This window comes from Shinella sp. NM-101, assembly GCF_021401195.1.
Taxonomy (GTDB): domain Bacteria; phylum Pseudomonadota; class Alphaproteobacteria; order Rhizobiales; family Rhizobiaceae; genus Shinella.
In genome coordinates this window covers 227,683-340,157 of record NZ_JACBFT010000005.1, presented here as the reverse complement: position 1 = coordinate 340,157, position 112,475 = coordinate 227,683, and the positions used below count along the sequence as shown (strand labels likewise).

Annotated in this window: 105 protein-coding genes, 1 tRNA gene and 1 pseudogene (1 of these 107 running past the window's edge); 47 read left to right on the top strand and 60 right to left on the bottom strand. The window is 65.8% G+C overall.

The window, feature by feature from the left end:
• The 5 genes in view from hisH to coaA are tightly spaced (at most 13 nt apart) and all read left to right on the top strand, a layout consistent with a single transcriptional unit that may run on beyond the window.
• On the top strand, nucleotides 1-354 hold the 3' portion of the coding sequence (gene hisH, locus L0976_RS12975) for an imidazole glycerol phosphate synthase subunit HisH (RefSeq protein ID WP_234187707.1). Its footprint begins 288 nt before the window's first position; only the last 354 of its 642 coding nucleotides appear in the window; its start codon lies off the left edge, out of view; its stop codon occupies nucleotides 352-354.
• 13 nt (nucleotides 355-367) lie between these two features.
• Nucleotides 368-1,111, top strand: coding sequence for a 1-(5-phosphoribosyl)-5-[(5-phosphoribosylamino)methylideneamino]imidazole-4-carboxamide isomerase (gene hisA / locus L0976_RS12970; RefSeq protein ID WP_234187706.1), 744 nt, complete (start codon nucleotides 368-370; stop codon nucleotides 1,109-1,111).
• On the top strand, nucleotides 1,108-1,884 hold the full coding sequence (gene hisF / locus L0976_RS12965; protein ID WP_234187705.1) for an imidazole glycerol phosphate synthase subunit HisF: 777 nt from the start codon (nucleotides 1,108-1,110) through the stop codon (nucleotides 1,882-1,884). The genes hisA and hisF overlap by 4 nt, the downstream gene beginning before the upstream one ends.
• 10 nt (nucleotides 1,885-1,894) lie before the next feature.
• Nucleotides 1,895-2,215 carry a phosphoribosyl-ATP diphosphatase gene (locus tag L0976_RS12960; RefSeq protein WP_203316987.1) on the top strand — a complete coding sequence of 107 codons (321 nt, stop codon included), beginning with the start codon at nucleotides 1,895-1,897 and terminating at the stop codon, nucleotides 2,213-2,215.
• Entirely contained in the window at nucleotides 2,215-3,210 is a 996-nt protein-coding gene (gene coaA / locus L0976_RS12955) for a type I pantothenate kinase (RefSeq protein WP_234187704.1), read from the top strand. Before L0976_RS12960 ends, coaA begins: the two co-directional genes overlap by 1 nt.
• A 63-nt stretch (nucleotides 3,211-3,273) precedes the next feature.
• Here the strand turns inward: coaA and L0976_RS12950 are convergent, their stop codons facing one another.
• The 4 genes from L0976_RS12950 to L0976_RS12935 form a co-directional block, all read right to left on the bottom strand.
• Nucleotides 3,274-3,894 carry an alpha-ketoglutarate-dependent dioxygenase AlkB gene (locus tag L0976_RS12950; RefSeq protein ID WP_203316985.1) on the bottom strand — a complete coding sequence of 207 codons (621 nt, stop codon included), beginning with the start codon at nucleotides 3,892-3,894 and terminating at the stop codon, nucleotides 3,274-3,276.
• Nucleotides 3,895-3,897: 3 nt separating this feature from the next.
• Entirely contained in the window at nucleotides 3,898-4,356 is a 459-nt protein-coding gene (lysM, locus tag L0976_RS12945; RefSeq protein ID WP_203316984.1) for a peptidoglycan-binding protein LysM, read from the bottom strand.
• Nucleotides 4,357-4,450: 94 nt separating this feature from the next.
• Nucleotides 4,451-4,885 carry an alternative ribosome rescue aminoacyl-tRNA hydrolase ArfB gene (gene arfB / locus L0976_RS12940; protein WP_203316983.1) on the bottom strand — a complete coding sequence of 145 codons (435 nt, stop codon included), beginning with the start codon at nucleotides 4,883-4,885 and terminating at the stop codon, nucleotides 4,451-4,453.
• Between the two features lie 113 nt (nucleotides 4,886-4,998).
• Nucleotides 4,999-6,609 (bottom strand): phosphoenolpyruvate carboxykinase, encoded by a 1,611-nt coding sequence (locus L0976_RS12935; RefSeq protein ID WP_234187703.1) that lies wholly within the window; start codon nucleotides 6,607-6,609, stop codon nucleotides 4,999-5,001.
• A gap of 315 nt (nucleotides 6,610-6,924) precedes the next feature.
• Between L0976_RS12935 and L0976_RS12930 the strand changes: the two genes are divergently transcribed.
• From L0976_RS12930 to trxA, 12 genes are all read left to right on the top strand, one after another.
• On the top strand, nucleotides 6,925-7,656 hold the full coding sequence (locus L0976_RS12930; protein WP_203316981.1) for a response regulator transcription factor: 732 nt from the start codon (nucleotides 6,925-6,927) through the stop codon (nucleotides 7,654-7,656).
• A 191-nt stretch (nucleotides 7,657-7,847) separates the two neighbouring features.
• A complete protein-coding gene (locus L0976_RS12925) occupies nucleotides 7,848-9,578 on the top strand; it encodes a sensor histidine kinase (RefSeq protein ID WP_233290823.1) in 1,731 nt (576 codons plus the stop codon).
• Nucleotides 9,575-10,030 (top strand): HPr kinase/phosphorylase, encoded by a 456-nt coding sequence (locus L0976_RS12920; RefSeq protein WP_234187702.1) that lies wholly within the window; start codon nucleotides 9,575-9,577, stop codon nucleotides 10,028-10,030. The genes L0976_RS12925 and L0976_RS12920 overlap by 4 nt, the downstream gene beginning before the upstream one ends.
• A 150-nt stretch (nucleotides 10,031-10,180) precedes the next feature.
• Entirely contained in the window at nucleotides 10,181-10,582 is a 402-nt protein-coding gene (locus L0976_RS12915; protein WP_203316979.1) for a PTS sugar transporter subunit IIA, read from the top strand.
• A gap of 15 nt (nucleotides 10,583-10,597) precedes the next feature.
• Nucleotides 10,598-10,870, top strand: coding sequence for an HPr family phosphocarrier protein (locus L0976_RS12910; protein WP_203316978.1), 273 nt, complete (start codon nucleotides 10,598-10,600; stop codon nucleotides 10,868-10,870).
• 165 nt (nucleotides 10,871-11,035) lie between these two features.
• Nucleotides 11,036-12,436 carry an adenosylhomocysteinase gene (gene ahcY, locus L0976_RS12905; RefSeq protein ID WP_234187699.1) on the top strand — a complete coding sequence of 467 codons (1,401 nt, stop codon included), beginning with the start codon at nucleotides 11,036-11,038 and terminating at the stop codon, nucleotides 12,434-12,436.
• Between the two features lie 293 nt (nucleotides 12,437-12,729).
• Entirely contained in the window at nucleotides 12,730-15,183 is a 2,454-nt protein-coding gene (locus L0976_RS12900; protein ID WP_234187697.1) for a PAS domain-containing sensor histidine kinase, read from the top strand.
• 4 nt (nucleotides 15,184-15,187) lie between these two features.
• The gene (tsaE, locus tag L0976_RS12895; RefSeq protein WP_234187695.1) at nucleotides 15,188-16,684 is read left to right on the top strand and encodes a tRNA (adenosine(37)-N6)-threonylcarbamoyltransferase complex ATPase subunit type 1 TsaE; all 1,497 of its coding nucleotides are present in this window, start codon (nucleotides 15,188-15,190) and stop codon (nucleotides 16,682-16,684) included.
• 13 nt (nucleotides 16,685-16,697) lie between these two features.
• Nucleotides 16,698-17,432 carry a nucleotidyltransferase family protein gene (locus L0976_RS12890; protein WP_234187694.1) on the top strand — a complete coding sequence of 245 codons (735 nt, stop codon included), beginning with the start codon at nucleotides 16,698-16,700 and terminating at the stop codon, nucleotides 17,430-17,432.
• Nucleotides 17,429-20,605, top strand: coding sequence for a double-strand break repair protein AddB (gene addB / locus L0976_RS12885; RefSeq protein WP_234187692.1), 3,177 nt, complete (start codon nucleotides 17,429-17,431; stop codon nucleotides 20,603-20,605). Before L0976_RS12890 ends, addB begins: the two co-directional genes overlap by 4 nt.
• Nucleotides 20,598-24,155 (top strand): double-strand break repair helicase AddA, encoded by a 3,558-nt coding sequence (gene addA / locus L0976_RS12880; protein ID WP_234187690.1) that lies wholly within the window; start codon nucleotides 20,598-20,600, stop codon nucleotides 24,153-24,155. The genes addB and addA overlap by 8 nt, the downstream gene beginning before the upstream one ends.
• 96 nt (nucleotides 24,156-24,251) lie before the next feature.
• Complete coding sequence (gene trxA / locus L0976_RS12875) at nucleotides 24,252-24,572, top strand: thioredoxin (protein WP_203316971.1); 321 nt, start codon at nucleotides 24,252-24,254, stop codon at nucleotides 24,570-24,572.
• A 78-nt stretch (nucleotides 24,573-24,650) separates the two neighbouring features.
• On the opposite strand, the gene L0976_RS12870 is transcribed toward trxA, so the two are convergent.
• The 5 genes from L0976_RS12870 to L0976_RS12850 are packed head-to-tail and all read right to left on the bottom strand — an operon-like array spanning nucleotide 24,651 to nucleotide 29,672.
• Entirely contained in the window at nucleotides 24,651-25,994 is a 1,344-nt protein-coding gene (locus L0976_RS12870) for a folylpolyglutamate synthase/dihydrofolate synthase family protein (protein WP_234187688.1), read from the bottom strand.
• Nucleotide 25,995: 1 nt separating this feature from the next.
• Entirely contained in the window at nucleotides 25,996-26,901 is a 906-nt protein-coding gene (gene accD / locus L0976_RS12865; protein WP_203316969.1) for an acetyl-CoA carboxylase, carboxyltransferase subunit beta, read from the bottom strand.
• A gap of 38 nt (nucleotides 26,902-26,939) precedes the next feature.
• On the bottom strand, nucleotides 26,940-27,779 hold the full coding sequence (gene trpA / locus L0976_RS12860) for a tryptophan synthase subunit alpha (RefSeq protein ID WP_234187687.1): 840 nt from the start codon (nucleotides 27,777-27,779) through the stop codon (nucleotides 26,940-26,942).
• 1 nt (nucleotide 27,780) lies between these two features.
• Nucleotides 27,781-29,001 carry a tryptophan synthase subunit beta gene (gene trpB / locus L0976_RS12855; RefSeq protein WP_234187685.1) on the bottom strand — a complete coding sequence of 407 codons (1,221 nt, stop codon included), beginning with the start codon at nucleotides 28,999-29,001 and terminating at the stop codon, nucleotides 27,781-27,783.
• Nucleotides 28,998-29,672 (bottom strand): phosphoribosylanthranilate isomerase, encoded by a 675-nt coding sequence (locus L0976_RS12850; protein WP_203316966.1) that lies wholly within the window; start codon nucleotides 29,670-29,672, stop codon nucleotides 28,998-29,000. The genes trpB and L0976_RS12850 overlap by 4 nt, the downstream gene beginning before the upstream one ends.
• A 130-nt stretch (nucleotides 29,673-29,802) precedes the next feature.
• On the opposite strand from L0976_RS12850, the gene L0976_RS12845 reads away from it, so the two are divergent.
• Entirely contained in the window at nucleotides 29,803-30,000 is a 198-nt protein-coding gene (locus L0976_RS12845; protein ID WP_203316965.1) for a YqaE/Pmp3 family membrane protein, read from the top strand.
• A 27-nt stretch (nucleotides 30,001-30,027) separates the two neighbouring features.
• Here the strand turns inward: L0976_RS12845 and L0976_RS12840 are convergent, their stop codons facing one another.
• The 9 genes from L0976_RS12840 to L0976_RS12800 all read right to left on the bottom strand — a co-directional run bounded on the left by L0976_RS12840 (nucleotide 30,028) and on the right by L0976_RS12800 (nucleotide 39,372).
• Nucleotides 30,028-30,789: a M48 family metallopeptidase gene (locus L0976_RS12840; RefSeq protein ID WP_234187684.1), complete on the bottom strand. Its 762-nt coding sequence runs from the start codon at nucleotides 30,787-30,789 to the stop codon at nucleotides 30,028-30,030.
• Between the two features lie 209 nt (nucleotides 30,790-30,998).
• Complete coding sequence (locus tag L0976_RS12835; RefSeq protein ID WP_234187682.1) at nucleotides 30,999-31,439, bottom strand: DUF2852 domain-containing protein; 441 nt, start codon at nucleotides 31,437-31,439, stop codon at nucleotides 30,999-31,001.
• A 128-nt stretch (nucleotides 31,440-31,567) separates the two neighbouring features.
• Nucleotides 31,568-32,857 (bottom strand): polyhydroxyalkanoate depolymerase, encoded by a 1,290-nt coding sequence (gene phaZ, locus L0976_RS12830; RefSeq protein WP_234187680.1) that lies wholly within the window; start codon nucleotides 32,855-32,857, stop codon nucleotides 31,568-31,570.
• A 158-nt stretch (nucleotides 32,858-33,015) separates the two neighbouring features.
• On the bottom strand, nucleotides 33,016-34,047 hold the full coding sequence (locus tag L0976_RS12825; protein WP_234187678.1) for a zinc-binding alcohol dehydrogenase family protein: 1,032 nt from the start codon (nucleotides 34,045-34,047) through the stop codon (nucleotides 33,016-33,018).
• Nucleotide 34,048: 1 nt separating this feature from the next.
• Nucleotides 34,049-35,023 (bottom strand): ABC transporter permease, encoded by a 975-nt coding sequence (locus tag L0976_RS12820; protein ID WP_203316960.1) that lies wholly within the window; start codon nucleotides 35,021-35,023, stop codon nucleotides 34,049-34,051.
• Between the two features lie 28 nt (nucleotides 35,024-35,051).
• Nucleotides 35,052-36,605: a sugar ABC transporter ATP-binding protein gene (locus L0976_RS12815; RefSeq protein WP_234187676.1), complete on the bottom strand. Its 1,554-nt coding sequence runs from the start codon at nucleotides 36,603-36,605 to the stop codon at nucleotides 35,052-35,054.
• A 73-nt stretch (nucleotides 36,606-36,678) separates the two neighbouring features.
• Nucleotides 36,679-37,668 (bottom strand): ABC transporter substrate-binding protein, encoded by a 990-nt coding sequence (locus tag L0976_RS12810; RefSeq protein ID WP_234187675.1) that lies wholly within the window; start codon nucleotides 37,666-37,668, stop codon nucleotides 36,679-36,681.
• A gap of 211 nt (nucleotides 37,669-37,879) precedes the next feature.
• Nucleotides 37,880-38,326, bottom strand: a complete 447-nt coding sequence (locus L0976_RS12805) for an RbsD/FucU family protein (protein ID WP_234187673.1) — start codon at nucleotides 38,324-38,326, stop codon at nucleotides 37,880-37,882.
• A gap of 26 nt (nucleotides 38,327-38,352) precedes the next feature.
• Nucleotides 38,353-39,372 (bottom strand): aldo/keto reductase, encoded by a 1,020-nt coding sequence (locus tag L0976_RS12800; RefSeq protein WP_234187672.1) that lies wholly within the window; start codon nucleotides 39,370-39,372, stop codon nucleotides 38,353-38,355.
• A 173-nt stretch (nucleotides 39,373-39,545) separates the two neighbouring features.
• On the opposite strand from L0976_RS12800, the gene L0976_RS12795 reads away from it, so the two are divergent.
• Nucleotides 39,546-40,424, top strand: coding sequence for a GntR family transcriptional regulator (locus L0976_RS12795; RefSeq protein WP_203316955.1), 879 nt, complete (start codon nucleotides 39,546-39,548; stop codon nucleotides 40,422-40,424).
• A 19-nt stretch (nucleotides 40,425-40,443) separates the two neighbouring features.
• Here L0976_RS12795 and L0976_RS12790 read toward each other — a convergent pair whose 3' ends face one another.
• Together L0976_RS12790 and gabD are read right to left on the bottom strand one after the other, a co-directional pair.
• Nucleotides 40,444-41,244, bottom strand: coding sequence for an HpcH/HpaI aldolase/citrate lyase family protein (locus tag L0976_RS12790; RefSeq protein ID WP_234187670.1), 801 nt, complete (start codon nucleotides 41,242-41,244; stop codon nucleotides 40,444-40,446).
• Nucleotides 41,245-41,313: 69 nt separating this feature from the next.
• Nucleotides 41,314-42,765 carry an NADP-dependent succinate-semialdehyde dehydrogenase gene (gabD, locus tag L0976_RS12785; protein ID WP_234187668.1) on the bottom strand — a complete coding sequence of 484 codons (1,452 nt, stop codon included), beginning with the start codon at nucleotides 42,763-42,765 and terminating at the stop codon, nucleotides 41,314-41,316.
• Nucleotides 42,766-42,929: 164 nt separating this feature from the next.
• On the opposite strand from gabD, the gene L0976_RS12780 reads away from it, so the two are divergent.
• Nucleotides 42,930-43,523, top strand: coding sequence for a nitroreductase family protein (locus L0976_RS12780; protein WP_203316952.1), 594 nt, complete (start codon nucleotides 42,930-42,932; stop codon nucleotides 43,521-43,523).
• A 55-nt stretch (nucleotides 43,524-43,578) separates the two neighbouring features.
• Here L0976_RS12780 and gyrB read toward each other — a convergent pair whose 3' ends face one another.
• From gyrB to L0976_RS12755, 5 genes are all read right to left on the bottom strand, one after another.
• Entirely contained in the window at nucleotides 43,579-46,011 is a 2,433-nt protein-coding gene (gene gyrB, locus L0976_RS12775; protein ID WP_234187666.1) for a DNA topoisomerase (ATP-hydrolyzing) subunit B, read from the bottom strand.
• Nucleotides 46,012-46,147: 136 nt separating this feature from the next.
• Entirely contained in the window at nucleotides 46,148-46,528 is a 381-nt protein-coding gene (locus tag L0976_RS12770; RefSeq protein ID WP_234187664.1) for a helix-turn-helix domain-containing protein, read from the bottom strand.
• The gene (locus L0976_RS12765; protein WP_234187663.1) at nucleotides 46,525-47,088 is read right to left on the bottom strand and encodes a Smr/MutS family protein; all 564 of its coding nucleotides are present in this window, start codon (nucleotides 47,086-47,088) and stop codon (nucleotides 46,525-46,527) included. Before L0976_RS12765 ends, L0976_RS12770 begins: the two co-directional genes overlap by 4 nt.
• Complete coding sequence (locus tag L0976_RS12760) at nucleotides 47,075-48,190, bottom strand: murein transglycosylase A (protein WP_234187661.1); 1,116 nt, start codon at nucleotides 48,188-48,190, stop codon at nucleotides 47,075-47,077. The genes L0976_RS12765 and L0976_RS12760 overlap by 14 nt, the downstream gene beginning before the upstream one ends.
• Nucleotides 48,191-48,203: 13 nt before the next feature.
• The gene (locus L0976_RS12755; protein WP_203316947.1) at nucleotides 48,204-48,908 is read right to left on the bottom strand and encodes a Tim44/TimA family putative adaptor protein; all 705 of its coding nucleotides are present in this window, start codon (nucleotides 48,906-48,908) and stop codon (nucleotides 48,204-48,206) included.
• 151 nt (nucleotides 48,909-49,059) lie between these two features.
• On the opposite strand from L0976_RS12755, the gene L0976_RS12750 reads away from it, so the two are divergent.
• Together L0976_RS12750 and secB are read left to right on the top strand one after the other, a co-directional pair.
• The gene (locus L0976_RS12750; protein ID WP_234187660.1) at nucleotides 49,060-49,533 is read left to right on the top strand and encodes an FxsA family protein; all 474 of its coding nucleotides are present in this window, start codon (nucleotides 49,060-49,062) and stop codon (nucleotides 49,531-49,533) included.
• A 57-nt stretch (nucleotides 49,534-49,590) separates the two neighbouring features.
• Nucleotides 49,591-50,067 carry a protein-export chaperone SecB gene (gene secB / locus L0976_RS12745; protein ID WP_203316945.1) on the top strand — a complete coding sequence of 159 codons (477 nt, stop codon included), beginning with the start codon at nucleotides 49,591-49,593 and terminating at the stop codon, nucleotides 50,065-50,067.
• A 79-nt stretch (nucleotides 50,068-50,146) separates the two neighbouring features.
• Here the strand turns inward: secB and dnaQ are convergent, their stop codons facing one another.
• From dnaQ to L0976_RS12720, 5 genes are read right to left on the bottom strand one after another with little or no spacing between them, the layout of a single operon-like run.
• Complete coding sequence (dnaQ, locus tag L0976_RS12740; RefSeq protein WP_234187658.1) at nucleotides 50,147-50,851, bottom strand: DNA polymerase III subunit epsilon; 705 nt, start codon at nucleotides 50,849-50,851, stop codon at nucleotides 50,147-50,149.
• A complete protein-coding gene (coaE, locus tag L0976_RS12735) occupies nucleotides 50,851-51,441 on the bottom strand; it encodes a dephospho-CoA kinase (protein WP_234187656.1) in 591 nt (196 codons plus the stop codon). The genes dnaQ and coaE overlap by 1 nt, the downstream gene beginning before the upstream one ends.
• Nucleotides 51,441-52,298 (bottom strand): shikimate dehydrogenase, encoded by an 858-nt coding sequence (locus L0976_RS12730; RefSeq protein ID WP_234187655.1) that lies wholly within the window; start codon nucleotides 52,296-52,298, stop codon nucleotides 51,441-51,443. The genes coaE and L0976_RS12730 overlap by 1 nt, the downstream gene beginning before the upstream one ends.
• The gene (locus L0976_RS12725; RefSeq protein WP_234187653.1) at nucleotides 52,291-52,890 is read right to left on the bottom strand and encodes a Maf-like protein; all 600 of its coding nucleotides are present in this window, start codon (nucleotides 52,888-52,890) and stop codon (nucleotides 52,291-52,293) included. Before L0976_RS12725 ends, L0976_RS12730 begins: the two co-directional genes overlap by 8 nt.
• 24 nt (nucleotides 52,891-52,914) lie before the next feature.
• Nucleotides 52,915-53,736, bottom strand: coding sequence for a pyruvate, water dikinase regulatory protein (locus L0976_RS12720; RefSeq protein ID WP_203316940.1), 822 nt, complete (start codon nucleotides 53,734-53,736; stop codon nucleotides 52,915-52,917).
• Between L0976_RS12720 and L0976_RS12715 the strand changes: the two genes are divergently transcribed.
• The 9 genes from L0976_RS12715 (at nucleotide 53,710) to L0976_RS12675 (ending at nucleotide 62,923) form a co-directional block, all read left to right on the top strand.
• Complete coding sequence (locus L0976_RS12715) at nucleotides 53,710-53,994, top strand: hypothetical protein (RefSeq protein WP_203316939.1); 285 nt, start codon at nucleotides 53,710-53,712, stop codon at nucleotides 53,992-53,994. The two genes, L0976_RS12720 and L0976_RS12715, sit on opposite strands and share 27 nt — an antisense overlap.
• 147 nt (nucleotides 53,995-54,141) lie before the next feature.
• Entirely contained in the window at nucleotides 54,142-55,176 is a 1,035-nt protein-coding gene (gene hemE / locus L0976_RS12710) for a uroporphyrinogen decarboxylase (RefSeq protein ID WP_234187652.1), read from the top strand.
• On the top strand, nucleotides 55,173-55,712 hold the full coding sequence (gene hemJ, locus L0976_RS12705) for a protoporphyrinogen oxidase HemJ (protein WP_234187650.1): 540 nt from the start codon (nucleotides 55,173-55,175) through the stop codon (nucleotides 55,710-55,712). The genes hemE and hemJ overlap by 4 nt, the downstream gene beginning before the upstream one ends.
• 186 nt (nucleotides 55,713-55,898) lie before the next feature.
• Nucleotides 55,899-57,164, top strand: coding sequence for a transcription termination factor Rho (gene rho, locus L0976_RS12700; RefSeq protein ID WP_203316936.1), 1,266 nt, complete (start codon nucleotides 55,899-55,901; stop codon nucleotides 57,162-57,164).
• Between the two features lie 124 nt (nucleotides 57,165-57,288).
• Nucleotides 57,289-58,617 carry a tRNA uridine-5-carboxymethylaminomethyl(34) synthesis GTPase MnmE gene (gene mnmE, locus L0976_RS12695; RefSeq protein ID WP_234187649.1) on the top strand — a complete coding sequence of 443 codons (1,329 nt, stop codon included), beginning with the start codon at nucleotides 57,289-57,291 and terminating at the stop codon, nucleotides 58,615-58,617.
• A gap of 75 nt (nucleotides 58,618-58,692) precedes the next feature.
• Entirely contained in the window at nucleotides 58,693-60,573 is a 1,881-nt protein-coding gene (mnmG, locus tag L0976_RS12690; RefSeq protein ID WP_234187647.1) for a tRNA uridine-5-carboxymethylaminomethyl(34) synthesis enzyme MnmG, read from the top strand.
• Complete coding sequence (gene rsmG / locus L0976_RS12685) at nucleotides 60,570-61,202, top strand: 16S rRNA (guanine(527)-N(7))-methyltransferase RsmG (RefSeq protein ID WP_234187645.1); 633 nt, start codon at nucleotides 60,570-60,572, stop codon at nucleotides 61,200-61,202. Before mnmG ends, rsmG begins: the two co-directional genes overlap by 4 nt.
• Nucleotides 61,203-61,214: 12 nt before the next feature.
• Nucleotides 61,215-62,009, top strand: coding sequence for a ParA family protein (locus L0976_RS12680; RefSeq protein WP_234187643.1), 795 nt, complete (start codon nucleotides 61,215-61,217; stop codon nucleotides 62,007-62,009).
• A gap of 23 nt (nucleotides 62,010-62,032) precedes the next feature.
• On the top strand, nucleotides 62,033-62,923 hold the full coding sequence (locus L0976_RS12675; protein ID WP_234187641.1) for a ParB/RepB/Spo0J family partition protein: 891 nt from the start codon (nucleotides 62,033-62,035) through the stop codon (nucleotides 62,921-62,923).
• A gap of 15 nt (nucleotides 62,924-62,938) precedes the next feature.
• Here the strand turns inward: L0976_RS12675 and holA are convergent, their stop codons facing one another.
• Genes holA through leuS form a run of 3 tightly spaced genes read right to left on the bottom strand, consistent with a single transcriptional unit; the run spans nucleotide 62,939 to nucleotide 67,122 of the window.
• Nucleotides 62,939-63,973 (bottom strand): DNA polymerase III subunit delta, encoded by a 1,035-nt coding sequence (gene holA, locus L0976_RS12670; RefSeq protein ID WP_234187639.1) that lies wholly within the window; start codon nucleotides 63,971-63,973, stop codon nucleotides 62,939-62,941.
• A 7-nt stretch (nucleotides 63,974-63,980) separates the two neighbouring features.
• Nucleotides 63,981-64,505 carry an LPS assembly lipoprotein LptE gene (gene lptE, locus L0976_RS12665; RefSeq protein WP_234187637.1) on the bottom strand — a complete coding sequence of 175 codons (525 nt, stop codon included), beginning with the start codon at nucleotides 64,503-64,505 and terminating at the stop codon, nucleotides 63,981-63,983.
• Nucleotides 64,492-67,122, bottom strand: a complete 2,631-nt coding sequence (gene leuS / locus L0976_RS12660) for a leucine--tRNA ligase (protein WP_234187635.1) — start codon at nucleotides 67,120-67,122, stop codon at nucleotides 64,492-64,494. The genes lptE and leuS overlap by 14 nt, the downstream gene beginning before the upstream one ends.
• A gap of 174 nt (nucleotides 67,123-67,296) precedes the next feature.
• On the opposite strand from leuS, the gene L0976_RS12655 reads away from it, so the two are divergent.
• Both L0976_RS12655 and L0976_RS12650 read left to right on the top strand, forming a co-directional pair.
• Entirely contained in the window at nucleotides 67,297-67,956 is a 660-nt protein-coding gene (locus L0976_RS12655) for a YggS family pyridoxal phosphate-dependent enzyme (protein WP_234187633.1), read from the top strand.
• A gap of 136 nt (nucleotides 67,957-68,092) precedes the next feature.
• Complete coding sequence (locus tag L0976_RS12650; RefSeq protein WP_234187631.1) at nucleotides 68,093-69,991, top strand: propionyl-CoA synthetase; 1,899 nt, start codon at nucleotides 68,093-68,095, stop codon at nucleotides 69,989-69,991.
• An 85-nt stretch (nucleotides 69,992-70,076) separates the two neighbouring features.
• On the opposite strand, the gene L0976_RS12645 is transcribed toward L0976_RS12650, so the two are convergent.
• A complete protein-coding gene (locus L0976_RS12645) occupies nucleotides 70,077-70,781 on the bottom strand; it encodes a DUF1013 domain-containing protein (protein ID WP_203316925.1) in 705 nt (234 codons plus the stop codon).
• A gap of 229 nt (nucleotides 70,782-71,010) precedes the next feature.
• Here L0976_RS12645 and acs point away from each other — a divergent pair, with 229 nt between their 5' ends.
• The gene (acs, locus tag L0976_RS12640; protein ID WP_203316924.1) at nucleotides 71,011-72,966 is read left to right on the top strand and encodes an acetate--CoA ligase; all 1,956 of its coding nucleotides are present in this window, start codon (nucleotides 71,011-71,013) and stop codon (nucleotides 72,964-72,966) included.
• A gap of 116 nt (nucleotides 72,967-73,082) precedes the next feature.
• On the opposite strand, the gene L0976_RS12635 is transcribed toward acs, so the two are convergent.
• The gene (locus L0976_RS12635) at nucleotides 73,083-73,280 is read right to left on the bottom strand and encodes a DUF1674 domain-containing protein (protein ID WP_203316923.1); all 198 of its coding nucleotides are present in this window, start codon (nucleotides 73,278-73,280) and stop codon (nucleotides 73,083-73,085) included.
• Between the two features lie 157 nt (nucleotides 73,281-73,437).
• Here L0976_RS12635 and htpX point away from each other — a divergent pair, with 157 nt between their 5' ends.
• From htpX to purH, 4 genes are all read left to right on the top strand, one after another.
• Complete coding sequence (gene htpX, locus L0976_RS12630; protein ID WP_234187629.1) at nucleotides 73,438-74,403, top strand: zinc metalloprotease HtpX; 966 nt, start codon at nucleotides 73,438-73,440, stop codon at nucleotides 74,401-74,403.
• On the top strand, nucleotides 74,394-75,809 hold the full coding sequence (locus L0976_RS12625) for an RsmB/NOP family class I SAM-dependent RNA methyltransferase (protein ID WP_234187743.1): 1,416 nt from the start codon (nucleotides 74,394-74,396) through the stop codon (nucleotides 75,807-75,809). Before htpX ends, L0976_RS12625 begins: the two co-directional genes overlap by 10 nt.
• Nucleotides 75,810-75,902: 93 nt before the next feature.
• Nucleotides 75,903-77,582, top strand: a complete 1,680-nt coding sequence (locus L0976_RS12620; protein ID WP_234187628.1) for a heparinase II/III family protein — start codon at nucleotides 75,903-75,905, stop codon at nucleotides 77,580-77,582.
• 122 nt (nucleotides 77,583-77,704) lie between these two features.
• Nucleotides 77,705-79,315, top strand: a complete 1,611-nt coding sequence (gene purH, locus L0976_RS12615; protein WP_234187626.1) for a bifunctional phosphoribosylaminoimidazolecarboxamide formyltransferase/IMP cyclohydrolase — start codon at nucleotides 77,705-77,707, stop codon at nucleotides 79,313-79,315.
• 176 nt (nucleotides 79,316-79,491) lie between these two features.
• Here the strand turns inward: purH and L0976_RS12610 are convergent, their stop codons facing one another.
• Both L0976_RS12610 and L0976_RS12605 read right to left on the bottom strand, forming a co-directional pair.
• Entirely contained in the window at nucleotides 79,492-80,877 is a 1,386-nt protein-coding gene (locus L0976_RS12610) for an MFS transporter (protein ID WP_234187624.1), read from the bottom strand.
• Between the two features lie 89 nt (nucleotides 80,878-80,966).
• A complete protein-coding gene (locus L0976_RS12605; RefSeq protein WP_234187622.1) occupies nucleotides 80,967-85,748 on the bottom strand; it encodes an NAD-glutamate dehydrogenase in 4,782 nt (1,593 codons plus the stop codon).
• Between the two features lie 276 nt (nucleotides 85,749-86,024).
• On the opposite strand from L0976_RS12605, the gene pdxY reads away from it, so the two are divergent.
• Nucleotides 86,025-86,900: a pyridoxal kinase PdxY gene (pdxY, locus tag L0976_RS12600; protein WP_234187620.1), complete on the top strand. Its 876-nt coding sequence runs from the start codon at nucleotides 86,025-86,027 to the stop codon at nucleotides 86,898-86,900.
• A gap of 94 nt (nucleotides 86,901-86,994) precedes the next feature.
• Entirely contained in the window at nucleotides 86,995-87,636 is a 642-nt protein-coding gene (locus tag L0976_RS12595) for a carbonic anhydrase (protein WP_203316916.1), read from the top strand.
• A gap of 53 nt (nucleotides 87,637-87,689) precedes the next feature.
• Here L0976_RS12595 and L0976_RS12590 read toward each other — a convergent pair whose 3' ends face one another.
• From L0976_RS12590 to L0976_RS12580, 3 genes are all read right to left on the bottom strand, one after another.
• The gene (locus tag L0976_RS12590) at nucleotides 87,690-88,511 is read right to left on the bottom strand and encodes a lytic transglycosylase domain-containing protein (RefSeq protein WP_203316915.1); all 822 of its coding nucleotides are present in this window, start codon (nucleotides 88,509-88,511) and stop codon (nucleotides 87,690-87,692) included.
• Nucleotides 88,512-88,696: 185 nt separating this feature from the next.
• Nucleotides 88,697-89,731 carry an aspartate-semialdehyde dehydrogenase gene (locus L0976_RS12585; protein WP_203316914.1) on the bottom strand — a complete coding sequence of 345 codons (1,035 nt, stop codon included), beginning with the start codon at nucleotides 89,729-89,731 and terminating at the stop codon, nucleotides 88,697-88,699.
• A 112-nt stretch (nucleotides 89,732-89,843) separates the two neighbouring features.
• On the bottom strand, nucleotides 89,844-90,041 hold the full coding sequence (locus tag L0976_RS12580; RefSeq protein WP_203319923.1) for a hypothetical protein: 198 nt from the start codon (nucleotides 90,039-90,041) through the stop codon (nucleotides 89,844-89,846).
• 184 nt (nucleotides 90,042-90,225) lie between these two features.
• On the opposite strand from L0976_RS12580, the gene L0976_RS12575 reads away from it, so the two are divergent.
• Complete coding sequence (locus L0976_RS12575) at nucleotides 90,226-92,115, top strand: MFS transporter (protein WP_203316913.1); 1,890 nt, start codon at nucleotides 90,226-90,228, stop codon at nucleotides 92,113-92,115.
• Nucleotides 92,116-92,172: 57 nt separating this feature from the next.
• On the opposite strand, the gene L0976_RS12570 is transcribed toward L0976_RS12575, so the two are convergent.
• The 5 genes from L0976_RS12570 to L0976_RS12550 all read right to left on the bottom strand — a co-directional run bounded on the left by L0976_RS12570 (nucleotide 92,173) and on the right by L0976_RS12550 (nucleotide 95,707).
• A complete protein-coding gene (locus L0976_RS12570) occupies nucleotides 92,173-92,871 on the bottom strand; it encodes a phosphatase PAP2 family protein (RefSeq protein ID WP_234187619.1) in 699 nt (232 codons plus the stop codon).
• 240 nt (nucleotides 92,872-93,111) lie between these two features.
• Nucleotides 93,112-94,224: a 3-isopropylmalate dehydrogenase gene (gene leuB / locus L0976_RS12565; RefSeq protein WP_234187618.1), complete on the bottom strand. Its 1,113-nt coding sequence runs from the start codon at nucleotides 94,222-94,224 to the stop codon at nucleotides 93,112-93,114.
• A gap of 97 nt (nucleotides 94,225-94,321) precedes the next feature.
• Nucleotides 94,322-94,702, bottom strand: a complete 381-nt coding sequence (locus L0976_RS12560; RefSeq protein ID WP_203316910.1) for a RidA family protein — start codon at nucleotides 94,700-94,702, stop codon at nucleotides 94,322-94,324.
• A gap of 4 nt (nucleotides 94,703-94,706) precedes the next feature.
• Nucleotides 94,707-95,312: a 3-isopropylmalate dehydratase small subunit gene (leuD, locus tag L0976_RS12555; RefSeq protein WP_203316909.1), complete on the bottom strand. Its 606-nt coding sequence runs from the start codon at nucleotides 95,310-95,312 to the stop codon at nucleotides 94,707-94,709.
• Nucleotides 95,313-95,458: 146 nt separating this feature from the next.
• Nucleotides 95,459-95,707 carry a hypothetical protein gene (locus L0976_RS12550; RefSeq protein ID WP_203316908.1) on the bottom strand — a complete coding sequence of 83 codons (249 nt, stop codon included), beginning with the start codon at nucleotides 95,705-95,707 and terminating at the stop codon, nucleotides 95,459-95,461.
• Nucleotides 95,708-95,815: 108 nt separating this feature from the next.
• Between L0976_RS12550 and L0976_RS12545 the strand changes: the two genes are divergently transcribed.
• Together L0976_RS12545 and L0976_RS12540 are read left to right on the top strand one after the other, a co-directional pair.
• Nucleotides 95,816-96,727: a CoA ester lyase gene (locus L0976_RS12545; RefSeq protein WP_234187615.1), complete on the top strand. Its 912-nt coding sequence runs from the start codon at nucleotides 95,816-95,818 to the stop codon at nucleotides 96,725-96,727.
• Complete coding sequence (locus L0976_RS12540) at nucleotides 96,724-96,930, top strand: DUF1737 domain-containing protein (protein WP_234187613.1); 207 nt, start codon at nucleotides 96,724-96,726, stop codon at nucleotides 96,928-96,930. The genes L0976_RS12545 and L0976_RS12540 overlap by 4 nt, the downstream gene beginning before the upstream one ends.
• 173 nt (nucleotides 96,931-97,103) lie before the next feature.
• Here L0976_RS12540 and L0976_RS12535 read toward each other — a convergent pair whose 3' ends face one another.
• Complete coding sequence (locus L0976_RS12535; protein WP_203316905.1) at nucleotides 97,104-97,538, bottom strand: metallopeptidase family protein; 435 nt, start codon at nucleotides 97,536-97,538, stop codon at nucleotides 97,104-97,106.
• A 388-nt stretch (nucleotides 97,539-97,926) separates the two neighbouring features.
• Between L0976_RS12535 and L0976_RS12530 the strand changes: the two genes are divergently transcribed.
• Both L0976_RS12530 and bfr read left to right on the top strand, forming a co-directional pair.
• Nucleotides 97,927-98,238 (top strand): (2Fe-2S)-binding protein, encoded by a 312-nt coding sequence (locus L0976_RS12530; protein ID WP_203316904.1) that lies wholly within the window; start codon nucleotides 97,927-97,929, stop codon nucleotides 98,236-98,238.
• On the top strand, nucleotides 98,204-98,689 hold the full coding sequence (gene bfr, locus L0976_RS12525) for a bacterioferritin (RefSeq protein ID WP_203316903.1): 486 nt from the start codon (nucleotides 98,204-98,206) through the stop codon (nucleotides 98,687-98,689). Before L0976_RS12530 ends, bfr begins: the two co-directional genes overlap by 35 nt.
• Nucleotides 98,690-98,901: 212 nt before the next feature.
• Here bfr and L0976_RS12520 read toward each other — a convergent pair whose 3' ends face one another.
• The 10 genes from L0976_RS12520 to obgE form a co-directional block, all read right to left on the bottom strand.
• Complete coding sequence (locus L0976_RS12520; protein WP_234187611.1) at nucleotides 98,902-99,429, bottom strand: RNA pyrophosphohydrolase; 528 nt, start codon at nucleotides 99,427-99,429, stop codon at nucleotides 98,902-98,904.
• A 9-nt stretch (nucleotides 99,430-99,438) separates the two neighbouring features.
• Nucleotides 99,439-100,638 carry a divergent polysaccharide deacetylase family protein gene (locus L0976_RS12515; protein ID WP_234187610.1) on the bottom strand — a complete coding sequence of 400 codons (1,200 nt, stop codon included), beginning with the start codon at nucleotides 100,636-100,638 and terminating at the stop codon, nucleotides 99,439-99,441.
• A 72-nt stretch (nucleotides 100,639-100,710) separates the two neighbouring features.
• The gene (locus L0976_RS12510; RefSeq protein WP_203316900.1) at nucleotides 100,711-102,033 is read right to left on the bottom strand and encodes a S41 family peptidase; all 1,323 of its coding nucleotides are present in this window, start codon (nucleotides 102,031-102,033) and stop codon (nucleotides 100,711-100,713) included.
• Nucleotides 102,023-103,453: a murein hydrolase activator EnvC gene (locus L0976_RS12505; RefSeq protein ID WP_234187609.1), complete on the bottom strand. Its 1,431-nt coding sequence runs from the start codon at nucleotides 103,451-103,453 to the stop codon at nucleotides 102,023-102,025. The genes L0976_RS12510 and L0976_RS12505 overlap by 11 nt, the downstream gene beginning before the upstream one ends.
• A gap of 121 nt (nucleotides 103,454-103,574) precedes the next feature.
• Nucleotides 103,575-104,057 carry a 23S rRNA (pseudouridine(1915)-N(3))-methyltransferase RlmH gene (gene rlmH, locus L0976_RS12500; RefSeq protein WP_203316898.1) on the bottom strand — a complete coding sequence of 161 codons (483 nt, stop codon included), beginning with the start codon at nucleotides 104,055-104,057 and terminating at the stop codon, nucleotides 103,575-103,577.
• A gap of 131 nt (nucleotides 104,058-104,188) precedes the next feature.
• Nucleotides 104,189-104,677 (bottom strand): ribosome silencing factor, encoded by a 489-nt coding sequence (gene rsfS, locus L0976_RS12495; RefSeq protein WP_203316897.1) that lies wholly within the window; start codon nucleotides 104,675-104,677, stop codon nucleotides 104,189-104,191.
• 54 nt (nucleotides 104,678-104,731) lie between these two features.
• Nucleotides 104,732-105,331, bottom strand: coding sequence for a nicotinate-nucleotide adenylyltransferase (locus tag L0976_RS12490; protein WP_234187741.1), 600 nt, complete (start codon nucleotides 105,329-105,331; stop codon nucleotides 104,732-104,734).
• Nucleotides 105,332-105,368: 37 nt separating this feature from the next.
• Nucleotides 105,369-106,646 (bottom strand): glutamate-5-semialdehyde dehydrogenase, encoded by a 1,278-nt coding sequence (locus tag L0976_RS12485; protein WP_234187608.1) that lies wholly within the window; start codon nucleotides 106,644-106,646, stop codon nucleotides 105,369-105,371.
• Nucleotides 106,639-107,808: a glutamate 5-kinase gene (gene proB / locus L0976_RS12480; RefSeq protein WP_234187606.1), complete on the bottom strand. Its 1,170-nt coding sequence runs from the start codon at nucleotides 107,806-107,808 to the stop codon at nucleotides 106,639-106,641. The genes L0976_RS12485 and proB overlap by 8 nt, the downstream gene beginning before the upstream one ends.
• Nucleotide 107,809: 1 nt before the next feature.
• Nucleotides 107,810-108,814 carry a GTPase ObgE gene (gene obgE, locus L0976_RS12475; RefSeq protein ID WP_203316893.1) on the bottom strand — a complete coding sequence of 335 codons (1,005 nt, stop codon included), beginning with the start codon at nucleotides 108,812-108,814 and terminating at the stop codon, nucleotides 107,810-107,812.
• Nucleotides 108,815-108,899: 85 nt separating this feature from the next.
• Here obgE and L0976_RS12470 point away from each other — a divergent pair, with 85 nt between their 5' ends.
• A complete protein-coding gene (locus L0976_RS12470) occupies nucleotides 108,900-109,760 on the top strand; it encodes an endonuclease/exonuclease/phosphatase family protein (protein ID WP_203316892.1) in 861 nt (286 codons plus the stop codon).
• 37 nt (nucleotides 109,761-109,797) lie between these two features.
• Here the strand turns inward: L0976_RS12470 and L0976_RS12465 are convergent, their stop codons facing one another.
• From L0976_RS12465 to rplU, 4 genes and pseudogenes are all read right to left on the bottom strand, one after another.
• Entirely contained in the window at nucleotides 109,798-110,388 is a 591-nt protein-coding gene (locus L0976_RS12465) for a GNAT family N-acetyltransferase (protein ID WP_203316891.1), read from the bottom strand.
• Nucleotides 110,385-111,017 (bottom strand): GNAT family N-acetyltransferase, encoded by a 633-nt coding sequence (locus L0976_RS12460; RefSeq protein WP_234187604.1) that lies wholly within the window; start codon nucleotides 111,015-111,017, stop codon nucleotides 110,385-110,387. Before L0976_RS12460 ends, L0976_RS12465 begins: the two co-directional genes overlap by 4 nt.
• Nucleotides 111,018-111,144: 127 nt before the next feature.
• A complete protein-coding gene (rpmA, locus tag L0976_RS12455; protein ID WP_119257900.1) occupies nucleotides 111,145-111,414 on the bottom strand; it encodes a 50S ribosomal protein L27 in 270 nt (89 codons plus the stop codon).
• 88 nt (nucleotides 111,415-111,502) lie between these two features.
• A pseudogene (gene rplU, locus L0976_RS12450) lies at nucleotides 111,503-111,814 on the bottom strand (50S ribosomal protein L21); the annotation flags it as partial.
• Between the two features lie 330 nt (nucleotides 111,815-112,144).
• On the opposite strand from rplU, the gene L0976_RS12445 reads away from it, so the two are divergent.
• Nucleotides 112,145-112,234, top strand: a tRNA-Ser gene (locus L0976_RS12445).
• Nucleotides 112,235-112,475: the final 241 nt, after the last annotated feature.

Below are 112,475 nucleotides of genomic sequence, written 5' to 3'. Positions count from 1 at the left end.
CGCGGCCTGGAAAAGACCGTGACCGAGGGCCTCGGCTGGATCAGGGGCGACGTCGTGAAGATGACGCCCTCCGACCCGGAGCTGAAGATCCCGCAGATCGGCTGGAACACGCTCGACGCCAAGCGCCCGCACCCGCTCTTCGACGGCATCCCGGAGACGCTGCACGCCTATTTCGTGCATTCCTACCACCTCGCCGCGGAAAACCCGGAAGACGTGGTCGCGACCGTCGATTACGGCGGGCCGATGACCGCCTTCGTCACCAACGGCAACAAGGCCGGCGCGCAGTTCCATCCGGAAAAGAGCCAGACGCTCGGCCTTGCCCTCATCACCAATTTCCTGCGCTGGAAACCCTAAACTGGAAAACGCCATGATCCTCTTTCCCGCCATCGACCTGAAAGACGGCCAGTGCGTTCGCCTCAAGCTCGGCGACATGGACCAGGCCACCGTCTACAATCCCGACCCGACCGCGCAGGCGAAAGCCTTCGAGGACCAGGGCTTCGAATGGCTGCATGTCGTCGACCTCAACGGCGCCTTCGCGGGGGAAAGCGTCAACGGCGCCGCCGTCGACGCCATCCTGAAGGCGACGAAGAACCCGGTGCAACTCGGCGGCGGCATCCGCACGCTGGCGCATATCGAACGCTGGCTGTCGCGCGGCCTCTCGCGCGTCATCCTCGGCACCGTCGCCGTGCGCGATCCTGATCTCGTCATCGCGGCGTGCAGGGCGTTTCCCGGCAAGGTCGCCGTCGGCATCGACGCCAAGGGCGGCAAGGTCGCGGTCGAGGGCTGGGCGGAAGCCTCCGAGCTCGGCGTGATCGAGCTTGCGAAGAAGTTCGAGGGCGCGGGCGTCGCCGCGATCATCTATACCGACATCGACCGCGACGGCATCCTGACGGGCATCAACTGGACCTCGACGCTGGAACTGGCCGATGCCGTCTCCATCCCCGTCATCGCCTCGGGCGGTCTTGCCTCGATGGACGACATAAGCCGCCTCGTCGCCCCCGACGCCCGCAAGCTGGAAGGCGCGATTTCCGGCCGGGCGCTCTATGACGGGCGCATCGATCCCGCGGAAGCGCTGGCGCTGATCCGCGAAGCACGAGGAGAAGCCGCATGACCCTGAAAGCGCGCGTCATTCCCTGCCTCGACGTCAAGGACGGCCGCGTCGTCAAGGGCGTCAGCTTCGTCAACCTGATCGATGCCGGCGATCCCGTGGAATCGGCCAAGGCCTATGATGCGGCCGGTGCCGACGAGCTCTGCTTCCTCGACATCACCGCCTCTTCCGACAACCGCGACACGATCTTCGACGTCGTGGCGCGCACGGCGGACCATTGCTTCATGCCGCTCACCGTCGGCGGGGGCGTGCGCACGGTCGCCGACATCCGCAAGCTGCTGCTCGCCGGGGCCGACAAGGTGTCGATCAACTCGGCCGCCGTCGCCAACCCGGATTTCGTCGCGGAAGCCGCCGACAAGTTCGGCAACCAGTGCATCGTCGTCTCGATCGATTCCAAGAAGGTTTCGGCGGAAGGCGAAGAGGACCGCTGGGAAATCTTCACCCATGGCGGGCGCAAGCCGACCGGCATCGACGCCGTCGCCTTCGCCGAGAAGATGGTGGAGCGCGGCGCGGGCGAGCTGCTGCTCACCTCCATGGACCGCGACGGCCAGAAGGGCGGCTACGACATCGCGCTGACCCGTACGATCGCCGACCGTGTCCCGGTACCGGTCATCGCGTCCGGCGGCGTCGGCACGCTCGACCATCTCGTCGAGGGCGTGCGCGACGGCCATGCGACGGCAGTGCTGGCCGCCTCGATCTTCCACTTCGGCACCTACACGGTGGGCGAGGCCAAGCGCTACATGGCCGACCATGGCATCGCCATGCGGCTCGACTGAGGAGCATCTCATGAGCACCTTCACCCTCGCCGATCTCGAAGCCATCGTCGCGGCCCGCGCGGCGGCCGATCCGGCGGAAAGCTGGACGGCGAAGCTCGTTGCGGCCGGACAGCAGAAAGCGGCGAAAAAGCTCGGGGAAGAGGCCGTCGAGACCGTTATCGCCGCAATAGAAGGCAAAAAAGCCGAATTGACGAGCGAAACGGCCGATTTGCTCTATCATCTCATGGTCGTATTGAAAATCGGCGGCGTACCGCTACAAGATGTCATGGGGGAGCTGGAGAGGCGCACGGGCCAGTCCGGCCTTGCGGAAAAGGCCAGCCGGAAGAGCTGATGATCCAGGCAGCGCGTGACAAGGACCAGGCGGACATACCGGACGATTTCGGTAACCGCGACTATTCTCCCTACCGTTTCTTCCCGGCGGAGGAATGGGCACGGTTCCGGGCCGATACGCCGCTGACGCTGACCGCCGACGAGGTCCAGCGTCTGCGCTCCCTCGGCGACCCGATCGACCTCGACGAGGTCCGGCGCATCTATCTCTCGCTGTCGCGCCTGCTGTCGGCCCATGTCGAATCCTCGCAGATGCTCTTCGAGCAGCGCAAGCAGTTCCTCAGCCTTTCCGACGAGGCCAAGACGCCCTTCGTGATCGGCATTGCCGGGTCCGTCGCAGTCGGCAAGTCGACCACCGCGCGCATCCTGATGGAGCTCCTGTCGCGCTGGCCATCGAGCCCCAAGGTCGATCTCGTGACCACCGACGGCTTCCTCTATCCGAACGCCGTGCTCCAGCGCGAGAACATGATGGACCGCAAGGGCTTTCCGGAGAGCTACGACACCGGCGCCCTGCTGCGCTTCCTCTCGGCGATCAAGGCCGGCAAGAAGGACGTCAAGGCGCCGATGTATTCGCACCTGACCTACGACGTGCTGCCGAACAGCTTCAGGACCATCGACCGGCCCGACATCCTGATCTTCGAAGGCATCAACGTGCTGCAGTCGCGCAACCTGCCGGCGGACGGCAAGATCGTGCCGATGGTTTCGGACTTCTTCGACTTCTCGATCTATATCGATGCGGAAGAGGCGCTGATCCACGCCTGGTATGTCGAGCGCTTCATGCGCCTGCGCGAAACGGCGTTCCAGAACCCGGATTCCTACTTCCACCGCTACGCAACGATCAGCGAAACGGCAGCGCTCGCCATCGCCGAGGGCCTCTGGCACAACATCAACCTGAAGAACCTGCACCAGAACATCCTGCCGACGCGCCCGCGCGCGGACCTCATCCTGCAGAAGGGCAGGAACCACCTCATCGAGACGGTGGCGCTGCGCAAATTGTAAGCCGGCTAAAGTATTTCCGCATTTCCGAACGCAAAACCGCTTCGCACTTTTGCTGGAAATTCTCTACGGATTGACGCGGCGAAGCGTCAGGTTGATGCGCCCGGCATTTTTCAGAAGCGTCGAGGTGCCGGGATAGATCCGGTCGACGCCGTGGAACACCAGCCGGCTTTCGCCGCCGAAGACGAAGACGTCACCGCTCGACAGCCGGAAGGAGCGGGTCGGATCGCTGCGGGAAACGCCGCCGACGCGGAACAGGCACTGATCCCCGAGGGAAACCGAGACGACCGGCGCGGAAAATTCGCTCTCGTCGCGATCCTGGTGCAGCCCCATCCTGGCATCGGGATCGTAGAAATTGACGAGGCAGGCCTCGGGCGGCTCCCGGAAGCCGGAGACGTCGTTCCACAAGTCCAGAAGCATGTCCGGAATGGCCGGCCAGGGACGGCCGGTCTCGGGATGCGTCGGCTGGTAGCGGTAGCCGCGATCCTTGTCCGTCACCCAGCCGAGCGGTCCGCAATTGGTCATGCGGACCGACATGGGTTTTCCGGTCTTCGGCATGCGCGGCACGAAAAGCGGCGCCTCGGCCACGACCTGCCGGATGGCGGCAACGAGCGTTTCCTGCGCCGCCCGGTCGAAACGGTCGGGGAAATAGCGCAGCCCCGGAGCAAGGCCGCGCTCAGCCGGCATGGCTCACGCTTCCGCGAGATCCGGGATGCGCAGCACCTGGCCGGGATAGATCTTGTCCGGGTGGGACAGCATCGGGCGGTTGGCGTCGAAGATGACCGTGTGCTTGGCGCCCTTGCCCTTGCCGTACTGCGATTCGGCGATCTTCCAGAGATTGTCGCCCTTCTTGACCGTATAGAAGACCGGCTCCTTGGCCGGAGCGGCCGCCACGGCGAGCGCCTCGGTATCGACCTTGGAAACGCCGAGCGTGTTGCCGACGGCGACGATCGCCTTCTCGAAGACGGCCTGGTCCGCGACGCTGCCCTTCAGGACGACCTTGTCGTCGACCACCTCGACCTGCACCTGGTCGGTGCCGAGACCGTGCGATTCCAGTTCCTTCTTCACCGCCTCCGCGTCGGGCGCGTCATCGTCGCCGCCGATTCCGAGCTTCTTGCCGGCGTTCTTGATAAAGCTGAAGAGACCCATGCTTACCTCCTGTTTTTCCCGACTTAAGCAGACCTTGGCCACAAAGGGAAGGTGGTCGTTTGCTTCCCATGCATAAACGGCCAGGTTGCGGCAATCATTCGCCCGAGGGCTTGGCCCGCATGCGTTTCACGTCCGATCGGCCCGACTTCGCCTTGAGCCGGCGTTCGACCGAGCCCTTCGTCGGCTTCGTCTTGCGGCGCGGCGGCGGGGGCGGCTCGGCGGCCTTGAGGATCAGTTCCTTCAACCGTTCGCGCGCATCCTCCCGGTTGCGCTCCTGGCTGCGGAAGCGGTTCGCCTCGATCATCAGCACGCCATCCTTGGAGACCTTGCGGCCGGCCAGCTTCTCGGCATTCGCCTTGATGCGCTCGCTGAGCGAGGGCGAGTTGCGCAGGTCGAAGAAGAGCTGCACCGCGGTCGAGACCTTGTTGACGTTCTGCCCGCCCGGTCCGCCGGCCAGCACGAATTGCTCGGTCAGTTCCCAGCCGGCGATCGTGATCGCGCCGTTGATATAGAGGGGGTCGCTGGCCATGGATGTTCCTTTCCAGGCCGTTGTAGCGGGCAGGCAGCCAAACGGGAAGCCGTTTGCGGAAACGAAAAACCCGGCCTTGCGGGCCGGGTTTCACGTGAATCACTGCCGAAACATCACTCGGCGGCGACCTTGAGGCCGGGGGCCGCGTCGCGCACGCTGCCGTCCACCTGGCCTTCGAACTTCTCGAAGTTGGCGACGAACATGTCGACGAGCTTGCGGGCCTGCCTGTCGTAGGCCGCGCCGTTCGCCCAGGTCGAGCGCGGGTCGAGGATCTTGGTGTCGACGCCCGGAACCGAGACCGGCACCTGGAAGCCGAAATTGTCGTCGCGGCGGAAGAGCGCGTTCTTCAGCGAACCGTCGAGGGCGGCGGCGAGAAGCGTGCGGGTCGCCTTGATCGGCATGCGGCGGCCTTCGCCGTAGGCGCCGCCCGTCCAGCCGGTGTTGACCAGCCAGCAATCGACGCCGTGCTCGGCGATGAGCTCCTTCAGCAGGTTGCCGTAGACCGTCGGGTGACGCGGCATGAAGGGCGCGCCGAAGCAGGTCGAGAAGGTGGCTTCCGGCTCGGTCACGCCGCGTTCCGTGCCGGCGACCTTGGCGGTGTAGCCGGAGAGGAAGTGATACATGGCCTGGTCGGGCGTCAGCCGCGCGATCGGCGGCATCACGCCGAAGGCATCGGCCGTCAGCATGATGATCGTCTTCGGATGCGGCGCGCGGCCGGTATCGCTGGCATTCGGGATGAAGTGCAGCGGATAGGCGCAGCGGGTGTTCTCCGTCAGCGAGCCGTCGTTGAAATCGGGAACGCCCTGCGCATCGAGCACGACGTTTTCGAGAACGGTGCCGAAGCGCTGGGTCGTCGCGTAGATTTCCGGCTCGGCCTCCGCCGAAAGGCGGATCGTCTTGGCATAGCAGCCGCCTTCGAAGTTGAAGATGCCGTTCTCGCCCCAGCCGTGCTCGTCGTCGCCGATCAGCGTGCGGTTCGGGTCGGCCGAGAGCGTCGTCTTGCCGGTGCCGGACAGGCCGAAGAACACGGCGGCATCGCCATCCGGGCCGACATTGGCCGAGCAGTGCATCGGCATGACCTTTTCCGACGGCAGCAGCCAGTTGAGGACGGTGAAGACCGACTTCTTCATCTCGCCGGCATAGTAGGTGCCGGCGATGAGAACGATGCCGCGCGTCAGGTCGCAGGCGATCATGGTTTCCGTGCGCGCGCCGTGGCGGGCCGGATCGGCCTTGAAGGTCGGCAGGTCGATGATGGTCAGCTTCGGCGCGAAGGCCGCAAGGTCCTTCTCCTCCGGGCGAATGAGCAGGTTGCGGATGAACAGCGAGTGCCAGGCGAGTTCCGTGACGACGCGGGTCGGCAGGGCGTAATCGGCGTCGGCACCGCCGACCAGATCCTGCACGAAGAGGTCGCGGCCGGCCGCATGGGCCAGCATGTCGGCATGCAGCGCGTCGAAATGTTCGCGCGACACGGCCTTGTTGTTGTCCCACCAGATGGCGTCTTCGGTGTTTTCGTCGCGCACGACGAACTTGTCCTTCGGCGAGCGGCCTGTGTGCTGGCCGGTGAGCGCGCGCAGCGCCCCATGGGCGGTCCTGACCGCCTCGCCGCGGCCGAGGGCCTCTTCATAGAGGGCCTCTGCTGCAAAATTGTACCGGACCGTGCCGCTGGTGTTGATACCCATCGCGGTGAGCCCCAGAGCGGGGTTGCGAACGCCGAGTTCCTGCATGGTCCAGATTTCCTCCGTGGACGACGAGCCAGGTGAATTTCCGCGGAAGCTAATCCGCGATTGTCATAAAAACAAGAGGAGAATCGAAATTAGGCAATAATATCAAATAATTAATCGATTTAAATATTTGTCTTACTTTTTTAATCGTTTGAATAATCGATTTAAAAACAGCCTGGAAAAGCATGCCGGAAACAGCACCCTTTATCTTCGCCACAATTTGTTCCACCTTTATCCTCAAGGAAGCGCTTCTTTCATCCAGGACAGGAACTCGGATCCGAGGTCGGGAAGGCGCCCATGAATATGGAGACTAGCAGGATGCAAACGATCGCACTCGTCGACGACGACCGGAATATCCTCACATCCGTGTCGATCGCCCTGGAGGCGGAAGGCTACAAGGTCGAGACCTATACGGACGGCGCGTCCGCCCTCGACGGCCTCCTCGCCCGCCCGCCGCATCTTGCGATCTTCGACATCAAGATGCCGCGCATGGACGGCATGGAGCTCCTGCGGCGCCTGCGCCAGAAGTCCGACATCCCCGTCATCTTCCTCACCTCCAAGGACGAGGAGATCGACGAGCTGTTCGGCCTCAAGATGGGCGCCGACGACTTCATCACCAAGCCGTTCTCGCAGCGCCTGCTCGTCGAGCGCGTCAAGGCGATCCTGCGCCGGGCCTCCAGCCGCGAGGCAGCCGCCTCGGCGGGCACCGCCGGCGGCGCGGCAAAGGCCGGCGAGATCGCGGCCCGCTCGCTGGAGCGCGGCCAGCTCGTCATGGACCAGGAGCGCCATACCTGCACCTGGAAGGGCGAGCCGGTGACGCTGACCGTGACCGAATTCCTCATCCTGCATTCGCTGGCCCAGCGCCCCGGCGTCGTGAAGAGCCGCGATTCGCTGATGGACGCCGCCTATGACGAGCAGGTCTATGTCGACGACCGCACGATCGACAGCCACATCAAGCGGCTGCGCAAGAAGTTCAAGATGGTCGACACCGATTTCGACATGATCGAAACGCTCTACGGCGTCGGCTACCGCTTCCGCGAAACCGCCTGAGGCGCGAATTCTCTTGCATCGACCGCGGCTGCGATGGCATTCCGCGGTCGGCGGCGTATGCTCGCCGCATATATCGTGACGCAGTTCCGCAGGCGGCCGTTCCGCGCCCGCCGGACTGCCCGAAAGGATGAGCCTGCTTGTCGCAGACGGTGCTGGAAAGGGATGGAGAGGAAGCCGAGGGCCGGCGCCCGCTGCGCCGCCGCTGGACCCATCCCTTCACGCTCGCCCGCCGCATCTTCGGTAACGCCGTCTTCTCCAGCCTGACGCGCCGCATCCTCTTCTTCAACCTCGTCGCGCTGGTCGTGCTCGTCGCCGGCATCCTCTACCTCAACCAGTTCCGCGAGGGCCTGATCGACGCGCGCGTCGAGAGCCTGCTCACCCAGGGCGAGATCATCGCCGGGGCGATCTCCGCCTCGGCCTCGGTCGACACCAACTCGATCACCATCGATCCGGAAAAGCTGCTGGAGCTGCAGGCCGGCCAGAGCATCACGCCGCTGCCGAACGACGAGGACCTCGAATTCCCGATCAATCCGGAGCGCATCGCCCCCGTCCTGAGGCGGCTGATCTCGCCGACCCGAACCCGCGCCCGCATCTACGATACCGACGCCAACCTGCTGCTCGATTCGCGCCATCTCTATACGCAGGGCCAGGTGCTGCGCTTCGACCTGCCGCCCGTCGAGCCGGAAAGCCCGAGCCTGCTCGACCAGCTCAACGTCTGGTTCAACCGTATCCTGCAGCCGAGCAACCTGCCGCAATACAAGGAAGCACCCGGCGGCGACGGCTCGATCTATCCCGAGGTGATGAATGCGCTGACGGGCGTGCGCGGCGCCGTCGTGCGCGTCAACGACAAGGGCGAGCTGATCGTCTCGGTCGCCGTGCCCGTGCAGCGCTTCCGCGCCGTGCTCGGCGTGCTGCTGCTGTCGACCCAGGCCGGCGACATCGACAAGATCGTCCATGCCGAGCGCCTCGCCATCATGCGCGTCGCCGGCGTGGCGGGCCTCGTCAACATCGCCCTGTCGCTGCTCCTCTCCAGCACCATCGCCAATCCGCTGCGCCGGCTTTCCGCAGCGGCGATCCGTGTCCGGCGCGGGGCCAAGGAGCGCGAGGAAATCCCGGATTTCTCCGTGCGCCAGGACGAGATCGGCAATCTTTCCATCGCGCTGCGCCAGATGACGACGGCGCTCTACGACCGGATCGACGCGATCGAAAGCTTCGCCGCCGATGTCAGCCACGAGCTGAAGAACCCGCTGACCTCCCTGCGCAGCGCCGTGGAAACCCTGCCGCTCGCCCGCACGGACGATTCCAAGAAGCGCCTACTCGACATCATCCAGCACGACGTGCGCCGCCTCGACCGCCTGATCAGCGACATTTCCGATGCCTCGCGGCTCGATGCGGAGCTTGCCCGCAGCGATGCGCGCACCGTGGACCTCGAAAAGCTGCTCGGCGAGCTCATCGACATTTCCCGCCAGGTCAACACCCGCAAGAAACCGGTCACCCTCGATTTCGTCGTCGACCGGAAGGACAATCCGAAGACCCGGTTCGAGATCAGCGGCTACGAATTGCGCATCGGCCAGATCGTCACCAACCTCATCGAGAATGCCCGCTCCTTCGTGCCGGAGCCGGGCGGGCGCATCGTCGTGCGGCTGTCGCGCGGGCGGGGCGACCGCTGCATCGTCCAGGTCGAGGACAACGGCCCCGGCATCCAGGCCGAAGACATCGACCGCATCTTCGAACGCTTCTACACGGACCGTCCGGCAAGCGAGGGCTTCGGCCAGAATTCCGGCCTGGGCCTGTCCATCTCGCGCCAGATCGCCGAAGCGCATGGCGGAACACTGAGGGCCGACAACATCATCGACAAGGCGACCGGCAACGTGCTCGGCGCCCGCTTCACCCTCTCGCTGCCCGCCGGCCCGCACAAATGAGCGGCGCGGCCAACGTGCACGCAACGGCCATCGTGATCGGCGCGACGGGGCTGCTCTTCGTCGGCCCCTCCGGCACGGGCAAGAGCGCGGCCGCCCTCCAGTGCCTCCACGAGGCCCGCGGGCGGGGGCTGCCCGCCGCACTCGTCAGCGACGACCAGGTGCTTGTCCGCGAGGACGACGGCCTGCTTCTTGCGCGTGCGCCCGCCAGCATCGCCGGGCTGATCGAGGTGCGCGGTGCGGGGATCGTCAGGATGGAGACGGCCGGCGAGGCCGTGCTGCACCGGGCCGTGCGGCCCATCGCGCCGCCCTTTGCCGAGCGTCTGCCGCCGGAAGGGGAAACGGCGGAAATCCTTCCCGGGCATTTCCTGCCGCTGACGCGGCTGCCGCTTCTTGCCGGCTGCACCGCATTCTCGGTATTGGCCACGCTTCACCCGGAAATCCTCCGGAAGTGACCGCAAAAAGCCCCCGCAAAACGCAAAAACGGGCATTTAGGGCTTGCACTTGGGCTTTTCATTGACATGATGGCCAGCCCAGCGGTGGACGGAATTGCTGCGTTGCGGTAATGGGCCGTCCGTTATGTCGGGAAAGTGGAGCGACTGCTTATGATCGGACTGGTGCTTGTCACCCATGGCAAGCTGGCGGAGGAATTCCGGCACGCCCTCGAACACGTCGTCGGTCCGCAAAAGGCGATCGAGACCGTTTGCATCGGCCCCGAGGACGACATGGACCAACGCCGCCAGGACATCCTGGAGGCGGTCAACAGGGCCGACCAGGGCCATGGCGTGATCATCCTTACCGACATGTTCGGCGGCACGCCGTCGAACCTTGCGATCTCCGTGATGAGCGGCGAGGGCATCGAGGTAATCGCCGGTGTCAACCTGCCCATGCTGATCAAGCTCGCCGGCATCCGCGGCGAGAACAACATGGAAAAGGCGCTGATCGACGCGTCGGAGGCCGGCCGCAAATATATCAACGTGGCAAGCCGCGTGCTGAGCGGCAAGTAAGGTTTCCCGCCGCCCATGACCGTCTCGAAAGAGCTCCTCATCATCAACAAGCGTGGCCTGCACGCCCGCGCCTCGGCCAAGTTCGTCCAGACCGTCGACAGCTACGACGCGGAAGTGACCGTCTCCAAGGACGGCATGACGGTGGGCGGCACGTCGATCATGGGCCTGATGATGCTGGCCGCCAGCCCCGGCTGCAGCGTGCTCGTCACCGCCACGGGGGCCCAGGCGCGCGAGGTGCTCCACGCGCTCGACACCCTCATCGCCGACCGCTTCGGCGAGGAGATGTGAACCCAGGTCAGGCCAGGGATATAAAGACTTCTTTATATCGTGTTGCTCCGGCGGGCGTTTCCTGATAGGAAGCGCCATCCACCATAGACCCTTTTCGTTTTCCGCAATCCCGGATGCAAAAACCAACAGACCTTTGCCGGAATTGCACAGAAGGCCGGAGACCCCATGACCACCACGCAGGACTACCACGTCGCCGACATCGCGCTTGCCGATTTCGGCCGCAAGGAAATTCAGATCGCCGAGACCGAAATGCCGGGCCTGATGGCCTGCCGCGAGGAGTTCGGCGCATCCAAGCCGCTGAAGGGCGCACGCATCACCGGCTCGCTGCACATGACCATCCAGACCGCCGTGCTCATCGAGACGCTGGTCGCGCTCGGCGCGGACGTGCGCTGGGCCTCGTGCAACATCTTCTCCACGCAGGACCACGCCGCCGCCGCCATCGCCGCCGCCGGCATCCCGGTCTATGCCGTGAAGGGCGAGAGCCTGACGGAATACTGGCAGTATACCGACAAGATCTTCCAGTGGGCCGACGGCGGCCTTTCCAACATGATCCTCGACGACGGCGGCGACGCCACCATGTACATCCTGCTCGGCGCGCGCGCCGAAGCCGGCGAGAACGTGCTGGTCAACCCCGGCTCTGAAGAAGAGGAGATCCTCTTCGCGCAGATCAGGAAGCGCCTTGCCGCCTCCCCGGGCTGGTTCACGAAGCAGCGCGACGCCATCAAGGGCGTGACGGAAGAGACGACCACCGGCGTCAACCGTCTCTACCAGCTCCAGCAGAAGGGCCTGCTGCCCTTCCCGGCGATCAACGTCAACGACAGCGTCACCAAGTCGAAGTTCGACAACAAGTACGGCTGCAAGGAATCGCTGGTCGACGGCATCCGCCGCGGCACCGACGTGATGATGGCCGGCAAGGTCGCCGTCGTCTGCGGCTACGGCGACGTCGGCAAGGGCTCGGCGGCATCGCTGCGCGGCGCCGGCGCCCGCGTCAAGGTCACGGAAATCGACCCGATCTGCGCGCTCCAGGCCGCCATGGACGGCTTTGAAGTTGTGCAGCTCGAGGACGTCGTCTCCAGCGCCGACATCTTCATCACCACGACCGGCAACAAGGACGTCATCCGCATCGAGCACATGCGCGAGATGAAGGACATGGCGATCGTCGGCAATATCGGCCACTTCGACAACGAGATCCAGGTCGCTGCGCTGCGCAATTTCAAGTGGACGAACATCAAGCCGCAGGTCGACATGATCGAGTTCCCGAAGGGCAACCGCATGATCCTGCTCTCGGAAGGCCGCCTGCTCAACCTCGGCAACGCGACCGGCCACCCGTCCTTCGTCATGTCCGCCTCGTTCTCGAACCAGGTCCTGGCCCAGATCGAGCTCTACACAAAGGGCGAGACCTACAAGAACGAAGTCTATGTCCTGCCCAAGCAGCTCGACGAGAAGGTGGCCCGCCTGCACCTTTCCAAGCTCGGCGCGCGCCTTACGGAACTCTCGGAGGAGCAGGCCGGCTATATCGGCGTGACGCCGCAGGGTCCGTTCAAGGCCGAACACTACAGGTACTGATCCTTACCCGGATTATCCACAACATCTAGAGGCGGCGCGCTTGACACAGGCGCGCCGCCTCTTTTTTGCCCCCGTCCCTTCCCGACGATTCGGGAAACAAGTATCGTTAACGCGTTGATTCGGCGTGGAGATGCGGACCTTGCGCGCCGGATTGGGATGTCTTGTCGATCAGGCGGCAAACGGACGGAGACATACCGGGGATGATGTCGGACGAAAAACGAGGCCGTTCCGGGCAGGCTTTTGGCATGCCGGAGCGGGACGGGGCGCGGTCACCTGCGCTGCAAAACGGATTTATGGTTAACGAATGGTTTGCGGGCGGCAGGCGTCGTCTCGCATCGATACTGGCGGCCGGCTCGGCGCTGGCTTCGGTCGCCGGCCCTGCGCATGCGGCGGGGCCCTATCTCGCCACCACCGAAATCGTCACCGTTTCCATGCTGCTCGGCGTGATGTCGGCGGCGATGGTCTCCGCCCTCTGGATGATCCGCCAGCGCGGCCGCATGGAAGCGGAGAACCGCGAGCTGCGCGCCCACCTTTCCGATGCCCGCCACAACGTTTCGCGCTTCCAGGCGCTGATCGGCGACAAGAACCGCCGCATCGTCGTGTGGGACGGGCTGTCGGGCAAACCCGAATTCCTCGGCCAGCTTCCGGCGGAAACCGGCGCCCCGCAGGCCGACCGCGATTTCCTCGCCTTCGGCCGCTGGCTGAAGCCGACATCCGCCGCCGAGATCGAGCGCGCCGTCGAACGGCTGCGCTCGCAGGCCCAGAGCTTCGACCTCGTCGTCGAGACGACGCGAGACGAGGTGCTGGAAACGCAGGGGCGCGTTTCCGGCGGGCAGGCCTTCGTGCGCTTCGTGGCGCTCAACAACCTGCGCGCCGAGGCGGCGGAGCTCAAGCTGGAGCGCGACAGGCTTGTCGCGGCGCTCACCACGCTGCAGGGCCTGCTCGACCAGATCGACCTGCCCGTCTGGCAGCGTGCGGCCGACGGTTCGCTTGCCTGGGTGAACGAGGCCTATGCCGAGGCGGTCGAGGCGAAGGACGCGGCGAGCGCGGTGCATGAAGGCCGCGAGCTGCTGCCGATCATCACGCGCGAGAAGATCCGCGCCACCGCCACCTACGACACGCCGTTCCGCGACAAGGTCTCCACCGTCGTGCACGGCAACCGCGGCTTCTTCGACGTCGTCGATGCGCGCAGCGCCACGGGATCGGCGGGCATCGCCGTCAACGTCTCGCACGTCGAGGCCGTGCGCGAGGAACTGGCGCGCACGCTGAAGAGCCACGCCGAAACGCTCGACCACCTGGCGACGCCCGTCGCGATCTTCGACGGCGACCAGCGCCTGCAGTTCTACAACCAGGCCTTCCAGCGCATGTGGGAGATCGAGACGGCCTTCCTGGAAAGCAAGCCGGGCAACGGCGAGCTGCTCGACCGCCTGCGCGCCGGCGGCAAGCTGCCGGAACAGCTCAACTGGAAGCAGTGGAAGGATACCGCGCTTTCGGTCTACCGCGCCATCGAGACCCAGACCGACCTCTGGCACCTGCCGAACGGCCAGACGCTGCGCGTCTTCGCGACCGCCCGCCCGCAGGGCGGCGCCACCTGGGTCTTCGAGAACCTGACGGAAAAGGTCGATCTCGAAGCGCGCTACAACACGCTGGTGCAGGTGCAGGACGAGACGATCGACCACCTTGCCGAAGGCGTCGCGGTGTTCAGCCCGGACGGGCGCATCCGCCTTTCCAATCCGGCCTTCCGCGCGCTCTGGGGCATCAGCGAGGTCGAGGCGAAATCCGGCACGCATATCCGCGCCATCGAACAGGCCTGCGCGCCGTCCTACGACAGGCCGGACGGCTGGAAGCGCTTCGCGCATATGATCACCAGCTTCGACGACGAGCGGCCGTCCAGCCAGGGCGTGCTGGAGCTGCACACCGGCCTCGTGCTGGACTATGCGGTCATTCCGCTCTCGAACGCCCAGACGATGCTGACCTTCGTCAACATCACCGACAGCGTGCGCGTCAGCCGGGCGCTCACCGAGAAGAACGAGGCGCTGCGCAAGGCGGATGCGCTGAAGAACGATTTCGTGCAGCACGTCTCCTACGAGCTGCGCTCGCCGCTCACCAACATCATCGGCTTCGCGGACCTGCTGAAGACGCCGACCATGGGCGAACTCAACGACCGGCAGGCCGAATATGTCGACCATATCGCGACATCCTCGGCCGTGCTTCTCACCATCGTCAACGACATCCTCGACCTTGCGACCGTCGATGCCGGCATCATGGAGCTCGACTATACCGAGATCAACCTGACGGACCTCATCGACGACGTGTCGATGCAGTTCGCCGACCGGCTGCACGACGCGCAGGTGACGCTGGAAATCACCGCGCCCGACAATCTCGGCACCATCGTCGCCGACCAGCAGCGGCTCAAGCAGATCCTCATCAAGCTGCTCGGCAATGCCGCGAACTTCGCGCCGGAGGGCAGCGCCATCGGCCTCAAGTGCTGGCGGGAAGGCCGCGACCTCGTGTTCACCGTCTCAGACAGGGGACCGGGCATACCGCAGGACGTGCTGACCACCGTGTTCAACCGCTTCGAGAGCCACGGCCGCCACGGCGGCGCGGGCCTTGGCCTGTCCATCGTGGAGAGCTTTGTCAGCCTGCACCACGGCACCGTCGCCATCGACAGCCACGAGGGGCGGGGCACCGACGTCACCGTGCGCATCCCCTCGGCGACGATGACCTCGTTTGCGGCAGCGGAATAGGCGCATGGCGCTGGACATCGTCCTTGCCGACGAAGCCGCGACCATCCGCTTCGGCGAGGACATGGCGATGGCCCTGAAGCGCGGCGACTATGTCGCGCTTTCCGGCGATCTCGGTGCTGGCAAATCGACCTTCTCGCGCGCGGTGATCCGCGCCATTGCCGACGATGCCTTCCTGGAGGTGCCGAGCCCGACCTTCACGCTCGTCCAGAGCTACGCGCTCCGCATCCCCGTCGCCCATTTCGACCTCTACCGCATCGCGGACGCCGCCGAGATCGACGAGCTCGGCTTCGACGAGGCGTTGTCCGAGGGGATCTGCCTCGTCGAATGGCCGCAGAAGGGCGAAGGCGTCCTGCCCGCGGGCGGCATCGCGCTGACCTTCACGCATGAGGGCGACGGCCGGCGCGTTGCGATCGTCGGGCCGGAGCCGGCGCTTGCCCGCATCCGGCGCTCCCTTGCCATCCGCGCCTTCCTCGACCAGGCCGGCTACCGGAATGCGATACGCCGGCACCTGACGGGCGACGCCTCCGTGCGCGCCTACGAGCATGTCACGTCCGGCGCCGCGCGCTACGTGCTGATGGACGCGCCGCGCCATATGCCCGGCCCGATCCTCGCCCATGGCAAATATTACCAGCAGATCGCCCATATCGCCGAGGACGTGAAGCCGTTCATCGCGGTCGGCCGGCACCTCGTTTCGCGCGGCCTTCGCGCGCCCGCCATCCACGCGACCGACATCGAGCAGGGCATCCTGCTGATCGAGTATCTCGGCAGCGAAGGCGTTCTCGACGCGGAGGGCGCGCCGATCGCGGAGCGCTATCTGGAGAGCGCGGCCTGTCTTGCGCATATGCACGGCCAGCCTTTCGCGCGCGATCTGCCGGTGGCTGACGGCATCGTCCACACCGTGCCGGATTTCGACCGCGACGCCATGCAGATCGAGGTGAGCCTGCTCACCGACTGGTATCTGCCGTGGAAACGCGGCACGCCGGCGAGCGAGGAGGAACGGCAGGACTACATCGCCATCTGGGACGGGCTGATCGCCAGCCTCCCGGCCGCCGAGCACAATCTCCTGCTGCGCGACTTCCATTCGCCGAACATCATCTGGCGGCCCGGGGCCCATGGCATCGACCGGGTCGGCATCATCGACTTCCAGGACGCCATGATCGGCCCCTCGGCCTACGACGTCGCCTCGCTGGTGCAGGACGCCCGCGTCGACATGCCGGCCGCGCTTTCGGACGCGGTGCTCGGCCATTATCTCTCCCTGCGGGAAAGCCAGGGCGGTTTCGACCGGGAGCGTTTCATCCGCGACTGGCACGTCATGGCGGCGCAGCGCAACTGCAAGCTCGCCGGCATCTGGGTGCGGCTGATGCAGCGCGACGGCAAGCCCGCCTATATGCGCCACATGCCGCGCACCTTCCGCTACCTGACGCGCGCGCTTTCCCATCCCGACCTCGCCCCCTTGCGCGTCTGGTGCGAAAAGGCTGGAATCCTCGCGACCGAATCATAGCGCGAGTGCCCCGATGAAGATCGAAGACGCCATGGTGCTGGCCGCCGGCCTTGGAACGCGCCTGCGCCCCGTCACCGACACCATGCCCAAGCCCCTGGTGCCGATCGCCGGCAAGCCGATGATCGACTACGGGCTGGATGCGCTGGCCGAAGCGGGCGTGAAGCGCGCCGTCGTCAACGTGCATCACTTCGCCGACCAGATGAGAGCGCATCTTGCGGGCCGCGCGGCGCCGCAGATCGTCCTTTCCGACGAGACGGACCGGCTGATGAATTCCGGCGGGGGGCTCGCCAGGGGGCTGAAGCTGCTCGGGCGCGAACCTGTGCTGGTCATGAACGCCGACCTCTTCTGGATCGGCGAGAAGCCCGGCCAGAAGACCAATCTCCAGCGGCTTGCGGACGGTTTCGACCCCGAGGCGATGGACATGCTCATGCTCTGCGTGAAGCTGGAGGATACGACCGGGCATGACGGCAAGAAGGATTTCTCGCTCGATGCGGAAGGCCGCCTCTCCCGCTACCGGGACGGCAGCGGCACGCCCGTCGTCTATGCCGGGGCGCTCGCCCTGATGCCCGGCCTGCTCGACGATGCGCCGGACGATGCCTTCAACCTCAACATCTATTTCGACCGCGCCATCGGGAAGGGCCGGCTTTTCGGCATCATGCTGGAAGGACACTGGATCACCGTCGGCACGCCGGAGGCCATAGGCGCGGCGGAGGCGGTGATCGGCGCCTTTCGGGAGGCGGCGGCATGACGGGCGCCCGGGGCGGCCGCATCCATTCGATCCCGGCGAGCCTGCCCTTCCTGAAAACGGTCGCGGAAAGCCTGGTCGACGGGCGGCTGGTTCCCGGCTTCACCTACGATCCCGCCGATCCGCTGGCGCTTGCCGACGTCACCATCTATGTGCCGACGCGGCGTTCGGCGCGCGTCATCCGCTCGGAATTCGTCGATCTCTTCGGCGGGCGCTCGGCCATCCTGCCCACCATCCGCGCTCTCGGCGAGACGGACGACGACAGCGGCTTCTTCGACGAGATGGCCCCCGCCCTCCTCGACATGGCCGAACCGCTTTCCGGCCCGACGCGGCTTCTGGAACTTGCCCGCCTCGTCCTTGCCTGGCGCAACCGGCTGCCGGCGGCCGTCACCTCCGTCCATGCCGACAGCCCGCTCGTCGCGCCCGCAAGCCCGGCGGATGCCGTGTGGCTTGCCCGCAACCTCGCCGAGATCGTCGACGCGATGGAGACCGAGGAGCTCGACTGGTCGGCGCTGGAGAACCTCGATACCTCCAACCATGCGCTCTGGTGGCAGCTCACCGCGGAATTCCTGAAGATCGCCAGCGACTTCTGGCCGGCACGGCTGGCGGAGCTGAACCGCTCCTCCCCATCGCTGCGACGCAATGCGACGCTGCATGCCGAGACGGAGCGTTATCGTCATTCGCCCCCGAGCGGCCCGGTCATCATCGCCGGCTCGACGGGCTCCATTCCGGCGACGGCCGGGTTGATCGCCGCCGTGGCGGAGCTGCCGAACGGCGTGGTCATCCTGCCGGGGCTCGACCGCTTCATGTCGGATGCCGAATGGCTGCTGGTCGGCCATCAGGACGGGGCGCAGAAGCCGGACGCGGCCTCCCGCAGCCATCCCCAATATGGTCTCCACCGGCTGCTCACCCGGATGGGCTGCACCCGCGCCGATGTCGAAACGCTCGGCGTGCCGCCCGAGGCATTGGAATACCGGGGGAGGATCTTCTCCAGTGCCTTCCTGCCGACGCAGGCGACGGCCGGCTGGGGCGAAATCCGCCGCGCGCTCGATCCGGTGGCGATGGCGGCGGCGTTCCGCGACGTCTCGCTGGTCGAGGCGGCGAACGAGCGGGAGGAAGCGCTGGCCATCGCCATCGCGCTGCGCCTTGCACTGGAAGACGGCGAGGAGGCGCAGGCGGCGCTGATCACGCCGGACCGCAAGCTCGGCCGGCGCGTCGCGGCAGAATTGGCCCGCTTCGGCATCGAGGCGGACGATTCGGCCGGCACGCCGCTGCTCTCCACGCCGCAGGGCACGCTGCTGCGCCTTCTTGCCGAGGCGACGCTCCGGCCCGGCGACCCGGTGCCGCTGGTCGCCCTGCTGAAGCATCCCCTCGCCCGCTTCGGCCTTGCCGAGGACGGTATACGCGCGGCGGTGACCGCGCTGGAGCTGACGGCGCTGCGCGGCGGCACGGCGGAGATCGACATCTCCGCACTGGAACCGCTCCTTGCGGCCGCCGTCGCGCAGCAGGCCGGCGACCGGCATCCGCCGTCCTGGCGCACGGCGCTGCCCGAGGACGCCGTTCCGCTCGCCCATGACCTTTCCCGCCGGGTGGCTGCCGCGGTCGAGCCGCTGGCCGGCCTCCTCGTGCAGCAGAGCCGGACGGGGCGGCGCTTCTCCTCGAAGCTGCCGCTCTCCGACTGGGCGGAACGGACCGGGCGCGCGCTGGAGGCGGTGGTGGCGGACGAGCGGGGCGACCTTGCGGCGCTCTGGTCGGGCGAGGCCGGCGACAGCCTTGCGACCCTCCTGAAAAGCGTCATCGAGACGGACGGGCAGATCGAGGCCGACGGGCCGCAATGGTGCGACATCATCGAGGCGCTGGCGGCGAACGAGAGCGTCAAGCCGCGCTCCATGCGCCATCCGCGCGTCTTCATCTTCGGCGCGCTCGAATCGCGCCTGCAAAGCGTCGACACGGTGGTGATCGGCGGACTCAACGAGGGCACCTGGCCGGGGCAGGCGGCGAACGACGCCTTCTTCTCCCGCATGATGAAGGTGGAAATCGGGCTGGAACCGCCCGAGCGCCGCATCGGCCAGCTCGGCCACGACCTGCAGATGGCCGCCGGCGCGCCGAAGCTCATCCTGACGCGGGCGCTGCGCAACGGCACCGCCCCCACCGTCGCCTCGCGCTGGCTGCAACGGCTGCTCGCCGTCGGCGGGCCTGCATTGACGAGCGACCTTCGCGCACGCGGCAGACATTTCATCGACTGGGCGAATGCGGTGGACAGGAGCGCGCCGGTGCCGACTGCGCCGCGTCCGGCGCCCAGGCCGCCGGCGGACGTGCAGCCGAAGAAATATTCCTTCAGCCAGATCGGCCGGCTGCGGCGCGACCCCTACGCGATCTATGCCCAGCATATCCTCCGGCTCGATCCCATCGCGCCGTTCAATCTCGATCCCGGCCCGGCCGAGCGAGGCTCGCTCTATCACCGCATCGTCGACCGCTTCGTGCGGGAGGAGGCGACCGGCGAGCCGTTTTCACTGATGAGCCGGATTCTCAAGGAGGAATTCGATGCGGTCGCCCTGCCGCCGCATATCGACGCCGTGTGGCGGCCGCGCTTTACCGCCGTCGCCCGCGCCTTCGTCGACTGGCACCTGAAGCGGGCGGCCGGGGTACGGGAAAGCCTCACCGAGGTGCCGGCCTCGCTCGACCTTGCGCTGAGCAGCGTGCGGCTCACCGGCATCGCCGACCGGATCGACATCCTGCCGGACGGCAGCGCCGACATTGTCGACTACAAGACCGGCAGCACGCCTTCCCTGAGGGTGGCGCGCGCGCTGCTCGACCCGCAGCTCGCGCTGGAGGCGGCGGCGATCAAGCGCGGGGCGTTTCGTGGCCCCGGTATCCGCGAGCCGGCGAACCTTCTTTATGTCCGCCTCAAGCCCGGCGAACGGTTCAAGGAGGAGCAGGTCAACAACGAGCATTCGAAATCCGCCAATGCGACGCCGAAATCGGCAGCCGACCTTGCCGAGGAAGCGCTGACGGAGCTGGAGAAGCTGCTGACGGGGCTGATCGCCGGGCGCTACGGCTTCGCCTCGCGGCTGATCCCCGAGCAGGAGCGGGATTATGGCGGGGAATACGACCATCTGGCACGCGTCGCCGAATGGTCGTCCGCCGAAAACAGCGGGGAGAGCGAGGATGCTTGAGGAAGACCGGCCTGCTTCCGCCGACCCGGCCGCCTGGCTGGACTGGACCTCGCGGAAGCAGGCGACGGCCTCCGATCCGCGCCGCTCGGCCTGGGTTTCGGCCAATGCCGGCTCGGGAAAGACCCATGTGCTGACGCAGCGCGTCATCCGCCTGCTGCTTTCCGGCTGCCGGCCCTCGGCGATCCTCTGCCTTACCTATACCAAGGCCGCGGCCTCGGAAATGTCGAACCGCGTCTTCGAGCGGCTGGCCGAGTGGGCGACGCTGTCCGACGAGGCGCTTTCCGACCGGGTGGCGGCCATCGAGGGCGAGCGGCCCGACGTCCTCAAGCTTGCCGAGGCGCGGCGGCTCTTCGCCCGCGCGCTCGAAACGCCGGGCGGGCTGAAGATCCAGACCATCCACGCCTTCTGCGAGGCGCTGCTGCACCAGTTTCCGCTGGAAGCCAATGTCGCCGGACATTTCTCCGTGCTCGACGACCGGGCGGCGGCCGTGCTGCTGGCGGATGCGCGACGGACCCTCCTGACCGCGACGGCGAGCGAGGACGACCGGGCGCTCGCCGCCGCCTTCGCCACCGTGCTCGACATTGCCGACGATACGGGTCTGGAAAAGCTGATCTCCGACATCGTCGCCAGCCGCGGGCCGATCCGCGAGTTTCTGGAAGCCGCCGAGAAGGCCGGCGGTACGGAGGCGGTGCTTCGCCGGGAAATCGGGCTGGCGCCGGGTGAAACGATCGAGGACGTTCTTGCCGCCTTCTGGCCGCTCGACGGCCTGCAGGGCGCGATGCTGGAGAGCTATCTCGCCGCGGCGGAAAGCCTTGGCAGCGACACGGTGAAGGCCACTGCCGCAGGGTTGCGCGGGATTGCGCGGCTGACGGACGCCGGGGCGCGGCGGGCGGCGCTGCACGATCTCTTCTTCACCGGCACCGGCACGCCGCGCAGTCTGGAGCGCTCGTTCTTCTCAAAGAAGGTAAAGGACAGCGCGCCCCATCTCGAAGCCGCGCTGACGGCCGCGCAGGCCCATGTGGTCGCCTGCGACGACCGGCTGCGACGGCTGCGCATGTACGAGGCGACGCTTGCGGCGCTCGTCATCGCCGAGCGGCTGATCGGCGACTACGAGGACCTGAAGCGCACCCGCAGCCTGCTCGACTTCGACGACCTGATCGACCGCACAGCGGCGCTTCTGACGCGCGAGCGGGTGAGCGCCTGGGTGCATTACAAGCTGGACCAGGGCATCGACCATATTCTCGTCGACGAGGCGCAGGATACCAGCCCGCGGCAATGGCAGATCGTCAAGGCGCTGACGGACGATTTCTTCGCCGGCGAAACGGCGCGCATCGCCGGGCGCACGATCTTCGCGGTGGGCGACGAGAAGCAGTCGATCTATTCCTTCCAGGGCGCGCGGCCGGAACGGTTCGCCGAGGAGGGGCGCGCGGTTTCCCGCCGCACGCAGGCGGCGGAGGTGATGTTCAGCCCGATCCGGCTGCTGCTCTCCTTCCGCTCGACGCGGGACGTGCTTTCGGCGGTCGACCGGGTATTCCTCGATCCCGCCAATGCGCGCGGGCTGACGCCCGACGGCGGCGAGATCGTCCATGCCTCCAATCGCGGGCGCGAGCCGGGGGCGGTCGACATCTGGGAGGTGATCGCCGCGCCGCCGGGGCTCGACGAGGAAGACTGGACGGCGCCCTTCGACGCCGTCGCCGAGGAAGCGCCGATCAATGTGCTCGCCCGGCGGATCGCCGACACGCTCGCCGCCTGGATCGGCAGCGAGACGGTAACGGAGAAGGGCAAGGCGCGGCCGATGGAGGCCGGCGACGTGATCGTGCTGGTGCGCAAGCGCGACGCCTTCGTCAATGCGCTGACCCGCACGCTGAAGCAGCGGCACAACCTGCCCGTCGCCGGGGCGGACCGGCTGGTGCTCACGAAGCACATCGCCGTGCAGGACCTGATGGCGCTCGGCCGCTTCGCCGTGCTGCCGGAGGACGATCTTTCGCTGGCCGCGCTTTTGAAGAGCCCGCTGTTCGGCCTCGGCGAGGAAGCACTCTTCGAGCTTACGGCGCGGCGCGGCGAAAAGCAGAGCCTCTGGACGCGGCTGCGCGCGGTCGCGGAGACGGATGAAACGCTTGCGGCGGTCGTTCGCCGGCTTGAGGGCAGCATTCGTGATGCCCGCGGCCAGTCGGTGTACGATTTCTATGCGCGCATCCTCGGTGCGGGCGGCGCGCGACGCGCCTTCCTTGCGCGGCTCGGGACGGAGGCCGGGGAAATCATCGACGAATTCCTGACCTTCGCGCTGGAGCAGGAGGAAAACGGCCTGCCGGGCCTGCAGGCCTTCGTCTCGACGCTGGAACTGGAGGCGCCGACCGTCAAGCGCGAGCAGGACAAGGCGCGCGGCGAGATCCGCATCATGACCGTGCACGCGGCCAAGGGGCTGGAGGCGCCGGTCGTCTTCCTCGTCGACGGCGGCTCGAAACCGTTCAACGCCAACCACATGCCGAAACTGCGCTTCCTGCCGGCCGAACGCCTTGCCGGCGGCCTGCCGATCTGGCTGCCCCTGGCGGAGCTCGGCAACGACCTGACGAAAGCGGAGGCGGAGCGCGTCAAGGGCAGCGCCGAGGAGGAGTATCGCCGGCTGCTCTACGTGGCGATGACCCGCGCGGCCGACCGGCTCGTCGTCTGCGGCTATCGCGGCCGGCAGGAGAACAGGGACACCTGGCACCCGATGATCGCGGCCGCGCTCTCGGCCGACGGCGAGCGCTGCGTGGAGGCGACCTTCTCGACCCGGAGCGAAAGCTGGCAGGGCCTTGCCTGGCGCGAGGCGGGCGCGGCGACGGTCGGCGAGGTCATTGCGGCAACAGCCGCGGAAAAGCCGGAGACGGTGCTGCCGGAGGCGCTGGGCCGCGCCCTGCCGCCGCAGAAATCCCTGCCGCGGCCGCTCAGCCCCTCGGGTGTGGCGGCGGTGATCGAGACGGACAAGGCGGACCTTCTGGTGCCCTCCGCGCTTTTCGGGCGGAAGGGCGGGGTGCCGGGCGCCGGGCTCGCGCTGGAGCGGGGGCGCATCCTGCACCGCTTCCTGCAGGTCCTGCCCGCCTTCGAGCCGGCGGAGCGGCCGGCGGCGGCGCGGCGGTATCTGGAACGGGCAGCGGCGCACTGGCCGGAGAGCGCGCGGGCCTCGCTCATTGCCGCGGCGCTCGCCGTCATCGGCGACGAGAGCCTTGCGGCGATCTTTTCGCCTGCGGCGCGGGCGGAGGTGTCGATCATGGGGACGCTTACGCTCGGCAGCCGGAACTATGCCGTCTCGGGGCGCATCGACCGCATGGCGGTGACCGACGGCGTGGTGGAGATCGTCGATTTCAAGACGAACCGCGTGCCGCCCGGCTCGGCCGGCGAGATTCCGTTCGAGCACCGCGCGCAGCTTGCGATCTACCGCGCGATCCTTTCTCCGCTCTATCCCGGACGGGAGATCCGCTGCGGGCTGATCTATACGGAAACGGCGAGAACCTACTGGCTGGATTGCGGGCACATGGAGGCGAGCCTTGCCGAACTCGCCGCAAAGTGAGATACCGGACGGAACGATCCGCGACCGGCCGGGCCTTGAAACCGGGCACCGGGCGCATCACATCCAGTACAACAATCACCATTCAAGGAGAGCCTCATGGCTACCGTCAAAGTCGATCAGTCCAATTTCGAGGCCGAAGTGCTGAATTCCGCAGAGCCGGTCGTCGTCGATTTCTGGGCCGAATGGTGCGGCCCGTGCAAGATGATCGCACCCGCGCTCGAAGAGATTTCCTCCGAACTCGCCGGCAAGGTGAAGGTCGCCAAGCTGAACATCGACGAGAACCCGGAGCTTGCCGCCAAGTTCGGCGTGCGCTCCATCCCGACGCTCGCCCTGTTCAAGGGCGGCGAAGTGGCCGACATCAAGGTCGGCGCGGCGCCGAAGACGGCCCTGTCCTCCTGGATTTCCAGCGCCGCCTGACCGGCCCGCGATTGGACCAGACAAAGCCCGGCCTTCGTGCCGGGCTTATTTTTTGTCAAGAATAGGGTGCCTGCGGGCTCAGGTCGGCGGCGTGCCGTTGTCGGCAAGCACGTCGCCGACGAGGTAGAGCGAACCGCCGATGAGGATGCGCGGCGGGACCGCGTCTTCCTCGGTGATGCGGCCGATCTCGACCAGTGCCTCGCCGACCGTCGCAAGCGGGGCGGCATAGAGGCCCGCGCGGGCGGCGTCATCGGCCAGCGACACCGGGTCGAGGCCGGCATCGGAACCGCGGATCGGCACGGTGAAGACGCGTTCGGCCAGGCCGCGGAACGGCTCGAAATAGCCGACCGGGTCCTTCGTGTTGATCATGCCGGTAATGAGGAAGAGCGGGCGCGGCTCACGCTCCTCGTAATTCGCCATGGTCTCGGAAATCACCTGGCCGGCGCCCGGATTATGGCCGCCGTCGACCCAGATCTCGCTGCCGCGCGGGGCAAGCCGCAGGAGCGCGCCGTCCGTCAGGCGTTGCAGGCGGCCCGGCCACTCGACGCGGGCCAGGCCCATTTCCAGCGCATGGTCGGAAACCGCAAGGCCAGCCGCCTTGACGGCGCGGATGGCGGCAGCGGCATTGGCATATTGGTGGCGGCCCGGCAGGCGCGGCAGCGGCAGGTCGGCAAGACCGAACTCGTCCTGGTAGACGAGGCGGCCGTATTCCTCATGCGCCATGAAATCCTGGCCGTAGACGGCATGCGGGCATCCGAGACGCTCGGCGGTTTCGATCAGCACATCGCGCGCGGCCTCCTCGCTTTGGAAGCCGATCACGACGGGCGCGCCGCGCTTCATGATGCCGGCCTTCTCGGCGGCGATCAGCTCGACGCGGTCGCCAAGATAGGCCTGGTGATCGAGCGAGATCGGCATGATGACCGAGACGGCGGGATGCTGAATGACATTGGTCGCATCGAAGCGGCCGCCGAGGCCGACCTCGATGATCGCGACGTCGGCCGGATGCTCGGAAAACAGCAGGAAGGTGACGGCCGTCAGGATCTCGAAGACGGTGATCTTCTCGCCGCCATTGGCCTCGGCGACGCGACGCACCGCATCCGCAAGGACGGCGTCCTCGACGAAGCGGCCGCGCCCGCCCTTGAGGCCGAGGCGATAGCGCTCGTGCCAGTTGACGAGATGGGGCGAGGTGTGGACGTGGACGGAAAGGCCCTCGGCCTCCAGGATCGACCGGCAGAAGGCCGTGACCGAGCCCTTGCCGTTGGTGCCGGCCACATGGATGACGGGCGGCAGTTTCAGGTGCGGATCGCCGAGCGCGGAGAGAAGCCGCGTGATACGGTCCAGCGACAGATCGAACCCCTTGGGATGGAGACCGAGAAGTTTCTCGATCTCCGCCGCCGCCTCGCTGGCCATCACGCCGGTCATGTCACTGGGCCGCGATGGCGAGAGCGCCGTTCGTGGCCGCCGCCGATGCCGCCGGCTTCTTCATCAGGATCTTCAGAAGGCGGGCCAGCGTATCGGGAATGTCATGGCGCTTGACGACCATGTCGACCATGCCGTGCTCCAGAAGGTATTCCGAGGTCTGGAAGCCCTCGGGCAGCTTCTCGCGGATGGTCTGCTCGATGACGCGCTTGCCGGCGAAGCAGATTTCCGCGCCGGGTTCGGCAAGATGGATATCGCCCAGCATGGCGTAGGAGGCCGTCACGCCGCCGGTCGTCGGGTTGGTGAGCACGACGATATAGGGCAGGCCCGCTTCCTTCAGCATCTCCACGGCGACCGTAGTGCGGGGAAGCTGCATCAGCGAGAGGATGCCTTCCTGCATGCGCGCGCCGCCGGAGGCGGGGAACATGACGAGCGGGCACTTTTCCGCGATGGCGCGTTCGAAGGCCTTGATGATCGCCTCGCCGGCGGCAATGCCGAGCGAGCCGCCCATGAAGGCGAATTCGTGCACGACGGCGACGAGCTTGACGCCGCGCACCTTGCCGACGCCGGCGAGGATCGTGTCCTCCAGCTCGGTCTTGGCGCGGCTGTCCTTCAAGCGATCGGTGTATTTCTTCGAATCGCGGAACTTCAGCGGGTCCTGCGCCACCTTCGGCTGCTGCAGGGACTCGTAGACGCCTTCGTCGAAGAGATCCTTGAGGCGGGCCTTGGCCGGCATCTTCATGTGGTAGCCCGAAGCCGGGATGACCCACTTGTTCTCCTCGAGATCGCGGTGGAACACCATCTCGCCGGTTTCCGGGCACTTGATCCAGAGATTTTCCGGTACGTCCCGGTCAGGGCGGCCAAGCATCGAGTTGATCTTCGGCCGAACGTAATTCGTGATCCAGTTCACGGTCTAACTCCCGTTACAATGGTTCCCATGTGGGAACTTTACTCCGCCGCCGCAAGGCGCGATGCACGCACGCCCGATGCGAGGCTCATGACCAGCGTCTCGACACCGGCAACGGTGGCGGCGCTGGCCGTGCCTTCCGCCGTGAGGCTGGAGGCGATCTGGTTGACGATGGCGGTGCCGACGACGACGCCGTCCGCCGAGGCGCCGATGGCGCGGGCGTGCTCGGCCGTCTTGACGCCGAAGCCGACGCAGACCGGCAGCTTCGTATGCGCCTTGATGCGGCCGACAGCGCCGCCGATGAGCGAGGGATCGGGCAGGGCCGAGCCGGTGATGCCGTTCATCGAGACGTAGTAGACGAAGCCCGAGGTGTTCCTGAGGACGGCCGGCAGGCGCTTCTCGTCCGTGGTCGGCGTCGCGAGACGGATGAAGTTGATGCCCTTGGCGAGCGCCGGGATGCAGAGCTCGTCATCCATTTCCGGCGGCAGGTCGACGACGATGAGGCCGTCGATGCCGGCTTCCAGCGCATCGTCGAGGAAGCGCTCGACGCCGTAGACATAGATCGGGTTGTAGTAGCCCATCAGCACGATCGGGGTCGCGTCGTCCTCCTTGCGGAAGTCGCGGGCCATCTGGAGCGTCTTGGCGAGCGTCTGGCCGGCCTTCAGCGCGCGCTGGCCGGCGAGCTGGATCGCCGGGCCGTCGGCCATCGGGTCGGAGAAGGGCATGCCTAGCTCGATGACGTCGGAGCCGGCCTTCGGCAGCGCCTTCATGATCTCCAGCGAACTGGCATAATCCGGATCGCCGCCCATGAAATAGGTGACGAGGGCCGGGCGGCCTTCTGCCGCGAGATCCGCGAAACGTTTGTCCATGCGTGCGGTCATCTTAGAGCTCCATGCCGAGGATCTTGCCGACGGTGAAGATGTCCTTGTCGCCGCGGCCGGAGAGGTTCATCAGGATGATCTGGTCCTTGCCCATCTTCGGCGCGCGCTTGATCACCTCGGCGACGGCGTGGCTCGGCTCCAGCGCCGGGATGATGCCTTCGAGCTTCGTCAGAAGCTGGAAGGCTTCCAACGCCTCGTCGTCCATGATCGGGACATATTCGGCGCGGCCGATATCGTGCAGCCAGGCATGTTCCGGGCCGATGCCGGGATAGTCGAGACCGGCGGAGATCGAGTGGCCTTCCTTGATCTGGCCGTCGGCATCCTGCAGCAGGTAGGTGCGGTTGCCGTGCAGGACGCCCGGCGAGCCGGCCGTCAGGGAGGCGCAATGCTCCTCGCCGTCGAGGCCCTTGCCGCCGGCTTCGACGCCGACGATCTGGACGTTCTTGTCGTCGAGGAAGGGATGGAAAAGGCCGATGGCATTGGAGCCACCGCCGACGGCGGCGACGACCATGTCCGGCAGGCGGCCTTCGGCAGCAAGCATCTGCTCGCGCGCTTCCACGCCGATAACGGCCTGGAAGTCGCGCACCAGCTCCGGATAGGGATGCGGGCCGGCGGCGGTGCCGATCAGGTAATAGGTGTCCTCGACATTGGTGACCCAGTCGCGCAGCGCCTCGTTCATGGCGTCCTTGAGCGTGCCGTGGCCGGCCGTGACGGGACGCACTTCCGCGCCGAGCAGCTTCATGCGGAAGACGTTCGGCGCCTGACGCTCGACATCCGTCGCGCCCATATAGACGACGCAGGGGAAGCCGAAGCGCGCGGCGACGGTGGCCGAGGCGACGCCATGCTGGCCGGCGCCGGTCTCGGCGATGATGCGCGTCTTGCCCATGCGCTTGGCGAGCAGGATCTGGCCGATGCAATTGTTGATCTTGTGCGAGCCGGTGTGGTTCAGCTCCTCGCGCTTGAAGTAGATCTTCGCGCCGCCGAGATGATGCGTCAGGCGCTCGGCATAATAGAGCGGGCTCGGGCGACCGATATAATGGGCGCCGAGGTCCTTCAGCTCCGCCTGGAAGGCCGGGTCGGTCTTGGCCTTGTTCCATTCTTCCTGGAGGTCGAGGATCAGCGGCATCAGGGTCTCGGCAACGAAACGGCCGCCGAAGATGCCGAAGCGGCCGTCCTCGTCAGGACCTTCGCGGAACGAATTCAGGTTGGGTGACTGGTTCACTTGCCTCTCCCTGCGACGGCCGTCTCGCGTTCGGCTTTTCGTGCCGCTTCAAAAAATTCTTCCATCAGGCCGAGATCCTTCACGCCGGGCGCGCTCTCGACACCGGAACTGGCGTCGATGCCCGGCGCGCCGGTGAGCCGGATGGCCTCGGCGAGGTTATCCTTGTTCAGTCCACCGGAAAGCATGTAATCGACGCCGCCGTCAAGCAGATGCATAAGGTTCCAGTCGAAGGCAACGCCGTTGCCACCGGGAAGCTCCGAGTTCGCCGGGGGCTTCGCATCGAAGAGGAAGCGGTCGGCGATGCCGATATAGGGGTCGATCTTCTTCAGGTCGTCCGCCTCGCGCACCGAAAAGGCCTTGATGACGGGCAGGCCGTAGACCGCCTTGACGTTCAGCACACGCTCCGGGCTTTCGCTACCGTGGAGCTGGAGAATATCGGGCGAAAGCTGGTCGACGATCTCGTCGAGCGTGTCGCTGTCGGCATCGACCGTGACGGCGACAATCCTGGCGCGGCCGCGCGCACGCTCCGCCAGGCGGCCGGCGTCGGACGGCTCGATGTTGCGCGGGCTTTTCGGAAAGAAGATGAAGCCGATGTGGCTCGCGCCGAGCGCGACGGCCTTGTCGACGGCCTCCCCGGTCCTCAGCCCGCAGATTTTTATGTCGAGTGTCATGGCGCAGGAAGTCGCATGAATCACCGGAAGAGTCGAGCCGAAAGACGGCGCCCGGTCCCCGGGAACCGCCGCCCCTTGCACCCGGTTCGCGCGAGCCCATATGGAGGGAGGACCAAGACCGGAGACACCCATGCGCCTCATCATTGCCATCCTGCTGCCCTTTCTCGTCTTTTTCACGATCGGGCGGCCGATTGCAGGCATCATCTGCCTCATCCTGCAGATCACGCTGATCGGCTGGCTGCCGGCGGCGATCTGGGCGGTCTATGCGCTGGGGCAGTACAAGACCGACAGGAAGATCCGCGAGGCGCTGGCGGACCGGGGCCGCTAGCCGGCGGCCGCTCCGGGCCGAAGCCGCTTAGCCGAAATCGACCGCGTGCAGCAGGCTGCCGTTGCGCTTCAGCCAGCGCTTGGCCTCCTCGGTGGCCGGGCAGAGCTGCGCGCAGAGCGCCCAGAAGGCGGCGCTGTGATTCATCTCGCGCAGATGGGCCACCTCATGGGCGGCGAGATAGTCGATGACATGGGGCGGGGCCATGGCGATGCGCCAGGAGAAGCTGAGCGCGCCGTCCGCCGAGCAGGAGCCCCAGCGGCTGCGGGTATCGCGCAGCGTCAGCGACTTCACGCGCCTGCCGATGCGCCCGGCATGGACGGCGACGAGCCTGTCCAGCTCCAGCCGCGCCTCCTTCTTCAGGAAATCGCCGATGCGGCGGGGAATGCTCTCCTCCATGCCGCCGACGCGCAGCACGGCCTCGTCCTCGACGATGACGGCCTCCGTCAGCCCGCGCAGCCTGCCCGTCGCCTCGATGCGGTGGGCTACGCCACGGATCATGACATAGCCGCCGTCTTCCAGTTCGTTGGTGGAGCGGAACCTTGCCAGCTTCGTCATCAGCCAGCCCTGATGGCGGGCCAGGAACTCGCGGATGTCGCGCTCGGCAATGCCGTTCGGTACCGTCATGCGCAGGGCGCGGCCGCCGGGCTCGATGCGCAGCGTCAGGCGCGTGGCGCGCAGGTCCCGCCTTATGGTGAGCGGCAGGGCCCGGCCATTGACGTCGATCTCGCGCCGTTCCGGCTGAGGCGGGGTCTTCAGGGCCTTGCGGGGCTTGCGAACCAGGGAGAACATGCTGCCTTTCATAGCCGATTCGGGGGCGGCTGAAACGCCTCGACGAAAAACCGGCGCACGCGGCGCCGGTGATGCTTTGCTTGATTCCCGTTTCTTACCCTGCCGTCATGGTCGGCGTTGGCCCAACATCCACGTCGCGAGCGGCGCGTAGATCCTCGGGTCGAGCCCGAGGATGACGGAGGGTGGGGAACGGACTGCCCCAAGCGTCGTTACGTGGCCGGGAAGCCCGGCACGTCGCCCTGGCCATTGGCGCGGCGTTCGCGCATGAAGCGGTCGAACTCCTCCTGGTCCTTGGCGCGGCGCAGTTCGCGGACATAGGAATCGAACTCCTCGCGCATCTCGTCGAGCTTGCGGCGCTCCTCGTCGAGGCGGGCGAGCTCGGCGTCGCGCCAGTCGTCGAAGGCGCCGTTGCCGGTGGCGTTGCGGAAGGCGTGGCCACGGCCACGGCCGCCACGGAACTTGCCGCGGCAGGAGGCGAACATGCCGTCCACGGTGTCGTTGGCGTCCTTCTTGAAGTTTTTCAGGCGGTCACCGAAGATGATGTAGGCAAGCATGGCAAGGCCGAGCGGCCAGAACACCACGAAGCCGAGCACCATCAGGGCGATGGTCGCAGGCGTCCAGTCCGGACGGATCAGTGCTGACTGGTTCATGTGCAATCTTCCTCACGATCGGCGGAAACCACTCCGGCTTCCGGTGATTCCGATGTGGGCAGCGCGCATGCGGCGTTCAAGACGATGCCCGGCAGAATCGGGCAAGTGCCTGAAACGAGCCCGGAAAATCAGGCGGCGTCGCCGGATTTCCCTCCCTTGATGACGCGCGGCACCGGCTTTGCCTTCGTCTCCTTGCCGTGCGCGGCGATGAAGGAGAGGATGCGCGGCGCGATCTCCTTGCGGAAGCGCGAGCCGTTGAAGACGCCGTAATGGCCGACATCCGGCTGCATGTAGTGCATGCGCATGTCGGCGGGGATGTTGGTGCAGATGGTCTGCGCCGCCTTGGTCTGGCCGACGCCGGAAATGTCGTCGTTCTCGCCCTCGACGGTCAGCAGCGCCACCTTGCGGATCGCCGTCGTGTCGACGGCGCGCGCGCGGTGCATCATCTCGCCCTTCGGCAGGGCGTGCTTCATGAAGACCGTCTCCACCGTCTGGAGGTAGAATTCGGCCGTCAGGTCCATGACGGCAAGATATTCGTCGTAGAAGTCGCGGTGCTTTTCGGCGGCATCGCCGTCGTTCTTCACGAGATGGGCGAAGAACTCCTTGTGCGCGATGACGTGGCGGTCGAGGTTCATCGACATGAAGCCGGAAAGCTGCAGGAAGCCCGGATAGACCATGCGCATGAAGCCCGGCTGAGGCCACGGCACGGGCATGACGACATTGTCGCGGAACCACTCGATCGGCTTTTCCTCCGCGAGCTTGTTCACGGCGGTCGGGTTGATGCGCGTGTCGATCGGCCCGCCCATCAGCGTCATGGTGGAGGGCGAGAGCGGGTCGTCGTCCGCCTCCATGACCGCGACGGCGGCCAGGACCGGCACGGCCGGCTGGCAGACGGCGATGACATGGGTATCCGGCCCGAGCGCATGCAGCATCTGGATGACGTAGTCGATATAGTCGTCGAGATCGAAGGTGCCTTCGGAGAGCGGCACCATGCGCGCGTCGATCCAGTCGGTGATGTGCACTTCGGCGTGGGGAAGCATCGCCTCGACCGTGCCACGCAGCAGCGTCGCATAGTGGCCCGACATCGGCGCGACGATCAGGATCTTCGGGTCCTTGCGGTGGCCGGCCGGCAGACAGCGCTCGAAATGGATGAGGTTGCAGAAGGGGCGCTGCCAGACGACCTTTTCATGGACGGAAACGGCCTTGCCGTCGATGAGCGTGGTATCGAGGCCGAATTCCGGCTTGCCGTAGCGCCGGGTGGTGCGTTCGAGCACCTCGAAGCCGGCCGCCATGGTGCGGCCGAAATAGGTGTGGGCGAGCGGATTGAGCGGATTGCGGAAGGCGAGGCGCATCTGGTCCGCGGCGGCGCGCCAGGGCGCCATCATCGCATGATTGAGTTCGTAGAGCTGATAATACATCCGACGCGTTATCCCATTTCCCGGCGCAGGGCCTTATGCCCGACGCGCCGTCTCACCCGGTTTCCGCAGTTGCGAAAACACTATCAGGTTTTCGCTGCGTGGCAACATTCCACGAAATCATCCTAAACCCGCGATCCTTTCGCGGGAATGAACGGGAATCAGCCTCCCCCGCCGCTATCGGCGATACGCACGACAGCCTTGATGAGACCCGATTTCTCCGTCGCCCAGCGGGCGAGGTCGACGGGGACGCGATCGAGCACCGTGCGGTGGGTAACGAGCGCATCCACCGGCACCCGGCCATCGCGGATGGAGGCCATGACATGTTCGAAATCGGCGCGCGTCGCGTTGCGGCTGCCGATCAGCGTCATCTCCCGCTTGTGGAATTCGGGATCGGAGAAGCGGATGTCCTCCTTCACCACGCTGACCAGCACCAGCGCGCCGCCATGGGCGACATGGGCGAAGGCGGTTTCCATCGAGGCCGCATGACCCGTCGCGTCGAAAACGACGTCGAAACCGTCGCCGCCGGTTGCCCGGCGCACCGCCTCCGCGGCGGCGGGCCCGGCGAGGATGCCCTTTTCAAGGCCGAAACGCTCGGCGGCCATGGCGAGCCGTTCGCCGGACGTGTCCATCAGCGTCACGTCATGGCCGGCGATGCGGGAAAACAGCGCGGTGCCGAGGCCGATGGGGCCGGCGCCGATGACGAGGGCGCCGGAGCCCGCGGGCGCTGCCGCGCGGCGGACCGCATGGGCGCCGATCGCCAGGAACTCGACGGTCGCGGCGGCCTCCAGCGGAAGGCCGCCGGCCGGATAGAGGTTTTCCGCCGGCAGCAGGATTTCCTCGCAGAAGGCGCCGTCGGTGTGGACGCCGAGCACGCGGATCGCGGTGCAACAGTTCGGCTTGCCCTTCCGGCAGGCGATGCAGGCGCCGCAGGAAATGTAGGGATTCACCACGACCGGCGTGCCCGCGGCAAGGGCGCTCGCGCCGGGATCGACGACGGTGGCCGAGACCTCGTGGCCCATGACGCGGGGATAGTCGAGGAACGGGTGCTTGCCCTCGAAGATATGGTAGTCCGTGCCGCAGATGCCGACATGGCTGACGGCGAGGCGCACCCAGCCCGCGGCGGGGGCGGCCGGAGGGTCACGGTCGACCGCCTCTAGGCGGCCGGGTTCCATGCAGACGACGGCTTTCATCTCAGCGGCTTCCGCGGCGGCGCAACTGGTCGAAATAGACGATGACGATGATCAGCAGGCCGGTGATGATGCGCTGCCAGAAGGAGTTCACGTTAAGGAGGTTCGCCCCGTTGTTGATGGTCGCCAGGATGAAGGCGCCGAGCAGCGGGCCGTGGATGGAGCCGACCGCGCCGAAGAGGCTGGTGCCGCCGATGACCGAGGAGGCGATCGCCTGGAGTTCCCAGCCTTCCGCCTGGGTGGCGTTGCCGATGCCGATGCGCGAAGCGAGCAGCAGGCCGACGAAGGCGGCGCAGGTGGCCGAGAGGATATAGGCGAGATAGATGGTGCGGTCGACATTCACGCCCGACAGGCGCGCGGCCTCCTTGTTCGAGCCGACGGCGAAGAGGTAGCGGCCGAAGCGGGAGAGATGGAGGAAGACGAAGGCGGGAATCGCCACCAGCACGACCATCCAGAACAGGCTGGGCACGCCGAGGAAATCGGCGCGGGAGAAATTGGTGAAGCCCTCGTGGCTGATCGAGATCGTCGAGCCGTTGGTGATGAGGAGGCCGATGCCGCGCAGCGAGGTGAGCGTCGCCAGCGTGATGATGAAGGGCGGCAGGCCCATGCGCACGATGCCGAAGCCGTGGAACGCGCCGATGGCGACGCCGATCAGCAGCGTCAGGACGATCGCCGCCCAGAGCGGCACGCCGGCCTGCAGCAGCCAGGCGACGATGACGCTGGTAAAGCCGACGATGGCCCCGACGGAAAGGTCTATGCCGGCCGTGATGATCACGAAGGTCTGGCCGACCGCCAGGATCGCCGTCATCGCCCCCTGCCGCAGCAGGTTCGAGATGTTGTTCGGCGTCCAGAAGGCGTGCGTCGCAAGCCCGAGGGCCAGCCACAGCGCCAGCAGCAGGCCGAGCAGCGTCAGGCCGAGCAGGATGTTGGTGCCCCGCTTCGGCGCCGGGGCGCTTTCCGTCGTAGTCTCCACGCTCATGCTTCTTCTCCCTTTTTCGCGCGGCGGTTCAGATGCCGATGGCCTGGGTCAGGACGTCCTCGTGCGAGGCCGCCCGGTGGTCGTGGCTGGCGACCAGACGGCCGCCGCGGAAGACGTGCAGCCGGTCGGAAAGCTCGTAGACTTCCGGCAGGTAGGACGAGATGAGGATGATGCCGGCACCCTGTTTGAGAAGCTCGGCGAACAACCGGTAGATTTCTGCCTTGGTGCCGACGTCGACGCCGACGGTCGGCTCGTCGAAGATGAAAAGCCGCGCCCCATGGCTCAGCCACTTGCCGATGACGATCTTCTGCTGGTTGCCGCCGGACATGGCGGAGACGAGCACGCGGCGCGACGGCGTCTTGATGCGCAGGTCGCGGATCTGCCGGTCGGCATTGTCGGCCTCGTCGCGCTTGCGGATCACGAGGCCGGAGCTGAGGCGCCGGAAGACCGGCAGGTTGATGTTGAGCCCGATGGGCAGGTTGAGGCAGAGGCCCTGGTCGCGGCGGCTTTCCGGCGCAAGCGCGATGCCGAGGGCCATCGCCGCGCGCTCGTTGGGAATGGCGACCTTCTTGCCATCCCAGAGGATCTCGCCGGCGGAAACCGGCTGGCGGCCATAGAGGCCGAGCGCGAATTCGCTGCGGCCCGCGCCGATGAGGCCGTAGAGCCCGACGATCTGCCCGGACCGCACCGTGAGCGAGACATCCTCGAAGCCGGGGCCCGAGAGGCCGCGGGTCTCGACGATGACCTCGCCGGCCGGCATCGTCTCCTTGTGGTAGATCTGCTCGATCGAGCGGTTGATCATCAGCGCGATCAGCTCGTTCTCATTGGTCTCGCCGATCAGCCGCGTGCCGACATGGGCGCCGTCGCGCAGCACCGAGACCCGGTCGGCGAGTTCGAACACCTCTTCCATGCGGTGGCTGATATAGACGATGGTGACGCCCTGGTCTCGCAGCCGGCGGATGAGCCGGAAGAGCTGGGCGGATTCCTGGCGCGTGAGATAGGCGGTCGGCTCGTCGAAGATGAGGAAGCGGATGCCGCGCATGGCGGCTCTGGCCGTGGCGACGAGCTGCTGCTGGCCGATGGTGAGCGTGCCGAGAAGGGCGGCGGCGGGGAGCTGGAAGCCGAGATCGTCGAGCACCGCCTGGGCGGCGCGCTCCATGGCGCCCTTGCGCATCAGGCCGTAGCGGTTCATCTCGTCGCCGAGGAACATGTTGGCCGCCACGGACAGGTGCGGGCACAGCACGACCTCCTGGTGCACGGCGTTGATGCCCCGGGAGATCGCCTCGGTCGGCGTGGCGAGCTGCACGGGCCTGCCGCACCAGTAGACCTCGCCGGCCGTGCGGCGGATCACGCCGGTCAGGAGCTTGATGAGGGTGGATTTTCCCGCGCCGTTCTCGCCGACGATGGCGTGGATCTCCCCGGCGAGGAAGGTGATCGTCGCGGGCTTCAGGGCCTCGACGAGACCGTATTTCTTCTGCAAGCCGCGCAGTTCGAGAATGGGCGCGCCGCGCGGCACCGCGTCGGATTCGGCGAGTTTCGCCTCGTCTTCATGCCGATGGCTGAGCTCTTCGAGGCTGCTCATCGCTGCGTCCTCCCTCGTTCGCGGAAAGCGTCCCGCCCGGATGATGCCGTCCGGGCGGGAGGCGGTCAAACCGTCAGTTCACCTTCGGGTTCAGGAGGGCGTCGATCTTCGGATCGGCCATGTTGTCCTTGGTGACGAGGTTCGCGCCGGTATCGACGAAGGTCTCGACCTTCTCGCCCTTGGAGACCGCGAGCGCCGTCTTCACACCGTCGTAGCCCATGCGGTAGGGGTCCTGCACGACGAGGCCGGCGAGCACCCCTTCCTTGAGGAAGCCGACGGTCTTCTCGTCGCTGTCGAAGCCGATGACCTTGATCTTGTCGCCGAGCTTGTTCTCCGCGATCGCCTGGCCGACGCCCTGCGCCATGATGAGGTTGGAGGCGAAGACGCCGACGAGGTCGGGATTGGCGGTGATGAGGTCGGTCATCATGTTGAGGCCCGTCGTGGCCTGGCCGTCCGCATATTTGTCGGCGACGACCTTGAAGCCCGGATACTTCGTCTTGACCTGATCGAGGAAGCCCTCGCGGCGCTGGTCGAGCGAACCGACGCCGGGCAGGCTGGTGATGATGGCGATCGCGCCCTCCTCCTTGCCCATCGCGGCCTTGACGGCGGCGGCGAGGCCATCGGCGGCGATGCGGCCGCCCTGGACGTTGTCGGTCGTCAGGAACGAGGTGAAGGCCTTGGAATCGGCCGCCGAGTCGATGCCGATGATCGGCACGGACTTGGCCGCCTCGTCGACCGGCTTGCCGAGCGCCTTGAATTCCGTCGGCGAGATGACGACGGCAGCCGGGCTGCCGGCAACGGCGTTTTCAAGGATGCTGATCTGGCCGTTGATGTCGGATTCCGACTGGGCGCCGAGTTCGGGCACGTTGACGCCGAGGTCCTTGCCGGCCTGGCGGGCGCCGGCCAGCACGATCTGCCAGTAGAAGGACGTGGTGTCCTTGACGATGATCGGAATGGTGACGTCCTGCGCGAAGGCGGAGGCCGGGGCCATGGTGGCGAGGACGGCAGCACCCGCGAGCGCGCTGAAGGCGCGGCGGGTGAGAAGCGATCTTACAATGCTCATCGGTTTCTCCTCTCAGGTGCTTCCTGTCCTCCGTGCGGATCGCGTTGCAGGAAGCAAACAACTCGATCTTTTATCGATAAAAAACATTATCCGGGGCAAGCTACACCCGCTTTTCCTGCTTGGCAAGCGAGCGATTCCGTTCGCGACATCCGCATTTCCAGGCATTCCAGTCCATCGCCCCCGTCCTCCCAAACGGCGGCCGCCGGGCACCCTAGACCCGGTAGACCTCATGCGGGTGAACGACACCCTTCTTGAGAATGATATTGCCGTAGAGGCGGAACTCCGTGGTCGCGACGATGCAGGCCGCCTTCCTGGCCATCTCGTAAAAGGCAAAGCGCTCAACGGCGTGAACCGTGAAATCGCCGGCGAGGCGATGCACCACATCCTGGAACGTCGCGCAGATCTCCGGCACCGCGGCGGGATCGCCCACCACCTCCATGCGCCAGGCCGCTTGCGGAACGAAGGTATCGAGCGGCATGTGCGCCAGCACCGCCTCTGTCATCGCCACCGCATCGACGCCATCGGCTCTAATCACCTTTGGGCCGAGGAAGCCTGCCGGAAAGTTGGCATCCGCGATGACGATGTCGTCGCCATGGCCCATCGTCCTGATCGCGTGCAGGAGATCGGGACCGAGCAGCGGATGGATGCCTTTCAACATGGTCTTCGATCCTCCCCGACCGAAAGCTACTGGCGGACGGCGTCGCTCCCGAGCGCGGGCGCCACCAGCGTATAGGGCTCGAAAGCCGGGTAGATGTCCTCCGGCAGGGCCATGCGCGCCAAATCCATGTTGCGGCGCAGGCTTTCCGGCTTCGCCGTGCCGAGCAGGACGGAGGCGACGGACGGATGTCGCAGCGGGAACTGCAGGGCGGGCGCTGCGAGCGGCACGTCCTTTTCCTGCGCGATCTCCATCATTGCGCCGACCTTACCGGCGATCTCGGGCGTTGCCGGCATGTAGTCGAAATGCGCGCCCTCGACGGGACCGGTGGCGAGGATGCCGGAATTGAAGACACCGCCGACCACCAGCGACGTGCCCTTCCGCTCGCAGAGCGGCAGCAGCTCCGCCACGGCGGAGCGATCCAGCAGCGTGTAGCGGCCTGCCAGCAGGATGCAGTCGAGGTCCGCCGCGCGCATCACATCGAGGCAGACCGGCACCTCGTTGACGCCGAGCCCATAGGCCCTGATGGCGCCCGACGCCTTCAGCTCGGACAGCGCCTTCAGGCCGGAATCGAGAAGCTGGCGCAGGTAGACGGCGTTGCGCTCGGCGCCATGGGTATAGACGCCGATGTCGTGCACATAGAGGATGTCGATCCGGTTGAGACCCAGCCGGGCATGGCTCAGCTCGACGCAGCGCATGATGCCGTCATAGCTGTAGTCGTAGTGCACGTCGAAGGGCAGCGGGTCGACGAAGCCGTAGTCCGGCACCCTGTCGTCCGGCACCGGCCGCATGACGCGCCCGACCTTCGTCGACAGCACATAGCTCGCCTTCGGCTTGTCGCGGAGGAAATCGCCGACGGTGCGCTCGGCGCGGCCGAAGCCGTACCAGGGTGCGGTGTCGTAGTAGCGCAGGCCCTCCTGCCAGGCCGTGTCCAGCGTCGCCATCGCGACGTCGCGCGGGCAGGCCCGGTAGAGCCCGCCAAGCGGCGCGGTGCCGAAGCTGTATTCGGTCACGGCGAGGTCCGTCCTGCCGATGGTCCGCGTCTGCATCGATCCTCCCGGCCGGCGTCCTCCCGCCAGCGCTTTTGTCTTTTATCGACAATAGACAGATCGTCGTCAATAGGTAATATGAAGGCGGGCGGAAACGGCAGGATGACGGGGCGGCGCAAGGTGCGGCTCCGGCGAACCTTCCGGTTCCGCGAACTTCAACATCGGCGGCATCCATGGCCAAGCAGAACACCGTCTTCAAGGACGCCTTCAATCGCTGCGTGAAGCTCCTGGAGCAGACGGCGAGCCTTCCCTCCGAGCCGGAGCTCGGCACGGCGCTCGGCGTCAGCCGCACCACCGTGCGCGCCATCCTGACCCGGCTCGAGGAGGTCGGCCTGATCGCCTGGGAGAAGCGCCGCAAGATCGTGCTGCGCCAGCCGCTCGCCTCCGACTACTTTCCGACGGAGGAGACGGATTCGCTCTCGGAAATCATCGAGCGCAGCTTCATGCGCCGGATTCTCGACGGCGGGGCGCAGCCGGGCATGCAGATCAACGAGCTGGAGCTCGCCCGCGAGATCGGCATCGGCACGACGAGCGTGCGCGAATTCCTCATCCGCTTCAGCCGCTTCGGCCTGATCGAGAAGCGGCCGAACAGCCATTGGGTGCTGAAGGGCTTTACCCGCGACTTCGCACTGGAATTGACGGAAGTGCGCGAGATGTTCGAACTGCGCTCGGCGCTTGCCTTCGCGCACCTGCCGCAGGATCACCCCGCCTGGCCGGAGCTGGACGCGATCGAGGCCGTGCACCATGCGATCCTCGCCGACATCGAGAACCGCTACCTGGATTTCTCCGAGCTCGACGAACGCTTCCACCTTCTGGTGCACCGCGCCTCGAAGAACCGCTTCATCGTCGATTTCTACGACGTGATCGCCATCGTCTTCCACTATCACTACCAGTGGAACAAGACGAATGCCCGCCAGCGCAACGCCCGGGCGCTCCAGGAGCACCTCGCCTATATCGCGGCGCTGCGCTCGCGCGATCCGGCCGGGATCGAGCTAGCCTGCCGGCAGCACCTGAAATCGGCGCGCGAAACGCTGCTGCAATCCATCAACTGACCGGCCGGGGCCGCAGGCGTCAGTAGCCGCCGCCTGGCTTTACCGTCACCGCCTCGCCAAGGAAGCTGCGGCGCAGGTTCTCGACTGCCGAGACGAGGCAGTTGACGTCGGTGCCGATCGCCATGAAATCCGCGCCGAGGTCGCGGTAGATGTCGGCCTGCGGCAGCGAGACCGTCATGATACCCCGCGCCTTGCCGTGCGCCCCGGTGCGCTCGAAGACATGGGTGATGGCGGCCAGCACCTCCGGCGCGCCGGGATTGCCGAGAAGGCCCATGTCCGCGGCGAGATCCGACGGGCCGACGAAGACGCCGTCCACGCCCTCGACGGCGGCGATCTCGTCGATGGCCGCGACGCCCGCGCGGCTCTCGACCTGCACGATCAGGCAGATTTCGTCGTCGGCGGTCGCAAGGTAGTCGGGCGTGCGGTTGAAGTCGCTGGCCCGGCCGAGCCCCGCGCCGACGCCGCGGATGCCGTGCGGCGGATAGCGCAGCGCGCGCACGAGCGCCTTCGCCTGCGCCGCCGATTCGACCATAGGGATGAGGAAGCTCTGGGCGCCCTGGTCGAGCAGTTGCTTGAGCAGCCAGGCCTCGCCCATCGGCGGGCGCACCATGGCATGGGTCGGCGAATGACGGAGCGCGCCGATCTGCGCGCCGATCATCGGCACGTCGTTGGGCCCGTGCTCGCCGTCGATCAGCAGCCAGTCGTAGCCGCTGGTGGAGAGGACCTCCGCCGCATAGGCACTGCCGAGCGCCGCCCACAGGCCAAGCTGGAACCGGCCCTCGGCAAGCGCGGCCTTGAAGGCGTTCTTCGGTGCTGCCACGGTGTACTCCTCCTCAAAAAAACGGAACCGGCCGGACGATGCCCGGCCGGAAAGGGTCAAACCGCCGTATCAGCCGATGCCGCCGAGGCAGACATACTTGATCTCGGTGAATTCCTCGATGCCGTATCTGGAGCCCTCGCGGCCGAGGCCGGAGAGCTTCACGCCGCCGAAGGGGGCTTCGGCCGTCGAGATGAGGCCGGTATTGACGCCGACCATGCCGTATTCCAGCGCCTCGGCCACGCGGAAGACGCGCGACAGGTCCTTGGCGTAGAAATAGGAGGCAAGGCCGAATTCCGTGTCGTTCGCCTGGGCGATGACGTCGTCCTCGTCCTTGAAGCGGAAGAGCGGCGCGACGGGACCGAAGGTCTCTTCCCGCGCGACGGCCATGTCGCGCGTCACGTCGGCAAGGACGGTCGCCTCGTAGAAGGTGCCGCCGAGCGCATGGCGCTTGCCGCCCTGCACGACCCGGCCGCCCTTCCTCACCGCGTCGTTGACATGCTCCTCCACCTTTTCCAGCGCCGCCGTGTCGATCAGCGGGCCGAGCACAACGCCCTCGTCGAAGCCGTTGCCGGTCTTCAGCCTGCCGACGGCGGCGGCGAGCTTTTCGGAGAAGGCGTCATAGACGGCGTCCTGCACATAGAGCCGGTTGGCGCACACGCACGTCTGGCCGTTGTTGCGGAACTTGGCGATCAGCGCGCCCTCGACGGCCGCATCGAGATCGGCATCGTCGAAGACGATGAAGGGGGCATTGCCGCCGAGTTCCAGACCGAGCTTCTTGATGGTCGGTGCGCACTGCTTGTAGAGCTCGGCGCCGATTTCCGTCGAGCCGGTGAAGGTGAGCTTGCGCACGGTCGGGTTGGCGGTCATCTCCGCGCCGATCTCGCGGGCCGACCCGGTGATGACGCTGAACAGGCCGGCGGGCAGGCCGGCGCGCTCGGCGAGGATGGCGATGGCAATCGCCGAGAACGGCGTCTGCGAGGCCGGCTTGAGCACCATGGCGCAGCCGGCGGCGAAGGCGGGACCGGCCTTGCGGGTGATCATGGCGTTCGGGAAGTTCCAGGGCGTGATGGCCGCGACGACGCCGATCGGCTGCTTCATCACGAGGATGCGCTTGTCCTTCTGGTGGCCCGGGACGATGTCGCCATAGATGCGGCGGGCCTCCTCGGCGAACCATTCGACGAAGCTCGCGCCATAGACGATCTCGCCGGTGGCCTCCGCGATCGGCTTGCCCTGCTCCATGGTGAGGATGCGGCCGAGGTCTTCCTTGTTCTCGATCATCAGCTCGAACCACTTGCGCAGCACGGCCGAGCGTTCCTTGGCGGTGCGGGCGGCCCAGCCCTTCTGGGCCTCGGCGGCGGCGTCGATCGCCTCCTTGGTCTCCTTGGCGCCGAGCTTCGGCACATGGCCGACGAGCTCGCCCGTCGCGGGGTTCTTCACGGCGATGCCGCTGCCGTCCGCTTCGATCCAGCGGGTGCCAACAAGGGCTGCCTGGCGAAGCAGGCTCGGGTCTTTGAGGCTCATCGGATATCTCCCATTTTCGCGATGCCGTCTGACGTCGTGTCGCAAGCGTTATATTGCGTCCGCCACCCGTTCGACAATGCGACAGAGAGGCGATTTTACCGCTTCGCGGGCGAAGCCCCAGGGTCTAAGTTCGCGCCGTTGATTTTGACATTCGAGGCTTTGCAATGACCCATCCCACCGGCCGCATCGCGGACCATGCCATCGATCCCGTTTTCCTCGACCGCTGGTCGCCCCGCGCCTTCACCGGCGAGGCCATGCCGCACGAAACGCTGCTCTCGCTGTTCGAGGCGGCGCGCTGGGCGCCTTCGGCCGCCAACGGCCAGCCCTGGCGCTTCGTCTACGGCCATCGCGGCAGCGAAGCATTCGACACGATCTACAACACGCTGGACGAGGGCAACCGCCGCTGGGCGGACAAGGCCTCCGTGCTTGCCGTCATCGTTTCGCAGACCCACCGCAAGAGCGCGGACGGCGAGATGCGCCCGGCCTATACCCATGCCTTCGATACGGGCGCGGCCTGGGCCTGCCTCGCCCTGCAGGCAACCCGCGCGGGCTACCATGCGCATGGCATGGGCGGCATCGACCGCGCCAGGGCCATGGAGGTTCTCGGCATCCCGGACGGCTTCCGCGTGGAGGCGGCCGTCGCCATCGGCAAGATCGCGCCGAAGGAGACGCTGCCGGACGACCTGATGAAGCGCGAGGTGCCGAGCACGCGCAAGCCGGTATCGGAATTCGTTTCGGAAGGGCGGTTCAAGGCCTGAACGGGGCAGTCCCGATACAGGGACAAAGAAAGCCGCCTTTCGGCGGCTTTCCGGATCAGATGTCGAGGTTGGCGACGCTGAGGGCGTTTTCCTGGATGAAATCGCGCCTCGGCTCCACCTCGTCGCCCATCAGGCGGGCGAAGAGGCCGTCGGCATCGGTCGCATCGTTGATTTTGACCTGCAGCAGCGAGCGGACGTTCGGATCGAGCGTCGTTTCCCAGAGCTGCTCGGCGTTCATTTCGCCGAGGCCCTTGTAGCGCTGCATGGAAAGACCCTTGCGGCCGGCGGCGAAGATCGCGTCGAGCAGGGCGCGCGGGCCGGAAATCTCGGCCTGTCCGTCCTTGCGGCGCAGGATCGGCGGCACCGCGTAGGTTTCCTTGAGGCGGGCCGAGAGCTGGTCGATATGGCGGGCGTCGGACGAGCCGATCAGCGCCATGTCGATATGGGCGAATTCCTTGACGCCGCGCACCATGCGCTCGAAGCGCAGGCCCCCGTCGGCGGCGACGGAACCTTCCCAGCCGCGCTCCGTCTCCTCGGCGATGAGGTCGAGGCGGCGGGCGACTTCCTCCGCCTTGGCGGCATAGGCTTCCCGATCGTGGCTGAGTTCGAGATTCAGCGCGCCCGATATCGCCGCCTGTTCGACGATGGAGCGGCTGTAGCGCGAATGCAGGCCGTCGAGCAGCGTGCGCAGGCGTAGCGCATCCTGGATCAGTTCCAGGATATCCTGCCCGGCGCGCACCTCGCCGGAGGAGAGCTCCAGCGCCGCATCGTCGAGGCCAGAGCCGATCAGGTAGTCTTCCAGCGCCTTCTCGTTCTTCAGGTACTGGCCGGACTTGCCGCGCGCCACCTTATAGAGCGGCGGCTGGGCGATATAGAGATGGCCGCGCTCGATCAGCTCCGGCATCTGGCGGAAGAAGAAGGTGAGCAGCAGCGTGCGGATATGGGCGCCGTCGACGTCGGCGTCCGTCATGATGATGATCTTGTGGTAGCGCAGCTTGTCGGCGTTGAACTCGTCCTTGCCGATCGAGGTGCCGAGCGCGGTGATCAGCGTGCCGATTTCCTGGCTCGACAGCATCTTGTCGAAGCGCGCGCGCTCGACATTGAGGATCTTGCCGCGCAGCGGCAGGATCGCCTGGTTCTCGCGCGAACGGCCCTGCTTGGCCGAGCCGCCGGCCGAATCGCCCTCGACGAGGAAGAGTTCGGACTTGGCCGGATCGCGCTCGGAGCAGTCGGCCAGCTTGCCGGGGAGCGAGGAGATGTCGAGCGCGCCCTTGCGCCGCGTCAGCTCGCGCGCCTTGCGGGCGGCCTCGCGGGCGGCGGCGGCCTCGACCACCTTGCCGATCAGCGTCCTCGCATCGGTCGGATGCTCTTCCATCCAGGTGCTGAGCGCCTCGTTGACGAGGCTTTCGACGACCGGGCGGACTTCCGAGGAAACCAGCTTGTCCTTGGTCTGCGAGGAGAATTTCGGGTCCGGCACCTTCACGGAGAGGACGGCGGTAAGGCCCTCGCGGCAGTCGTCGCCCGTCAGCGTCACCTTCTCCTTCTTCATGATGCCGGAACCTTCGGCATAGGAGACGACCTGGCGGGTCAGTGCGCCGCGGAAGCCGGCCATGTGCGTGCCGCCGTCGCGCTGCGGGATGTTGTTGGTGAAGCAGAGCACGTTCTCGTGGTAGCTGTCGTTCCACCACATGGCGACCTCGACGGTGATGCCGTCCTTCTCGCCGCGAATGGAGATCGGCTTGTCGACCAGCGGCTTCTTGGCGCGGTCGAGATAGGTCACGAAGGCTTCGAGGCCCCCCTCGTACATCAGTTCGTCCTGCCTGACGTCCGAATGGCGGCGGTCGGTGAGCAGGATCCGCACGCCGGAATTGAGGAAGGCGAGCTCGCGCAGGCGGTGTTCCAGCGTCGAATAGACGAACTCGATGTTCGAGAAGGTCAGCGGCGAGGGCAGGAAGGTGACTTCCGTGCCGGTTTCGTCGCCGGCCTCGCCCGTCACGGCCAGCGGGCCGTCGGCAACGCCATGGGTGAAGCTCATCTCGTGGATCTTGCCGGCGCGGCGGATCTTCAGCTTCAGCGAGACCGAAAGCGCGTTCACCACGGAGACGCCCACGCCGTGCAGGCCGCCGGAGACCTTGTAGGAGTTCTGGTCGAATTTGCCGCCGGCATGGAGCTGGGTCATGATGACCTCGGCCGCCGAGACGCCCTCTTCCTTGTGGATGTCGGTCGGAATGCCGCGGCCGTTGTCCGTGACCGTCACCGAACCGTCCGCGTTGAGCGTGACCGTCACGATGTCGGCATGGCCGGCCAGCGCTTCGTCGATGGCGTTGTCCACCACCTCGTAGACCATGTGGTGCAGGCCCGAGCCGTCGTCGGTATCGCCGATATACATGCCGGGGCGCTTGCGCACGGCGTCGAGCCCCTTGAGGACCTTGATCGAATCTGCGCCATACTCGGCCGGGCCGTTTTCGGTCTCGGGTGTGTCAGTCATTCAAAAGTCTTTCCAGAGTTTTCGCGACAGGCGGGGAAAGCGGGGCGAATCACGGCTTTCCGGATTCCTGGAATATAGGGATTTTGGCCTGAAGTTCCAAACCAGAGAGGCCGCAAACACGGCAGAATTCAGGGGATCAGCCGGGTTTTACCCGGTTATTGCATGCTTTTTCGAGAATGCCGGCGAGGCGGCGCACCGTCTCGGGCGGAAGGCTCGCGATTTCGGCCGAAAGCCGGTTGGCAAAGGCGGTGTATTCGGGCGGAAGGCCGGCGGTATCGACCACGACGCGCGGGTCGGAAATCTCCGCGATGCGGAAGAGTTCCTCGGCCTCGTCCCAGATGACGTTGAAGTATCCCGCGACGCGCTGGAGGAAATCGAAGCTCGGCGTGCCGCGCTTGCCGTGCTCTAGGGCCGACAGATAGGCGGGGCTGACGCCGAGCGCCTTGGCCATGTCCTTCTGCGAGACGCCCTTGCGGTCGCGCAGGTGCCGCACGGCCTTGCCGAAGGGCGTCGTCATCGCCTGTCCCCCGGCTGGCGGGCGAGCCGGACATAAAGGGCGCCCTCCCCGCCATGGTTGCGGGCCGCCGGCTCGTAGGAGGAGATCAGCGACCGGAACTCCGGCAGCGAGAACCACAGCGGCACCGCCCGCTTCAGCGCGCCGTCGCTGCCGAGCGAGGTGCCCTTGCCGGTGATGACGAGCACATGGCGCATGCCCCGCTCGTGCGCCCTGATCAGGAAGCCGAGCAGGAAGCCGTGCGCCTCGCTCTGGACCATGCCGTGCAGGTCGATACGCGCCTCGAGCGCAAGGCGGCCCTTGGCGATCTTGCGCTTGACGGGGCGCTCCAGCGGGTGGTGGCGGGTCTTGTCGCCGCGGCCGATGGTGAGCGCGATGCCTTCCGCCTCCGTGCCGGCCTTCGCCTTCTTCGCTTCCGGCGCCTTCGGCTCCTCGACCGTCTCGGTAAAGGCCGCCTCGAACTCCGTCAGGGCATCGAGCCGGCCCGGCAGCGCCCGCGTGCTGCGCGCCACCTTGCCCCAGAGGATGCGGTCCTCGCCGGAGAGCGCCTTATCCTTCGGCATGGAGGTAGCGCTCCGCCGCCGCCCTTGGGATGAGGATGTGGAAGGTCGCGGCATTGCGCACGTGGCCCGCCAGCGCGCCGGCCGCATCGCCCGAGCCCGTGAAGATGTCGCCCCGCGCAGGGCCGACGATGGCCGTTCCCGTGTCGAGCGCCAGCATCAGGCGACGGAAGGGCTTTGCGCCATCCATGTGCGTGAGGCTGTCGCTCGAAATGAAGAAGGGCAGGCCGAACGTGTGGATCTGCCGGTCGACGGCCAGCGAACGGCCGGCGACCAGCGGCACCTTGGCGGCGGCGATCGGGCCGAGGGCGGCATCGTCCACCGGGGCTTCCTTGAAGAAGATGAAGGAGCGGTTGTGCCAGAGCACCGCGTCCACCTGATCCTCATGAGAGGCCAGCCAGTCGCGGATCGAGGCCATGGAGACGGTGGCGGCATCGATCTCGCCGCGATCGATCAGCAGCTTGCCGATGGGCGAGAAGGGATGGCCGGATTTCGCGGCATAGGTGATGCGCTTCGTCGCGCCGTCGGGATAGACGAGCCTTGCGGCGCCCTGGACATGGGCGAAGAACACGTCGACCTTCGAACGCGCATAGGCGATTTCCAGCCCGCGGCCCGCAAGAAAGCCGCTTTCGATCCCGCCGCGATCCGGATGCTCGACGACGACCCCGTCCTTCTGCAGCCCGAAGGCAAAGCCCTCGGGCAAACCGGTCTGGCGGTTGCCGTCGTCGACATCCACCAGGTCGTCCGGCCGGCGATAGAAGGGGTAGCGGTGGTTTTCGTCCGGCTCGGCCTTCACGGCGACATCAGGCTCATAGAAGGCGGTGACGAAACCGGCGGAACCGTCCGCCTTCTCGATGCGGAAGGGCACGCAATGGGTCTCGAAGAAGGCGCGCACCGCCGCGGCGCCGTCCGGCCTTTCCTCTTCGGCCGCCTCCAGAAGCGTCGAAAGCTCGCCGGCCGTGATGCCGAGCGAGCCTGTCTTGTAGGGCTTGACCTTGCGGATATGGTCAAGACAGCGGCCCATGGCCGCCATCAGGGGGGTGGGATCGTCCTCGTCCCAGCCGGGAAGCGCCGAAAACCGGGCCGGAACCAGACGATAGTCCATGGGGTGGCCTTTCTCAGCCTTCCGATTCGGTGGCGATCAGCTTCCAGTTCGGATCGCGCGAGCGGATGTCGCGGGAGAAGGTCCACAGATCGTTCACCTCGGCCACCGTGTCCGCGTCGCCCTCCACCAGCTCGCCAGCCTTGTCGTAGGTGGCGGAAATCAACTGGCTGACGATGCGCAGCGTGACATTGGCCTCGCTGTCCTTGGCCTCGGCCGAGACGATATCGGCCTTCTCGATGCCGACGAAGCTGGAACGAACGACCTCGCCCTTGCTCTCGCGCTCGGAGATGGCGGCGTCGAAGCCTTCGTAGACCTCGCGCGACAGGAGGTTCTTCAGCGTCTTGCGGTCGCCGTCGGCAAAGGCCACGACGATCATCTCGTAGGCCATGCGGGCGCCGGCGACGAATTCCTTCGGGTTGAAGGCGGGGTCCGTCCTAACGAGCGCGCGAAGCTGGTCGTTGAGCGGCGTGCCGGGCGGAGCGAAGCTGTCGACGGACGCGTAGGGGCTTTCCTCTTCCTCCGTGCCGTCGCGGCGCGGCAGCGTGACGACCTTGCCGCGATCGGCCGAATCAGTCTCGGCGGCGCTCTCGCGTTTGGAATAGGGATCGAAGGGCGGGCGCTCGCTCCCGGTGCGACGGCCGAGCACGCTGCGCAATTGCAGGAAGATCACCACCGCAGCCACAAGGAAGAAAATCGTTACAAAGTCGAATGAGCCCATTATCGATCCGCTGCGGTTTCTGATTTTTGTTCCTTTCCATATAGTCCGCAAAGACGGATCATTCAAATGGCGATGACGTGAATGCCGCGAAGACATGCGAAACGGCACGCCGCAGTATCGGCCGGCGAAAATCTGTGCGACACTGGAAACCATGCCGAGACTTCTCATTCCCCTCTTCTTTCTCCTGCTGCCGCTGGCGGAAATCGCCTGTTTCATCCTGGTCGGGCGGCGGATCGGCGTCTTTGCCACCCTGTCGCTGGTGGCGCTGTCGGCCGTCGCCGGCATCGTCCTGATGCGCATCCAGGGGTTCGGCGTGCTCGCGCGGTTGCGGCAGTCCGGACAGGAGGGCCGCGTGCCGGGCAAGGAGATGCTCGATGCCGCGACGATCATGATCGCCGGGATCCTGCTCCTCATCCCCGGCTTCCTGACCGACATCGTCGGCCTTGCCCTCTTTCTTCCACCGATGCGGCGCTTTCTCTGGAACCGGCTGATGCGCAATGTCGTTGTGGTCGATATCGGCGGTGCGGGCCCGCACCGGCGCCCGCAGACCGGGCCCGACCGCACGATCGACCTCGACGAAAGCGATTTCCATCGCGACGGGCCGCGCCGAGGCCCAGGGTTGTAAGCCTTTTGCCGAAATGCTAGATGGCCTGACTTTCCAGAGTCCCCGAGGATATTCTCCATGACCGACGCAGCCTCCCAGAACAACGCCGCGAGCCCCTCGCTCAATATCCTTGCGCAGTATGTGAAGGACTTCTCCTTCGAAAATCCGGGCGCGCCGCGGTCGCTGCAGGCTCGCGAAGGCGCGCCGGCAATCAATATCAGCGTCAACGTGAACGCCAACCCGCTCGCCGAAGCGGATTTCGACGTCATCCTTTCGCTGAATGCGGAAGCCCGCGACGGCGACAAGGTCCTCTTCAATGCCGAGCTCGCCTATGGCGGCGTCTTCCGCATCACGGGCTTCCCGCAGGAGCACATGCTGCCGGTCCTCTTCATCGAGTGCCCGCGCCTCCTGTTCCCCTTCGCCCGCCAGATCATCGCCGACGCCACCCGCAACGGCGGCTTCCCGCCGCTGATGATCGACCCGATCGATTTTGCCCAGATGTTCGCCCAGCGCATGGCCGAAGAGCAGGTCAAGGCCAAGGTCCAGGCCAACTGAGGCCACCATCCCGTTTCAAAAGAAAACGCCCGGCTAAGATATGGCCGGGCGTTTTCGTTTACAGGTTCGTAAGCCGGATTCAGGGGCCGTATTTCGCCCAGATCGCCTTAGCGCCCATCGTTTCCACCATGGCGGCATGGGCGGCGCGCTCTTCCTCCGACAGGCGCGGCGCAAGGGGGCGCGGGCGCAGGCCGAGCGGCTGGACGACCTCGTCCTCCGCATCGACCAGCGTCTGGCGGCCGGCTTCCGCCGTGCCGAGACCGAGGGCCGCCTGCCGGCCGCCGATCATCTCGATATAGACTTCGGCGAGCAGTTCGGAGTCGAGAAGGGCGCCGTGCTTCGTGCGGTGCGAGTTGTCGATGCCGTAGCGCCGGCAGAGCGCGTCGAGCGAATTCGGCCCCATCGGGTGCTTGCGGCGGGCGAGCGCCAGCGTGTCGGTCACCCGGTCGGACGCGACCGGCGGCAGGCCGAGCCGGTCGAACTCGGCATTGATGAAGCCCATGTCGAAGCTGGCGTTGTGCGCCACCCAGCGGGCCTCGCCGAAGAAGTCGATGATGTCCTGCGCGACGTCCGCAAAGGGGCGCTTGTCCTGCAGGAACTCGTCGGTGATGCCGTGGACGGCAAGTGCATCCGGATGGACCTTGCGGTCGCCGGGATTGATGAAGATGTGAAGCGTGCGGCCGGTCGGGAAATGGTTTTCCAGCTCGACGCCGCCGATTTCGATGACGCGGTCGAGCTTGTTGTCGAGGCCGGTCGTTTCCGTATCGAAGATGATCTCGCGCATCAGTTCCGCCGTTCCGTCAGTTTCGCAATTATCTCTTTCACCTGTTCGCGCGCCGCTTCAAGCCCCCTGCCCGTATCCACGACGAAATCGGCCCGCCGCCGCTTTTCCGCATCCGGCATCTGGCGCGACAGGATGAGCTGGAACTTTTCCTCCGTCATGCCCGGCCGGGCAAGCACCCGGTGCCTCTGCGTCTGCGGGTCGCAGGTGACGACCAAGACCTTGTCCACGCGCGTTTCTCCAGCCGTCTCGTAGAGCAGCGGAATATCGAGCACCACCAATGGCGATCCGTTCTGCCGCTCCGCATCGAGAAAGGCCGTTTCACGCGCCCGGACCAGCGGGTGGATGACCTCTTCCAGTTCGCGAAAGCGTTCCGGGGCGGCCGAAAGGGCGGCCGAAAGCGCCTTGCGGTCTATGACGCCATCCGCCAGCGCTTCCGGAAACAGCGCCGCCACCGGCGCCACCGCCTCGTTGCGGTAGAGATCGTGCACCGTCGCATCCGCATCGTGGACCGGCACGCCGAGATCGTGGAACATCGCAGCCGTCGTCGACTTGCCCGTTCCGATCGATCCGGTAAGGCCGAGCACGATCATCAATGCTTCTCCATGTCGGCAAGGATCAGGCGGCGCAGTTCGTCGTCGACCACCGGCCGAACGCCGAACCACTTTTCGAAGCCGGGCACCGCCTGGTGCAGGAGCATGCCGAGGCCGTCGACCGTGGCACGGCCTTGCGCCGCAGCCTGCCGCAGGATCGGCGTCATCAAGGGTACGTAGACGATATCCGTCACGATAGCGCCGTCCGCCAGCGGCGAGAAATCGAAATCGGGCGCCGGTTCGCCATCCATGCCGAGCGAGGTCGTGTTGACGAAGAGACCCGCGCCCTTGGCAACCTCGGCAAGCGCGCCCATGCCATGGGCATGCACCTTCGGCCCGAAGCGGTCCGCCAGTTCCCGGGCGCGCGCAACGGTGCGGTTCACGACATGAATCTCACGGACACCGCGGTCGCGCACCGCCTGGATGACGGCGCGGCTGGCGCCGCCCGCACCGAGGATGACCGCACGATCCGTCCTGTCCCAACCGGGCATGGCGGCGTCGAGATTGGCGAGAAAGCCATGGCCGTCGGTATTGGTGGCGCACAGCCGGCCATCTTCCAGCCAGAGCGTGTTCGACGCACCGAGTTCCTCGCTCAGCGCATCCGGCCTGTCGGCCAGCCTGAAGGCCGTCTCCTTATGGGGAATGGTGACATTGCCCCCCGTGAAGCCGGATTCCCCGCTCTTCAATCTCGAAACAAAGCCGGCGAAGTCTTCAGGCGAAATCTCCTGCCGCGTATAGGATCCCGCCAAACCGAGCTTCTCCAGCCAGTGGCCATGGATCAGCGGGGAGCGCGAATGCCTGACCGGATAGCCAGCGACGAAGGCATGGCGGGCAGATGTTTCACGTGAATCATGCATCGATGGCACCGAATTCGCGAAGTTTAGCCAGCATCGGAAGAAGCGGCAGGCCGAGAATGGTGAAGTAGTCGCCGTCGATCCGCTCGAAGAGCTGGACGCCCTCCCCTTCGAGCTGGTAGGCACCGACGCTTGCGAGAACCCGCGTTCCGACCCGGGCGAGATGACGGTCGATGAAGGCTTCCGACAGCGGCCGCATCGTCAGCCGCGCGATGGAGACGTCGGACCACAGGGTTTCGCCGTCGCGGACCAGCGCGATGCCGCAGTTCAGCGCGTGCGTGCGGCCGGACATAGCCGCAAGGTGCGACTTCGCCTCGGCCATGTCGGCGGGCTTGTGGAACACCCGGCCGTCGAGCGAGAGGGTCTGGTCTGAGCCGATGACGAGCGCGCCGGGATTGCGGCCGGCAACGTCCAGCGCCTTCTCGATCGCCAGCGCCGCGGCGACCTCCGTCGGCGTCGGATTGCGCGCGGCCAGCGCCGCCTCGGCGGCGCGCTCGTCGATCAGCGCAGCCTCTGCCGTGAAGGCGAGGCCCGCATTCTCCATCAGCATGCGGCGGAAGGGGCTTTGCGAGGCGAGGATCAGCGGCGGTGTCATTGAAATCTCCTGTCGCCTTCCGCGTTAACGGAGCTTGGGGCGAAGAGCAACGATGGCGGCGGCCGTTTCCTCGATGGACCGGCGCGTGACGTCGATGATCGGCCAGTTGTTGCGCGCGCAGATGGCGCGGGCATATTTCAACTCCTCGGAGATTTGCGCCCGGTCGATATAATCGTCGCCACGAAAATCCTGCGTCTGGCCGAGCACCCGGTTCTGCCGGACCTGGGCGATACGGTCGGTCGTCGCGATGAGTCCGACGATCAGCGGCTTCGTCGCCGTGGAGAGACGATCCGGCAGCGGCACGCCGAGCACGATGGGCACGTTGGCGGTCTTGATGCCGCGATTGGCGAGATAGATGCTGGTCGGCGTCTTCGAGGTGCGGCTGATGCCGATGAGAATGACATCGGCCTCGTCGAGATCGGCGGGCAGTTGCCCGTCGTCATGGTCCATCGTGAAGTTCAGCGCCTCGATGCGCGCGAAATATTCCGCGTTCATCACATGCTGCGCCCCCACCCGGCGGCGCGAGGGCGCGCCGAGATAGGACTGGAAAAGGTCGATCACCGGTTCGAGCACGGAGACGCAGGGCACGCCCATCTCCCGGCAGCGCTGGTCGATGATTTCGGAAAGCTCCCGGTCGACGACCGTATAGAGCACGATGCCCGGCGCACCGTCGATCGCATCGAGCACCGGCATGAGCTGCTTGCGGTTGCGAATCAGCGGATAGACGTGTTCCAGCGCCTGGGAGGACTGGAACTGCGCCGCCGCCGCACGCCCTGCCGCAATCAGGGTCTCGCCCGTCGAGTCCGAAATGAGGTGCAGATGGAAGTAGTTTCTGGTGCTTTCCACAATATCCTCCGCCCCCTGTTGATGACCCGGGACAAGCGTGAGGTAAGGACGGGCGGTGGCCGGAGGCAAGAGGACAACCGCCTGTTTATCCACAATCGGCAGATTCCGGGAAACGGTTTCCGCACCTTTGTGGAAAAGACTCATGGTCATGGCAAAGTGTCGCGCTTGTCCACAGCCGATCCACAGGAGGGCGTTATCTTGCGCCTTTCGATGACATTGATTTCATGGAGGGAATCCCGTTTTCCCGGTTTTTCCTGAAAAAGGCCTGCGTGTCGCGCGTCTTTTTCTTCGGACGGCCGGACCACCGGGGATTTTGTGGAGAGGATTTAATCCTTGATACTCACCGACTCTAAGAAATAGAAACCTTCTTAAAAGAGATTATTTCTTGATTGGGAGAACCCCGCATTGTCTGCGAAAAGCCGCAAGATCGTCGATGTCCTGAACGGGAACACGGTGTCTCCCCCTCCCCTCTGGCTGATGCGTCAGGCGGGGCGATACCTGCCGGAATACAGGGCAACGCGGGCGGAGGCCGGAAGTTTCCTTGATCTCTGTTACTCGCCGGAGCTGGCGACGGAAGTCACGCTCCAACCCATCCGCCGTTATGCGTTCGACGCGGCGATCCTCTTTTCTGACATCCTCGTCATCCCCGATGCGCTGAAGCGGAACGTGCGCTTCGAGGAAGGCCACGGGCCGCGCCTCGAGCCGATCGACGTCGATGGCATCCTCGCCCTGAAGCCGGACGGCGTCCAGGATCACCTTCGGCCGGTCATCGAGGCGGTCGGACGCATCCGCAAGGCCCTGCCGGAAGAAACGGCCCTGCTCGGCTTCTGCGGCGCGCCCTGGACGGTTGCGACCTACATGATCGCCGGCCACGGCACCCCGGACCAGGCGCCGGCCCGCCTCTTCGCCTACAAGGAGCCGAAGGCCTTCGCGCATATGCTCGACGTGCTTGCCGATCTTTCGGCCGACTACCTCGTCTCGCAGATCGATGCCGGTGCGGATGCGGTGCAGATCTTCGATTCCTGGGCCGGCGTGCTCGGCGAGAAGGAATTTGCGGAATATGCCGTGCGACCGGTGCGGCGCATCGTCGATTCGGTTAAGGCCCGCAGGCCGCAGGCAAAGGTCATCGCCTTTGCGAAGGGTGCTGGCCTGCTCCTCAGATCCTACCGGCAGGAAACGCGCGCGGACGCCATCGGCCTCGACTGGTCGGTGCCGCTCTCCTTCGCGGCCGAGCTGCAGAAGGATGGTCCCGTGCAGGGCAATCTCGATCCGATGCGCGTGGTCGCGGGCGGTGCTGCGCTCGACGAGGGTATCGACGCCATCCTGCAGGCGCTCGGCAACGGACCGCTGATCTTCAACCTCGGCCACGGCATCACGCCGCAGGCGGACCCCGAAAACGTGACGCGGCTGGTGGCGCGGGTGCGCGGAGAAAAGCGGTGAGCGAGAAGCAGACGGGGGAAAGCGCCGGACGCCGCGCGCGCCTGCGGGCCGGGGTCGCCCTTGCCGCCTTCGCCCTGCTCGCGCTTGTCCTCGTCCTCTATCCGCCCGGTGATCTCTACCTCTGGATCAAGGCGCTGCACATCATCGCCGTGATGTCCTGGATGGCAGGCCTGCTCTACCTGCCGCGGCTCTTCGTCTACCACACGGATGCGCCCGTCGGGTCCGCCCAGTCCGAGACCTTCAAGGTGATGGAGCAGCGGCTCTACGGCACCATCATGCAGCCGGCCATGGGCCTTTCCTGGCTGCTCGGTCTCTACCTCGCCTGGTCGGTCTACGGTTTCCAGGGCGGCTGGCTGCATGCCAAGCTCGCCTTCGTCGTTCTTTTGTCCGGCGTGCACCAGTATTACGGCCGCGCCGTGAAGGCCTTTGCCGAGGATCGCAACGCGAAAACCGGGCGGCAATGGCGCATCTGGAACGAGGCGCCGGCGCTGCTGCTGGTCCTCATCGTCGTCATGGTCGTGGTCAAGCCGTTCTGAGTGGCCGCGACAAATCGGACGAAATTCAAAGGCCCCCTTGCGGGGCGGCACCGGAACCGCTATTTTCCGCGCATCTCATCTATCGTGGCATGTGTATTCGTTCAGTGAGCTGCACCAGAACCCGCGCAGTTCGTCCCTGACCCGCACGCCTTTTCCCATCCCGATGACCCGCAGCATGGACCATTCATGGCCGAAATGAAGCTACAAGACCTCAAGAACAAGACTCCGACCGACCTCCTCGCCTTTGCCGAATCGCTCGAGGTCGAGAACGCGAGCACGATGCGCAAGCAGGAGCTCATGTTTGCCATCCTCAAGATGCTGGCCGAGCAGGATGTGGAAATCATCGGCGAAGGCGTCGTGGAAGTCCTGCAGGACGGCTTCGGCTTCCTGCGTTCGGCCAATGCCAACTACCTGCCGGGTCCCGATGACATCTACATCTCACCCTCGCAGATCCGCCGCTTCTCGCTGAAGACCGGCGACACCGTCGAAGGCCCGATCCGCGGCCCCAAGGAAGGCGAACGCTATTTCGCCCTCCTCAAGGTCAACACGATCAATTTCGACGATCCGGAAAAGATCCGCCACAAGGTCCACTTCGACAACCTGACGCCGCTCTATCCCAACGAGCGCTTCAAGATGGAGCTGGAGATCCCGACCTCGAAGGATCTTTCCCCGCGCGTCATCGATCTGGTGGCGCCGCTCGGCAAGGGCCAGCGCGGCCTGATCGTCGCGCCGCCGCGCACGGGTAAGACGGTTCTGCTCCAGAACATCGCCCATTCGATCACCGCCAACCATCCGGAATGTTACCTCATCGTCCTGCTGATCGACGAGCGTCCGGAGGAAGTGACGGACATGCAGCGGTCGGTGAAGGGCGAGGTCGTCTCCTCCACCTTCGACGAACCGGCGACGCGCCACGTCCAGGTTGCCGAAATGGTCATCGAGAAGGCCAAGCGCCTCGTCGAGCACGGCCGCGACGTCGTCATCCTGCTCGATTCGATCACGCGTCTCGGCCGCGCCTACAACACCGTCGTCCCCTCCTCCGGCAAGGTCCTGACGGGCGGCGTCGATGCCAACGCCCTGCAGCGCCCGAAGCGCTTCTTCGGCGCGGCGCGCAACATCGAGGAAGGCGGCTCGCTGACGATCATCGCGACGGCCCTCATCGACACCGGCAGCCGCATGGACGAAGTGATCTTCGAAGAGTTCAAGGGCACCGGCAACTCGGAAATCGTGCTTGACCGCAAGGTTGCCGACAAGCGCATCTTCCCGGCCATGGACATCCTCAAGTCCGGCACGCGCAAGGAGGACCTCCTCGTGCCGCGCCAGGACCTCCAGAAGATCTTCGTCCTGCGTCGTATCCTCGCCCCGATGGGCACGACCGATGCGATCGAGTTCCTCATCGACAAGTTGAAGCAAACCAAGACCAACGGCGACTTCTTCGATTCGATGAACACCTGACCTCAGAGGGCAGGCTTGAAAACAGATGTGGTCCCGCTGCGAGGCGGGACCTTTTTCGTTTCATGGCGAAGATTCGATTCTTTTCCGAAACGAGTCGGATCGATTCGACACCGGAATATTTGCGATGAGCAGTGCTGCCGATACCATCTTTGCACTTTCCAGCGGCGGACTTCCGTCCGGCGTGGCGGTCATTCGCCTCAGCGGTGTGCAAAGCCGCGAGGTGATCGCTCGAATGTGCGGAACGGTGCCTGCTCCACGACACGCGGCTCTAAGATCGATTCGAGGCCGTAACGGCGATGTTCTGGATGAGGGCATCGTTCTGTTCTTCCCTGGGCCGCATTCCTTCACCGGTGAAGACAGCGCCGAGTTGCAGATTCATGGTGGCCGGGCGACGGTGAAGGCGGTGCTGGCTGCGCTGGCTGAGTTCGAGGGCATGCGTGCCGCCGAGGCGGGTGAATTCTCCCGTCGCGCCTTTCTGAACGGCCGAATGGACCTGGTGGAAGTCGAAGGTCTGGCCGATATCATAGCTGCCGAGACGGAGATCCAGCGCCGGCTCGCTGCGGAGCAGGCGTCGGGCGGGTTGTCACGGCTTTACGATTCGTGGGCGAAACGGTTGACCCATGCGCGGGCGATGATCGAGGCTGAACTGGATTTTGCCGACGAAGACGACGTTCCCGGTTCCGTAGCATCGCAGATCTGGGATGACATGCACGCCTTGCAGCAGGACATTCTTAACCATCTTGCCGATGCGCGCGTCGGCGAGATTGCGCGTGACGGCCTGAAGGTCGTCATCGCGGGGCCGGCCAATGCCGGGAAATCAAGCCTTTTGAACTACCTGGCGAAGCGGGATATCGCCATAGTCACCGACATTCCCGGCACGACCCGCGACGTTTTGCACGTCGATCTCGATATTTCCGGCTTTGCGGTTCGCCTTTACGACACGGCGGGCCTTCGCGAAACGGAGGATATCGTCGAGCAGGAGGGTATTCGCCGGACTTGGCTTTCCATGGCCGAGGCGCATCTCGTCTTGCTGCTGTCCGATGACCCTGACACAGACTGGAACGCTTTGGCGGGCTCTTATAGCGGCCCACTCCTCCGAGTTGGCACGAAGGCCGACAAGCCGAATCGCTTCTGGCCTGCTGGAAGTGCCGATGCTATAGTTTCCGTAAAGTCGGGCGTCGGTATAGCGAACCTTCTGGCGGCTGTTGGCGGCCATCTCCCGGATCTTGCGCCAGGAAACGCATTGGCTCTACCCACACGCCGGCGCCATGTCGCCAATCTTGTGGAAGCAAAAGAGCATATTGCCAGGGCAATCGCGTCCGGGGCCGCGGGCCTGGATATCCAGGCGGAGAATTTGCGCCTGGCGGGCGTTGCGCTCGGTCGGGTGACCGGACGCGTCGATGTCGAGAATCTTCTCGACGTCATCTTTTCCGAATTCTGTATAGGCAAATGATTCACGTGAAACAACACAACGCCTGCGAGTCGTTTGATGCGTTTCACGTGAAACAGGTAGGTACGTATGACAGGTATGAACAGCTATGATGTCGTAATCGTTGGCGGCGGCCACGCAGGCGTCGAGGCCGCCGCCGCCGCCGCGCGGTCCGGCGCCAGGACGGCGTTGTTGACTCACAAGGCGGCAACGATCGGCGTGATGTCATGCAATCCCGCCATCGGCGGCCTCGGCAAGGGGCACCTCGTGCGGGAAGTCGACGCCCTTGACGGCCTTATGGGTCGTGTCGCCGACCGTGCCGGCATCCAGTTTCGCCTGCTTAACCGTCGAAAGGGCCCAGCTGTACGCGGACCCCGCACGCAGGCGGATCGCAGGCTCTACCGCGAGGCGATGCAGGCGGAGATTGCCGCCATCGGCAATCTGGATGTAATCGAGGGGGATGCATCCGATCTGGAGCGGCAGGGCGGTGAGATTTCCGCTATTGTTACGAAGGATGGGCGCCGGCTCTCCTGTCGTTCGATCGTCATCACGACCGGGACATTTTTGCGCGGCCTTATTCATATCGGCAACGAAAAGATTCCCGCGGGCCGGGTGGGCGAGCAGCCTTCCCTTGGTCTTTCGGCGACGTTCGAGCGGCTGGGACTGGCGCTCGGGCGCCTGAAGACCGGAACGCCCGCCAGGCTCGACGGTCGAACAATCGACTGGAGCGCCGTTGGCCGCCAGGCGGCGGATGAGGACCCCGTCCCGTTTTCCTTCATGACGGATCGGATTACCGTGCCGCAGATCGAGTGCGGCGTGACACGGACGACCCCGGCCACGCATCGAATCATTGAGGAGAATATCGGCAAGTCGGCGATGTATTCCGGCCAGATCGGCGGCGTTGGCCCACGCTACTGCCCATCGATCGAGGACAAGATCGTCAAGTTCGGTGAGCGGGATGGGCACCAGATCTTTCTTGAACCGGAAGGGCTGGACGATCCCACCGTCTATCCGAACGGAATATCGACGTCGCTTCCGGCGGATGTGCAGAAGGCTTTCATCCGGACCATCCCGGGGCTTGAGCGTGTCTCGATCCTTCAGCCGGGCTATGCGATCGAATACGATCATGTCGATCCGCGCGAGCTGACGGCGACGCTGGAAGTCCGGCGCCAGCCCGGGCTTTTCCTTGCCGGGCAGATCAATGGCACGACGGGCTACGAGGAGGCTGCAGCGCAGGGCCTCGTTGCCGGCTTGAATGCCGCCCGCTTTGCGGCGGGGGTGCAAGGGCATGTCTTCAGCCGGACCGACAGCTATATCGGCGTGATGATCGACGACTTGACGTCGCGCGGGGTGACGGAGCCCTATCGCATGTTCACCTCCCGTGCCGAGTACCGGCTTTCCCTGCGCGCCGACAATGCCGATGTCCGGTTGACGCCCCTCGGCATCGAGCTGGGAATTGTAGGCGTAGACCGCCGGAAGCGTTTCGGACAATGGTCCGAGGAGATGGCGGTCGCCCGTGAGCGCTTGCGGCACTTGAAGCTTTCGCCCAACGAGGCCGCCGTGCACGGTCTGCGCCTCAACCAGGACGGCGTGCGACGAAGCGCCTACGATCTTCTCGCACATCCCGATATCGACTATGACAGGCTCGCGGCAGTGTGGCCCGACGAACTCGGCGCATTTTCGTCGCGTGTACGGGCGGCTTTGGAGATCGAAGCCGGTTATGCGGTCTATCTCGATCGGCAGGAGGCGGATATTGCCGAGGTGCGGCGGGAAGAGGCGCGGCGAATCCCGCCGGATTTCGACTTCACCATGCTTCCCGGCCTGTCGATCGAGCTCCGCCAGAAACTGACGGCCGCGCGGCCAGCCAATCTCGCACAAGCCGCCCGTGTCGATGGTATAACACCGGCGGCCCTGACGTTGCTGCTTGCCTACCTCAAGCGCCTTTCGATAGAAGAAAACCAACGGACTGCCATAGCATGAATGAATTGCCCAGCGCGTTAGGCCTGAATGTTTCACGTGAAACCGTGGACCGGCTGAATACCTTTGTTGCGCTTTTCCGGAAGTGGGCGAAAGCGATCAATCTCGTTGCGCCTTCCACGCTTCCCGAAGTGTGGCGCCGGCATGTCGTGGACAGTGCACAGGTTCATGCACTTCATCCCGGCCCGCGCATCTGGGTCGATCTCGGCAGCGGCGGCGGGTTTCCGGGGATCGTGACGGGGATTCTCCTTGCGGGCCTGGGCGATGGCTGGGTTCATCTGGTCGAAAGCAACAACAAGAAGGCCGCGTTCCTGCGTACTGCCATCCTCGAAACCGGCGCGCGCGCCTCCGTTCACGCGATCCGAATCGAAGACGCGCCCGAGGAGATCGAGCGATGCGACGCCATTTCCGCCCGTGCGCTGGCGGATATCGATCTGCTGATGGAATTCGGCCTGCCATGGGCCAAGCGTAACCCGGATCTCCGATTCTTTTTGCACAAAGGCCGGGATTACCAGCGCGAGCTCGATAAAGCGCTTGGTCGATGGAGATTCGATCTGGTAAAACATGCCAGCATCGTCGAGCCGGACTCCGTCGTGCTCGAAATTGCGAATCTTTCGCGAAAACCTCATTGATTGGCGGCGTCCATGATAGGCGAGAAGAACCGGATCATCACCATTGCGAACCAGAAGGGCGGCGTCGGCAAGACGACGACCGCGATCAATCTGGCAACTGCGCTTGCCGCTATTGGCGAGCGCGTGCTGATCGTCGACCTCGACCCACAGGGAAATGCCAGCACCGGACTTGGCATCGACCGGCGCAGCCGGGAACTGTCGTCCTATGACCTCCTGATCGGTAGCCACAGCGTTGCCGACACGGTTCTGGAAACGGCCGTGCCGAACCTGGCGATCATTCCCTCGACCATGGACCTGCTGGGTATCGAGATGGAGATCGCCCAGCAGAACGACCGGGTCTTCCGGCTGAAGCGCGCGCTTGCGGCGGCGGATGCGCTGGCTTACTCTTACGTGCTGGTCGATTGCCCGCCGTCGTTCAACCTCCTGACGATGAATGCGCTTGCTGCCGCGCACTCGGTGCTCGTCCCGCTGCAATGCGAGTTCTTCGCGCTGGAGGGTCTCAGCCAGTTGCTGGAGACCGTCGACCAGGTGCGCCGCACCGTCAATCCGCGGCTCGACATCCAGGGCATCGTGCTCACCATGTTCGATTCGCGCAACAATCTGGCACAGCAGGTCGTCAACGACGTGCGGACCCATCTCGGTGAGAAGGTCTATCACACGCTCATTCCGCGCAACGTGCGCGTTTCCGAAGCCCCTTCCTACGGCAAGCCGGCGATCCTCTACGATCTCAAATGTGCCGGAAGCCAGGCCTATCTTCAGCTCGCTTCCGAGGTGATCCAGCGCGAAAGGCAGCGGAAGGCTGCCTGACCCCGTATCCGTGAGTAGAACCGATGAATGAAGACAACTCCAAGCGGCGCCTTGGCCGCGGCCTTGCCGCCCTGATCGGTGAAATGGACCAGCTTCCGGCCGCCGATCTCGGCGAACGCCCGACGGTCAATCCGGACCGGCTGGTTCCGATCGAATTCGTCGGCCGCAACCCGCGAAATCCCCGGCGCTATTTCGACGAGTCCGAATTACAGGACCTGGCGTCATCGATCCGCCAGCACGGCATCGTCCAGCCGGTCGTCGTGCGCAGCACGGCCGACAGCCGCTATGAGATCATTGCCGGTGAACGCCGCTGGCGCGCGGCGCAACTTGCCGGGCTGATCGAGATTCCGGTGATCATCCGCGACGTGGACGACCGCACGGCGCTGGAAATCGCGATCGTGGAAAACGTCCAGCGCTCGGATCTCAATCCGCTCGAAGAGGCGATGGGCTACGAGCTGCTGATCGCGGATCACGGCTACACGCAGAACGACCTCGGCGAAATCATCGGCAAGAGCCGCAGCCATGTGGCCAACAGCCTCCGGCTGTTGAAGCTGCCCGAGCCGGTGCGCGAAATGCTTGCTTCCGGCTCGCTTTCCGCCGGTCATGCACGTGCGCTCATACCGACCTCCGATCCGGTCGCGTTGGCGAAGACGATCGTCGCCAAAGGCATGTCCGTTCGCGATGCCGAGCGTATCGCGCAGCACGACATCAAGGCGCAGGGCGACCCGAGCCATGGCCAAGTGCCGCGCAAGGATGAAAAGGACGCCGACACATTGGCGCTGGAGCGCACGCTGTCGGACGTGCTCGGCCTCGACGTAACCGTCAACCATAAGGGCAACGGCGGCCATCTTCGCATCGCCTACAAGACGCTCGAACAACTCGAGGAAATCTGCAGGCTTCTTGAGCGGCGGTAGACTATTTAGCCGGATTCAGCGCCGCGCGGACTGTAATACGGTAGCGAGCATCGTGTGCATGGCGATCGTGTCTTCCAGCGCTGGTCGCTGCCGACTTTGCAGGATGGCCGCTTGCAATCGCTGGGCTTCCCGGCGGATCGCAGGTGCGGTCCAGGTCTTCAGCGCATTCTCGACGATCGGCTTGCGGCGAAAGTGCAGGTGGCGTCCGAGCGTCGCGATGGCCTGCGCGGCGGGTGCGCGCTTTTCATCCATTTCGGCGCGCATCAGTTCCAGAAGCTGGAACTGGCGCAGGCAACCCTGCAGGACCAGAAACACCGGCGTCTTGGACGACACGATCTTCTGGATCGCATGCAGGAAGCCTTCACGGTCGCCCTTGAGGATGGCATCGATGGCATCGTCGGTGGAAATCGCGCTGGCATCGCCGACGATCTCTTCCACATCCTCCTCTTCCACCACTTCCTTGCCGCGGCAGTAAAGGGCAAGCTTGCGCAGCTCGTTGCGCGAGGCGAGCCGGTCGCCGCCGATCGTGTCGATGAGGCGCTGGCGAGCGGCGGGGGAGATGCGCAGGCCCTCGGCCGAGAGCTCTTGATCGATCAGGGCCTGCAGGGCGCGGCCGTCGTCCGCGTAGCAGGCGATGGCGACGGCCTGGGAAGCGGATTCGGCAGCCTTGCGAAGGGCGGCGCCCTTCTTGAGGTCGCCCGCTTCGATGATGAGGGTGGATGTGCCGGCCGGCATGGCGGCGAGGATGTCGAGCCCGTCTGCGATGCCCTTCTCGCTGCCGGCGTTGCGGATCCAGACGAGGCGATCACCGCCGAAAAGGCCTATGGCGTTCATCTCGTCCACCAGGCGGCCCGGCTGGCTGCCGACTTCGCCGGCATCCAGCCTGACGACGGAAAAGGGATCATCGAGATCGACGCCGCTCGCCGCCGCGAGCGCGGCCGCCCTTTCGGAAACGAGGCCGCGGTCCGGTCCGTAGACGAGGAAGAGCCGCACGGGCAAGGGCTTGCGTTTCACGAAAGCATCGAACTCGTGCGACTTGACCTCTGCCATGGCCGGTTCAGCGCCGGGCGAGGGCTGCTGCGACGTCCGCCCGGATCAGTTCTGCAAGCTCGCGGGCGCCGCGGTTCTCCGCATCCCGGATGGCTCGCAGCTTTGCGAATTCCTGCGTCGGAAAATCGACCATGGCGACGGCGGAGCGCTTGCCGGATGCCAATGTCTCGCCGGTGTCGGCCTTCGTCAGATTGTAGTCCGCCGAGACGGTGACGCGGCCGGCGCGTGCCCTGTCCTTCACGACGTCGGTGAGGACGCCGATGGTCCGCACGTTCACGTCCATCTCCAGATGATAGGCCGCGGACTGCGCTTCGCCGCCGCCGCCGGTGAAGAGAAAGACCAGGTCGTTGCGGACCTGCTGCTCCACCCGGTCGTCCGCCTCCGAAATGGAGACGGAGGCCAGCTTGGCCTCGGTGCCGGCGTCGGTGGAATAGAGCGGGCGCACCTGGCAGCCGGCCAGCACGCCGACAAGGGCAACGCCGGCAAGCGCCTTGGCGAGCCGCGAGAGGCCGGTTCCGTCAGACAACAACATTCACGATCCTCTGCGGTACGACGATGATCTTCTTGGGACGCTGGCCGCCGAGCGCGGCCTGGACCGCCTCGAGTGCGAGCACGGCCTCTTCGACCGCACTCTGGTCTGCGTCGCGGGCGATTGTCAAATCCGCGCGCTTCTTGCCGTTGATCTGCACCGGCAGCGTGACCTCGTTTTCCGCCACCAGCCGGTCGTCATAGGCCGGCCAGGCGGTGTCTGCGACGAGTCCCTCGCCGCCGATCTCGCGCCAGCATTCTTCCGAAAGGTGGGGCGTCATCGGGGCGACGATGCGGATCAGGATGCCGACGGCCTCGCGCAGCGCGGCGGCAAGGTCGGGCGACGCCTTGCCGGCGGCGGCCGTCGTGAGCGGGGCGGCGAGCGCATTGACGAATTCGTAGATGCGCGCGACGGCCTTGTTGAAGGCGAGCTTGTCATAGTCGCCCTGCACGGCCTTCAGCGTCCTGTGCGCGGCCTGCGAGACGGCGAGTGCTTCGCCTTCCGTGCCCGGGCGGGCTTCGGCTGCCTTGAGGGCGGGAGCGGCTTCGGCGATGAGGCGCCAGACGCGCTGGACGAAGCGGTGGGCGCCCTCGACGCCGGCTTCCGACCAGATGACGTCACGGTCCGGCGGGGAGTCGGAGAGGACGAAGAAGCGGGCGGTATCGGCGCCGTAGGAGGCGATGATATCGTCCGGGTCAACGACGTTCTTCTTCGACTTCGACATCTTCTCGATCGAGCCGATGGCGATTTCTTCGCCGGATTCGAGATGGGTCGCGCGGCGTTTGCCGTCGACTTCCTCGATGCGGATTTCCGCCGGCATTACCCATTCGCGCTTGCCGTCGACGGCGCGGCTATAGGTCTCGTGCACGACCATGCCCTGTGTGAAGAGGCCCTTGAAGGGTTCCTTCAGGTCGAGATGGCCGGCCACCTGCATGGCGCGGGTGAAGAAGCGGGAATAGAGGAGATGCAGGATCGCATGCTCGATGCCGCCGATATACTGGTCGACCGGCAGCCAGGCATTGGCGGCGGCGGGGTCCGTCGGATTGTCTTCCCACGGCGCGGTGAAGCGGGCGAAATACCACGAGGAATCGACGAAGGTGTCCATCGTGTCCGTCTCGCGGCGGGCGTCCTTGCCGCAATGCGGGCAGGCGACGTGGCGCCAGGTCGGATGGCGGTCGAGCGGGTTGCCCGGCTTGTCGAAAGTGACGTCGTCGGGCAGCTTCACCGGCAGGTCGGCCTTGGGAACCGGGACCACGCCGCAGTCGTCGCAATGAATGACCGGGATCGGGCAGCCCCAGTAGCGCTGGCGCGAAATGCCCCAGTCGCGCAGGCGGAAATTCACCTTGCGCTCGCCGACCGGCGCAGTGCCGAGCGTTGCGGCGGTGAGGCGCCGTGCGACCTCCTCGAAGGCTTCCTCCGTGCCGAGGCCGTCGAGGAAGCGCGAATTGATCATCACGCCGTCGCCGATATAGGCTTCGTCGGCAATCGCGAAAGTGGCGGCGTCGCCGTCCTTCGGCATGACGACGGGCACGACCGGCAGGTCGTATTTGCGGGCGAAATCGAGGTCGCGCTGGTCGCCGGAGGGGCAGCCGAAGATGGCGCCGGTGCCGTAGTCCATCAGCACGAAGTTCGCGATATAGACCGGCAGCTCCCAGGCGGGATCGAGGGGATGGCGGACGCGGATGCCCGTATCCATGCCCTTCTTCTCGGCGGTTTCGAGCGCGGCAAGCGATGTGCCGGCGCGGCGGCATTCCTCGCAGAAGGCCATGATCTCGGGGTTCTTCGCCGAGACTTCCTTCGCCAGCGGATGATCGGCGGAGATCGCCAGGAACGAGGCGCCGAACAGCGTGTCGGGGCGGGTCGTATAGACGGTGACGTCCTTCTCGGTCGTCAGGCCGGCGGCGTCGGCGACTTCCCAGCGCACCAGCATGCCTTCCGAACGGCCGATCCAGTTCTTCTGCATCAGCCGGACCTTTTCCGGCCACTGGTCGAGCGTTTCCAGCGAATCGAGCAGGTCCTGGCTGAAATCGGTGATGCGGAAGAACCACTGCGTCAGCTCGCGCTGCTCGACGAGCGCGCCCGAGCGCCAGCCGCGGCCGTCGATGACCTGCTCGTTGGCGAGAACCGTGTGGTCCACCGGATCCCAGTTCACCTTGGACTGCTTGCGGTAGACGAGGCCCTTTTCCAGGAAATCGAGGAAGAGGTGCTGCTGGCGATGATAGTATTCAACGTCGCAGGTGGCGAATTCGCGCGACCAGTCGAGCGACAGGCCCATGGACTTGAGCTGCTTGCGCATCGTCGCGATATTGTCGTAGGTCCAGCCCTTCGGGTGGACCTTGTTCTGCATGGCGGCGTTCTCGGCGGGCATGCCGAAGGCGTCCCAGCCCATCGGGTGCAGCACGTTGTAGCCGCGGGCGCGCTTGTAGCGGGCGACCACGTCGCCCATGGCGTAGTTGCGCACATGGCCCATATGGATGCGGCCCGAGGGATAGGGGAACATCTCGAGGACGTAGTACTTCTCGCGCGGGTCGTCGTTATTCGTCAGGAAGACGTTCTCGTCGTTCCATCTTGCCTGCCAGCGGGGCTCGGCATCGCGCGGATTGTAGCGTTCTGTGGCCATGTCTTTGATGTTTCCGGAAAGTCTTTTGGAGGTTTGGCGGGCGGTCCGCCCATGCGAATATGGTGCCGAGACCTTCATCATGAAACCGCCGGAGCGTCAAGTTTTCCGGGCTGCGCTTGGCAAGCGGCGCCGATTTCGCTAGGTCCGGGGCGTCATAGCCGATGGAGAGTGACCATGGACCTTCAGGATCGTCTCGAAGACGTTCGCAGCCGGATGCGCAAGGCCGCAAGCGAAGCGGGCCGCAAGCCGGAGGCGGTGACGCTGGTGGCCGTGTCGAAGACCTTCGACGCCGAGGCCATCCGCCCGGTAATCGCCGCGGGCCAGCGCGTCTTCGGCGAGAACCGCGTGCAGGAAGCGCAGGGCAAGTGGCCGGAACTTCGCGCCGAGACGGCCGGCATCGAGCTGCACCTGATCGGCCCGCTGCAATCCAACAAGACGGCCGAGGCGGTGGCGCTGTTCGACGTCATCGAGACGGTCGACCGGGAGAAGATCGCCCGCGCGATCGCGGAGGAGATGAAGCGGCAGGGACGTGTGCTGCGGCTCTATGTCCAGGTCAATACGGGGCTCGAACCGCAGAAGGCCGGCATCGCGCCCGATGATACGGTCGCCTTCGTCGCCTTCTGCCGCGATGAGCTCGGCCTTTCCATCGAGGGCCTGATGTGCATTCCGCCGGCGGACGAAAATCCCGGCCCCCATTTCGCCCTGCTCGCCAAGCTCGCCGGGCGATGCAACCTCGACGAGCTCTCGATGGGCATGTCCGGTGACTACGAGGTCGCCATCGGCTTCGGCGCGACTGGCGTGCGCGTCGGTTCGGCGATCTTCGGCACGCGCTGACGCTTCTTCCGATTGACGAAGGGCAAGCCGGCATCCGCCGGTCTCAGGCTTTCGTCTGGCTTTGCGGAAGCGCCGCCCTCTCCTATTGTTCTCCATGGAGGAACCGGCCGCCCGGCGGCCGGGCATGGAGGATGCGATGAACAAGACCTATGCCGAGATCTATGGTGCCTGGCGGGACGATCCCGCCGCCCACTGGACCGAGGTGGCGCGGGCGATCGAGTGGTTCACGGAGCCGACGGAAATCTTCGACGCCGCGCAGGGCGTCTACGGCCGCTGGTTTCCCGATGCCGTCGGCAATACCTGTCACAATTGCGTCGACCGGCATGTGGCGGGCGGACGCGGCGACCAGCCGGCGCTGATCTACGACAGCCCCGTCACCGGGCGCAAGGCGCGCTACAGCTACGGCGAGCTTCTGTTGCATGTGAATGCGATGGCGGCCGTGCTTGCCGATCATGGTGTCGTGAAGGGTGACCGCGTCATCCTCTACATGCCGATGATCCCGGAGGCGATTTTCGCCATGCTCGCCTGCGCTCGGATCGGGGCCATCCATTCCGTGGTCTTCGGCGGCTTCGCCGCGAGCGAACTGGCCACGCGCATCGACGATTGCGGGGCAAGGCTCATCGTTACGGCAAGCTGCGGCATCGAGCCCAACCGGGTGGTCGCCTACAAGCCGCTGCTCGATACGGCGATCGCGCTTGCCCATCACAAGCCGGAGCGCTGCCTCGTGCTGCAGCGGCCGGAGCTGGCAGCCGCGCTCAAGGATGGCCGCGACGTGGATCTTGGGCCGGCGCTGCAGGCGGCAGCGGGGCGAACGGTGCCCTGCGCCCCGCTCGCGGCCACCGATCCGCTCTACATCCTCTATACATCGGGCACGACCGGCCAGCCGAAGGGCGTGATCCGCGACAATGGCGGGCACATGGTGGCGCTCGCCTGGACGATGCGGGCACTCTACGGCGTCGCGCCCGGCGAGGTCTATTGGGCGGCATCGGACATCGGCTGGGTGGTGGGCCATTCCTACATCGTCTATGCGCCGCTGTTGAACGGCAGCACGACGGTGCTCTACGAGGGCAAGCCGGTCGGCACGCCCGATGCCGGCGCCTTCTGGCGGGTCGTGGAAGAGTACAGGGTGTCCGTCCTCTTCACGGCCCCGACGGCCTTCCGCGCGATCCGGAAGGAAGATCCCGAGGGCGCGCTCGTGAAACGCCACGACATTTCCAGCCTGCGGGCGCTGTTCCTCGCCGGCGAGCGGGCCGATCCTGAGACGGTGCAATGGGCCGAGACGGTGCTGGGCGTGCCGGTCATTGATCACTGGTGGCAGACGGAGACGGGCTGGGCCATCGTCGGCAACCCGCTCGGCCTTGACCGGCTGCCCGTGAAACACGGATCGCCGAGCGTGCCGATGCCCGGCTACGAGCTGCATGTGCTCGACGATGCCGGCCATGAGGTGCCGCCCGGAACCCTCGGCAACATCGCGCTCAAGCTGCCCCTCCCCCCGGGCTGCCTGACGACCTTCTGGAATGCCGACGAACGGTTCCGCACCGCCTGCCTTTCGGAGTTTCCGGGCTACTACAAGACGGCGGATGCCGGGTATGTCGACGAGGAGGGCTATGTCTTCGTCATGGCGCGCACGGACGACATCATCAATGTCGCCGGCCACCGCCTTTCGACGGGCGCGATGGAGGAGGTCTGTGCCAGTCATCCGGATGTGGCGGAATGCGCGGTCATCGGCGTCGCCGACGCTCTGAAGGGCCAGCTACCCGCCGGCTTCCTCGTTCTGAAGAGCGGTGTTTCACGTGAATCATCGGTGGTCGAGCAGGAGGTGGTCGCGCTGGTGCGCGAGCGTATCGGCCCGGTCGCGGCCTTCAAGACGGCGATCTGCGTGAAACGCCTGCCGAAGACCCGGTCGGGGAAGATCCTACGCGGCACCATGCAGAAGATCGCCGACCGCGAGGAATGGAAGATGCCGGCGACCATCGACGATCCGACGATCCTCGAGGAGATCACGGCGGTGCTGTCGGAGCGGCGCATCGGCTGACCGTCTCCGCCCGGACGAAAAGACGCCAACAAAAAACCCGGCTGTGCGAACGGCCGGGTTTCGATTTTTCATGGTGCGGCGAGGCTCAGAAGCGGTCGTCCTCGTCGTCCTCGTCCGGCGTTGCCGACTTCAGCGACTTGAGCTTGGCGAAGACGGCATCGGCGTCGATCTCCTTCTCCTCTTCGCGGTCGGTGCTGTAGGGCAGCTTTTCCGTTTCCTGTGCCGATTCGAGCGTGGCGCCGAGTTCGGCGGCGGTCGGCAGCGGACGGCCCTTCGAGGCGCGTTCAACCTCGAGGTCGAGGTCGATCTGCGAGCAGAGGCCGAGCGTGACGGGATCCATCGGCGCAAGGTTCGCGGAATTCCAGTGGGTGCGCTCGCGGATCTGCTCGATCGTCGACTTGGTGGTGCCGACGAGACGCGAGATCTGCGCATCCTTGAGTTCGGGGTGGTTGCGCACGAGCCAGAGAATGGCATTCGGGCGGTCCTGGCGCTTGGAGACCGGCGTGTAGCGCGGGCCCTTGCGCTTGGATTCCGGCACGCGGACCTTCGGTTCGGAAAGCTTCAGCTTGTGATTCGGGTTCGCCTCGGCGCGGGCGATCTCCTCGCGCGAGAGCTGGCCGGTGGAGATGGGGTCGAGGCCCTTGATGCCCTGGGCCGATTCGCCGTCGGCGATGGCCTTCACTTCGAGCGGGTGCAGTTTGCAGAATGTGGCGATCTGGTCGAACGACAGCGCCGTGTTGTCGACCAGCCAGACCGCGGTCGCCTTTGGCATGAGCAGCTGTTGAGCCATGGATATAGTCCTTCTGTCCGTCCGCGCCGGTGTCGCGGGCCGTGGGTCGTAACCACTATGTTCCGGGAAATCGGCCCTCTATAACGCCACTGTCGCAGAAATGCAATTCTTCAAGCGCAAATGACCTTTTGTCTAATTGCCCGAAGATGTTGACCTGTTATGTATGCTGCCAGGAGCCGCGGGGTCGGAGGAGACCGGACCCCGTGCATGGCAGTCTAGGGAGGAAACCATGTCCGCAAAGACCTACCCGGTCCTGAAATCCGCGAAAAGCCGCGCGCTGATCGACAACGATACCTATCAGAACTGGTACCGCGAGAGCATCGAGAATCCGGATCGCTTCTGGGACAAGCACGGCATGCGGATCGACTGGTTCAAGCCCTATACCAAGGTGAAGAACACGTCCTTCAAGGGCAAGGTGCCGATCAAGTGGTTCGAGGACGGCATCACCAACGTCTCATACAACTGTATCGACCGTCACCTGAAAGCCCATGGCGACCAGGTCGCCATCATCTGGGAAGGCGACAACCCCTATATCGACAAGAAGATCACCTATAACGAGCTTTACGAGCACGTCTGCCGCATGGCGAACGTGATGAAGAAGCACGGGGTGAAGAAGGGTGACCGCGTCACCATCTACATGCCGATGATCCCGGAAGCGGCCTATGCGATGCTCGCCTGCGCACGCATCGGCGCGGTGCATTCGGTCGTCTTCGGCGGCTTCTCGCCGGATGCGCTGGCGGGCCGCATCGTCGACTGCGAATCCACCTTCGTCATCACCTGCGACGAGGGCGTGCGCGGCGGCAAGCCGATCCCGCTCAAGGAAAACACCGACATCGCCATCGACATCGCGGCCAAGCACTATGTCATCGTCAACAAGGTGCTGGTCGTGCGGCGTACCGGCGGCAAGACCGGCTGGGCGCCGGGCCGCGACCTCTGGTATCACCAGGAGGTGCATACCGTGCCGCGCGATTGCCCGCCGGCGAAGATGAAGGCGGAAGACCCGCTCTTCATCCTTTACACATCGGGTTCGACCGGCAAGCCGAAGGGCGTGCTGCACACGACGGCCGGCTATCTCGTCTATGCCTCGATGACGCACAAATACGTCTTCGACTACCAGGACAGCGAGGTCTACTGGTGCACCGCCGATGTGGGCTGGGTCACCGGCCATTCCTATATCGTCTACGGGCCGCTGGCGAACCGCGCGACCACGCTGATGTTCGAGGGCGTGCCGAACTTCCCGGATGCCGGCCGCTTCTGGGAGGTGATCGACAAGCACAAGGTCAACATTTTCTATACCGCGCCGACGGCGATCCGCGCGCTGATGGGGGCCGGCGACGAGTTCGTGAAGCGCTCCGATCGGTCCTCGCTGCGGCTGCTCGGTTCGGTCGGCGAGCCGATCAACCCCGAAGCCTGGGAATGGTACTACCATGTGATCGGCGAAGACCGCTGCCCGATCGTCGATACCTGGTGGCAGACGGAGACCGGCGGCATCATGATCACGCCGCTGCCGGGCGCGACGGACCTCAAGCCCGGTTCCGCCACGCGGCCGTTCTTCGGCATCAAGCCGCAGCTCGTCGACAACGAGGGCAACGAGCTGGAAGGCGCCGCCGACGGCAACCTGTGCATCGTCGATAGCTGGCCGGGGCAGATGCGCACCGTCTATGGCGACCACAAGCGCTTCGTAGAAACCTACTTCTCCACCTACAAGGGCAAGTATTTCACGGGCGACGGCTGCCGGCGCGACGAGGACGGCTACTACTGGATCACCGGCCGCGTCGACGACGTGCTCAACATTTCCGGCCACCGCCTCGGCACCGCCGAGATCGAATCGGCGCTCGTCTCCCACCATCTCGTCTCGGAAGCGGCCGTCGTCGGCTATCCGCACGGCCTCAAGGGCCAGGGCATCTACTGCTACGTCTCGCTGATGGCCGGCGAGGAAGGCACCGATGCGCTGCGCCAGGACCTCGTCAAGCATGTGCGCAAGGAGATCGGCCCGATCGCGACGCCGGACAAGATCCAGTTCTCGCCCGGCCTGCCGAAGACCCGCTCGGGCAAGATCATGCGCCGCATCCTGCGCAAGATCGCCGAGGACGATTTCGGCTCGCTCGGCGACACCTCGACGCTCGCCGATCCGGCCGTCGTGGACGACCTGATCGCCAACCGGCAGAACAAGGCGGCCGGTTGACTGCTTCCACATAAAAGCGAAACGGCGGCCAATGGCCGCCGTTTTCGTTTTAAGGGGTGATTCCCCTCCTTGAACGTCACCCGACCGCTTCAGAAGCAAAGTCGTGAGCCGGAGTCTCAGAAATCGATAGCCCGGCCCTTGATTTCCCAGTCGCCGAAGCGGGCCGGGTCCTCGCCGCCGCGGCCGCCGATTTCCGGCGCACGCTCGACGGGCGGGGCGGCCTTGCGCCGCTCCTCGGCCTCCTGGAGGGCGCGAAGGGCTGCGGGCGGAAGCACCTTCCGGCCGTCGGAATGATTGTCGTTGTCGCTTTGCATGAAATTCGGCATCCTTCCCGGGATATTGAAGAATTCCTCTTGGCTAACCATCATATAGGGGCGTGACGTCATTGTGGAAAGCGCTGATTCACGTGAAACACACCCTTGACATGGGGGTGTAGCAACCGGGTGAGAGACCCAAAGGAGCCGGAAACGCATGAACACCGTTCGCACAGCCATGCTGCTCGCCGTCATGACGGCGCTTTTCATGGGCGTGGGCCTGCTCATCGGCGGCAAGGGCGGGATGATGATCGCGCTTCTCGTCGCGATCGCCATGAACTTCTTCTCCTACTGGAACGCGGACCGGATGGTGCTGTCGATGTACGGCGCCAAGGAAGTCGACGAGCGTTCGGCGCCGGAATATTACGGCATCGTGCGCGACCTCGCCCGGCGCGCCGGCCTGCCGATGCCGCGCGTCTATGTCATCAACAGCGACCAGCCGAATGCCTTTGCGACCGGCCGCAATCCGCAGAACGCGGCCGTCGCGGCCTCGACCGGCCTCCTCCAGGCGCTCAGCTACGAGGAAGTGGCGGGCGTGATGGCGCACGAACTCGCCCACATCCAGAACCGCGACACGCTGACCATGACGCTGACGGCGACGATCGCCGGTGCGATTTCCATGCTCGCCAACTTTGCCATGTTCTTCGGCGGCGGGCACAATCGCGAGAACAACAATCCGCTCGGCTTCGTCGGCGTGCTGATCGCGATGATCGTCGCGCCATTCGCCGCCATGCTCGTGCAGATGGCGATCAGCCGCACGCGCGAGTATTCCGCCGACAGGCGCGGCGCGGAAATCTGCGGCAGTCCGCTCTCGCTCGCCTCGGCGCTGCGCAAGATCGCCATGGCCGCCGGGCGCATCCCCAACGAGGCCGCCGAGCACAATCCGGCGACAGCGCACATGTTCATCATCAATCCGCTGTCGGGCGAGCGCATGGACAACCTCTTCTCCACCCATCCGAATACCGAGAACCGCATCGCCGCCCTCGAGGAAATGGCCCGTGGCATGCAGGCGCGCTCGACGGAACCGGTCAGGGCTGATAATCCGACACGCAAATCGCGCTCCGTCCCGACGACCGGCTGGGGACGCGGTGGTTCCGAACCGCCCAAAGGTCCCTGGTCTTGAACGACGACAAGCGCAAAAACAAAGCCCACCTGAAACGACATGGCGCCGGCCGCCGGCAGAACCCCGGTGAAGACGCCGCGAACCTGCCGGAAAAGCCGGGCCTTCGCGCCCGGCAGGCGGCGGCCAAGATCCTTGCCGCCGTCGTGGACCGCAAGACGCCGCTCGACGGCATGCTGGATCTCGAAAACGGCAATCCCGCCTACCGCCAGCTGAACGATGCGGACCGCGCCCTTGTCCGGGCCATCCTCAATACGTCGCTGCGCCACCTCCCCCGCATCGAGGCCATCCTCGATACGCTGGTGGGCACGCCCCTGCCCGAGGGCGCGCGGGCGCTGCACCATGTGCTGACGGTCGCCGCGGCGCAGATCCTCTATCTCGACGTGCCGGATCATTCGGCCGTCGACCTTGCGGTGGAACAGGCCCAGCTCGATCCGCGCAACCGCCGCTTTGCCAGCCTTGCCAATGCCGTGCTGCGCCGGCTTTCGCGCGAAAAGGCCTCGCACCTCACCGCCACCCGCACGGTCTCCGTCATTCCGGCCTGGTTTCTTGAGCGGCTCGTCACGATCTATGGCCGGGAGCACGCGGCGCGTATCGGCGAATCGCTGCTGGAACCCTCCGCCATCGACCTCACCGTCAAATCCGATCCGGAAGGCTGGGCCGCGCGGCTCGGCGGCTCGGTCCTGCCCACCGGCTCGGTGCGCCTGCCGGCCGCCTCCGGCGCCATCCCGGCGCTGGACGGTTTCGAGGCGGGGGAATGGTGGGTGCAGGACGCGGCGGCCAGCCTGCCGGCAAAACTCTTCGGCGACCTTGCCGGAAAGCGTGTCGCCGATCTGTGCGCGGCGCCCGGCGGCAAGACGGCGCAGCTTGCACTGGCCGGCGCCGAGGTGACGGCGCTCGACCAGTCCGGCAACCGCCTGAAGCGGCTGGTCGGCAACCTCCAGCGGCTCGGCCTGTCGGCGACGGCCGTGGAGGCGAACATGGCGGAATACCGGCCCGAAATCCTGTTCGACGCCGTGCTGCTCGACGCGCCCTGCTCCTCCACCGGGACGATCCGCCGCCACCCCGATGTGCTCTGGACCAAGGGGCCGGACGATATCGCCAAGCTCGCGCGCCTGCAGGAACGGCTGCTTCGCCATGCGCTGACGCTGGTGAAGCCGGGCGGCGAGCTGGTCTTTTCCAATTGCTCTCTCGATCCGAGCGAGGGCGAGGACATGGTTTCCCAGGTGCTTGCGGACAATCCCGAATGGCGGATCGATCCCGTCGATCCTGCCGGCTGGCCTGGGCTTGAGGCGGCGGTCACGCCGCGCGGCGAATTCCGCACGACACCCGCCATGCTGCCGGCGACCGCAACGCATGCAGGCGGGGTGGACGGCTTTTACGCGGTGCGCCTGCGCCGGAACGGGTAGGCCATCATCGTCATCAACAGTCCATCAGTATCCGGTGAATTGACGCCGCTTGCCTCCTCAGCCTACCTATAGGTGAGGAGGCATTTGTTAACCATGCAGCTTTCCGACCGGCAGCGGCTTCTCTATCTGTATATGCGTGAGGGTTGGCGCCGGTTCTCGCGTCGGCTTGCGCTCGGTCGCATCAGTGCCATGCGATTTTCCGGCAGCACGCCGGACCGTTTGATCGTCGCGCCGACGGACCTTCACCCCGCCGATTCCTTTGCCGGCGAAGAAATCACGGCCGGGCGGTTTCCGCTGGCGGGCCGCGTTCTGGAATGCGACGGCGAATCGCCCTTCGCGCTGGAATTGCCGTCGGAGGAATTCGCCGTTCGCCTTCATTCCTTCGGCTGGCTTCGGCATATGCGGCTGGTCGATCCGGAAAAGGCGGCGCAGACCGCGCGCTTCATCGTCGACGACTGGCTGCAAAGCCACGGCCGCGTGATCGGCGGGCTGGCCTGGCGGCCGGATGTCACGGCCAAGCGCATCATCGCCTGGCTTTCGCATTCCCCGGTCGTTCTCAAGGATGCCGACTATCCATTCTACCGGCGTTTCCTGAAGAGCCTTGCCTTCCAGGTGCGCTATCTTCGCCATGTGGCCGAAACGACCCGCGACGGCGAGCCGCGGCTGCGCGTGCGCATCGCGCTCGCCATGGCGTCCATCGCCATGCCCGCTTCCGTCTCGAGGATGCGCAAGGCGGCCCAGCATCTCGATGCGGAGCTCGACCGGCAGATCCTGCCCGATGGCGGGCATTGCTCGCGCAATCCGCGCGCCGCGCTCGATCTCCTGCTCGACCTGCTGCCGCTGCGCCAGACCTATGTCAATCTCGGCCATGACATGCCGTCGCAGCTCATTCCCTGCATCGACCGCATCTTCCCGGCGCTGCGCTTCTTCCGCCACCAGGGCGGCGAACTCGCGCTCTTCAACGGCGCGACCTATACGCTGGCGAACGAGCTGATGTCGGCGTTGCGCTACGACGAGACCGGCGGCGCGCCCTTCAAGGCCCTGCCCTCCACCAGCTACCACCGGCTGGCCGTGAAGGAGACGGTGGTGCTGATGGATACGGGCCTGCCGAGATCCGTCGATCTTTCCGCGACCGCGGCAGCGGGCACGCTTTCCATCGAGATGTCCTCGGGGAAGAACCGCTTCATCGTCAATTCCGGGCGCCCGCTCTTTGCCGGCGAGGTCATGCGGCAGATGGCGCGCATGACGGCGGCCCACTCGGTGGCGACGCTGAACGACACGTCCTCTTCGCGCATCTCGACCTCGCGCTTCCTCGGGCCGATCATCGTGGGCGGCGTCGGCAAGGTGGATGTTTCGCGCGCCGAGCGCGTGTCTGGGGCGGACGGCGTGACCGCGACGCATGACGGCTACCTGGAGCGCTTCGGCCTTCTCTACGAGCGCGACATCTTCGTCGCGGTCTCGGGCAACGAGATCCGCGGGCGCGAGCGCTTCTTCAGGCCGGGCCACCCGGACGGGCCGGTCGAGGGCGTTGCGGTGGTGCGCTTCCATATTCATCCCGCCATCCAGCTCTATCCCGCCTCCGACAACGAGAAGCGGCTGGTGGCGCCCGATGGCGAGGCCTGGGCGCTCACCTGCCTCGATGTCGCGGTGGAGGAGGAAGACGACGTCTTCTTCGCCGACCCCTCGGGCGTGCGGCCGTCCCGCCAACTCACGCTTACCATGCCGCTCGGCGAGACGCCGGAGATTCAGTGGTCGCTGGTGCGCCGCCGCTAGGGCGATTGGCGAAATGCTCCGCGATTCCGGTCCTTTCGCGGTTTTCTCGGGGCGGCGCCTGTGATAACGGGGCGCATGACCATCCGGCCCCTCCTCCCGGGCCGTCAGAACGGAGCGCCCCCATGGCCGTCATTTCCAAGAAAATCCCCGCCCCCGATCGCGTCGCCGTCCGCACGGCGCTCTTGTCCGTGTCCGACAAGGCCGGCATCGTCGACCTCGCCCGGGCGCTTGCCGGAAAGGGCGTGCGGCTGCTTTCGACCGGCGGCACGCACAAGGCGCTGTCCGACGCGGGACTTGCGGTGACTGATGTCTCCGACGTCACCGGCTTTCCGGAAATCATGGACGGCCGCGTCAAGACGCTGCATCCTTCCGTGCATGGCGGCCTGCTCGCCATCCGCGACGATGCGGAGCATGTCGAGGCGATGAAGGCACACGGCATCGGCGCGATCGACCTTGCCGTCATCAATCTCTATCCGTTCGAGGACGTGCGCGCCAAGGGCGGCGACTATCCGACCACCGTCGAGAACATCGATATCGGCGGCCCGGCGATGATCCGCGCCTCGGCCAAGAACCACGCCTATGTGACCATCGTCACGGACCCGGCCGATTACCCGGCCCTTCTGGAAGAGCTTGCCGACGGTTCGACCACCTATGCCTTCCGCCAGCAGATGGCTGCCAAGGCCTATGCCCGCACGGCAGCCTATGACGCGGCGATCTCCAACTGGTTCGCCGAGGCGCTCGATATGTCCATGCCGCGCCACCGCGTCCTCGGCGGTGTCCTCAAGGAAGAGATGCGCTACGGCGAGAACCCGCACCAGAAGGCGGGCTTCTACGTCACCGGCGAGAACCGTCCCGGTGTTGCGACGGCGACGCTGCTGCAGGGCAAGCAGCTCTCCTACAACAATATCAACGACACGGACGCAGCCTTCGAGCTGGTCGCCGAGTTCCTGCCGGAAAACGGCCCGGCCTGCGCGATCATCAAGCACGCCAATCCCTGCGGCGTCGCCACCGGCAGGACGCTGAAGGAGGCCTATGCGCGGGCGCTCGCCTGCGACCCGGTCTCGGCCTTCGGCGGCATCATCGCGCTCAACTCGACCCTCGACGGCGAGACGGCGGAGGAGATCGTCAAGCTCTTCACCGAGGTCATCATCGCGCCGGACGCCGACGAGACGGCGCGCGCCATCATCGCCGGCAAGCCGAACCTGCGCCTCCTGGTGACGGGCGCCCTGCCCGATCCGCGCGTGCCGGGCCTTTCCGCCAAGACCGTTTCGGGCGGCCTCCTCGTCCAGAGCCGCGACAACGGTATGGTGGAGGACCTGGAACTGAAGGTCGTCACCAGGCGCGCGCCGACCGCGCAGGAACTGGAGGACATGAAGTTCGCCTTCAAGGTCGCCAAGCATGTGAAGTCGAATGCCGTCGTCTATGCCAAGGACGGCCAGACGGCGGGCATCGGCGCCGGCCAGATGAGCCGCGTCGATTCCGCCCGCATCGCCGGCCTCAAGGCCGAGGAAGCCGCGAAGGCCATGGGCCTTGCCGAGCCGCTGACGCGCGGTTCGGCGGTCGCCTCCGAGGCGTTCCTCCCCTTCGCCGACGGCCTGCTCTCGGCCATCGCCGCCGGCGCGACTGCGGTGATCCAGCCGGGCGGCTCGATGCGCGATGCGGAGGTCATCGCGGCTGCCGATGAAGCGGGCGTCGCGATGGTCTTCACGGGCATGCGGCATTTCCGGCATTGATTAAAGCGCATCAACGCCCTTTCGTCATGCTCGGGCCAGTCCCCGAGCATCTGCAACGTCTCGATCTTTCGATGCGTCGGTAGATCCTCGGCACAAGGCCGAGGATGACGGTAGCGAGGGAAGCATGATTTGCTCCCAGAAAATCGAAACGCCCCGTTCGCGGGGCGTCTTGCGTTTCAGCCCTCGACCTTCGCGGCCGGATAGGGTGTGCGCAGGAGGAGCAGGAAGCCGGCGACGAGGAAGACGATGAGCGCCATCATGCCGAGGCGCGCCGAGCCCGTGGCGGTGGTGAGGATGCCCACCGAGAGCGGCGCGAGGAAGGACGTCGCGCGGCCGGAAAGGGCATAGAGGCCGAAATAGCGGCCGGCCTCGTCCGGATGGACGCTTTGGGCGAGATAGGAGCGGGCGGACGCCTGTACCGGGCCGAAGGCGAGGCCGACGAGCAGGCCGTAGAGGATATAGGCCTTTTCCGCCGCGGTGCCGAAGAGGCCGCCGCTGTCGGCCGTCGGCAGCGGGATGAGGCCGAAGAGCGTGAAGCCGGGGCCGGTGGAGACGATGCCGACGGTCGCGACGGTGAGGCAGAGGAGGCTCATGACGACGACGGCCTTGGAGCCGAGGCGCCTGTCGAGGCGGCTGGCATAGAGGCAGCCGCCGATCGCCACGACATTGAGGATGATGCCGTAGATGCCGAGCTCGAAGGTCCGCCAGGCGAACATGCCGGCCGCGAAGGTGCCGCCGAGCGCGATCAGGCCGTTGACGCCGTCCTGGTAGATCATGCGGGCGATAAGGAAACGCAGGATGCCGGGCTTCTTCCTGAGATCACGAAGCGCGGTGGAAAGATCGGCAAAGCCGGTGCGGACGGCCGCGGCGATCGGCAGGCCGCGGCTCTGGTCCGGGGTGAAGAAGAACATCGGCAGGATGAAGACGAAGTACCACAGCGCCGAGATCGGGCCGGTGATGCGCGCGTCCTCGCCCGTAGCGGGGTCGATGCCGAAGAGCGGCGCGATGCCGATGGCGGTTTTCCCGGTCTCGGGATTGGCGGCGAGCAGCGCCACGACGGCGATCAGCACGATCATGCCGCCGAGATAGCCGAGGCCCCAGGCGATGTTGGAGATGCGGCCGGTGTCTTCCGGGCGCACGAGCCGCGGCATCATGGAATCGTTGAAGACGATGGAGAATTCCGCCGCGACGGTGGCGAGGACGACCATCGCCATGGCGAAGGCGAGGCTGCTGCCGGGAATAGCCAGCCAGAGGGCGGAAAGCGACAGGATCTTCACCACCGCAAAGGCGGCAATCCAGGGCTTTCGCGCGCCCGAGGCATCGGCGATGGAGCCCATGACGGGCGCGAGCAGCGCGATGGCTATGCCGGCGAGGGTGAGCGTGTAGCTCCAGGCCGCCTGGCCTGCGACGGGGTCTTCGGTCAGGCGCGAGACGAGATAGGGGCCGAAGATGAAGGTGGTGATGACGGTGAAGAAGGGCTGGGCCGCCCAGTCGAACAGCATCCAGCCGGCAATGCCGAGGCGGCCCGCCCGGGGCTTGCGGCTTTCCGTTGCGATCGTCATCGCCCCTCCTCGATTGCGGGGGCGACGACCGCGCCCGTCCTGAAGCCGGCTAACGGAATGCCTGATCCGTCAGCCGGCAGGGGACTGTCTCACTTCGCCCTTTCCTGCGCAAGGTCGCTGAGGACGCCCGCGGCAACGCTGACCTTGGCGAGGGTGGCTTCGCCCGATTCCGTCAGCGCCGAGAGGTTCGCCGTCACGCGCGCAAGCCGCTCCTTCTCGGCATTCTGCCAGGCGGCGAGCGGGGCCTTGTCGCCCTTGTGACGCGCCAGCACGGCGCTTGCGAGGTCGCGGCGGGCATTGGCGATGTCGGCGAGGCTGCGCTGCAGGGCGAGGGCCTCGTAGAGATCGCCGGTCGGAATGCGGCCGGCTGCCGAAAGCAGGCGGCCGATATTGAGGGCGCCGCTGATGCCGGCGAAGACCTGTGCCGTCTTGCCGAGCGAATCGCCTGTCGCGGCCGCGATCAGCATGACCTCCGGCACGAAGGTCAGCATCGACAGCGTGGCGATTTCCTCGGCGAGGTCCGACGGCACGCCCTCGTCCTCATAGGCATGGGCCTTGCGGCGGGCTTCTTCGGCGGCCGCCTCGGAAATCAGCGTCGCAAGGTTCGGGCGGAGCTGCCTGAGCGCCTGCTTCAGCCTGTGCACCGCCTGGTCCATCGGGCCGGAGACGGCGCCGGTCGTCAGAAGCAGGCCGGTCACGGACGCATAGATGCGGCCGATCTCCTCGTAGAGATCGTTCTGGACGGAGCCGGAGACCAGGGTGTCCAGCGCATCGACGCCGGCATAGAGCGCCGACAGGCCGTAGCCGTCGCGGGCGATGATGGCGGCCTTGACCGCATCGCCCGGGCCGAAGCCGGTGCCGTCGGTGAGCGTGTTGATGAAGGCCGGGCCGCCGCGGTTGATCACCTCGTTGGCGAGGATCGTCGCGATGATCTCGCGGCGTAGGCGATGCGAGCGGATATCGTCCGCATAGGCCTTCTGCATCCTGGCCGGGAAGTAGCCCGTCAGCATCGGTTCGAAATAGGGCTCGTCCGGCAGGCTGGTATGAACCAGCTCGTCGAACAGCACCAGCTTGGCATAGGAGAGCAGCACGCCGATCTCCGGCCGCGTCAGCGGCTTGCCGGCCTGGTAGCGCTCGGCGACGGTGCGGTCGTCGGGCAGCGTCTCGACCTTGCGGTTGAGCTGGCCGGCGGCCTCCAGGCGGTCCATCAGACGTGTCAGCGGCGCGCGGTTGGCAAGGCCCTGCCGTTCCGTCAGCGAGATCGCCAGCGACTGCAGGTAGTTGTTGCGCAGCACGAGATGGGCCACCTCGTCCGTCATCGAGGCGAGCAGCACGTTGCGCTTGGCGCGCGTCAGCCGCTCCTCGCGCATGGCCGAGGCGAGCGCGATCTTGATGTTGACCTCGACGTCGGACGAGTTCACGCCGGCCGAGTTGTCGATGGCATCCGAGTTGCAGCGGCCGCCCTTGAGGCCGAAGGCGATGCGGCCGCGCTGGGTGACGCCGAGATTGGCACCCTCGCCGATCACCTTGGCGCGCACGTCTTCGCCGACGATGCGGATCGGGTCGTTGGCGCGGTCGCCCACTTCCGCGTCCGTCTCGTTCTGGCCGCGGATATAAGTGCCGATGCCGCCGAACCACAGGAGGTCGACGGGGGCCTTCAGGATCGCCGTCATGATCTCGAAGGGTGTCGCCTTGGCCTTGTCGAGGCCGATCACGGCCTGGGCTTCCGGCGTCAGCGTCACGGATTTCTCTGTGCGGGGAATGATCATCGCGCCCTTGGAGAGCACTGCGCGGTCGTAGTCCTGCCAGCTGGAGCGCGGCAGGTTGAACATGCGGCGGCGCTCGGCAAAGGACGTGTCGGTATCCGGCGACGGATCGATGAAGATGTCGCGGTGGTCGAAGGCCGCGACGAGACGGATCTTGCGCGACAGCAGCATGCCGTTGCCGAAGACGTCGCCCGACATGTCGCCGACGCCGGCGACGGTGAAGGGCGTCTTCTGGATGTCGATGTTCATCTCGCGGAAGTGGCGCTTGACGGTTTCCCAGGCGCCGCGGGCGGTGATGCCCATCTTCTTGTGGTCGTAGCCGGCCGAGCCGCCCGAGGCGAAGGCATCGTCGAGCCAGAAGCCGGCTTCCTGGGCAAGCCCGTTCGCCGTGTCGGAGAAGGTCGCCGTGCCCTTGTCGGCGGCGACGACGAAATAGGGGTCGTCCCCGTCGATGCGGACCGTATCGGCCGGCGGCACGACGTCCTGGCCGACGATGTTGTCGGTGACGGAGAGCAGCGTGCGGATATAGGTCTTGTAGGCCTCGGTGCCGGCTTTGAAGACCGCGTCGCGGCTGCCGCCGGCGGGAAGCTGCTTGGGGTAGAAGCCGCCCTTGGCGCCGACCGGCACGATGACCGCGTTCTTCACCTGCTGCGCCTTGACGAGGCCGAGCACTTCCGTGCGGTAGTCCTGCGCGCGGTCGGACCAGCGCAGGCCGCCGCGGGCGACCTTGCCGAAGCGCAGGTGCACGCCCTCCACCTCCGCGCCGTAGACGAAGATCTCGCGGAAGGGACGCGGCTCCGGCAGGCCGTCGAGGGCCTTCGGGTCGAGCTTGATCGCCAGCGTCTTGCGCGGCCTGCCGTCGGCATCCTTCTGGAAATAGTTCGTGCGCAGCGTCGCCTCTATGGCGTTGACGTAGCGCCGCAGCATCCGGTCCTCGTCGAGGCTCGGGACGGCGGCGAGCGCTTCCTCGATCGTGGCGGCGACCTCCGCCGACTTCTTCTCGCGCTGGCGGTCCGAGAGCTTCGGATCGAGGCGGGTTTCGAACAGGCGGAAGAGATTGGCGGCGATAGCGGGATACTTGTTGAGCGTATCGGCGATATAGCCCTGCGAATAGGCGATGCCGGTCTGGCGCAGGTAGCGTGAATAGGTGCGCAGCGCCATGATCTCGCGGGCGGAAAGGCCGGCGGTGAGGATCAGGCGGTTCAGCGCGTCGTCGTCCACCTCGCCGTGCCAGGCCGCGAGGAAGGCGTCCTCCAGCATCGGGCTCAACCTGGCGAGATTGACCTCCTGCCCATCGCGCTGCCGAAGTTCCATGTCGTGCAGGATGACGCGGCGCTCGTCGCCGTCGAGGCCGGCGACGGTCAGGTCGTGCGTCTGCTCGCTGACCACGCCGAAGCCGAGGTTTTCAAGGAGCGGCACGCGCCTGGAGAGCGAAACCGGCTCGCCGGCATGGAAGATCTTCAGCTCGACGGAAGCGAGATCCGTGTTCCATGCCTTGCGGTAGAAGGCGATGCGGATCGGGTTTTCCGGCGTCGCCGTGGTGATCAGGGCAAGATCGGCATGGGCCTCGGCCGGGGTGAAATCCTCCTGGTAGCCGCGGTCGGTGACGAGGCGGACGCCTTCGGCGCCGGAAAGCGCCTCGAAGCGGTCGGTCCAGCGGGTCGCGATCTCGCGCACCGCCTGTTCGAGCTTGCCTTGCGGAATGCGCGGCGTCTTGCCGCCGGAGCGGCCGATGATGAAGTGGACGCGCGCGAGGCCGCCTTCCGGGAAGGCCGGGTAATAGGCGGAGACGCGGCCGTCATAGGCCGATTTCAGGTAGCTGCCGATCTTTTCGCGGACATCGGAATCGTATTGCTCGCGCGGCACGTAGACGATGACGGAGACGAAGCGGTCGAACCGGTCTATGCGCGGCAGGACGCGGATGCGCGGCCGGTCGGAAAGTTCGTTGATCTGCTCGCAGAAGGTGGCGAGCAGGCCGGTATCGATCTGGAAGAGATCGTCACGCGGATAGGATTCCAGCGTATTGATCAGCATCTTGCCGGAGTGGCTCTTCGGATCGTAGCCGAAGTTCTCGATCACCGCCTCCACCTTGGAGCGCAGCAACGGAATCTGGCCGGCGGCATGCGTATAGGCGGTGGAGGTGAAGAGGCCGACGATGCGGAGCTCGCCGATCACCCTGCCCTTCTCGTCGAAGCGCTTCAGGCCGACATAATCCATGTAGGCGCGGCGGTGCACGACGGATTTCACATTGGCCTTGGTGACGATCAGGAAATCCGGGCCCTCGAGGAATTCGAGGATTTCCGGCGTCGTCGTCACGGCGTCCTTGCCGAGGCGCAGTACCCGCACGTCGGGATCGGACAGGATGCCGAGGCCCTCGCCGCCGCGTTCGACCGTCGCCGCCTCGCCCTTGCCGGAATAGCTGTATTCCCGCATGCCGAGGAAGGTGAAGTTGTTGGCCCGCAGCCAGGTGAGGAAGGCCAGCGCCTCGTCCTTGCCGGGCTTGGCCTTGGCATAGCGCTCCATGTCCGCCATGGCGCTGTCGATCTTCTTCACCATGGCGGGCCAGTCGTCGACGGCGAGGTGAACCTGCGCCAGCACGCTTTTCACGCGCTCGGCGAGCGAGGCGGCTTCGCCGGGCGACAGTTCCGACAGGTGGATCTCGATGTGGCTGACGCGGTGCTGCGGATCGCTGTCCTCGTCGGGCGAGAAGAGCCTCGGCGCCTCGCCCGGCGTCACGACGAGGATCGGGTGGACCGCGAGATGAATGTCGCGATGCGTGCTCGTCACCTCGCCCATCACCGAATCGTAGAGGAAGGGCTGGTTGCGGTCGGTGACGGACAGCACGGAAACCGGCTCGCCCTGCGGATCGACCCCGGGGAGCGTGGTGACGGTGACGCGCGGTTCGGTGCCGTCGAAGGCCTCGATCTCGGCCATCGCATGGGCGGCGGCGGCGGCCAGCATCTCGCCCGTATAGTGCTCCAGGTCGTCCTTGCTGGCACGGCCGAAAAGAATGTCGGGCTGGAGCGTCTTTGCGCCGAGGGCGGCGGCTGCGGCCTTTGCGGCCTCGATGTGTTTTTCTCGTTTCACGTTGGTCCTGGCACCCATGGAATGCTCCCTCGAATCCGATGCCGGGACGTTAGCAGAAGAAAAAATACCTGCGACGAAATTTGTGGAATCGCGAGAAAATTCAATCGATTTTGTCCGGAACAGGTCAATATTGCTGTCGTTTCGTCATGAAAATCGGCTTTTCTCGTCGAAAAGCAGCCCGAAACCGTCCGGAGCCGCCCGATGCGGCCATCCGGCGCGGAAGGATTTTCGGTGCCGGCGTTGACAGGCATTGCCCCCCTTGCGATCACTCGCCGTCAGGAAAGGGAGCCGGCTATGAACGAGAGCGACAAGGGCACCGTCATCGTGATTTCGAGCCATGTGGTGCGGGGCACGGTCGGCAACCGGGCCGCCGTCTTCGCGCTCGAGACGCTCGGCCATCCGGTCTGGGCGCTGCCGACCGTCATCCTGCCCTGGCATCCCGGCCACGGCCGCGCCACGCGCGTCGCCATATCCGCGGAGGATTTCGACGCGATCATCTCCGACCTCATCCGCGCGCCTTGGCGCGGCGAGGTGAAGGCGGTGCTGTCGGGCTATCTCGGCAGCGCCGCGCAGGCCCGCTCCGTCGGGCGGCTTGTCGAAAGCCTGCGGGCGGACAATCCGGACCTTCTTTATATGTGCGATCCGGTCTGCGGCGACGATCGCGGCCTCTACGTGCCGGAAGAGACGGCGGTGGCGATCCGCGACTGCCTGATCCCGCTCGCCTCCGTCGCGACGCCGAACCGGTTCGAGCTTGCCTGGCTTGCCGGCGCGCCGCTCGAGACGAATGCGGCGATCATGGACGCGGCGCTCTCGCTCGGTCCCTCGCGCATGCTCGTCACCTCCTCGCTGGCGCTGATGGCCGGCAGCACGGGCAATCTCTATCTCTCCGGGCGCCACGCGCTCCTGGCCGAACACCGGCTCGTGCCCAACCCGCCGAACGGAACCGGAGACCTCCTGTCGGCGATCTTCCTGTCACGCCTGATGGAGGGCCTGCCGGAGGAGCGGGCCCTGATGACGGCGACGGCCAGCGTCTTCGAGATCGTCGCGCGCACGGCCAAGCGCGGTGCCGACGAGCTGACGCTGGAGCAGGACGCTTCCAGCATCGCGACGCCCATGGCCATGGTGCACATGCGCCGCCTCGTGCACCCGGCGCAGACCCGTCGTCCCTGAACATCCGGTCTTGCGCCGCATGCTTCGGAGTGGTTTATGCACATCCGGATGGGGCCTCATCCGGTAGATCGCTCGCACGGGGTATTCCGACACCATGAACCGCTTTCCCGATCGTCTTCTGAATGGCTACCGCAACTTCATGTCCGGGCGCTATGCCGAACAGTCGGCGCGCTACAGGGCGCTGGCCGAGACCGGGCAGAAACCCAAGACGCTCGTGATCGCCTGTTGTGACTCGCGGGCCGCGCCGGAGACGATCTTCGACAGCGGGCCGGGCGAGCTCTTCGTCGTGCGCAACGTGGCGAACCTCGTGCCGCCCTACGAGCCGGACGGCCAGTTCCACGCCACCTCCGCCGCGCTCGAATTCGCCGTGCAGTCGCTGAAGGTCAGCGACATCCTCGTGATGGGCCATGGCCGCTGCGGCGGCATTTCCGCCGCGCTCGACCCGGATGCCGAGCCGCTCTCGCCCGGCGATTTCATCGGCAAATGGATGGGCATGCTCAAGCCTGTCGCCGAGCAGATCCAGGGTGCCGAAATGCTGACCCAGGCCGAGCGCCAGCGCGCGCTGGAGCGCGTCTCGATCCGCAATTCGCTTGCCAATCTGCGGACGTTCCCCTGCGTTCGCATCCTCGAAGAGAAGGGGCGTCTCCAGCTCCACGGCGCCTGGTTCGACATCTCGACCGGCGAGCTCTGGATCATGGACGGCGCCACGGGCGACTTCAAACGACCGAGTGCATGACAGAAAGCCGGCGCGGTTTCCCGCGCCGGCTTTCGAATGCCGTGGATGCCGGCTCAGTTGCCGTCGATTTCCGCACCGATGATGGCGATGGCGCGCTGGTAGACGCTGGCAGCGTTCCAGCCCTGCAGGGCGCCGAAGTTCGACTGGCCGGGCTGGTAGCCCGCACCGGCGCTCCAGCCGTGGCCGCGCAGGAAGTTCGCCGTCGAGGCGAGCGCGTCGGCCTTCGAGCCGACGAGGTCGATGCGGCCGTTGCCGTCGCCGTCGACGCCGTATTTCAGCACGTTCGCCGGCAGGAACTGCGTCTGGCCGATTTCGCCATGCGCCGCGCCGCGCGCCGTCGTGCTCAGCGTGCCGTTCTGCACGAGTTGCAGGGCGGCATAGAGCTGGTTGGTGAAATATTCCGGGCGGCGGCAGTCATAGGCGAGCGTCGCGACGGCCGAGAGCGTGTGCTCCTTGCCGAGGAAGCCGCCGAAGCCGGTTTCCATGCCCCAGATCGCCAGCAGCGGGCCGGCCGGCACGCCATAGCGCGCCTCGATGCGGTTGAAGAGGGCGGCGTTCTGCTGCTTCAGGCTCTTGCCGCGGCGGATGATCGCCTGGCCGCCGCGCTTCTGCATGAACTGTTCGAGCGAGAGCTTGAAGCTCTTCTGGCCGCGGTCGGCGCGGATCGTGGCGCGGGCGTAGCCGACATTGGCGAAGGCCTTGTCCAGCGTCGCGCGGCTGATGCCGCGCGCGGCCGCCTCACCCTTGAAGGCCTCGACCCAGGCCGGGAAACCGCTCGCATCGTTGCCGCACCTGGCAGCCTCGGCCGCCGCCGGCAGCGCCGCCGTGGCGATCATTGCGGCCAGAACCCTGGCCACGCTCTTTGTCATGCCCATGAAAAACCCCGTGATCTCGTCAATTCCGCTGCGGGAGCATGGCATGCTCCCCTTTTGCTGTCACCGCACCTTGCCGTGAAATCGTCCAAAACGAAATCCCGATTGCCCTTGGACGGGACAACCGGGACTTTTATTTATAACCTGTTAACGGAACGTTGCCATTTTTACCGAAATGCAGTTTCCGGTCAGGCGGCCTGCTTCTTCGCCTTGATCAGGCCGCGGGCGACCAGCAGCTCCGCGATCTGGATGGCGTTGAGCGCCGCGCCCTTGCGCAGGTTGTCGGAGACGACCCATATGTTGAGGCCGTTCTCGACGGTGGCGTCCTCGCGGATGCGCGAGATGTAGGTGGCGTCCTCGCCGGCCGATTCGTACGGGGTGATGTAGCCGCCGTTCTCGTGCTTGTCGATGACCTGGCAACCCGGCGCCTCGCGCAGGATCTCGCGGGCCTCGTCGGCGGTGATTTCCTTCTCGAACTCGATGTTGACCGATTCGGAATGGCCGATGAAGACCGGGACGCGCACGGCCGTGCAGGTCACCTTGATCTTCGGGTCGAGCATCTTCTTGGTCTCGGCGAGAACCTTCCACTCTTCCTTCGTGTAGCCGTCTTCCATGAAGCTGTCGATGTGCGGGATGACGTTGAAGGCGATGCGCTTGGTGAACTTCTTCGATTCGATCGGGTCGGCGACGAAGACGGCGCGGGTCTGGTTGAAGAGCTCGTCCATGCCGTCCTTGCCGGCGCCAGAGACGGACTGGTAGGTCGAGACGACGACGCGCTTGATCGTGGCGCGGTCATGCAGCGGCTTCAGCGCGACGACGAGCTGGGCGGTCGAGCAATTCGGGTTGGCGATGATGTTCTTGCGGGTGAACTGGGTGATGGCGTCCGGGTTCACTTCCGGAACGATCAGCGGCACGTCGGCGTCGTAGCGCCAGGCCGAGGAGTTGTCGATGACCACGCAGCCCTGCGCGCCGATCTTCGGCGAATACTTCTGCGAGACGGTGCCGCCGGCCGACATCAGGCAGATGTCGGTGTCGGAGAAATCGTAGTTCTCGAGGTTCTGCACCTTCAGCGTCCTGTCGCCGAAGGAGACTTCGGTGCCCTGCGAGCGGGCGGAGGCGAGCGCCACGACCTCATCGGCCGGGAAGCCGCGCTCGGAAAGGATGTTCAGCATCTCGCGGCCGACATTGCCGGTCGCGCCGGCGACTGCGATCTTGAAACCCATGTCTAAAGCTCTCTTTCTCTGTCTCTCCGCGGGTCAGGAGGTAAAACCCGCCGGCCGTGACGCGGGTTTCGGTCCCCGGCCATACCGGGGAGAGAGCGGTGGGCCAGAGACGTCAGACGGTTTTCGTCGTCGTTTTGGCCGTTGTTTTGGAAATGGACACGCAATGGCGAACCCGTCCGGCGTTGAAGGCCGGAGCGATCATGCGGGCGATGGCGATCCCAAAGCGATACATGGCGGTTCCCTTGCGTGCGTGCTGAATACGCTCATCTGGCCAAGAGTCAAGCGTTCCGTGGCCGATCGGGCGTTTCACGGCCGCTGCCCCGCATTCGCGACTTAAGTCGTACACCGAAAGTCATAAGCCCAAAGCAGCGCTGATATGACAATTGGTTTTCTGCCATCCTTTCATCAGGCGCACCCTGCCCGGCGTTTTTAGGGAGAAACACCGGACCGCATACGGGCTGCCCCGATACGCCGTTTTTGTGGAGGACAAACAAATGGCCAATGTTTCGACCGTGGGCAACGCCAAGGCGGCGCCCATGACGGGCGAGCAGAAGAAGGTGATCTTCGCCTCTTCGCTCGGCACCGTCTTCGAGTGGTACGATTTCTATCTTTACGGTTCGCTGGCGATCTATATCGGCGCCACCTTCTTCAGCCAGTATCCGGAGACGACGCGCAACATCTTCGCGCTGCTCGCTTTCGCTGCGGGCTTCCTCGTGCGTCCGTTCGGCGCCCTGGTGTTCGGCCGTCTCGGCGACATCGTCGGCCGCAAGTACACCTTCCTCGTCACCATCCTGATCATGGGCTTCTCGACCTTCGTCGTGGGCCTCCTGCCCGGCGCCGCGACGATCGGCATCGCCGCGCCGATCATCCTGATCGCGCTGCGCATGCTGCAGGGCCTGGCGCTCGGCGGCGAATACGGCGGTGCTGCGACCTATGTCGCCGAGCACGCCCCGCACGGCAGGCGCGGCTACTTCACCTCGTGGATCCAGACGACGGCGACGCTCGGCCTGTTCCTGTCGCTGGTGGTCATCCTCGCGGTGCAGTTCATCGTCGGCAAGGAAGCTTTCGCCGCCTGGGGCTGGCGCATTCCGTTCCTGGTGTCCGTCGTCCTGCTCGGCGTTTCCGTCTGGATCCGCATGAAGATGAACGAATCGCCCGCCTTCGCGAAGATGAAGGAAGAGGGCAAGGGCTCCAAGGCACCGCTGACGGAAGCCTTCGGTCAGTGGCGCAACGCCAAGATCGCGCTGCTTGCGCTGTTCGGCGCCGTCGTCGGCCAGGCCGTCGTCTGGTATTCCGGCCAGTTCTACGCGCTGTTCTTCCTGACGGGCGTGCTCAAGGTCGACGGCCAGTCCGCCAATATCATGGTGGCGGTCGCGCTGCTCATCGGTTCCGGCTTCTTCGTCTTCTTCGGCTGGCTGTCCGACAAGGTCGGCCGCAAGCCGATCATCATGGCCGGCCTGCTGCTCGCCATGCTGACCTACTTCCCGCTGTTCAAGGCCATGACCTGGGCCGGCAACCCGGCACTGGCCCAGGCCCAGGCGACGATCCGCGCCACGGTCACCGCCGCCCCGGGCGACTGCAAGTTCCAGTTCAACCCGACCGGCACGGCGAAGTTCACGACCTCGTGCGACATCGCCACCTCGTTCCTGACGCAGAACTCCGTTCCCTACGACGTCGTCACCACGGCGCCGGCCGGGACGGCCGCCACGGTCAAGATCGGCGAAGAGACGATCACCAGCTACGACGCCGTCGCTTCCGGCGACGACGCCAAGGCGCACGAGGCGGCCTTCCGCAAGGGCATCAACATCGCGCTTCACGATGCCGGCTATCCGCTGGTTCGCGGCGCGGCGAAGGTCCCCGACTCCAAGCTGGACGCCTTCATCGCGGCCAACCCGGAACTCGGCCTCGATGCGGCTGCCGTTCGCGGCGGCGAGAAGGCCACCATGTCCTCGGCCGATCTCGTTGCCGGCAAGCTGCTGACGGCGGAAGAAGCCGCCGGGGCCGCCGACATGCCGGTCTATACGGTCGACAAGGGCGGCGCCTTCACCATGGTCGCCGATCCGGCGCAGGTGAACTGGATCATGACCATCGCCGTGCTGACCGTCCTCGTGATCTACGTCACGATGGTCTACGGCCCGATTGCCGCCCTGCTGGTCGAGCTCTTCCCGACCCGCATCCGCTATACCGGCATGTCGCTGCCCTACCATATCGGCAACGGCTGGTTCGGCGGCCTGCTGCCGGCAATGGCCTTCGCGATGAGCGCGGCCAAGGGCGATATCTACTACGGCCTCTGGTACCCGATCATCTTCGCGGGCATCACGCTGGTCATCGGCCTTCTCTTCCTGCCGGAAACGAAGGACCGCGACATCCACGCCATGGATTGATCACCCCCTTCCGATGAATTCATGGCGAGCCGGCCCGTGGCGACACGGGCCGGTTTTTCATTCGGCGGGCGGTGGCAGCAGGGACTTCGGCAGGGGCCAACCACGCGCATCCAGGCGGAAGAGCCACGCCTTGCGCGCGAAGACATAGGCGGTGGCAATCGCCGTCCACAGCCCCAGCAGCAGGCCGGCAGCGACGTCGCTCGGATAATGCGCGCCGACGATGACGCGCGAGACGCCGATCGCCAGCGCGCCGAGGAGGAAGAGCGGGCGCAGCCGCGGCACCAGCATGGAGAAGGCGCCGAAGAAGGCGCCGACGGCCGCCGAGTGGCCGGAGGGAAAGCTGGAATAGAGATCGTCATAGGCAAAGGGCGTGAGGCTGTAGGCGCCGTATTCGGCGAAAAGCTCCGGCCGCGCCCGCCCCACGATCAGCTTGACGAGATGGACGAGCGCGCTCGTCGCGCCGATCGTCAGAAAGAAGTAGAGCGACAGCCGCCCGCCGGTCCTCGCCCGTCCCGCCGTGCTCTCGTCGGCGCTTGCCCGGCTGACGACATAGGCGAGGATGACGAGGAAACCGGAGCCGTAGATCATCCAGCGGAAGGTGCCGAAATCGGTGATGCGCTCGTTGAAGGCGACCACGGCGCCCGGCAGTCCCCGGGCGCGCTCCGACAGCAGCGGATCGAAGGGGACGAGGGCCACGACCAGAACGGCGGTGGCGGCGAGGATCCAGAGCGAGGAGGTCGCGAGCGATCGGTTCATGGTCATCCCTTGATATGGCGTTGCTTCCATGTGCTGGCCGCTGCCGGCAATTCAAGGGACGCAAACGAAAAAGGCTCCCGGAGCACCTGCGCCGGGAACCTTTCAAGCGGATATCGGCCCCCTCATCCGCCTGCCGGCACCTCCTCCCCGAGGGGAGAAGGGGAACACGGCCGGGGCTGCATTTCTCCTTCTCCCCATTGGGGAGAAGGTGGCCCGAAGGGTCGGATGAGGGGGATTTTCTCAGGCGGAGAGCTTCCTGAAGGCGGCGAGGATGGCGTCGCCCATTTCGCCGGTGCCGACCTTGCGGCAGCCTTCGGCCATGATGTCGCCGGTGCGGGTGCCGCTGTCGAGGACTTCGGCGATGGCCTTTTCCAGGTTGTCGGCGTCCTCGACCATGTTGAACGAGTAGCGCAGGCACATGGCGAAGGAGGCTATCATGGCGATCGGGTTGGCGATGCCCTTGCCGGCGATATCGGGTGCGGAGCCGTGCACGGGCTCGTAGAGGGCCTTGCGCTTGCCGGTCTTGGCGTCCGGCGCGCCGAGCGAGGCCGACGGCAGCATGCCGAGCGAGCCGGTCAGCATGGCCGCGACGTCGGAGAGCATGTCGCCGAAGAGGTTGTCCGTGACGATGACGTCGAACTGCTTGGGGGCACGCACGAGCTGCATGCCGCCGGCATCGGCGAGCATGTGCTCGAGCTGCACGTCGGAATAGCTGCGCTTGTGGGTTTCCGTCACGACCTGGTTCCAGAGCACGCCGGACTTCATGACGTTGCGCTTTTCCATCGAGCAGACGCGGTTATTGCGCGTGCGGGCCAGCTCGAAGGCGACGCCTGAGATGCGCTCGATTTCGTAGGTGTCGTAGACCTGCGTGTCGATGCCGCGCTTCTGGCCGTTGCCGAGGTCGATGATCTCCTTCGGCTCGCCGAAATAGACGCCGCCGGTCAGCTCACGCACGATGAGGATGTCGAGGCCCTCGACGAGCTCCGGCTTCAGCGAGGACGCATTGGCGAGCGCCGGGTAGCAGATGGCCGGGCGCAGGTTGGCGAAGAGCTTCAGGTCCTTGCGCAGGCGCAGGAGGCCGGCTTCCGGGCGCACCTCGTAAGGAACGGCATTCCACTTCGGGCCGCCGACGGCACCGAACAGCACGGCGTCGGCCGCAAGCGCCTTCTCCATGTCGCCTTCCGAGATCGCCGCGCCATGGGCGTCATAGGCCGAGCCGCCGACGAGGCCTTCGTCGGTCTCGAAACCCGCGCCGCGCTCGGCGTTCATGTAGGCGATGATCTTGCGGACTTCCGCCATGGCTTCCGGGCCGATGCCGTCGCCTGGCAGAAGGAGGAGGGTACGCGCTGTCATGGGATTTTCCTTGATGTCACGGAAAGGGTCGCGCGCTTCTTAGCGCAACTTCCGTTCAAGGAAAATCGCCGAAAGGAAAGATTTTTGCGCGGGATGTTCAGCCTCGGCGCAGCGCCGTGACCTCGATCTCGATCCGCATTTCCGGGCGGATCAGATCGCAGACGATCATGGTGGCGGCGGGGCGGATGGCGCCGAACGTCTCGCCGAGGATCGGGAAGACGCGGTCGGCGAAGGCCGCCTCGGTCACGTAGTAATGGCAGCGCACCACATCGGCGAAGGAGAAGCCGGCGTCTTCGAGGACCCTGCCGATGGTGGAAAGGCAGTTGCGCGTCTGGTCCTCGACGCTTTCGGGCATGGTCATGGTGGCATAGTCGTAGCCGGTCGTGCCGGAAACGAAGCACCAGTCGCCCTGAACAACGGCGCGCGAATAGCCCGCCGTCGTTTCGAAGGGGGAGCCGGACGAGATCAGCCGGCGCACCGGATCAGGCCCAGGGGCGCGCGGACGCGTTCTGCTTCTCGAAGCTGTCGATGGCGGGCGCCTTCTCCAGCGTCAGGCCGATGTCGTCGAGGCCGTTCAGCAGGCAATGGCGGCGGAAGGCGTCGATCTCGAAGCCGATGCGGCCGCCGTCGGGGCCGGTGATTTCCTGAGCTTCCAGGTCGACCGTCAGGATGGCGTTGGAGCCGCGGCTGGCGTCGTCCATCAGCTTGTCCAGGTCTTCCTGGCTGACGACGATCGGCAGGATGCCGTTCTTGAAACAGTTGTTGTAGAAGATGTCGGCGAAGCTCGTGGAGATGACGCAGCGGATGCCGAAGTCAAGCAGCGCCCAGGGGGCGTGCTCGCGCGAGGAGCCGCAGCCGAAATTGTCGCCGGCGACCAGGATCGTCGCGTTCTGGTAGGCAGGCTTGTTCAGCACGAAGCTTTCGTTGACGCTGCCGTCCTCGTTGTAGCGCGCTTCGGCGAAAAGGCCCTTGCCGAGGCCGGTGCGCTTGATCGTCTTGAGGTAATCCTTCGGAATGATCATGTCCGTGTCGATATTGACGACGGGAAGCGGCGCGGCGACGCCGGTCAGCTTGACGAACTTGTCCATGCGGAAACCCTCGAAATGCGGTGATGTCGGTTGGCCAAGCGTTTAGATCAGTTTCCCCGGAATTTGAAGGAGAATCTTGATCGCCGGCCGCAAACGCAAAAGCCGGGCGTGCTTGACGCCCGGTATCCCTTCAGGGGAAAACCTCGTCAGAGGTCGATGATCGTGCCGCGGCCGTCGTTCCAGATGCGCGGCTCGCGCTGTCCGGGCGCCCTGCGGTCGTTGCGGGCGGCGGCGCGCACGGGGGCCGGCTGGAGCTTGTTCGCAAGCATGGAGCCGAGCATCAGCACGGCGACGATGCCGGCGATGGCAAGGCCGACGGAGGCGGCGAACAGGAACGTCGCGCCGGCGACCAGCATGGCGAAGACGGTGAAGACGATGGAGCGGATGCGCTGCATTTTGATTTGCCCTTTCTCTGTCAAGCAATGTGGGGGGCGATTTTGTCCATTGCAAGGCCGAATTTCGTAGCGCTTGCGACCTGCGGCAAAGCGCGTCACAAAGAACGGATGAACAGGACACCGCACCACCATCCGCTTCGCCTGCGCCGCTCGGTGCTGAGCGTTCCCGCCGTCAATCCGCGGGCGCTCGCCAAGTCCGCCGCGCTCGATTGCGACGCGATCATCTTCGACCTGGAGGATTCGGTGCTGCCGGAAAAGAAGGCGGAGGCGCGAGCCGCGCTCGCCGCGCATTTCTCGACGCTGGACCGGTCGTCCGGCTGCGAGCACGTCATCCGGATCAATCCGCTCGATGGTCCCGACGGGGCGCTCGACCTTGCAACCGTGCTCGACTGCATGCCGGACGCGGTTCTGCTGCCGAAGGTGTCCGAGCCGCAGGACGTGCTCACCGTCGCCGACTGGCTCTCCGAGGCGGGCGCCGACGACGGGCCGCGCCTGTGGGCGATGGTCGAGACGGCCGCCTGCATCCTCAACCTTGCCGCCATCGCCGAGACGGGGCGCACCCATGGCGGACGGCTCGACTGCTTCGTCGTCGGGCTCAACGACCTGCGCAAGGAAACCGGCATCGCCGACATTCCGGGCCGTCCTTTCCTCGTGCCGCTGCTGCTTCAGGCGGTGGTGGCCGCCCGCGCGTCGGGGCTCGACGTCCTCGACAGCGTCTTCAACGACTTTGCCGACGAGGAGGGGCTGCGGGCGGAATGCCGGCAGGGCCGCCAGATGGGCTTCGACGGCAAGATGCTGATCCATCCGACGCAGATCGCGATCGCCAACGATGCCTATGGCGTGACGGAGGCCGCGGCCGCGGAGGCGCTCGCCATCGTCGCGGCCTTCGCCGCGCCCGACAATGCCGGCAAGGCCGTCGTCAACATCGCCGGCCGCATGGTCGAGAAGCTCCATGCCGAGCAGGCGGAGCGCCTCCTCGCCAAGGCGGACCTCATCAACGAGAGAAAGAAAAACGCATGAAAGTCTACCGCTTCCTGACCGGCCCGGACGATGCCTCGTTCTGCCACAAGGTGACGCTGGCGCTGAACAGGGGCTGGGAGCTGCACGGCTCGCCGAGCTATGCCTACAATGCCGAGGCGAAGCTCATGCAATGCGGCCAGGCCGTCGTGAAGGACGTTCCGGGCAAGGAATATACGCCCGATATCAAGCTTTCGGAGCAGTAAGGGAGCGCTGCAGGGAGCCGGTCGGTATCGACTGGCAGCGTTTCAAACCCGCTCACCTCCCCGTCGTCATCCTCGGGCCTGACCCGACCATCCATCACCGTCACGGCAAGTGGATCCTCGGGTCAAGCCCGAGGATGACGACGGAGAGGTGAGCGGCTCGATGAATTCGGCCCTTACCCCGCCGCGATTTCCGTGCTCGCCTCGATGCGTTCCATGTCGTCGTCCGACAGGCCGAAATGGTGGCCGATCTCGTGGATGAGGACGTGGGTGACGATGTCGCCGAGGGTTTCCTCGTTCTCCGCCCAGTAATCGAGGATCGGGCGGCGGTAGAGGGTGATGCGGTTGGGCATCTCGCCGGTCTCGACGGTGAAGCGCTCGCTGATGCCGCGGCCCTCGAACAGGCCGAGCAGGTCGAAGGGCGTTTCCAGCGCCATGTCCTCGAAAACGTCGTCGCTCGGGAATTCGGAGATCTCGATGATGAGGTTGCCCGTCAGCGCCCGGAACTCCTCCGGCAGGTGGCCATAGGCCTCCAGCGCCAGGGATTCGAACGTGCTGATCGTCGGGGCATGGCGGTTGCGCCAATCCTCGGTCTGGTCAATGCGGGCCATGGGCTCTCCTTTGCCCGTCATATAGACGATTTCCAGCGTTTTTCGAGGGTCGAATTTGCATGCCGGGACCATGGGATACGCGCAGGCGCGCACCTGCCCGGGGCGATTCGATCTTTTCCTGTCCGCTCCCGGACGGGCGGGATGGGCAACGGGCCGTCCGGGAGCGCGTTTTGCAACAAAATGTGATCGGTCAGTTTGCCGCAGGTCTCGCCGCGGTTTTGGCCATGGCGTCACCGATAACTGCATGAAAAGACGATATTTTTATTCAAGTTTAGAACGAGTCTAAATTCATGAGTCAGGAGGGCTGACCTGTTTATTCTTGACACCCGGTGTCCTCTTTTGCTTAATCCCGGAAACTCAGTGCTTTGCGTATGACGGGCAAGACGAAATGCTGGTTTGCAGCTGCAATTTCATCACCGAAAAGGAAATCGTCGACACGATCAACGGCCTCCTCGACGAGGACTGTTGGCAGCTCATCGTGCCCGCAAAAGTCTATCATGCGATGCAGAAGCGCGGCCGCTGCTGCGGCTGTTTCCCGAATGTCGCCGACATCATCATCCGCACCACGGAGCAGTATCACGCCCGCCGCGACTCGACGGACGCCGAGATATTTGATTTCATGATCCGCCTCAAACAATTCCATGAAGAAAACAGGAGAGCGGACCTTGAAAGGCGACAAAAAAGTCATCGAGCAGCTTAACGAAGCGCTCTATCTCGAGCTGGGTGCTGTCAACCAGTACTGGCTCCACTACCGCCTTCTGGAGGACTGGGGTTACACGCTTCTCGCCAAGAAGGAGCGGGCCGAATCCATCGAGGAAATGCAGCACGCCGACAAGCTCGTCGCCCGCATCATCTTCCTGGAAGGCCACCCGAACCTCCAGACCGTCGCACCGCTGCGCATCGGCCAGACCGTCAAGGAAGTGCTGGAAGCCGATCTTGCGGGCGAATACGACGCCCGCACGGCTTACAAGAATTCGCGCGACATCTGTCACGCGGCCGGCGACTATGTCAGCATGAAACTGTTCGAAGAACTGCTGAAGGACGAGGAAGGCCATATCGACTTCCTCGAGACGCAGCTCGAATTGCTCGGCAAGCTCGGCGAGGAAAAGTACGGCCAGCTCAACGCCGCGCCGGCAAACGAAGCCGAATAAGCTTTCAGCGCCTGCCGATATGGAAAACCCCGGCTTTGCCGGGGTTTTTTATTTGTCGGGGCATGTCGCCTCGCCTCCGTCATGGTCGGGCTCGCCCCGACCATCCATGCCACGGGTGCCGCATGGATCCCCGGCTCAAGGCTAAGGATGACCCGTTGAGGGTTTGAGGGGCGTACTGTCGGTGTCGAAGTGCCGGCCTGCCCCGGACCCGGTCACGGTGCCAGGTGCGCGAAGGTCGCGACGACCTCCTCGTAGACCTTGCGCTTGAAGGGCACGATCAGCTCCGGCAGGTCGCGCATCGCCTTCCATTCCCAGGCGTCGAATTCCGGCTCGTGGCCGCCGGGCGGCGGGTTGATGGCGATCTCGCTCTCCTTGCCGGTGAAGCGGAAGGCGAACCAGCGTTGCGTCTGGCCGCGATACCTGCCCTTGAGGCCGATGCCGATCAGGTGGGCCGGCAGGTCGTAGTTGATCCAGCGACCGGCATCGGCGATCAGCGACACGTTCCGGATGCCGGTTTCCTCGTAAAGCTCGCGGTAGGCCGCCTCCAGCGGATCCTCGCCCTTGTCGATGCCGCCCTGGGGCATCTGCCAGAGCTGCGGCGAGCCGTCATATTCGGAATTGCCGACGGCGAGCCGCCGGCCGGCCCAGACCCGGTTGTCCGCATTCAGCACCATGATGCCGACGCAGGGGCGGTACGGCAGGTCTTCGGCCCTCACCACCTTGTCCTTTTCCTTGCCCATCGAAAGGTCCTATTTCTTGGCGGGAACGGCTGCGAGCGAGGCGACGCCGACGATCTCGATGCCGCGGGTTTGCGCTTCCTCGCACCATTTGGCGATCGCGTCCACACTTTCGTCGAAGGCCGAGGCGATGCCGATCGCCGTGCCGTTGCGCCTGGCGATGCGTTCCAGCTCGTCGAGCTTCTTCAGCACCGCCTCGCGCGACAGGTCGGCATCGAGCTGGAGATCGGCAAAGGCATGCGGCGCCTCGACGGCGCCGGCGATCGTGCCGGACAGCGACTGTGCCGTGCTGCCGTCGTCGAGGAACACGAGGCCGCGGCTGGCGACGTCGCGGATCACGGGCTCCAGGGCATCGGCATCGGAAAGGAAGCGCCCGCCCATGAAGTTCACGATGCCGGTATAGTTGGTGATTCGCGCCATGGCGCGATGCAGTTCGGCGAGGTTCTTTGTCTGGCTGAAATCGGTGCGCAGCGTATAGGCGCCGGGATCGTTCTGCGGATAGTCGAAGGGTTCCAGCGGCACCTGCAGCAGGATCTCGTGGCCGCCCCGGCGCGCCTCCTGCATCCAGCGCGGCAGGCTGTTGCCGCTGGCCGCGAAGGCGAGCGTCACTTCGGCCGGCAGGTCGCGGATGGCGCGCTGCGTGCCCGTCTGGCTGAGGCCGAGGCCGCCGACGACGATGGCGACGCGCGTGCCGCGGGCGCCCGACCAGGGACGGGCGTACTGGTCCAGAGGTCGCGTGCCATCCAGGCCGATGACGGGGATCTTGCCGTCAGGGGTGTCTTCCAGCAGGTCTTCGTTGGGGAAGGCGGCGGTGCGCGGGTCCTGGCCGACGCGGTTCGCCTCGATGAGCAGCGGGCCTGTGCCGTCGCGCGTGCCGGGCGAGTATTTCCGCACGACATCGCCGTTGCCGGTCTGCGTTTCCTCGACGCGGGCGCCGGAAAGGCCGTTGGCGCGGCGCACGCCGTCCCTTGCCTCGGCGGTTTTCCGGTCGGCTTCCGGTCCGCTCGCCCTTTCGGCGGCCTCCTCCGCCGGAGGCGCGAAGGGCGTGGTGGCAAGCCCGCTCGGCGCCAGGGCGGTCCAGCCGGAAAAACCGAGGAGACCGGCGACGACGAGGGCAGACATAACGGTGCCGGCGGAGAACCGCGAGGGTCCCGCCGGTCCGGGCCTTGCCTTGCGGTCCTGGCCGAGAGGTGCGTGAATGTCTGTGCCCAAGGTCGGTCCGTGCTGGCCGAAAGGTCCGGTGGAGAACAGGGCCCGCCGGGTGACGGGCCCTGTGCGGGCGTCTTAGTTCTTCAGCTCGGCCTTTTCCGGATTGGCTGGGAAGGACGGGTCGGTCTTCTGGCCGCGCAGGAGTTCCAGCGCGTATTGAAGCTGCAGGTCGTCCTTCGGCTCCGGCGGGACATAGGCGGACGAACCGGAACCCGTTTCCGTCTCGCTCTGGCCCTGGATGTGGCCGCGCAGGCTCGATTCGCTGGCGTTCTCGACCTTGCCCTGCAGTTCGGCCGGCAGCGGCTGCTCGACGGTGATGTCGGGCGTGATGCCGGTGCCCTGGATCGATTTGCCGGACGGCGTGTAGTAGAGCGCCGTCGTCAGGCGCAGCGCGCCGGCGTCGCCCATCGGGATGATGGTCTGGACGGAGCCCTTGCCGAAGGAACGCGTGCCGAGCACGGTGGCACGGCGCAGGTCCTGCAGCGCGCCGGCGACGATTTCCGAGGCCGAGGCCGAGCCGCCGTTGATCATGACGACGACCGGCTTGCCGTCGGTGAGGTCGCCGGGCGTCGCGTTGAAGCGGCGGGTATCCGCCTCGTCGCGGCCGCGCGTCGAAACGACCTCGCCGCGCTCGAGGAAGGTGTCGGAGACGTTGATCGCCTGGTCGAGCAGGCCGCCCGGATTGAGGCGCAGGTCGAGGACATAGCCCTTCAGCTTGTCGGCCGGGACGTCTTCCTTGATCTTGGCGATGGCGCTTTCGAGGTCGTCGGTGGTCTTGTCGGTGAAGGAGATGACGCGCAGGTAGCCGACATCGTTCTCCACGCGGAACTTCACGGCCTTCACGGCGATGATGTCGCGCATGATGGTCAGCTCGATCGGCTTGTCGGCGCCCTTGCGGAGCAGCGTCAGCTTGATCGGCGTGTTGACGGCGCCGCGCATCTTCTCGACCGCTTCTTCCAGCTTCAGGCCGCGAACGTCCTGGCCGTCGATCTTGGAGATGAAGTCGCCGGCAAGGACGCCGGCGCGGGCGGCGGGCGTGTCGTCGATCGGCGTGATGACCTTGACGAGCTCGTCCTCCATCGTGACCTCGATGCCGAGGCCGCCGAATTCGCCGCGCGTCTGCGTGCGCATGTCCTCGGCGTCCTTCGAATTCATGTAGGATGAATGCGGGTCGAGCGAGGTGAGCATGCCGTTGATGGCATTCTCGATGAGCTGGTCTTCCTTCGGCGGCGTCACATATTGCGCGCGCACGCGTTCGAACACGTCGCCGAAGATGGAAAGCTCGCGATAGGTCGACGAGCCGGCGGCTTCGGCGGGCAGCGTTACCGTGTTGATGACGCTCATGGCCGTGGCACCCATGAGTGCACCGACAATAACAAGTGAAGCCCTACGAATCATTGCGTGCCTTTCCAGAATATTTTGCGGACCACCACGGCCGGGAATCAACCGGTTTTCCGTTCTTTCGGAATTCAATGTAAAGTGTCGGCTTGTCAGTTTCCAGCGTCAAAGCGTTGACACTCGCGACCCTTTTTTCACCCATCACCGCAAGCGGTTCCCCCGCCACGACGAATTGCCCTTCCCGCACGCTCACCTTGTCCATGCCGGAAAGGACGAGATGGTAGCCTTCCCCCGCATTGAGAATGATCATGCGTCCATAACTGCGAAACGTTCCGGCAAAGACGATCCATCCGTCCGAGGGGGCCGTGACCAGCGCGCCCGGATTGGCCGCGAGCGTCAGCCCCTGTGAATCGTGGCCGGTGCCATCCGCCTCGCCGAACCGGCGCAGGACGTCTCCCGCCACGGGATAGTCGAGTTTTGCCTGCAACTGTGAAAATTCGTATGCCGGAGCAATACGGTTTTTGTCGGGCACGCTGTCGCGGGCAAGCGCCCTTGCCTTCTCGCGCTCGGCCTCCGTCTGGCCCCTGCGTTCCTCTTCCTTGGTGCGGGCGAGCGCGGCGGCGTCGCGCACCGAGCCGATCTCCCGCTCCAGGCTGCCGATCAGGCCCTCGAGGCTCGTGGCGCGGGCGGCGAGCTCCTCGGCTCTGCGCCGCTCGGCGGCGAGCGTGCGGCTGTTGGTTTCCGCCCGTGCCTCGTTCTGGGCGATCAGCAGCTCGGAGCGTTTTTCCTCCTCGATGCGCACCTGCATGGCGTCCGTCAGCTCGGTCTTTTCCCGGTCGATGTTGCTCTTGATGTCCATGAGGGCGGCAAGGTCGGCGACGAGCGTGTCCGTTTCCTTGCGGATGCCGGGCACGACGGCGCCGAGCAGGATGGCGCTGCGCACGGAGGAGAGCGCGTCCTCCGGCGTCACCAGCAGGGCGGGGGGCGGGTTGCGGCCCATGCGCTGGAGGGCCGCAAGCACTTCGGCAAGCAAGCCGCGCCGTTCGTGCAGCGAGGCGCGCACGCCGGCCTCCTGCTCGCGCATGCCCTCCAGCCGCTTCTCGCCGTCGAGGATCTTCTCCTCCATTGCCTTGCGCCTGGCCGCCGACTGGACGATCGCCTCGCGCAGGCTCTGGCGCGACGTGTCGAGATCGGCGATCTCGGCTTCGAGCTGGCGGGTCTTTTCGGCGGAGACGGTGATGGACTGGGAAAGGGCGTCGAGCTCGCGGCGCGTGCTGTCGCGGCGAAGGGCGAGCGCTGCGGCGGGATCGGGTTCGGCCTTCGGCAGGGCGCCGGTCTTTTCCAGAACGGCGGGCGCATCGTTCGGCTCGGCGGCGAGCGGCGGGGGAAGGAGGGCCAGCGACAGGGCGATCGACAGCAAGGCCGGCCGCAACAGGCGGCTGGCATCCCGACCCGGATTGGCTGTGCCGGTTTTCCTCATCGCGTCCCGAACGTTCCCTGGATCTGCTCTATGCTGATTTGCCGGTTTCGCCAACAAACGGCGCGAAAATACGGCTTTCGCCATCCTGGACGGCGAGGCTTGCGCGGCCGTGACGTCGCCGTCAGCTCCGATGATAGGGATGGCCGGAAAGAATGGTGACGGCGCGGTAGAGCTGTTCGGCCAGCAGGATGCGCACGAGCTGGTGCGGCCAGGTCATCCTGCCGAGGCAGAGCGTGGCATTGGCACGCTCGTAAAGGGCGGGGTCGAGCCCGTCGGCGCCACCGACGGCGATCATCAGGTCGCGCTTTCCGCCATCACGGAAGCCGCCGAGAAGATCGGCGAAGGCGGGGGAATCGAGCGACTTTCCGCGCTCGTCGAGCAGGATCAGCACGGCGCCGTCGGGCAGCGCCTTTTCCAGCATGGCCGCTTCCTCGCGCTTGCGCGTCTCGGCATTGCCGGCCCGGCTTTCGCCGACCTCGGCCAGCCTGCCGAGTTCCAGGCCGACAGCGGGGCCGGCCTTCGCGAAACGATCGAGATAGCGGGCCGCAAGTTCCTTCTCAGGGCCGGCCTTCAGCCGTCCAACCGAAAAAAGTCCAATCCGCATCGCCCGTGCCCTGTCCGTTCGGGCGGCGCTCGAAACGACGCCGCCGTTCTGCCTCGCCGGACAGGCGCCCGGCGTCTTGTCAGGTCTTTATCGCATTCCAGCAAAATCGCGTCGCGCTTTCGCCGGAATTGCTAGTGTACCGTGCCGTCCTCGATCTCGGGAGCCGCCCACATCCGTTCGATGTTGTAGAACTCCCGGATTTCCGGCCGGAACACATGGATGATGATGTCGCCCGTGTCGATCAGCACCCAGTCGCCCGCCTCAAGGCCCTCGACGCGGGCATTGCCCAGGCCTTCGTCCTTGAGATCGGAAATGAGGTGATCGGCAATCGCCATGACGTGACGGTTCGAGCGTCCGGACACGACCACCATGTAGTCGCCCAGCGCCGATTTCCCGGCAATGTTGATGGTGACGATATCTTCTGCCTTGGAGTCCTCGAGGCTGGCGAGGACCAGTTGAAGGGCCCGGTCGGCGGCATCGTCGCTGCGTCCCGCGGTCCTGGAGAAAACGCCGACGACGTTTCCCTTTGCGTGCACTGTTGTCAGGTTCGTTCCTTTCCGAATGCAAAACAGCACGTCCATACCGGCAAAAAGCCGCCGATACCTACCAAATGTAGGCATCAATATGTGCCGGTTTCAAGACGTCACTTCTGATGGATGGTTTTCTCTAGGGTTCTAAACGGCCCCGCCCGGTGCCGTCTGGCCGCGCAGGGCGGTGGAGCTGAGCGCCGAACGCGGCCCGTGGATGAAGGTCCAGGCCGGTGCCCGGCGGCCGGGAAGGGACATCGCGTCCTCCTCATCGACGCGGGCATAGTCGAAGGTTTTCGCCATGCGCGAGGAGAGATAGGAGAGCGTCGAGCCCGGCCGGTCGATGACGGCTATGGGGAAGGTGCAGGCGATCTTCCGCCAGTTCTGCCAGCGATGGAAGGTGCCGAGATTGTCGGCGCCCATGATCCAGACGAAGTTCACGCCGCGGTTCAGCGCCTGCACGCGCTCGAGCGTCTTCGCCGTATAACTCTGGCCGAGCCGCTTCTCGAAGGCGGTCACCTTCACGCGCGGGCCGGGCGCGATCGCCTCGCTGAGGCGGATGCGCTCGGCGAGCGGCGCCAGTTGCCGATGGTCCTTCAGCGGGTTGCCGGGCGTGACCATCCACCAGAGCTGGTCGAGGCCGAGGCGGCGAAGGGCGATCTCGGCAACGAGCGCATGGCCCTGGTGCGGGGGATTGAAGGAGCCGCCGAAGAGGCCCACCGCCATGCCTTTCTCGACATGGGGCATCCTGAGGTAGCGCTTTGCGACCGTGTCCGCCGTCACCTCAGGGCCGCACCTGTCCGGTGCCGCGCACGCGGTATTTGAAGGAGGTGAGCTGCTCGACGCCGACGGGGCCGCGCGCATGCATCTTGCCGGTCGCGATGCCGATCTCGCCGCCCATGCCGAATTCGCCGCCGTCGGCGAACTGGGTCGAGGCATTGTGCAGGAGGATGGCCGAGTCGATCTCGGTGAAGAAGCGCGCGACGACATCAGGGTCCTCGGCGATGACGGCTTCCGTATGGGCGGAGGACCAGCGGTTGATATGCTCGATCGCACCCGAGATGCCGTCGACCAGCGCGACGGAGAGGATGGCGTCGAGATATTCCGTCGACCAGTCCGTCTCGGTCGCTGCGGCGAGGCCGGGGATGCGGGCGCGGATCTCCTCCGTCGCGCGCACTTCGCAGCCGGCGGCCACAAGGCCCTCGACGAGCGGCGCGAGATGCGTATCGGTGACGGCGCGGTCGACCAGCAGTGTTTCCATTGCGCCGCAGATGCCGGTGCGGCGCATCTTGGCGTTGACGACGATCCTCTTCGCCATGTCGAGGTCGGCCGACTTGTCCACGTAGATATGGCAGAGGCCTTCGAGATGGGCGAAGACCGGCACGCGCGCCTCGCCCTGCACGCGGGCAACGAGGCTCTTGCCGCCGCGCGGCACGATGACGTCGATGGCGCCGCCAAGGCCCGACAGCATGGCGCCGACGGCGGCGCGGTCCGTCACCGGCACATACTGGATCGCGTGTTCGGGAAGGCCGGCGGCCTTCAGGCCGGCGACGAGGCAGGAATGGATCGCCTGCGATGAATTCACGCTGTCCGAGCCGCCGCGGAGAATCACGGCATTGCCGGCCTTCAGGCACAGCGCGCCGGCATCCGCCGTCACGTTCGGCCGGCTTTCGTAGATGACGCCGATGACGCCGAGCGGCGTGCGCACGCGCTCGATGTGAAGGCCGTTCGGCCGGTCCCATTCGGCGATGACGTCGCCGACAGGGTCCTTGAGGGCAGCGATGTCGCGGATCGCGGCGGCGATGCCATCGATGCGCTCGGGCGTCAGGGTCAGCCGGTCAATGAAGGACGTGGCGACGCCGCTTTGCCTCGCATTGGCGAGGTCGATGGCGTTGGCGGCGAGGATCGCGTCGCGGTTCGAAAGGATTTCCGCCGCCATGGCGTCGAGCGCGCGGTTCTTCGCTTCAGCCGTTGCGATGGCGAGCGGGCGGGCGGCGGCGCGGGCATTGCGGCCGATCCCGGCCATCAGGCCGTCGATGTCGGTCTTCGCCTGGTCAAGCATGGCTCAAATCCCTTCCCGCCTGGGTGGTCGGCGCCGAAAGCCCGGTCACCACGAGGTCGTCCCTGTGCACCATCGCGGCGCGTCCGGCATAGCCGAGGACGGCGGCGATCTCCGCCGATTTCCTGCCGACGATCAGCCGCGCCTCGTCCGCGTCATAGCCGGCAAGGCCGCGGGCGATCTCGCGGCCGTTCGTGCCATAGATCGAGACGGTGTCGCCGCGCGAGAAGGAACCCCAGACGCCGCGCACGCCGGCAGGCAGCAGGCTCTTGCCGGCCGAAAGCGCCGTCTCCGCGCCGGCATCGATCTCCAGCCGGCCGGCCGGCTGCAACTGCCCGGCGATCCACGTCTTTCGCGCCGTCACCGGCGAGCCGGAGGGGGCGAACCAGGAGGAGCGGGCGCCCTCCTCGATGGCGCGCAGCGGATGGTCGACCTTGCCGGAAGCGATGATCATGGCGCAGCCCGCGCCCGTCGCGATCTTGCCGGCATCGATCTTGGTGCGCATGCCGCCGCGCGAGAGTTCCGACGCGGCGCCGCCGGCCATCGCCTCGATCTCCGGCGTGATGGCGTCGATGGTTTCGAGGAAGCGCGCGTCGGGATCGAGATGCGGCGGGGCGGTATAGAGGCCGTCGATATCGGAAAGCAGCACAAGCAGGTCGGCACCTGTCATGGTGGCGACGCGGGCGGCGAGGCGGTCGTTGTCGCCGTAGCGGATTTCCGTGGTGGCGACCGTGTCGTTCTCGTTGATGATCGGCACGGCGCCGAGCTTGAGGAGCTGGTTGATCGTCGCGCGGGCGTTGAGGTAGCGGCGGCGCTCCTCCGTATCGCCCAGCGTCAGCAGGATCTGGCCGGCGACGATGCCGTCTCCCGAAAGGCTCTCCGACCAGGCGCGGGCAAGCGCGATCTGGCCGACGGCGGCCGCGGCCTGGCTTTCCTCCAGCTTCAGCGCCCCGGCCGGCACCTTCAGCACCGAACGGCCGAGCGCAATGGCGCCGGAGGAGACGACGAGCACGTCCGTGCCGCCCGCCCGGAGCGCCGCGATGTCCCGGCACATGGCGTCGAGCCAGGCCTTCCTGAGGCCCGTCGCCCGGTCGACGAGCAGGGCCGAGCCGATCTTGATCACAATCCGGCGGTGTTTCCCGAGCGGTTTGCGGTTCTTCGTCATCTCACTCGCCGGATTCCTGGGCTTCAACGATGATGTCGCGGAGCGCCCGCAGCGTGCCCGTCATGCCGACGCCGGCAACGGCGGAAAGCTGCAGCGGCGTCTTCCCGCAGGCCTTCGCGAGCGCCTTGGACTTCTTCTTCAATTCCTCCTCGTCGAGCACGTCGATCTGCGACAGCGCGACGATCTCCGGCTTGTCGGTGATGCCGCCGCCATAGGCTTCCAGCTCGTGCTTGACGGTCCGGTACGCCTTGGCGACATCCTCCTCCTGCGCGGAGACGAGGTGCAGCAGCACGCGCGTGCGCTCGACATGGCCGAGGAAGCGGTCACCGAGCCCGATCCCGTCATGCGCGCCTTCGATGAGGCCCGGAATGTCGGCGAGGATGAATTCGCGTCCGTCGACCGTGGCGACGCCGAGGTTCGGATGCAGCGTCGTGAAGGGATAGTTGGCGATCTTCGGCCGGGCGCGCGTGCAGGTTGCAAGAAACGTCGACTTGCCGGCATTCGGCAGGCCGACGAGGCCGGCATCGGCGATCAGCTTCAGCCGCAGCCAGATCGTCTTTTCGTCGCCCGCAAGGCCCGGATTGGCCCAGTTCGGCGCCTGGTTGGTGGCGGACTTGAAATGGGCGTTGCCGAAGCCGCCATTGCCGCCGGCGGCGAGCTTGAAGCGCTGGCCTTCCGTGACGAGGTCGACGATCAGCGTCTCGTTGTCTTCCTCGAAGATCTGCGTGCCGACCGGCACCTTCAGCGTCACGCCGGCGCCATTGGCGCCGGTGCGGTTGCGGCCCATGCCGTGCGTGCCGGTCGCGGCCTTGAAATGCTGCTGGTAGCGGAAGTCGATCAGCGTGTTGAGGCCGTTGACGGCCTCCACCCATACGTCGCCGCCGCGCCCGCCGTCGCCGCCGTCCGGACCGCCGAATTCCACGAATTTTTCACGGCGGAACGAGACAGCCCCTGCCCCGCCGTCGCCGGAGCGGATATAGACTTTTGCTTCGTCCAGGAACTTCATCGGCTCGCCGTTCGCTTTACTCTAATCGTCAGGGTCATTTTGCCGTCTTCGATATAGACGCTTCCCGCAGAGGTCAAAGACTATCGTGAAATTCGTCAGCTACAACGTCCAGTACGGCATCGGCCTCGATGATCGCCTCGACCTGCCGCGCATCGTCTCCAGCATCCACGGCGCCGACATCATCGCGCTGCAGGAAGTCACCCGCAATTTCCACCGCAACGGCCATGTCGACATGGTGGCGGAGCTGCGCACGCTGCTCGCCAATCACTATTCCGTCTACTGGCCGGCCAGCGACCTCGATGCGGGCTCGGCGATCGAGAAGGGGCGCGTGGTCAACCGCCGCTTCCAGTTCGGCAACATGGTGTTCTCGCGCTGGCCGATCCTGTCGACCCGCCTGATCCCGCTGCCGCGCACGCGCACCCTCGACAAGCTGAACCTGCAGCGCGGCGCCACCGAGGCGGTGATCGCGACGCCCGGCGGTCCGGTCCGCGTCTATTCCGTCCATCTCGACCATGTCCATCGCGACGAGCGCATCGCGCAGATCCGCTACCTCAAGGACCGCGCCCGGCTCTATGGCGTGGAGGGCGGCGCCATTTCCGGCGCGCATGAATTCGGCCTTGCCGAGCCGCCGGTGCCAGAGGACTACGTGCTGATGGGCGACTTCAACATGGTGCCGGAATCGCCGGAATATTGCGAAATGGCCGGCGGCGTCGATCCGCTCTACGGACGGCAGATCCGCGCCACCAACCCGGTCGATGCGCTGGCCGGCCTCGGCAAGCGCCATGCGGCGAGCTTCAGCTGGATCAATCCCAGGGACCATGCCGACCGTCTCTTCCTCGATTACTGTTTCCTCAGCCACGGCCTCGTCGAGCGTCTCAAGGACGCCTGGGTCGATGAAACCGCCTTCGGCTCCGACCACATGCCGGTGTGGTTCGAGCTCTCCTGATGCGCAAGCGGGGCGGATTGTTCCGCCCCGCCCGTCCTTACCGCCGCGGCATCGCCGGCCGGAAGTCGCCCGGCTCCAGCCGCGTCTTGATGTGCGGGACCATCGTTCCGCGGGCGACGCAGTAGAGGTCGCTGCATCCGGTGATGCAAAAGCCCGTCTTCTCCTGCACCCTCAGCGAGGCGGGATTGTCGGCGAAGACGCCGGACTGGATGTCCGTGCCGGGCATTCGCATCAGGAACCGCGCCGTTGCCGCATGAACGGCCTCGCTCATGTAGCCCCGCCGCCAGTAGAAGCGGTTCAGCCAGTAGCCGAGTTCCCATGTGTCGCCGTGCCGCTCGAAGGCGACGCAGCCGATATGCACGTCGTCGCCGGTGGTGATGGCGAAGGCCCAGCCGTCGTCGAGACCGGCGGTCGCGATTGCCAGCCATTCGGCCGCGTCCTGCCGGTCATAGGGGGCGGGGGCCCGCGCCAGCATGCGCGTGACCTCGAAATCGCCGAGAGACTGGGCGATGGCGTCCGCGTCGGACATGCGGTGCGGGCGCAGGGTGAGGCGCGCCGTCCGGATGGTCGGGCAGGGGCCGGGCCCGGTGACGCGCTCGCATTCCCTTTGGGGCTGCATGGCGTTCATCGCATGCCTCCCCAGCTCTTCAGCGAAACCCAGGTCTTGCGGTCCAGCCGGTACCATTCGACGGGCACCATGCCGCCGACGGCGAGGCTCTGCACCATGCCGGTCGCCTGGAACTGGAAGCCGCACTTCTGGATGACCCGGCGCGAGGGGATGTTTATGACCCGGCAGCGCGCATCGATCTGCTCGATGTCGCGGGTGCGGAAGACCATGTCGACCAGCGTGTGCGCCGCCTCGGTGGCATAGCCCTGGTTCCAGAAGGGCTCGCCCAGCCAGTAGCCGAGCTCGACCGTGCGCCCGTCCTCGTGCGGCTCGATCCCGCAGCAGCCGAGGAAGGCGCCGTTGTCGGCTTTCGTAATGGCATAGACGCACTTGCCAATCGCGCCGGCGCGTGTGCGTCGCACGAAATCGGCGGCATCCGCGACCGTGTAGGGGTGCGGCATGCGGGCGACCATGGTGGCGATGTTGGCGTTGTTGGCGAGATGGGCAAGGGCGTCGATGTCGTCTTCGTGCGGGGCTCTCATGACGAGCCTTTGCGACAGCAAGATCGGGCAATCGGTCCTCGACCGGTCGGGCCTCAGCCTTTCCTGGGGAGACCGCGATTGGTCTTCCCGCAACAGTTCGGTTTGCATGGCTCGTTCCTCCAGAGCAAAAAGGGGAGATAAGGTCTTGCCTCATCTCCCCTTTTTTCCTGCAGGTCCGAAACCTGTAGCATCAGCCGGGTCGATGAGACGCCGGCTGTTTTAGAGCGCTACCGGCTTATTCCGCTGCTTCCGCTTTCGGCATTACAGACACGTAGACGCGACCGTTGGCCTTCGTACGGAAATTCACATTGCCAGCCGTAAGGGCGAAGATCGTGTGATCCTTGCCGAGGCCGACATTGGCGCCGGGATGCCACTGCGTGCCGCGCTGGCGCACGATAATGTTGCCTGCGAGGACGGCTTCGCCGCCGAACTTCTTCACGCCGAGACGCTTGGACTGGGAATCGCGACCGTTGCGCGAGGAACCGCCAGCTTTCTTGTGTGCCATGGGAGTTCTCCTTTACCTGTCCGGATTATTCGGCTGCTGCAACGGCTTCGGCTTCAGACTTCTTGGAAGCCTTCTTTGCCTTGCCGCCGGCTGCCGCGATATCGACGATGCGGACAGTCGTGTTGTGCTGGCGATGGCCGCGCGAGCGCTTGGAGTTCTGGCGGCGGCGCTTCTTGAAGGCGATGACCTTCTTGCCACGGCCATGCTCGACGACTTCGGCGGTCACGACGGCGCCTTCGACGAAGGGCGCACCGATCGTGGCATCGGCGCCGACGCCGACCATCAGCACTTCGGTGAATTCGATCTTCGCACCAGCTTCGCCGGACAGCTTTTCAATTGTCAGGACGTCGTTGGCGGCCACGCGGTACTGCTTACCGCCGGTCTTGATGACTGCGAACATTTTATATCCTTTCATGTTCGTGCCGGCTCTTTGCCCTCAAGGGCACGGCCGTCTTTTTGTCAGTCGCTACGGATGGCGGGGCATTGGCGCGCCGCCGGTTCTATCGGTCCCCGCGGCCCGATCCCGCAATGCGGGTAAAGTGCGGCACGAGAACCATCGTCGCGGCACGGATAAGACCCATGCCACTGCACCTTGCGCAATAGGTGAGTGGATGAAAACTGTCAAGGAGATTTCCGTCACCGTTGCATTTAGATGCATTCTGCCCCCTTGCAACCCCGCCCGACACCCGCTATGTACCGCCCCGCGCTCCCAGGGCGCCGACCGGCATCCGGAGAGGTGGCAGAGTGGTCGAATGCACCGCACTCGAAATGCGGCATACCTGCAAGGGTATCGTGGGTTCGAATCCCACCCTCTCCGCCATTCTGCTTCCCGCAGCCGATTTCCCCCTCATGTCGATATAGGCACGACCGGCGAGACGATGATTGGTGGGTCGGCGTTGACGAGGCCGGCGAGGCCGGAGCGTGGGATTTGATGGCGTAAAAAGGATGATTGCGTTGGCATGGCGAATGCCGGCCTGGCGCGAGAATGGCGGGTTCAGCGCCATTGGCCGGAGTCTCCCGGATGCCTGTTCCTATTGCAAGCCGAGGCTTTCTGCTGTCCG

Coding starts and splice junctions, on each gene's coding strand:
- mnmE (WP_234187649.1), top strand. CDS start 57,289: ATGAGCAGTGCTGCCGATACCATCTTTGCACTTTCCAGCGGCGGACTT.
- purH (WP_234187626.1), top strand. CDS start 77,705: ATGGCCGTCATTTCCAAGAAAATCCCCGCCCCCGATCGCGTCGCCGTC.
- L0976_RS12950 (WP_203316985.1), bottom strand. CDS start 3,894: ATGCCGGCTGAGCGCGGCCTTGCTCCGGGGCTGCGCTATTTCCCCGAC.
- L0976_RS12750 (WP_234187660.1), top strand. CDS start 49,060: ATGCCGAGACTTCTCATTCCCCTCTTCTTTCTCCTGCTGCCGCTGGCG.
- L0976_RS12590 (WP_203316915.1), bottom strand. CDS start 88,511: ATGGGCATGACAAAGAGCGTGGCCAGGGTTCTGGCCGCAATGATCGCC.
- L0976_RS12675 (WP_234187641.1), top strand. CDS start 62,033: ATGAATGAAGACAACTCCAAGCGGCGCCTTGGCCGCGGCCTTGCCGCC.
- L0976_RS12530 (WP_203316904.1), top strand. CDS start 97,927: ATGCTGGTTTGCAGCTGCAATTTCATCACCGAAAAGGAAATCGTCGAC.
- leuD (WP_203316909.1), bottom strand. CDS start 95,312: ATGGACAAGTTCGTCAAGCTGACCGGCGTCGCCGCGCCGCTTCCCGTC.
- rsfS (WP_203316897.1), bottom strand. CDS start 104,677: ATGCCTACATTTGGTAGGTATCGGCGGCTTTTTGCCGGTATGGACGTG.
- L0976_RS12890 (WP_234187694.1), top strand. CDS start 16,698: ATGAAGATCGAAGACGCCATGGTGCTGGCCGCCGGCCTTGGAACGCGC.
- L0976_RS12795 (WP_203316955.1), top strand. CDS start 39,546: ATGGCCAAGCAGAACACCGTCTTCAAGGACGCCTTCAATCGCTGCGTG.
- hisA (WP_234187706.1), top strand. CDS start 368: ATGATCCTCTTTCCCGCCATCGACCTGAAAGACGGCCAGTGCGTTCGC.
- L0976_RS12570 (WP_234187619.1), bottom strand. CDS start 92,871: ATGAACCGATCGCTCGCGACCTCCTCGCTCTGGATCCTCGCCGCCACC.
- lptE (WP_234187637.1), bottom strand. CDS start 64,505: ATGTTGTTGTCTGACGGAACCGGCCTCTCGCGGCTCGCCAAGGCGCTT.
- L0976_RS12835 (WP_234187682.1), bottom strand. CDS start 31,439: ATGAACCAGTCAGCACTGATCCGTCCGGACTGGACGCCTGCGACCATC.
- L0976_RS12915 (WP_203316979.1), top strand. CDS start 10,181: ATGATCGGACTGGTGCTTGTCACCCATGGCAAGCTGGCGGAGGAATTC.
- L0976_RS12655 (WP_234187633.1), top strand. CDS start 67,297: ATGGACCTTCAGGATCGTCTCGAAGACGTTCGCAGCCGGATGCGCAAG.
- L0976_RS12465 (WP_203316891.1), bottom strand. CDS start 110,388: ATGAACGCCATGCAGCCCCAAAGGGAATGCGAGCGCGTCACCGGGCCC.
- L0976_RS12810 (WP_234187675.1), bottom strand. CDS start 37,668: ATGAGCATTGTAAGATCGCTTCTCACCCGCCGCGCCTTCAGCGCGCTC.
- L0976_RS12490 (WP_234187741.1), bottom strand. CDS start 105,331: ATGCCCCATGTCGAGAAAGGCATGGCGGTGGGCCTCTTCGGCGGCTCC.
- L0976_RS12620 (WP_234187628.1), top strand. CDS start 75,903: ATGCAGCTTTCCGACCGGCAGCGGCTTCTCTATCTGTATATGCGTGAG.
- L0976_RS12900 (WP_234187697.1), top strand. CDS start 12,730: ATGGTTAACGAATGGTTTGCGGGCGGCAGGCGTCGTCTCGCATCGATA.
- ahcY (WP_234187699.1), top strand. CDS start 11,036: ATGACCACCACGCAGGACTACCACGTCGCCGACATCGCGCTTGCCGAT.
- rlmH (WP_203316898.1), bottom strand. CDS start 104,057: ATGCGGATTGGACTTTTTTCGGTTGGACGGCTGAAGGCCGGCCCTGAG.
- L0976_RS12730 (WP_234187655.1), bottom strand. CDS start 52,298: ATGCATGATTCACGTGAAACATCTGCCCGCCATGCCTTCGTCGCTGGC.
- L0976_RS12635 (WP_203316923.1), bottom strand. CDS start 73,280: ATGCAAAGCGACAACGACAATCATTCCGACGGCCGGAAGGTGCTTCCG.
- L0976_RS12910 (WP_203316978.1), top strand. CDS start 10,598: ATGACCGTCTCGAAAGAGCTCCTCATCATCAACAAGCGTGGCCTGCAC.
- L0976_RS12760 (WP_234187661.1), bottom strand. CDS start 48,190: ATGGACTATCGTCTGGTTCCGGCCCGGTTTTCGGCGCTTCCCGGCTGG.
- acs (WP_203316924.1), top strand. CDS start 71,011: ATGTCCGCAAAGACCTACCCGGTCCTGAAATCCGCGAAAAGCCGCGCG.
- L0976_RS12545 (WP_234187615.1), top strand. CDS start 95,816: ATGAACAGGACACCGCACCACCATCCGCTTCGCCTGCGCCGCTCGGTG.
- L0976_RS12485 (WP_234187608.1), bottom strand. CDS start 106,646: ATGCTTGACCAGGCGAAGACCGACATCGACGGCCTGATGGCCGGGATC.
- L0976_RS12815 (WP_234187676.1), bottom strand. CDS start 36,605: ATGAGCAGCCTCGAAGAGCTCAGCCATCGGCATGAAGACGAGGCGAAA.
- rsmG (WP_234187645.1), top strand. CDS start 60,570: ATGAATGAATTGCCCAGCGCGTTAGGCCTGAATGTTTCACGTGAAACC.
- leuS (WP_234187635.1), bottom strand. CDS start 67,122: ATGGCCACAGAACGCTACAATCCGCGCGATGCCGAGCCCCGCTGGCAG.
- gyrB (WP_234187666.1), bottom strand. CDS start 46,011: ATGACTGACACACCCGAGACCGAAAACGGCCCGGCCGAGTATGGCGCA.
- rpmA (WP_119257900.1), bottom strand. CDS start 111,414: ATGGCACACAAGAAAGCTGGCGGTTCCTCGCGCAACGGTCGCGATTCC.
- L0976_RS12550 (WP_203316908.1), bottom strand. CDS start 95,707: ATGCAGCGCATCCGCTCCATCGTCTTCACCGTCTTCGCCATGCTGGTC.
- L0976_RS12605 (WP_234187622.1), bottom strand. CDS start 85,748: ATGGGTGCCAGGACCAACGTGAAACGAGAAAAACACATCGAGGCCGCA.
- L0976_RS12920 (WP_234187702.1), top strand. CDS start 9,575: ATGAGCGGCGCGGCCAACGTGCACGCAACGGCCATCGTGATCGGCGCG.
- L0976_RS12805 (WP_234187673.1), bottom strand. CDS start 38,326: ATGTTGAAAGGCATCCATCCGCTGCTCGGTCCCGATCTCCTGCACGCG.
- pdxY (WP_234187620.1), top strand. CDS start 86,025: ATGAACGAGAGCGACAAGGGCACCGTCATCGTGATTTCGAGCCATGTG.
- L0976_RS12585 (WP_203316914.1), bottom strand. CDS start 89,731: ATGGGTTTCAAGATCGCAGTCGCCGGCGCGACCGGCAATGTCGGCCGC.
- L0976_RS12725 (WP_234187653.1), bottom strand. CDS start 52,890: ATGACACCGCCGCTGATCCTCGCCTCGCAAAGCCCCTTCCGCCGCATG.
- L0976_RS12840 (WP_234187684.1), bottom strand. CDS start 30,789: ATGTTCTCCCTGGTTCGCAAGCCCCGCAAGGCCCTGAAGACCCCGCCT.
- L0976_RS12540 (WP_234187613.1), top strand. CDS start 96,724: ATGAAAGTCTACCGCTTCCTGACCGGCCCGGACGATGCCTCGTTCTGC.
- trxA (WP_203316971.1), top strand. CDS start 24,252: ATGGCTACCGTCAAAGTCGATCAGTCCAATTTCGAGGCCGAAGTGCTG.
- holA (WP_234187639.1), bottom strand. CDS start 63,973: ATGGCAGAGGTCAAGTCGCACGAGTTCGATGCTTTCGTGAAACGCAAG.
- L0976_RS12520 (WP_234187611.1), bottom strand. CDS start 99,429: ATGGGCAAGGAAAAGGACAAGGTGGTGAGGGCCGAAGACCTGCCGTAC.
- trpA (WP_234187687.1), bottom strand. CDS start 27,779: ATGACCGCACGCATGGACAAACGTTTCGCGGATCTCGCGGCAGAAGGC.
- L0976_RS12595 (WP_203316916.1), top strand. CDS start 86,995: ATGAACCGCTTTCCCGATCGTCTTCTGAATGGCTACCGCAACTTCATG.
- L0976_RS12800 (WP_234187672.1), bottom strand. CDS start 39,372: ATGCAGACGCGGACCATCGGCAGGACGGACCTCGCCGTGACCGAATAC.
- L0976_RS12870 (WP_234187688.1), bottom strand. CDS start 25,994: ATGACCGGCGTGATGGCCAGCGAGGCGGCGGCGGAGATCGAGAAACTT.
- L0976_RS12770 (WP_234187664.1), bottom strand. CDS start 46,528: ATGACGACGCCCTTCGGCAAGGCCGTGCGGCACCTGCGCGACCGCAAG.
- L0976_RS12780 (WP_203316952.1), top strand. CDS start 42,930: ATGACCCATCCCACCGGCCGCATCGCGGACCATGCCATCGATCCCGTT.
- coaE (WP_234187656.1), bottom strand. CDS start 51,441: ATGATCGTGCTCGGCCTTACCGGATCGATCGGAACGGGCAAGTCGACG.
- coaA (WP_234187704.1), top strand. CDS start 2,215: ATGATCCAGGCAGCGCGTGACAAGGACCAGGCGGACATACCGGACGAT.
- L0976_RS12825 (WP_234187678.1), bottom strand. CDS start 34,047: ATGAAAGCCGTCGTCTGCATGGAACCCGGCCGCCTAGAGGCGGTCGAC.
- mnmG (WP_234187647.1), top strand. CDS start 58,693: ATGAACAGCTATGATGTCGTAATCGTTGGCGGCGGCCACGCAGGCGTC.
- tsaE (WP_234187695.1), top strand. CDS start 15,188: ATGGCGCTGGACATCGTCCTTGCCGACGAAGCCGCGACCATCCGCTTC.
- L0976_RS12505 (WP_234187609.1), bottom strand. CDS start 103,453: ATGAGGAAAACCGGCACAGCCAATCCGGGTCGGGATGCCAGCCGCCTG.
- L0976_RS12850 (WP_203316966.1), bottom strand. CDS start 29,672: ATGACACTCGACATAAAAATCTGCGGGCTGAGGACCGGGGAGGCCGTC.
- L0976_RS12645 (WP_203316925.1), bottom strand. CDS start 70,781: ATGGCTCAACAGCTGCTCATGCCAAAGGCGACCGCGGTCTGGCTGGTC.
- rho (WP_203316936.1), top strand. CDS start 55,899: ATGGCCGAAATGAAGCTACAAGACCTCAAGAACAAGACTCCGACCGAC.
- L0976_RS12510 (WP_203316900.1), bottom strand. CDS start 102,033: ATGATTCGTAGGGCTTCACTTGTTATTGTCGGTGCACTCATGGGTGCC.
- hisF (WP_234187705.1), top strand. CDS start 1,108: ATGACCCTGAAAGCGCGCGTCATTCCCTGCCTCGACGTCAAGGACGGC.
- lysM (WP_203316984.1), bottom strand. CDS start 4,356: ATGGGTCTCTTCAGCTTTATCAAGAACGCCGGCAAGAAGCTCGGAATC.
- L0976_RS12755 (WP_203316947.1), bottom strand. CDS start 48,908: ATGGGCTCATTCGACTTTGTAACGATTTTCTTCCTTGTGGCTGCGGTG.
- leuB (WP_234187618.1), bottom strand. CDS start 94,224: ATGACAGCGCGTACCCTCCTCCTTCTGCCAGGCGACGGCATCGGCCCG.
- phaZ (WP_234187680.1), bottom strand. CDS start 32,857: ATGTATTATCAGCTCTACGAACTCAATCATGCGATGATGGCGCCCTGG.
- L0976_RS12820 (WP_203316960.1), bottom strand. CDS start 35,023: ATGAGCGTGGAGACTACGACGGAAAGCGCCCCGGCGCCGAAGCGGGGC.
- dnaQ (WP_234187658.1), bottom strand. CDS start 50,851: ATGCGCGAGATCATCTTCGATACGGAAACGACCGGCCTCGACAACAAG.
- L0976_RS12715 (WP_203316939.1), top strand. CDS start 53,710: ATGGAAGTAGTTTCTGGTGCTTTCCACAATATCCTCCGCCCCCTGTTG.
- L0976_RS12930 (WP_203316981.1), top strand. CDS start 6,925: ATGCAAACGATCGCACTCGTCGACGACGACCGGAATATCCTCACATCC.
- L0976_RS12845 (WP_203316965.1), top strand. CDS start 29,803: ATGCGCCTCATCATTGCCATCCTGCTGCCCTTTCTCGTCTTTTTCACG.
- addB (WP_234187692.1), top strand. CDS start 17,429: ATGACGGGCGCCCGGGGCGGCCGCATCCATTCGATCCCGGCGAGCCTG.
- L0976_RS12535 (WP_203316905.1), bottom strand. CDS start 97,538: ATGGCCCGCATTGACCAGACCGAGGATTGGCGCAACCGCCATGCCCCG.
- proB (WP_234187606.1), bottom strand. CDS start 107,808: ATGACGAAGAACCGCAAACCGCTCGGGAAACACCGCCGGATTGTGATC.
- L0976_RS12650 (WP_234187631.1), top strand. CDS start 68,093: ATGAACAAGACCTATGCCGAGATCTATGGTGCCTGGCGGGACGATCCC.
- arfB (WP_203316983.1), bottom strand. CDS start 4,885: ATGGCCAGCGACCCCCTCTATATCAACGGCGCGATCACGATCGCCGGC.
- L0976_RS12960 (WP_203316987.1), top strand. CDS start 1,895: ATGAGCACCTTCACCCTCGCCGATCTCGAAGCCATCGTCGCGGCCCGC.
- L0976_RS12935 (WP_234187703.1), bottom strand. CDS start 6,609: ATGCAGGAACTCGGCGTTCGCAACCCCGCTCTGGGGCTCACCGCGATG.
- L0976_RS12610 (WP_234187624.1), bottom strand. CDS start 80,877: ATGACGATCGCAACGGAAAGCCGCAAGCCCCGGGCGGGCCGCCTCGGC.
- htpX (WP_234187629.1), top strand. CDS start 73,438: ATGAACACCGTTCGCACAGCCATGCTGCTCGCCGTCATGACGGCGCTT.
- L0976_RS12575 (WP_203316913.1), top strand. CDS start 90,226: ATGGCCAATGTTTCGACCGTGGGCAACGCCAAGGCGGCGCCCATGACG.
- L0976_RS12680 (WP_234187643.1), top strand. CDS start 61,215: ATGATAGGCGAGAAGAACCGGATCATCACCATTGCGAACCAGAAGGGC.
- L0976_RS12765 (WP_234187663.1), bottom strand. CDS start 47,088: ATGCCGAAGGATAAGGCGCTCTCCGGCGAGGACCGCATCCTCTGGGGC.
- L0976_RS12460 (WP_234187604.1), bottom strand. CDS start 111,017: ATGCAAACCGAACTGTTGCGGGAAGACCAATCGCGGTCTCCCCAGGAA.
- secB (WP_203316945.1), top strand. CDS start 49,591: ATGACCGACGCAGCCTCCCAGAACAACGCCGCGAGCCCCTCGCTCAAT.
- gabD (WP_234187668.1), bottom strand. CDS start 42,765: ATGAGCCTCAAAGACCCGAGCCTGCTTCGCCAGGCAGCCCTTGTTGGC.
- obgE (WP_203316893.1), bottom strand. CDS start 108,814: ATGAAGTTCCTGGACGAAGCAAAAGTCTATATCCGCTCCGGCGACGGC.
- addA (WP_234187690.1), top strand. CDS start 20,598: ATGCTTGAGGAAGACCGGCCTGCTTCCGCCGACCCGGCCGCCTGGCTG.